The sequence below is a fragment of the Bradyrhizobium sp. USDA 241 genome (genome assembly GCF_049739505.1).
In the GTDB taxonomy this organism is placed as follows: Bacteria; Pseudomonadota; Alphaproteobacteria; order Rhizobiales; family Xanthobacteraceae; genus Bradyrhizobium; species Bradyrhizobium liaoningense.
Genome location: NZ_JBMGPZ010000006.1, coordinates 1 through 115343, shown reverse-complemented (window position 1 = coordinate 115343; position 115343 = coordinate 1). Strand labels below are relative to the sequence as shown.

Here is a 115343-nt window from a genome sequence, read left to right as displayed (position 1 = left end):
GCGATGAACCGCTCCGCCGTCAGCGCGGGCCGGTTCAGATAGCCCCGCGCAACTCCCGCCCCGCCAATGTAAAGCTCCCCCACCGCCCCAAACGGAACCGGCGCACCATGACCGTCCAGCAGATACACTCGCGTGTTGGCAATCGGACGGCCGATCGGGACAGCTGCGCCATCAAAATCATCCGGGCAACTCCAGGTCGTCGCGCAGACTGTTGCTTCGGTAGGTCCATAGGCGTTCACAATAGATGCTGCAGGCAGGCCTCGGATAAGTTCGGCCCTCGGGAGCTCTCCAGCAAGAATGAGAAGTTGCGGCGCCAAATATTCCAGATTCTGGCTTCCCTGAAGCAATGCTGGAGGCAACGTCGCATGCGTGATGGCTTCGTTTCGCAGATAATCCGATAGCTCTTTAGTCGATTGACGGAGCTCATCCGCAAGCAAATGCAATGCGGCTCCTGAGCCAAATGCCATGACAATTTCCGACGCACTGGCATCAAAACCAAAGGAGGCGAACTGCACCACTCGGCTGTTCGAACAAACGCCAAAAAGCACGATCTGAGCCAACCCCAGATTGACCAATCCCCGATGCTCGACCATGACGCCCTTTGGGGTGCCTGTTGAGCCTGAGGTGTAGATCACATAGGCGAGATGGCGTGAGCTCAGGCCGAGGGCACGCGGGTCGGGGTTCGAGGCCGGCAGCTCGGCCCAGGCCGGTGTCGCCGTCTCGAGATCGACCACCGTCACATCCCCCAGCGCATCGCAGCCAAGCGCCGATCGTCCCGCCGCATCGGCCAGCAGCAGCTGCGGCGCGGCATCGTCGAGCACCTGGCGCAGCCGCGCCGACGGATAGGCCGGATCCAGCGGCAGGTAGGCGCCACCCGCCTTGAGGATCGCCAACAGCCCCACCACCATCGCCGGGCTGCGTTCCAGGCAGATCGCCACCGGCTGGTCCGGCCTGACCCCGAGCCCGATCAGGTGATGCGCCAGCCGGTTGGCCCGCGCATTGAGCTCGCCGTAGCTCAGGCGCTCGTCCTCGAAGACCACCGCCACCGCCTCCGGCGCCTTGCGCACCTGCTCCTCGAACAGCTCATGGATGCACTGCTGCTCAGGATACGGCGCCGCCGTCCGGTTCAGCTCCTCCAACAGATACGCGCGCTCAGCAGGTGGCAGGATATCCAGTTCGCGGACCGGCGTGTTCGGCGCATGCGCCAGCGCCTCGGCCAGTTGCTCGAGCGCCCGCTGCATGTAGCCGCAGACCCGCTCCGCAGAGATGCCCTCCACCACCTGCGCCGTCAGCCCGAGCGCCTCGCCAAAATCCTCCACCGCCAAGGTCAGCGGATAGTTGGTGCGTTCCTCCCCGCCCAGCCATTCCACGCCGGACAGCTCATCATCCGGTCCGGCGCCGGAGATTGCCGCCGGCGTGTTGTGGCGGTAGTTCAACAGCGCGCTGAACAGCGGCGCCGGCGCCGCAACGCCGCTGCAGCGTTGCGCCAGCGCCAGCGAGGCATGCTCGTGCGCCAAGAGCTCGGCCAGCCGGGCGTGCGTGGTCCGCACGCTCGCCTCGACCCCGGTCCCATCAAGATCAAGCCGCAGCGGCAGGGTGTTGATGAACAGGCCCATGGTACGGTCGCTACCAACGCCCCCATGCATGCGGCCGAACAGCAACGTGCCGAACACCACCTGCTCGCGGCCGCTGCTGCGCGCCACCACCTGCCCCCAGGCCAGATGGCATAGGCTCGCCAGGCTCACCCCAAGCCGCCGCGCCTGGCTGCGCAGCCGCGTGTGCAGCGCCTGCGGCAGCATCCGATGCGCTTCATTAACCCCGCCGCCGTCGCCGCGCACCTCGCTTAAGCCGAACGGCGTGGTCGGCTCATCGATGTCCGCCAGCATCGTCCGAAAGAACTCTTCATGCGCTTTGGCGTCCCCGCCGAGATGCGCCTGCGCCACCAGGTTGCGGAACGGCTGCGGGACTGCCAGCTCACGCTCACGTCCCTCCAGCACAGCCCGGACCTCGGCATGCATCACCTCCAACGTGGTATGATCCCCGATCAGATGATGCTGCAGCTCCAAAAGCAGCCAGCGCGCGCTGTCGGGCTCGCGCGCAATCACAAACCGCAACAGCGGCGCCCGGCCAAGATCGATGCGGTGCCGGCGCGGATCAAACCGTCTCCTGAGCTGCGCGTGGCCAGGACCGCCAGAGCCCAGCTCAACCTCGGTCACATCCAGCGGCGCCTTCCGCCACACCACCTGGGCCGGGCGCGACAGGCCCTCCCAGACATACGACGTACGCAGAATGTCGTGCCGATCCACCAGCCGCTGAACCGCGGCGAGATAGCGATCCAGCAGCCCACGCTCGGCAAACGCCATCTGCGAGACCAGCAGATACGGATCGCCCTTCGTCGCCAACAGATGATGGAACAGGATGCCGTCCTGCAGCGGCGACAACGCATAAATGTCCTGGATGTTGCCGATGCCACCGGGCACCGTGGCGACGATCCGGTCGATCTCTTCCTGCGCCAACTCGATCAGTGGCAGCATCTGCGGCGTAATCGAGCTGCTCTCTGCCGTGATCAGGTTGGCCGGGACCGCCACCTCGTGATGACACCCAAGGCTTGCGGCCAGATCGGCCAGCACCGGCCTGGCGAACAGGGTGCGCACCTCCACCCCCAGCGACAGCCGCCGCAGACGCTCCATCAGTTGTACCGCCAGCAGCGAGTGGCCGCCCAGTTCGAAGAAGTGGTCGTGGCGCCCGACCCGCTCGAGCCCCAGAAGCTCGGCCCAGATCTCGGCCAGCGCCGTCTCGATCTCGCCCCGCGGCGGCTCGTACGTCCGACGCGCATACGCATCATCTTCCGGCGCCGGCAGCGCCTTGCGATCCAGCTTGCCGTTCGGCGTCACGGGCAGCACCGCGAGCCGCACAAACGCAGCCGGCACCATGTGCTCCGGCAAGCGCACACTGACATGCGCCCGCAAGGTGCCGGCAAGATCAACTTCCGCAGCTTCGGCCGCATGCTCCGCCGCCGCAACCACATAGGCCACAAGATGCTTGTCGCCGGCGCCATCCTGTTGCGCCACCACCACCGCCTCGCGCACCAACGGGTGCTCGCAAAGCCGCGCCGCAATCTCCCCGGGCTCGATCCGGAAGCCGCGGATCTTCACCTGCTCGTCGTTGCGGCCCAGGAACTCCAGATTGCCGTCCGGCAAGTACCGCGCAAGATCCCCGGTCCGGTACAGCCGGTCGCCCTCCACAAAGGGGCTGGCGATGAACCGCTCCGCCGTCAGCGCGGGCCGGTTCAGATAGCCCCGCGCAACCCCCGCCCCGCCAATGTAAAGCTCCCCCACCGCCCCAAACGGAACCGGCTGGCCAAATCGATCCAACACGTACAACCGAAGATCGGGGATGCGCCCTCCAATCGGACTACCCGAGTTGGAAGTGTCAGACTGATCAAGCGGCCGATAGGTGACATGCACGGTCGTTTCCGTAATCCCGTACATGTTGATCAGTTTGGGGGCGCAATCGGAATGCCTTGCATACCACGGCTGCAGAATCGGTGGCTCCAGAGCCTCCCCACCAAAAACCACATATCGAATGCGGCTTCGAACACTGCTCTGAGACTTCACCTCCATGAGAGCTTTAAAGGCCGAGGGGGTCTGGTTCAGAACTGTGACGCCGGATTTGCAGATGAGATCATGGAAGTCAGAAGCAGAGCGAACCATATGGCTCGGCACGAGAACCAAACGCCCACCATAGCGCAGTGCGCCCCACAACTCCCAAACTGAGAAGTCGAACGAGAAGGAATGGAACAGGCACCATACGTCGTGTTCGTTGAAGCCATACCAGCTTTCGGTAGCCTCGAATAAACGAACTATCTGGGCATGCTCGACCATGACGCCCTTTGGGGTGCCTGTTGAGCCTGAGGTGTAGATCACATAGGCGAGATGGCGTGAGCTCAGGCCGAGGGCACGCGGGTCGGGGTTCGAGGCCGGCAGCTCGGCCCAGGCCGGTGTCGCCGTCTCGAGATCGACCACCGTCACATCCCCCAGCGCATCGCAGCCAAGCGCCGATCGTCCCGCCGCATCGGCCAGCAGCAGCTGCGGCGCGGCATCGTCGAGCACCTGGCGCAGCCGCGCCGACGGATAGGCCGGATCCAGCGGCAGGTAGGCGCCACCCGCCTTGAGGATCGCCAACAGCCCCACCACCATCGCCGGGCTGCGTTCCAGGCAGATCGCCACCGGCTGGTCCGGCCTGACCCCGAGCCCGATCAGGTGATGCGCCAGCCGGTTGGCCCGCGCATTGAGCTCGCCGTAGCTCAGGCGCTCGTCCTCGAAGACCACCGCCACCGCCTCCGGCGCCTTGCGCACCTGCTCCTCGAACAGCTCATGGATGCACTGCTGCTCAGGATACGGCGCCGCCGTCCGGTTCAGCTCCTCCAACAGATACGCGCGCTCAGCAGGTGGCAGGATATCCAGTTCGCGGACCGGCGTGTTCGGCGCATGCGCCAGCGCCTCGGCCAGTTGCTCGAGCGCCCGCTGCATGTAGCCGCAGACCCGCTCCGCAGAGATGCCCTCCACCACCTGCGCCGTCAGCCCGAGCGCCTCGCCAAAATCCTCCACCGCCAAGGTCAGCGGATAGTTGGTGCGTTCCTCCCCGCCCAGCCATTCCACGCCGGACAGCTCATCATCCGGTCCGGCGCCGGAGATTGCCGCCGGCGTGTTGTGGCGGTAGTTCAACAGCGCGCTGAACAGCGGCGCCGGCGCCGCAACGCCGCTGCAGCGTTGCGCCAGCGCCAGCGAGGCATGCTCGTGCGCCAAGAGCTCGGCCAGCCGGGCGTGCGTGGTCCGCACGCTCGCCTCGACCCCGGTCCCATCAAGATCAAGCCGCAGCGGCAGGGTGTTGATGAACAGGCCCATGGTACGGTCGCTACCAACGCCCCCATGCATGCGGCCGAACAGCAACGTGCCGAACACCACCTGCTCGCGGCCGCTGCTGCGCGCCACCACCTGCCCCCAGGCCAGATGGCATAGGCTCGCCAGGCTCACCCCAAGCCGCCGCGCCTGGCTGCGCAGCCGCGTGTGCAGCGCCTGCGGCAGCATCCGATGCGCTTCATTAACCCCGCCGCCGTCGCCGCGCACCTCGCTTAAGCCGAACGGCGTGGTCGGCTCATCGATGTCCGCCAGCATCGTCCGAAAGAACTCTTCATGCGCTTTGGCGTCCCCGCCGAGATGCGCCTGCGCCACCAGGTTGCGGAACGGCTGCGGGACTGCCAGCTCACGCTCACGTCCCTCCAGCACAGCCCGGACCTCGGCATGCATCACCTCCAACGTGGTATGATCCCCGATCAGATGATGCTGCAGCTCCAAAAGCAGCCAGCGCGCGCTGTCGGGCTCGCGCGCAATCACAAACCGCAACAGCGGCGCCCGGCCAAGATCGATGCGGTGCCGGCGCGGATCAAACCGTCTCCTGAGCTGCGCGTGGCCAGGACCGCCAGAGCCCAGCTCAACCTCGGTCACATCCAGCGGCGCCTTCCGCCACACCACCTGGGCCGGGCGCGACAGGCCCTCCCAGACATACGACGTACGCAGAATGTCGTGCCGATCCACCAGCCGCTGAACCGCGGCGAGATAGCGATCCAGCAGCCCACGCTCGGCAAACGCCATCTGCGAGACCAGCAGATACGGATCGCCCTTCGTCGCCAACAGATGATGGAACAGGATGCCGTCCTGCAGCGGCGACAACGCATAAATGTCCTGGATGTTGCCGATGCCACCGGGCACCGTGGCGACGATCCGGTCGATCTCTTCCTGCGCCAACTCGATCAGTGGCAGCATCTGCGGCGTAATCGAGCTGCTCTCTGCCGTGATCAGGTTGGCCGGGACCGCCACCTCGTGATGACACCCAAGGCTTGCGGCCAGATCGGCCAGCACCGGCCTGGCGAACAGGGTGCGCACCTCCACCCCCAGCGACAGCCGCCGCAGACGCTCCATCAGTTGTACCGCCAGCAGCGAGTGGCCGCCCAGTTCGAAGAAGTGGTCGTGGCGCCCGACCCGCTCGAGCCCCAGAAGCTCGGCCCAGATCTCGGCCAGCGCCGTCTCGATCTCGCCCCGCGGCGGCTCGTACGTCCGACGCGCATACGCATCATCTTCCGGCGCCGGCAGCGCCTTGCGATCGAGCTTGCCGTTCACCGTCAGCGGCAGCCCCGATAGCCGCACGAACGCCGAGGGCACCATGTAGTCCGGCAGCCGCGCACTCACATGCGCGCGCAAGGCGCCGGCCAACGTGCTTCCATCTTCCTCGTCCGAGCCGGCCTCGGGCGCGCACACCAGATAGGCCACAAGATGCTTGTCGCCGGCGCCATCCTGTTGCGCCACCACCACCGCCTCGCGCACCAACGGGTGCTCGCAAAGCCGCGCCGCAATCTCCCCGGGCTCGATCCGGAAGCCGCGGATCTTCACCTGCTCGTCGTTGCGGCCCAGGAACTCCAGATTGCCGTCCGGCAAGTACCGCGCAAGATCCCCGGTCCGGTACAGCCGGTCGCCCTCCACAAAGGGGCTGGCGATGAACCGCTCCGCCGTCAGCGCGGGCCGGTTCAGATAGCCCCGCGCAACTCCCGCCCCGCCAATGTAAAGCTCCCCCACCGCCCCAAACGGAACCGGCGCACCATGACCGTCCAGCAGATACACTCGCGTGTTGGCAATCGGACGGCCGATCGGGACAGCTGCGCCATCAAAATCATCCGGGCAACTCCAGGTCGTCGCGCAGACTGTTGCTTCGGTAGGTCCATAGGCGTTCACAATAGATGCTGCAGGCAGGCCTCGGATAAGTTCGGCCCTCGGGAGCTCTCCAGCAAGAATGAGAAGTTGCGGCGCCAAATATTCCAGATTCTGGCTTCCCTGAAGCAATGCTGGAGGCAACGTCGCATGCGTGATGGCTTCGTTTCGCAGATAATCCGATAGCTCTTTAGTCGATTGACGGAGCTCATCCGCAAGCAAATGCAATGCGGCTCCTGAGCCAAATGCCATGACAATTTCCCACGCACTGGCATCAAAACCAAAGGAGGCGAACTGCACCACTCGGCTGTTCGAACAAACGCCAAAAAGCACGATCTGAGCCAACCCCAGATTGACCAATCCCCGATGCTCGACCATGACGCCCTTTGGGGTGCCTGTTGAGCCTGAGGTGTAGATCACATAGGCGAGATGGCGTGAGCTCAGGCCGAGGGCACGCGGGTCGGGGTTCGAGGCCGGCAGCTCGGCCCAGGCCGGTGTCGCCGTCTCGAGATCGACCACCGTCACATCCCCCAGCGCATCGCAGCCAAGCGCCGATCGTCCCGCCGCATCGGCCAGCAGCAGCTGCGGCGCGGCATCGTCGAGCACCTGGCGCAGCCGCGCCGACGGATAGGCCGGATCCAGCGGCAGGTAGGCGCCACCCGCCTTGAGGATCGCCAACAGCCCCACCACCATCGCCGGGCTGCGTTCCAGGCAGATCGCCACCGGCTGGTCCGGCCTGACCCCGAGCCCGATCAGGTGATGCGCCAGCCGGTTGGCCCGCGCATTGAGCTCGCCGTAGCTCAGGCGCTCGTCCTCGAAGACCACCGCCACCGCCTCCGGCGCCTTGCGCACCTGCTCCTCGAACAGCTCATGGATGCACTGCTGCTCAGGATACGGCGCCGCCGTCCGGTTCAGCTCCTCCAACAGATACGCGCGCTCAGCAGTCGACAGCAGATCAATCCGCCCCACCGCTTGTTGCGCATCGGCCATCACAGCAAACAACAAATTTTGCAAATGCTCCGTCAGGCGGTCAGAGCTGGCCCCGCAAATTCGGACAGTAGCTTGAGTGGATTTTCTGCCTGACAGCGGCGAGGATTCTTGCTGCGAATCAGGAGCGAAGATGACGAAGAAGAGCCGCCGGACGCATTCTCCGGCATTCAAGGCGAAGGTTGCTTTGGCTGCGGTCAAAGGCGACAAGACACTGGCGGAGCTGGCGCAACTGTTTGATGTTCATCCGAACCAGATCACGATCTGGAAAAACCAGCTCCTGGAAGGCGCCGCCGGCGTGTTTGGGCATGACAAGACATCGGCCGAGACGCCGGTCGATTTGAAGGCGTTACATGCCAAGATCGGCGAGCTGGCGTTGGAAAACGATTTTTTGTCCGGCGCGCTCACCAAGGCGGGCCTGCTGAGCGCAAAGCGATGATCGACCGCGATCATGATCTTTCTATCGTGCGCCAGGCGAAGGTCCTGAAGCTGGCTCGCAGCACGGTCTACTATGAACCTCGGCCAGTTTCGGCCGAGGACCTTGCCTTGATGCGTCGGCTCGATGAGCTGCATCTCGATTATCCCTTCGCGGGAGCGCGTATGCTGCGATCGTTGCTGCGGCGGGAGGGCGTATACGCCGGTCGCCGCCACATCGCGACGCTGATGAAGCGCATGGGGATCGAGGCGGTCTATCGTCGCCCGAACACGAGCAAGCCGGCTCCGGGTCACAAGATCTACCCGTACCTGTTGCGCGGATTGAAGATCGAGCGGCCCGACCATGCGTGGGCAATGGACATCACCTACATTCCGATGCGGCGTGGCTTCGTCTATCTCGCGGCGGTCGTCGATGTGTTCAGCCGACGGGTCCTGGCCCATCGCGTCTCGATCACAATGGAGGCGGCCTTCTGCGTCGAAGCGGTCCAGGAGGCGTTGGCGAAGCACGGCAGGCCCGAGATTTTCAACACGGATCAGGGCAGCCAGTTCACCAGCCTCGAGTTCACCGATGTGCTGCTGGACGCGAAGATCGCCATCAGCATGGACGGCAAGGGCGCCTGGCGCGACAACGTGTTTGTCGAGCGGCTCTGGCGCACGGTCAAATACGAAGAAGTATATCTCCGCGCCTACGACAGCGTGTCCGAGGCGCGAGCGTCAATTGCCAAGTATCTGGCCTTCTACAATCAGGGACGCCCTCACTCGAGCCTTGACGGGCGCACGCCCGACGAGGCTTACTTCGGCACGCAAGCTATGGTGATGGCCGCATGACCGTCGCCGACGGTTTTGTCGTCGCTCTGGTCGGGCTACGCCCTCCCGACGCAACGACAAAACCGTAAAGCCCCGCGTTCAGCATAACCCGGCAGGAATCCACTTAAATCCAGCGGGGCGCTGTCCAAACAACCGGGGCCAGCTCTGTCGACCTGCCTTGGAGCCAAGCGACCTGCATCAAAGTGCCATCGGAAGCTGCCATCCAGAGCGCAAACCTCAAACGTCAAGAGATCGCCGGATAGGACCGTTTCAGAAGTCGGGCTCGAAGCTAGATCATCCGCAGCGCAACAGCTGTTTTCCGTAACAGTAACGCCCATCGGCCAAGGTCGGCGCGACCGTAGCGCCCCCATACCCCGCAACGTCGGGCAGCGCACGATAAGATCCCGCGCAAAGCTATCGTTCTCCCTCAGCTGAGCGCATTCGAAGGCGATTGCCCTGTGCACCTCTGCAAAATCACGATCAAGATCAATGGTAACTTGCATGGGCACGACAGAGGCAACAAGCATCTCCATCGACGATTTCAACCCGGCTCGCGATCCGCTCGGCGCGGGAGTCCATCCCAATTGAAGCTCTGATTCACCAGTGATGCGGGCGAGATATATCAGCCAAGCACTCAGCAAGTGTTCAGTGCGATCAACTGCCGACAACTCGGCCAAAGCAATTGGAATGAGTCGGGAACTCGACTGCCATCTGGGCGAAGCCATAGCCTCTGAAGACGACAGAAAAGGAAGCTGCGACATTTTGAACTGCTGAAGCCGCTGTCGCCAAAAATCCTCCCGAGGCGCCAGCATTTCGTGCGCAACGGTTATGCTCCGCGCCTCGTCATCGCTCAAGATCGGGAGGCGATCGCCTACATAAAGATCGCAGCGCCGCGCGAGTGTCTGCGCGTCCAAAACTTCAGCACCTAAACTGCCAAAGAAGACATAAACGTCATTTGTACCCGTCGCCACCCGCCAATGGCCGGGGTCGACTTCAACCAGGGAGCCCGCTGAAAAGCCCGAGCGGCCAGACGACACCTCCAAGCACCTGACTGCGACAACGTCATCGCCCACAAGAGCCTTAGACAGACATAACGGATTGAAATGATACAGCCCGAAATCTAAGGCGCGTGTCGTCGCTGACAGATCTTGCGCGGAGCGACCCCATCGCAGACAGCCTGCCGCATCTGGACGTCGACGTCTCGGAAAGTAACTTCTGTCCGCCAGCGCCTGCGGCCAGCTACTTAACGCCCCATTCGCTAGACCGGTTAAAAGCTCGCGGAAGCTCTCGACTGCAGCCTCATAACATTTGAGGTTCAGAGTTAACGCCGTGTCGATGGGCGCAATCAAGACTTGGCGCTGAACAACCAGGTCCCCCGTATCAACACCATCATCGATACGATGCCACGTGATGGCATATTCGGTCTCTTGGGCCAGCAGCGCCCAAGACGTCGCATGAACTCCAGCATACCGCGGTAATGGACCGTCATGATAGTTGAAAGCGCCTCGTCGTACGAGACTCATCACATCCGGTGGCAATACGAATGGGTTGGCGACGGAAAACACCCACTCCACTGACTCGGTGTTGAGCACTATCGAGAGCTCTTCAACGCTCGCGACACACAAGATATTAGCGCGAGCAGCCCAATCGCGGAATATGGCGTCGACACACAGCGCCACGCGGATGACGTGCCCCATCTCCATTGCTAGCTGAGCGCACCCAATGGCTAACGTACCGCCACCAACAAAGACCGTAGAACCGATTGGTGACACTAGGGGTCTCTGCTCATCCAAATCGCCTGCTTCGCTGCTCAACAATGCCAACCCACATGGGTCATGGAGCTATCGCTGAAAGTTGGTGACGGCGGGAATCGGGAAGGCGGCATATCGTGGGGGTGCTTGACGCCTCCACTTCTCCACCGAAGGAGCGATATGCCGTGTCCAACGATAACGTCACCAAGCTGATTCAGCCAGGAGTGTTCGACGACCAACTCACCGAAATCTTGCGTAACGGGGCCCGCGCTCTGTTGGCGCAGGCGGTCGAGGCCGAGGTCGCGGACTTTCTCGGCAAGCATGCCGATGTGAAGACCGAGGACGGCCAGCAGCGTGTGGTCCGCCACGGTCACCTGCCGGAGCGCGAGGTGATGACCGGGATCGGTCCAGTCTCCGTCCGCCAGCCGCGTGTGCGCGATCGCGAGGCCGCCGCCGATCCCGACCGTATCCGGTTCTCGCCATCGGTCGTGCCGCCCTACATGCGGCGGTCGAAGTCGATCGAGACGCTGCTGCCGATCCTCTATTTGAAGGGGATCTCGACCGGCGACTTCTCCGAGGCGCTGGCGGCGCTGCTCGGCAAGGATGCTGCCGGGTTGTCGGCATCCGCCGTTGGTCGCCTGAAGGACGGCTGGCTCGACGAGTACGCCGCGTGGCAAAAGCGCGATCTTTCGGCCAGGCGCTATGTCTACATCTGGGCCGATGGCATCCATCTCGAAGCTCGCCTCGAGGACGAGAAGCAGTGCATCCTGGTGCTGATCGGCGCGACGCCGGAAGGCCGCAAGGAACTGGTCGGCTTCACCGATGGCGCCCGCGAGAGCGCGCACGATTGGCGCGATCTGCTGCTCGATCTGAAGCGGCGTGGGCTCGACGTGTCGCCGCGGCTCGTCATTGCCGACGGCGCGCTCGGGTTCTGGAAGGCCGCCGGTGAGGTCTGGCCGACAACACGCGAGCAGCGCTGCTGGGTGCACAAGACCACCAACGTGCTCGCCAAGCTGCCAAAGAGCCAGCAGCCGAAAGCCAAACGCGCGCTGCAGGAGATTTGGATGGCGGAGTCCAAGGCCACCGCCGAGCTGGCATTCGACGCCTTCATCGAGAGCTACACACCCAAATACGAAAAGGCGGCCGACTGCCTCGGCAAGGATCGGGACACGCTGCTGGCTTTCTACGACTTCCCCGCCGAGCACTGGAAACACCTGCGGACGACCAATCCCATTGAAAGCACCTTCGCCACCGTGCGCCACCGCACGATCCGATCGAAGGGTTGCCTGTCCAACAGGACGGCGCTCGCGATGGTCTTCAAACTGGCCGAGGCCGCGCAGAAAAGTTGGCGTCGACTCGATGGTCACAACCAGTTGCCAAAACTCGTGCTCGGTGTGACATTCAACGACGGGATTGAGGTCATCGCCAAGCACGGCTGACCGTGAGCCCAAAACCGCCGCCGCCTGACCGGCCCGGCCGTCACCAAAATTTGGCGATAGCTCTGGGTCATGACGATCGCGCTTCACATCCATGATAAAGCCTTATCTCTGCCACTAGCGTGGCACCCCACTTCAACGGCAGGTCGATTGACCGGCCAAGCCCCCACAATCCGCACAGGATCTGCGACGACTAGCGATTAAACTTGGCGGCATGTGATACGCCCGACCGCTTGGCCACCAACTCTGAACATGACTAGAGATACGCCAGCGCATCAGCTAATTGCCTATCTAAGCCAACACTGACATCCTTCCATCGCCGTCAGCTCCTGAGAAAACTAGGTCCGCACCCACTGCTGGCGTCGGATCGCCCCGCTTCAGCTGTAGATTGACGCTCGCCAGCTCGATCTGCCACGAATGGCTCGCGGCACCTCTCACCTGGAACGTGGCGCGCAGCACCTCCTCCTTGGCACCGTTGTGGCCAAGTCATCGCCAGAACTCCAAGCGACATGAGCATGTGAGAGACCTCGCGACGGGTGCGCGCCATGGAAGCGGCAGCATCAGCATGCCATGGACATGGATAAATCGAACAGGGTTGATCTGAACTCTTGGCGGAGTGCAGACCATTGTGATGTGACGCCCACCGTCGCAGCAATCGCCGTGCCAAAGACGTTCTGCAAGCTCTTTCCTAAAGAAAGATCTCGTCGTTTCGCGCCGAACGCGGAAATACTGCTGTCCAATTGTCGATCTTAGGACATTGACGGCTTGAACCGGACGAGCCGGGGATGTCCCGGGTTCTGTTGAATTTCTGAAGAGGTCGGCGTTGCCCACCTTGAGCCGGTAGGCTCGGGGTGCTGATTCCACAAAGGAGAGCAACGCCATGACGAGAGATATCACACCGGCTGGTTGGCCGGCGACCGGGGCTGTGGACGAGGCGTTTGCGGAAGTGCGGGCGAGCTTCGATCGGTTCTGCCTGGCGGCAGGGATCGAGGCGCTCGGCATGATGATGGAGGCGGATGTTGTGGCGGCCTGCGGACCGCGCCACGGTCGCGATGCGGCGCGGCGGGCGCACCGTTGGGGCCGAACGCGGGGACGGATTGGTTTCCACGGCGGCAAGATCGAAGTCGAGCGCCCGCGGGTTCGGGGCGTGGACGGCCGCGAGGTCACGATCCCGAGCTGGGAAACGGCGGCGCAGGAGGACTGGCTCGGTCGCTGGGCGATGAACCTGATGCTGATCAATGTGTCGACGCGCCGGTTCGGCCGCGCTGTCCGGCTGCCCGAGGGTGACGTGCCGGCACCGCCCCGATCGGGGGTTTCGAAGTCGGCGGCCTCGCGGAGGTTCGTAGCGCTGTCGGCGGCGCGGCTGGCCGATTTCATGGCTGCCGATCTGTCCGCGCTCGACCTTCTGGTGGTCCAAATCGACGGGCTGCATCTCGGCGACGATCTCGTGCTGGTCGCCGCGATCGGAGTTGACGGCGAAGGCAACAAGCATCCGTTGGCGCTGGTGGAAGATGCTCGTCCGCCGCGATCCCCAGGAGCGTTGTCGTCTCCTTCGAACTGATCAGCTTTCTTCTACCCACCCGCAATCTCCCGCTGCCCTACAGGGACTCATCTCCAATGGGCAAGTGGTTCAGAACTAGTACCCACTTTTCTTGGAACGTGAGTCGTGATTCAAGGTCGGGATGATACCCGAAGCAAGAGAAGTCCACCTTTCGAGGAAAGATCGCAAGGTGCTTGAGGCGTGCTGTCGCTCACCGGTGACGTTGCAGCGCGATTTGAAGCGGGCGCGGATAGTTCTGTTGGCGGCGGATGGGCGCAGCACCCGGTCGATCGCCAAGGAAGTTGGGGTCCAGCCGCGGATTGTCAGCCTTTGGCGGCATCGCTATGCCGACCATGGCCTTGAAGGGCTGCAAGACAAGCCGCGGCCTGGCAAGCAGCCGATCTATACGAAGACGACCGACAAGCGGATTCTGAAGCTGCTGGATAAGCCGCCACCGCAAGGGTTTGCGCGCTGGACCGGCCCCCTGCTGGCCGAGGCGCTGGGCGATGTCGATGTCCAATATGTCTGGCGGTTCCTGCGCAGCCACAAGATTGACCTGGTGGCTCGAGTCCTGGTGCGAGAGCAACGACCCGAACTTTACGGCCAAAGCCGCCGATGTTGTCGGCCTCTATGTCGCGCCGCCGGCGAAGGCCATTGTGCTGTGCGTGGACGAGAAGCCCTCGATCCAGGCTTTGGAGCGAGCGCAGGGTTATCTGAAGTTGCCCAATGGCCGCGCCTTAACCGGCCAAAGCCACGATTACAAGCGGCATGGCACCACAACATTGTTTGCGGCGCTCGAAGTCGCCACCGGAAAGATCATCGCGACCCATTCAAAACGCCGGCGCCGCGTCGAGTTTCTCGATTTCATGAACAGCGTCACCGCGACTTTTCCGAACCGCAAGCTTCACGTCATCCTCGACAACCTCAACACCCATAAAAAGAACGAGGACTGGCTCAAGGCCCACCCCAACGTGCAATTTCATTTCACGCCGACAAGTGCGTCATGGCTCAATCAGGTCGAAGTATGGTTTTCCATCTTGCAGGGGCAGTCGCTCAGCGGCACCTCCTTCACGAGCCTCAAGCAGCTTCAGGAACACATCGATGCCTACGTCAACGCATACAACGACAGAGCCGAGCCCTTCGTCTGGACCAAGAAAAAGGTCCGTCAACGCCGTTTCAAAGGCCGCCGTATCACTCAGCTCTGATTCCGGGTACTAGCCGCAAGGATGCAACCGGCCAGCCGGTTCTTCTACAGATCTCTCACGAGTGTTCGCACTTCGTTCGATCTTAGCGTGTCTGGAGGAACAGCTCTTGTTCCGACCCCGGGTTAGCTTGGGTTTGTCGAGTTCGGCAAACAGTTCGGCGCGGCTTGAGCCGAAGCCACGCATTTGACGAGCATTGAGTTCGTCGACGAGTGTCTTGATGGCGGCGTTGAGCTCGGCCCGGGAAAAGAAGCGCTGATTGCGCAGCCGGGCCAGAATCCAGCGCTGGGCGATTTGCACCGCGACCTCGACCTTCGCCTTGTCTTTTGGGCGCCGCGGCCGTGCGGCGAGAATGGCCGTGCCGTAATGGCTCGCCATCTCGGCATAAGTGCGATTGAGGCCGGGATCGTAGCGGTCGGGGTTGCTGACGGCGGCTTTGAGGTTGTCGCAGACCACGAACGTCGGCGTTCCGCTCAAAAACGTGAACAAGTTGACGTGGGCCCGGATCCAGTCGGCCAAGCTCTCGCTGGGGCAGGCCTCGGCGTAGGTGTAGTTCGAAGCGCCCATCGCCGCGACGAACAGCTTCATCGGCTGCACTTCCCCGGTCAGGGGATCGACGATGTCGATGGTGTCGCCGGCGAAATCCACGAACACCTTCTCGCCGCCCAGATGAATCTGCCGCATCGAAGGTCGGACCCGCCCCTTCCAGGCCTCGTAGGTAGTGCAGAACCACGTGTACCCGAAACCGTCGGGATTAACGGCGCGATACTCCTCCCAGAGCAGGCGACGGGTTACGTTGCGCCGGCGGAGCTCTTTATCGATGTAGCTCCAGTCGGGCACCGGCCGCTGCGGGCTCTGAGACGCTGGTCGTGGGGCCGGGAAAAGCAAAAGCTCCAGGTCTTCATCGGTCATTCCCTCCGGAAGCGGCCAGCTCAACCCAGCAGAGCGGGCGCGGCTCAGGTAGCTGTGCACAACGCCGTTGCTGACGCCCACGCTCCGCGCGATGGCCCGCTCTGGCAGGCCTTGAAAATGTTTTAACCGAAGGACTTCCTTGATCCGGCGCATCGACAATCTCTGGGTAGGCATTGGACTTCCTCGTTAACCACGAGGTCATCCCTAAGCCGGTTGAGTTGTCGGCCGAAGCGCTGCAAGGCTCCGAAAGCCTTGCTCACGATCCCGCGAAATCGTTGCTCACGATCGTCTGAAATCTCTGCTCACGATCCCCTGAAATCCGCGCTCACGATCCCCCGAAACGCGCAACTGGAAGTACGGATCGTGGACCCAGCGCTCGCACACCCCCTCATCGGACAGGCCGTAGATGTGCTTGAGCAGCAGCAATCCGATCATGAATCGGGTCGCGATACCCGGCCTACCGTTGTCGCTGTAGAGCGGCGCGATCTCGCCGTCGATCCAGTCCCAATCGATCCTGCCGGCGAGCAGAACCAGCTCGTGTCGCATGTTGATGATCTGGTCCAGCCGGGACCGGAACAGATTGTTCGAGCCTGTCGTCCTGTGCTTCTTTGGTCGCATCGGTGCCTCCGATGCAGCACAGAATCACGGTTCGCAGCGGCAGGGAAATCCAAAATCGAAATTGCAGGGTTTTGGGCTGTGAAGCCTCAATCCCCTGCAATCTCAAATGCCGCCACAAGCGGAAAACAGACTCCCAATCAAGTGCTTGGAGGCTTGTTCACGGACAACTATTCAATCACGCGATCGATGCTTTTTGCGCTGCCGGTCGTGCTTGAATCGGCGAAACCGAACCTAAAGGCGATCGAGGGCTCAAAGGATCTCGCCGACTCGCCGCAGAATGTAGCCCGATGATCGCCCGCCCCGTGTGGCCTGCGATTGGCTATTTGCGCATACACCGTATTTTATCGGGGTTTCACTAGGCGTGGAAAACTCTAGTACCCGGAATCAGAGCTGAGTGATACGGCGGCCTTTGAAACGGCGTTGACGGACCTTTTTCTTGGTCCAGACGAAGGGCTCGGCTCTGTCGTTGTATGCGTTGACGTAGGCATCGATGTGTTCCTGAAGCTGCTTGAGGCTCGTGAAGGAGGTGCCGCTGAGCGACTGCCCCTGCAAGATGGAAAACCATACTTCGACCTGATTGAGCCATGACGCACTTGTCGGCGTGAAATGAAATTGCACGTTGGGGTGGGCCTTGAGCCAGTCCTCGTTCTTTTTATGGGTGTTGAGGTTGTCGAGGATGACGTGAAGCTTGCGGTTCGGAAAAGCCGCGGTGACGCTGTTCATGAAATCGAGAAACTCGACGCGGCGCCGGCGTTTTGAATGGGTCGCGATGATCTTTCCGGTGGCGACTTCGAGCGCCGCAAACAATGTTGTGGTGCCATGCCGCTTGTAATCGTGGCTTTGGCCGGTCAAGGCGCGGCCATTGGGCAACTTCAGATAACCCTGCGCTCGCTCCAAAGCCTGGATCGAGGGCTTCTCGTCCACGCACAGCACAATGGCCTTCGCCGGCGGCGCGACATAGAGGCCGACAACATCGGCGGCTTTGGCCGTAAAGTTCGGGTCGTTGCTCTCGCACCAGGACTTGCGAGCCACCAGGTCAATCTTGTGGCTGCGCAGGAACCGCCAGACATATTGGACATCGACATCGCCCAGCGCCTCGGCCAGCAGGGGGCCGGTCCAGCGCGCAAACCCTTGCGGTGGCGGCTTATCCAGCAGCTTCAGAATCCGCTTGTCGGTCGTCTTCGTATAGATCGGCTGCTTGCCAGGCCGCGGCTTGTCTTGCAGCCCTTCAAGGCCATGGTCGGCATAGCGATGCCGCCAAAGGCTGACAATCCGCGGCTGGACCCCAACTTCCTTGGCGATCGACCGGGTGCTGCGCCCATCCGCCGCCAACAGAACTATCCGCGCCCGCTTCAAATCGCGCTGCAACGTCACCGGTGAGCGACAGCACGCCTCAAGCACCTTGCGATCTTTCCTCGAAAGGTGGACTTCTCTTGCTTCGGGTATCATCCCGACCTTGAATCACGACTCACGTTCCAAGAAAAGTGGGTACTAGGTTGGGTTCGCCGGGGCTGGCGTTTCATTACGAGTAAGATTGCAACCGGCAAGGGGCCGCAGAGATGCGGCCCCTTTTCTGTGTGCCGAGTATGAACGACAGCTTGGAGGTGGAAGTCCTCTACCCAGCCTGATGGTGGCGAAGGGTTAGCGAAGCGCAAGGGCGTCGTCGCAAGACGGGGTCTGAAGAAAGCGTGGAGCAAATCCGCGACCCGATGGACAAGAACCGGATAACGCCCCGTGGGTCGGTCAAAATCCCCCGGGTATGGTCACTTGAAACTCCCCCACCTGATGATCGCCGTCAGCGCCGCTGAACAGCAGTAGCCGGTCAGGCAGGACGTTTATGTTCGACCCCTTTAGCCAGCAAGGGGCCGGGGAGTTGAACGTCTTGAAGCGACATCTGCAAAGCACCGTACTTACATTACTTGATCGCAACACCAGCCAGCGCGAGATTCACCGGCTGACGGGTGTCGATCGCAAGACGATCCGGCGTTATCAGGCGCTGCGGGCTGGTGCGGAGGCAAATTCCCCCGGGGAAGTGACCACCGGCTCGGTGAGCGCGGACGGCCAAATTCCTCCACCCCGACCACCGGCTTTTGGGACATCGGAAGCGACGGTTACCAGCAGCCTGGCCCGTTCGGCTTGCGAAGCGCATCGGACGTGGATCGAAGAACAGGTCCGGCTGAAGCGGAACGCGCAGGCGATTTACCAGGACCTGGTTGATCAATTTGGCTTTCCGTCCAGCTACCAGAGTGTCAAGCGGTTTGTGCGCCGGTTGCGGCACGCTGATCCTGAGCAGTTTGATCGTCTTGAGTTCCTCCCCGGCGAGGAAGCTCAGGTCGACTATGGCGAGGGCGCGCCGACGGTTGATCCGAAGAACGGGCGGTACCGTCGTCCCCGCCTGTTCGTGATGACGCTACGCTACTCGCGGCGCAGCTTCCGGCGGGTAGTCTGGAAGTCCAGCCAACAAGTCTGGGCGCAGCTCCACGAAGAGGCGTTCCGGTATTTTGGCGGGGTCCCCATGCGCGTTTCGGGGGATCGTGAGCGCGGATTTCAGGGGATCGTGAGCAGAGATTTCAGACGATCGTGAGCAACGATTTCGCGGGATCGTGAGCAAGGCTTTCGGAGCCTTGCAGCGCTTCGGCCGACAACTCAACCGGCTTAGGGATGACCTCGTGGTTAACGAGGAAGTCCAATGCCTACCCAGAGATTGTCGATGCGCCGGATCAAGGAAGTCCTTCGGTTAAAACATTTTCAAGGCCTGCCAGAGCGGGCCATCGCGCGGAGCGTGGGCGTCAGCAACGGCGTTGTGCACAGCTACCTGAGCCGCGCCCGCTCTGCTGGGTTGAGCTGGCCGCTTCCGGAGGGAATGACCGATGAAGACCTGGAGCTTTTGCTTTTCCCGGCCCCACGACCAGCGTCTCAGAGCCCGCAGCGGCCGGTGCCCGACTGGAGCTACATCGATAAAGAGCTCCGCCGGCGCAACGTAACCCGTCGCCTGCTCTGGGAGGAGTATCGCGCCGTTAATCCCGACGGTTTCGGGTACACGTGGTTCTGCACTACCTACGAGGCCTGGAAGGGGCGGGTCCGACCTTCGATGCGGCAGATTCATCTGGGCGGCGAGAAGGTGTTCGTGGATTTCGCCGGCGACACCATCGACATCGTCGATCCCCTGACCGGGGAAGTGCAGCCGATGAAGCTGTTCGTCGCGGCGATGGGCGCTTCGAACTACACCTACGCCGAGGCCTGCCCCAGCGAGAGCTTGGCCGACTGGATCCGGGCCCACGTCAACTTGTTCACGTTTTTGAGCGGAACGCCGACGTTCGTGGTCTGCGACAACCTCAAAGCCGCCGTCAGCAACCCCGACCGCTACGATCCCGGCCTCAATCGCACTTATGCCGAGATGGCGAGCCATTACGGCACGGCCATTCTCGCCGCACGGCCGCGGCGCCCAAAAGACAAGGCGAAGGTCGAGGTCGCGGTGCAAATCGCCCAGCGCTGGATTCTGGCCCGGCTGCGCAATCAGCGCTTCTTTGTCAATCGGCGTTTGACTGGGACCCCCTATCGGCCTCCAAAAGGGACCCCTTTGATCGGCGTGCTCTGCTGGTAGCGCTCGGGTCGTCGGAGCTGGTCGGGGTTGCGGAGACGGCGCGAGCGCGGGTTGTTTGAACATCGTCGCGGCTTTTGAATCGCCAGCTGTCGTTGCCGGTCTCGACGATGTCGCAGTGATGGGTCAATCGGTCGAGTAGCGCGGTGGTCATTTTGGCATCGCCGAACACGCTCGGCCATTCGCCGAACGCAAGATTTGTGGTGACAATGACTGAGGTGCGCTCGTAGAGCCGACTGATGAGATGGAACAAGAGCTGACCGCCGGATTGCGCGAACGGCAGATAGCCCAGCTCGTCGAGGACGATGAAGTCCATGCGGGTCAGATGCTCGGCGAGCCGTCCCTGCCGACCGTTGCGGGTTTCGGTCTCGAGCCGGTTGACGAGGTCGACGACGTTGTAGAAGCGTCCTCTAGCGCCATTGCGGATGCAACTTCTGGCGACGGCAATGGCCAGGTGTGTTTTGCCTGTACCGGTGCCGCCAACCAGCACGACGTTGCGTTGTTGGGCGATGAAGCCGCCGTCAGCGAGATCATTGACGAGAGTCTGATTGATCGGCGTGCCGTCGAACTGGAAGTCGGCGATGTCCTTGGCGAGCGGCAGCTTGGCAATGGTGAGCTGGTATTTGATCGACCTGGCTTGCTTCTCGTTGATCTCGGCGTTGAGCAGGTCGCCGACAATGCGCTGAGGTTCGTGCTGGCGCTTAACGGCAGTTGCCATGATCTCGTCGAAGGCAGCCTTCATGCCGTAGAGCTTGAGTTCGCCCATGAGGTCGAAGATTTGGGTTCGTTCCATCAGATGGTCCTCCGGAGGTTGTCGTAGCGGGCACAATCGGCGATCGGTGCATGACGGAGCGTCAGTGCGGCCGGCGTCATGATGTTGGCCGGTGGGGCGGGTTCACGTTGACGGGCCAGGATATTGAGAACGACATCGGCGGAATGAACGCCATGAGCGACCGCCTCGGCGCAGGCGGCTTCCACCGCGGGCAATCCGTCTGTCAGCACCGCATTGAGGATGTCGACCATCTGTCGATTGCCATCGTCGGCACCGGCGAGTTTGCGCCGTACACGCTCAATCGCTGCGGGCAGCACCCAGTCCTTGAAGGGAGCGCCATTACGCAAGGCACCGGGCTTGCGCACCAGCACGGGCACATAGTGCCAAGGGTCGTAGACCGTCTCGCCGCGACCGAATGATCGCGGGTGCTCGGCAACGATACGTCCATCCTGACGGATCACGATGCGATCGGCATAGGCTTGAACCTCGACCGGTCGTCCGACTGCGCTGGCTGCGACCGAGTACTTGTTGTTGTCGAAGCGCACCAGGCAGGTCTTCGAGACCGATGCCGTCACCGCATGGAAGCCGTCGAAGCGGCCGGCATAGGGAACGAGTTTGGGGCGTTCGGCTTCGAACACGTCCCAGATCGTCTGATCGGTCAGCTCCGGATGGCGATGAGCCTTGGCGTAGGCGATGCATTTGTCGAGCAGCCAGGCGTTTAACTCGTCGAGGGTTTTGAACCGCAGCCGCGGCGTGAAGAAGCGTTCCCGGACCAGCCCGACCTGGTTCTCGACTTGCCCCTTCTCCCAGCCCGACGCTGGCGTACAGGCGACCGGATCGACCAGATAGTGGCTGCACATCTGCAGGAAGCGGCGATTGTAGAGACGGCCTTTACCGACAAAGATCGTCTCCACCGCGGTCTTCATGTTGTCGTAGATGCCGCGGGTGCAGGTGCCTTTGAACAAGGCGAATGCCCGGTCGTGGGCGTCGAACACCATCTCCTGCGTCTCCCGCGGATAGGCCCGCACGAACAGCATGCGGCTGTGACAGAGCCGGACATGAGCAGCCTTCACCATCACCGTGGTGCCGCTCAGCAGGACGACCTCGTGGCTCCAGTCGAACTGGTAAGCTTCGCCGGGTGCAAAGCTCAGCGGCACATAAGCCGACGCTGTCGAGGTGCCGCGTTCCTTGCTCCACCGTCGTGCGTATCGACGAACCGCATCATAGCCGCCGGCATAACCCAGGCCGCGAAGCTCCTCGAATAGCCGGATCAGCGTCAGCCGTTCCCGCGCCGCCTTGCTCTCATTCCCTGCCAGCAACCGATCAAGCTCGGCACTCCAGGCACCCATCTTCGGGAGCGGCTGCGTCTCGCGCTCGTACCGGAACTCCGTCGCTTGAGAACGAATGACCTTGCGAACCACCTTCCGCGATACGCCAAGTTCTCGGCAGATCGCCTTGATCGGACGACCATCAACAAAGTAGGCGCGACGGATCTTACCAATCGTCTCCACCACCAGCATCCCAACCTCGGCTTCCATGACTCGATGGAAGCCACTGTGGACCCTTATCCCGGGGTCCCGATTGGATGCCGATCACCCCGAAAACGGGGTCCTTATTCCATGCCGAAACACAGCCGATCAGCTCCTTCTTGCCTTCCGGCGTGGTGCCAATCAGCACCAGCATGCATTCGCTGTGATCTTCCATGCGGGCCTGCAGGTACACGCCATCGGCCCAGATGTAGACATAGCGACGCGCCGACAGATCGCGTCTCTGCCAGCGTTCGTACTCGACCTGCCAATCGGCCTTCAGGCCGGCGATCACCGAAGGCGACAGGTTCGGCGCATCCTTGCCGAGCAGCGCCGAGAGCGCCTCCTGGAAGTCGCCGGTCGAGATGCCGCGCAAATAGAGGACCGGGATCAAGGCATCCAGGCTCTTCGTCCGCCGCGCCCATAGCGGCAGGATTGCCGAACTGAAGCGGAGGCGGTCGCCTGGCCCGCTCGCTCCGCGGTCGCGGACCTTGGGACGAGCGACCTCCACCGGACCGATGCCGGTCGCAATCTCGCGCACCGGACCGTGCCCATGTCGGACCAGGCGCGCTCGACCGTCGGGCAGCGTCAGATTGGCCGTGCTGGCCAGAAACGCGCCAACCTCGATCTCGATCGCCCTGGCAAGCAGGTCCCGCGCGCCGGCACGAACGATATCGGTCAGTGGATCATCAACCGCGGACGGCTGACGGAAAGCAAGAACATTGGTAGTCTCGGTCATGGCGTATCGCTCTCCTCGAGAGGTTCTGGCAGGCTCGTCACCCGCCTCGATACGCCGCCTTCCTCACACCGTCATCACCCAGATTCCGCCATAGCTCCAAGGCCCACCGCACGCAGTACTGTTGATTGATGGCGCAGAAGTAGCGGAAGAGGTTCCAGCATCGACCGTCACAATCGAGGAGATTCTTTTCGCATGAAGCTTGTCTTGGACGGCCTCCTCAGAAGCGCTGCCACAGTTGGCGCGCCGGCAGAGCGGATTTCCCATCCGAAGGATGGCGCGTCAGCGCCGCAGCCGGAGGCCGAACGCGCCCTCCACAGCGCTGTAGAGAGGCCGAAGGCTGCTGGAAAGCCGCGGTCCACATGTTCGATGCCAATAGTGTCGACCTGCACGCGCGGCGTTCGTGGGGTACAAGGATTAAGGGTGACGGCTCCGTCATTCCAAGAGGAATTCTCCGCATCGATCGCCGGCTGGGTTGGATCTCACCTGCAGCCGAGCTTTGAATGCCGAGCCCGTTGGTTTGAACCAACATGGAGGGGGTGGAACGATTCGCTTTTTCTAGTGCAGGATAGGCTTCGCGCCAGCGATGTATTACATTGCGATTGGGATTGGAGTACATGGCTCTGATCTCGCTTCGCGTCTCCGACGAGTGCAGCGTCGATCTCGGCCTGATCCGCGCCTTCGGCACGGAGCCGTTCAATTTTACGGCGGAGACGGAGCACGCGCCGTTCCAGCGCGGCATAGCGCGGGAATGGGCGTCGCAGCTTGAACCGGTTCGTTAGTTGAAAACTGACTGCACCTGATCCCTTTCTATCACGCTGCCACAGACTCTGTCTGCCACAGCCTTCGCGGCCCGCATCCGTTCGCGCCAGATCGCCATCGGCGTGCGATACCCGTGCGCCTGATGAAGGCGATGATCGTCGTAGAAGGCGATCCAGCTCACAACCCTGCCTTGGCCTCGCGGCCGTCGGTATAGCCCTTGAGATAGATGGCCTCATGCTTGAGCGACCGCCACAGCCGCTCGATGAAGACGTTGTCCATCCGGCGACCGCGACCATCCATGGAGATATTGATCCCGCGCCCGCCAACGCGCCGGTGAAGGCCGCACTGGAGCCTGTCCGACTGGATCGGCATGCATGTCAACCTGTTCAGGTATCTCGGCGCCGTGCCGAAGTTCGTGATCTGCGAGATAATCTCAAGGCCGCCGTTACAGCAGATACGTGCGGTCAGTCGCCGGCAGAATGTCGATGCGGCCGACCGACTGCCTCGCATCGGCCATGACACCACGTAACAAAATTTGCAAATGCTGCGTCATGCGGTCGATCTGCTCCGGCGCGCCATCGACTGGCATCAAAATGCCAGCGGAAGCTCCCATCCAGAGCGCAAACCTCAAAGGTCAGCAAATCGCCGCATAGGGCTGGGCCAGCTCTGTGGCTCGTCATCAGATCGCCAGCGACGCGCCATCGCTGATTCCAAGGAAGTCGGGCGATCAGGTGACGACGAACCGCCAGGACGTCGTTTCCCTCGCCCGGCGCTTGAACCTGACGTTACGTCACGTCGTATGGAGAATGGCCTCTGGGCTTACAATTCGGCGCTGCGCGCGTCGGTCCACACATGCAGCCAGACCAACCTTCAACAACTAAGGGGTTCAAACGATGCTATTCTTCTTTTTGCTGTCGATCGCTTTCGCTGTCTTCGGCACAATTTACACCGTCAGCGCATGGCTCTCCCGCCGCCCGCGCAGCCGCAACTTCGTTCGTCCGACACAAACGCCTAAGCGGAGAGCGTTCTAAACTGACAATCAAGCAAGGTACCTCGTTGCGATACTCTCGATGAGGGAAAATGCCATTGTTGCCTCCTCCTGAACATTCCAGTTCGTGGTCGAGCGGGTGCTGTCGCGTGGGCAGGTCGCGGACTGAGTCTATCACAATAAGCCGGGCAAGGGGACGGCGTTCGGTGCATCATCGCGGGCGGCGGTGACGAGGTCGAAGGCCTCGTCCGCCGTCCAGGCTTCGGCGGGATAGTTGCCATGCGCCTCACCGCAAGCAAGGGGCATATTAAGGGAAATGTTCTTGGCATTTGCGGATCAGCCTAACTTTGGATGATCAGTTTCACGTAACCTGTTACTGAGAGCTGGCCCCGGTTGTTTGGACAGCGCCCCGCTGGATTTAAGTGGATTCCTGCCGGGTTATGCTGAACGCGGGGCTTTACGGTTTTGTCGTTGCGTCGGGAGGGCGTAGCCCGACCAGAGCGACGACAAAACCGTCGGCGACGGTCATGCGGCCATCACCATAGCTTGCGTGCCGAAGTAAGCCTCGTCGGGCGTGCGCCCGTCAAGGCTCGAGTGAGGGCGTCCCTGATTGTAGAAGGCCAGATACTTGGCAATTGACGCTCGCGCCTCGGACACGCTGTCGTAGGCGCGGAGATAAACTTCTTCGTATTTGACCGTGCGCCAGAGCCGCTCGACAAACACGTTGTCGCGCCAGGCGCCCTTGCCGTCCATGCTGATGGCGATCTTCGCGTCCAGCAGCACATCGGTGAACTCGAGGCTGGTGAACTGGCTGCCCTGATCCGTGTTGAAAATCTCGGGCCTGCCGTGCTTCGCCAACGCCTCCTGGACCGCTTCGACGCAGAAGGCCGCCTCCATTGTGATCGAGACGCGATGGGCCAGGACCCGTCGGCTGAACACATCGACGACCGCCGCGAGATAGACGAAGCCACGCCGCATCGGAATGTAGGTGATGTCCATTGCCCACGCATGGTCGGGCCGCTCGATCTTCAATCCGCGCAACAGGTACGGGTAGATCTTGTGACCCGGAGCCGGCTTGCTCGTGTTCGGGCGACGATAGACCGCCTCGATCCCCATGCGCTTCATCAGCGTCGCGATGTGGCGGCGACCGGCGTATACGCCCTCCCGCCGCAGCAACGATCGCAGCATACGCGCTCCCGCGAAGGGATAATCGAGATGCAGCTCATCGAGCCGACGCATCAAGGCAAGGTCCTCGGCCGAAACTGGCCGAGGTTCATAGTAGACCGTGCTGCGAGCCAGCTTCAGGACCTTCGCCTGGCGCACGATAGAAAGATCATGATCGCGGTCGATCATCGCTTTGCGCTCAGCAGGCCCGCCTTGGTGAGCGCGCCGGACAAAAAATCGTTTTCCAACGCCAGCTCGCCGATCTTGGCATGTAACGCCTTCAAATCGACCGGCGTCTCGGCCGATGTCTTGTCATGCCCAAACACGCCGGCGGCGCCTTCCAGGAGCTGGTTTTTCCAGATCGTGATCTGGTTCGGATGAACATCAAACAGTTGCGCCAGCTCCGCCAGTGTCTTGTCGCCTTTGACCGCAGCCAAAGCAACCTTCGCCTTGAATGCCGGAGAATGCGTCCGGCGGCTCTTCTTCGTCATCTTCGCTCCTGATTCGCAGCAAGAATCCTCGCCGCTGTCAGGCAGAAAATCCACTCAAGCTACTGTCCGAATTTGCGGGGCCAGCTCTTAGCTTTGCTCGGCCTGGGCGGCAATCAACATCTCGCGGTCGCGCAGCGACTTGATGTTGTAGGCATAGGCTGGTCCACGGCGGCTCCCTTTCTGTTGTGGATGTCCGGCTTGAAGTTGCATCGCGCGGGTCTTGTTGGCGACCAGCGCCGGGCGCGCCCACAGGTAATCCTCGCCCTTTGTCAGCAAGTGCCAGCAGAGCACAGTGAGCTTCCGAGCCACGGCCACCGCGGCGATCTGATGGCCGCGCCGGGCGCGGATGCGTACGAAAAAAGCATGCAGTGGACCGGGCGCCTTGGCCGCTGCCCAGGCCGCTTCGACCAGCATGGCGCGCGCATGACTGCGGCCGATCTTGCTGATACGGCCGTGGTGGGCTGCTCCCAACCCGGACTGCCGCACCCGCGGGTTCAGCCCGAAATAGCTCACCAACTTCTGCGGGCTGTTGAACCAGCTGATGTCGCCGATCGCCGCCACGATGCCGGCGGCGACCGCCAGGTTCACGCCGGTGATCGTCATCAATCTGTTGACCGCGAAATCCTCGATTGCGTCCCGCGCGATCTCGCGGTCGAGCAGGACCAGGTCTTCCGCCAGCCGGTCAAGCTCACGGACATGCCGGTCGATGGCCGCTCGCTCATCGTCCGGCAACTGTTGAGCGGCCAACCATGCCCGGCCGCGGGCGTTGAAAAGATCGGCATGCGGGCACTTCGGGATCAGGTGCGCGTGCAGGATCGAATGCACCGCGTTCTTGAGCCGCGTGCGATGCCGCACGACCTGGTAGCGCCGCGCCACCAGCCTACGCTTGCGCTCGGTCTCCGCGTCAGGCGTCCAGATCTGCGGCAGGTATCCCGCCGCCTGCAGACTGGCGAGCGTGCCGGCATCGATCTTGTCGGTCTTGACGTGAGCCTGGGCGATCGCCTTCACCTGCAACGGATTGGCGATGATCCCCCGCGCCACGAATGGCGCCAGAACCCGCGACACCGCCAAGCTGTTACCAGTCGCTTCGAGCACCACCTCATCACCGGCCAGCAGGGTTTTGCCAAATCCCTCCAGCGCAGTCCGCGTCATATCAATGCGCCCCGCATGTCGAAGCCTGCCGTTCTCCCAAAATACCACCTCCCCGAAGGTTCGGTGGACATCAATGCCAATTATCCGTCGCATTCGCACCTCCTCTGCCGAACACATGACGGGAGCTGCGGGCGACACGACAACTACGGATTCGCGCTCGCGGCGCAACCGGGCGAGTCGCAGAGGCGGCCAGCTACTAACTCGAGCTCTCGGCTCATCGTGTGCATCGGCCTGCCCGCACTTCGTGCTCCCGGTGCCTCTGTCCCGATGGTCGCACCGTACGCCACGATGTAGGAACACCGCAGCGGAACGTTGGCACCGAGCCATCTCATACCGGTTACCAACCCGATCGAGCGCCTCAACGGCGAGATCAAGCGGTGGTCCGGCGGCTCGTCGGATACGGGCGCTTCGACGGGGGCGAGACGGCCCGCGTGATGGCACGTCTCTACGCCGCGGCGCGCCTGCTGGTGAACTTCTTCCAGCCGTCATTCAAGCTCAAAGAGAAGCGCCGCGAGGGTCCGCCCACGGCGACATCAACCCCTGAGTCGCGCTTGCAGTGCCTGCCGATTGGCAACGACGTTGCTGAGGTTCAGCTGGTCTGGCTCCCGTCCTTGCGCCAATTGCCTAACCAGCTCCCGCGTGCCGTCCACGACAAAGACGCCGCAATCATAAGTGTTCTGCTGCTGGGCCATGCCGGCGGGCTGAAGGGCGATGTTCAGCCTTTCTGCGAGTTGTCTTGCATGCGTCTCGTTGTATCTCCCGTAGGAATCGTAGTGATAGGCGACAGGCCATTGCCGGTTGCTGCGATCAACGAACAGCAGCGACCAATGCCTGCCGCGGTCCGTAGCACTGGCATCGTTCACTGGCAGCAACAGGAAGTCGGCTGTATCGTTATCACGCCGATCATGGACGATGCGATGGAATACGCGTAGCACGTCGCTCTCCGCGCCCAGGCGCAGCCGCAGCGCTTCGAGGGGATCTACGAACCGCGTCCGGGCGGCGAGATCCGAATCGCTCCTCTGCAAATCCAGCTCCTGAAGCTGGTAATCCCTGAGGATATGCTCGTCGCCCAGCCATTCCGTGTCCTCGAGCACCAGCCCGCGGTTGTGGGACAAGGCTATCGGATTCAACGCCCCGATCTGAGCATCGGAGGAGGTGATCGGAAACCGCCGCACGATATCGTCGCGCAATGGGGACGGTGCGGGCGCGGTCAGATCAACCAATGGAAGACCGTCGTAGGTGTCTGAACGAGCCCTGGCAGAAGGCGCTGGCGCAAAGTGAGCACTGTCATCCAACTCGGCCGCATCCGGATCAAGCAGTGCCCCAAACCCACGATAGAGATCCTGAGCCCCGGCAGTTGATGGTGATGCCGGTTCTTGCATCTGCCGCGCAAGCTCCTCGCTCAACCACGCCAAAGCGTCATCGTCCGAGTGGGCGGACACCGGAGAAAGCCCCTGCGGCGAGCCGAGCTGTCGAGCGCCCTGGTGATGCCCCGGTACCGGCCCGGCAGACGGCGGCGGAAAGCCAGGCGCCCGGCTCCAAGCATTGTCGCGCAACTCAAATGATGCGGGCGAATTCGGATTAAACGATACCTCAAGACCGCCGTAGGTGTCTGAGCGAGCCCTGGCAGAAGGCGCTGGCGCAAAGTGAGCACTGTCATCCAACTCGGCCGCATCCGGATCAAGCAGTGCCTCAAACCCACGATAGAGATCCTGAGCCCTGGCAGTTGATGGTGATGCCGGTTCTTGCATCTGCCGCGCAAGCTCCTCGCTCAACCACGCCAAAGCGTCATCGTCCGAGTGGGCGGACACCGGAGAAAGCCCCTGCGGCGAGCCGAGCTGTTGAGCGCCCTGGTGATGCCCCGGTACCGGCCCGGCAAACGGCGGCGGAAAGCCAGGCGCCGGGCTCCAAGCATTGTCACGCAACTCAAATGATGCGGGCGAATTCGGATTAAACGACACCTCAATACCGCCGTAGGTGTTTGAGCGAGCCCTGGCAGAGTGCGTTGGCGCTGCTTCCACGGTCGGCCAGGCAGGTTCCTGCCCAGCTTGGACTATGTCCTGCGCCTGCTCAGGAGGAACCTCGGGCCACGATGGGCCGTCTTCCACCATTAAGCGCAGATCCTGATCGTAACCTTCCGGGAGGACCAATGGCCGACTGACAGCTCGCTGCCGCGCGCTGTGCTGCGCAGCGGCGTCCCCGACGTACGTCGCGACCGAATGCGGCGCCGTGACATCTTCGTAGCCGCTTCGCAGCAGCATCGGCTGCGTCTCCCATGACGACGTACCCTGTTGATGGGTAGGCGCCGGTGTCGGCTGGCCGCCTGAATTGGCGATCTCGCTCAGCTGCCGCTCGCCGGCAACGCCTTGCGGATTGTTTAGGGTCCTCTGCCTCTTCGCTGGCCTCAACTCAGCTGTGTCATGCTCATCGTTGATGAGGACCTCCTCGCTTGGCAGGCGGTTGCTCCTGGCAAGCGCAGCCATCGGCTCGTCCGGGGACTGCTGGCGGTCGGGCTCTCCGGGATCCGGTGCCTGGTCATGGCGCGCGGCTGGCTCGAGAGATGACGACGAGCGGGGTTCGTCCATCAGCCCCAAAAGCAAATCCTGATCGCGGCCTTCCGCGGGAAGCTCCTCTGGCCGACGGCCAGTTTCCTGCGACGCGCTGTGCTGCGCAGCGGCGGCGTCGACGCGCCTCGGCTCCATCAGTACCGTGTCTTCGGGATTGATAAAGGCCACGTTCTGGGGGTGAGGATTCAGCTTAGCGCGTCGTGAGATCGGCACTTCGCCCGTCGACCGCAAGGTCCGGAGATAGTCGATTGCCTGAACGAGTCTCTTTGGATTACCCTCTCCGATGAACTCGAGCACCTCACCGCCATCGGTCAGCGACTTATTGTCGAGCCGATCACGAATGCTCGGTTTTTCTTTTGCGAAAAGCCAACGGCTAAAGCTACGAAGAGAACCTCCGTGCTGCTCGGCAGCGGATTTGCTGAACCCGCCCTTGATGAGGGCCCTCTCAAGCCCCGAAATAAGGGGAGCATCCACGGAATAAAGAGGCTGCTTCCTCTTCCCTATCACAATCCAAGTTGACTGAGCCGACTGCGGCGCCGAGGACGACGGGCCGGGTTCATCCATCAGCCCCAAAAGCAAATCCTGATCATGGCCTTCCGCAGGAAGCAATTCCTCTGGCCAACTGCCACCCTTCTGCGACGCAATGTGCTGCGCAGCGGCGTCGCCGACCCGCCTCGACTCCCTCAGGGCCGCCTCTTCGGGATCAATATGGCGCTCGTGCTCCATCGCCTCAGCGCCGGCCTGCGATTTTCGGAGACGAGCCAGTGCGGCACCAATCCTGGAATCAGCACCGGCGACCTTCCTATAGCTCTCGACATCTCCATCAAACGACGTGCCGAGCCCAGCAGCAATGCCCGGCCTGTTGTTGTCACGCAGGTAGTCGCTGAAACTGCGAAGAGCAGTTGCATCCTTCCTGCTTGCATCCTTCTTGCCGGTATCTGTCGCTGCTTCGTTTTTGTACTCTTCGATGAGAGCCGCGTCCTGGGGATAAGGATGCAACTCAGTGCGGCCTGCGATCCGCACGACTCCGCCCGTCGACTGCGAGGTTCGGAGATGAACTATCGCCGCAAGAAGTCTTAAGGGATTACCCTTTCCGATGAACTCGCGCGCATCAGCGGTCAGTGACGTTTCGTCGTCGAGCCGAGCAGCAATGGGATCTTTGTTATTTGCGAAGAGCCAGTGGCCAAAGCTGAGAAGAGTACGTACATAGCCCCTGGCGGTGCGTTCGGCGGCGTTCCCATTACGGAGGGCCTCCTCAAGCCCCGAAATAAGGGGAGCATCCTCGGTATGAAGAGGCTGCTTGTCGTGCCCTATCAAAATTCCAGTTGACTGAGCCGGCTGCGGCGCCGAGGACGACGGGCCGGATTCGTCCATCCGGCCCAAATCCTGATCGTGGCCTTCCGCAGGAAGCAATTCCTCTGGCCAACTGCCAGCTTTCTGCCACGCACTGTGCTGCGCAGCGGCGTCGCCGACCTGTCTCGACTCCATCACGGCCGCGTCTTCGGGATCAATATGGCGCTCGAGCTCCATCGCTTTAGGGCCCACCTGTGATTTTCGGAGATGAGCCAGAGCGGCACCGATCCTCGAATCAGCACCGGCGTCCTTCTTATAGCTCTTGACATCTCCATCCAGCGCCTTGCCTGAAAGCCGACCAGCAATGCCCTTCTTGTTGTTTTCACGCAGGTAGTCACTGAAACTGCGAAGAGCCGTTGCATCCCTCCTGGCTTCTTCCTTCTTGCCGGTATCTGTCGCTGCTTCGTTTTTGTACTCTTCGATGAGAGCTGCGTCCTGGGGATAAGGATGCAACTCAGTGCGGCCTGCGATCGGCACGATTCCGCCCGTCGACCGAGAGGTCCTGAGATGGTCTATTGCCCTAAGGAGTGTCGCGGGACGCTTTTCGAACAACTCGCGCGCATCAGCGGTCAGTGACTCTTCGTCGTCGAGCCGAGCAAAAATGCTCTTTTTGTTATTTGCGTAGAGCCTCTGGCCAAAGCTGCGAAGAGAAGATAGATAGTTTCGGACGGTGCGTTCGGCGGCGCTCCCATTCCGGAGGGCCTCCTCAAACCCCGCAATAAGGGGAACATCCTCGGAATGAAGAGGCCGCTTCTTGTGCCCTATCGCAACCCCAGTTGACTGAGCCGGTTGCGGCGCCGAGGACGGCGGGCCGGGTTCGTCCATCGGACCCAAAAGCAAATTCTGATCATGGCCTTCCGCAGGAAGCAATTCCTCTGGCCAACTGCCAGCTTTCTGCGACGAACTGTGCTGCGCAGCAGCGTCGCCGACCTGCCTCGACTCCTTCAGGGCCGCGTCTTCGGAATCAATATGGCGCTCGAGCTCCATCGCCTTAGCGCCCGCCTGCGATTTTCGGAGATGAGCCAGAGCGGCACCGATCCTCGTATCAGCACCGGGGGCCCTCTTATAGCTCTTGACATCTCCATCCAACGCCTCGTCTGAAAGACGAGCAGCAATGCCCTTCTTGCTGTTTTCACGCAGGTAGTCGCTGAAACTGCGAAGAGCAGTTGCATTCTTGCTTGCATCCTTCTTGCCGGTATCTGTCGCTGCGTCGTTTTTGTACTCTTCGATCAGAGCTGCGTCCTGGGGATAAGGATGCAACTCAGTGCGGCCTGCGATCGGCACGATTCCGCCCGTCGACCGCGAGGTCCTGAGATGGTCTATTGCCCTAAGGAGTGTCGCGGGACGCTTTTCGAACACGCGCGCATCAACGGTCAGCGACTCTTCGTCGTCGAGCCGAGCAGCAATGGGATCTTTGTTATTTGCGAAGAGCCACTGGCCAAAGCTGCGAAGAGAATATAGATTATTTTGTGCGGTGCCTTTGGCGGCCCCGCCCTTGATGAGGGCCTTCTCAAGCCCAAAAATAAGGGGAGCATCCTGGGAATAAAGGGGGCTTTTGCTGAGCCTTCTCAGAATCCCTTTTGACTGAGCCGGCTGCGGCGTCGAGGCGGCCGGCATTGCTCCATGACCTTCACCTGAACTGCCGATCTCGCTCAATTGCCGCTCAAAGGTCGCCGCGGCTGCGGACGGAGCCGCGGGTGAGCTCTCTTGCGGGCCCGTGCTGTCCGATTGTTCACGCACCCGCTTGGTCGAGGGGAAATCCATCCGTTCTCACTTTCAAAATATGAACCAGGGCTTCGATCTGGCATGCTGGCGATCAGCAACAAACCACCCTTTACAGCCCTCGATAGACCCGCACCGGGAGCATCTGCGGATTTCACGGATCGTGAGCATCGATTCGCGCGATCGTGAGCAGCCCGCTACGGCCGATGGGAGATAGAGTCAGTGTTCTGGTTGGCCGTCAAGGGTGATGGTTTTGGCGCTGCGTTTTCGCATGCTTTCTCCGGTGAGCTGGAGGCGGTGGGCGTTGTGGACGAGGCGATCGAGAATGGCGTCGGCGACCGTGGGGTCCCCAATGGCTCCATGCCAGGTGTCCACGGGGAGCTGACTTGTGACGATGGTGGATGCGCGGCCATGGCGGTCCTCGAGGATTTCGAGCAGATCGCGGCGTTCCGCGGCGGTGAGCACCGATAGTCCCCAATCATCCAAAATCAGAAGCTGAGCGCGGCCGAGGCTTTTGAGGAGCCGGGCGTAGCGTCCGTCTCCGCGCGCGAGCGCGAGCGCCTCGAACAGCCTTGGAACGCGATGATAGAGGACTGATCGGTTGTCGCGGCAGGCCTTGTGGCCGAGCGCGCAGGCTAACCAACTTTTGCCCAGGCCGGTTGCCCCGGTGACGAGCAAATTCTCGTGGCGATCGATCCAGCGACCTTCGACGAGTTTGGCGAAAACGGCGCGGTCGATGCCCCGCGGGGTGCGCAGATCGACGTCCTCGACGCAAGCAGTCTGGCGCAGTGCGGCGATCTTGAGGCGCGTGGTGAGCCGCCTGGTGTCGCGTTCGGCGGCTTCGCGGTGCCTGTCCTCGCTGACCTGAAAGAAGTTGGTCAGTCCAAACCGTTCTAGGATCAATTCATGAAGCTGGTCTTTGGTGATCTTTTGCTTTTGTAACGCCATTGAAAAAGCCGATGCTAAGATTGCCTCCTTTTGCTTCTTCCGCAGCGCAACTGCAAGGCGCTCGTTGCGGCACCCGTAATTGCCCGGGGGGCGATTGTGAATCGACGCTGAACATTGACCCCGCACGCGCGAAGTCAATCAAGCACTTGGACGCCGATCGGCGTCCGGACCCCACGCAGATTCACACTGGTGGCGCTATGGGAGGCCTCGGATCGGATCTGCGGCAAGCGGCTCAGGGTAATGATTCCGACGTTGCTGCCTTCGCTGGAGCGGCATGGCCGGCTCAAGCTAGGACCAGGCCGATCGAGCACTGGTGCTCGGCGTCAGCGCAGCCACGATTGATCGGCTGCTGGTCGAGACAGAGCTGGCCCCGGTTGTTTGGACAGCGCCCCGCTGGATTTAAGTGGATTCCTGCCGGGTTATGCTGAACGCGGGGCTTTACGGTTTTGTCGTTGCGTCGGGAGGGCGTAGCCCGACCAGAGCGACGACAAAACCGTCGGCGACGGTCATGCGGCCATCACCATAGCTTGCGTGCCGAAGTAAGCCTCGTCGGGCGTGCGCCCGTCAAGGCTCGAGTGAGGGCGTCCCTGATTGTAGAAGGCCAGATACTTGGCAATTGACGCTCGCGCCTCGGACACGCTGTCGTAGGCGCGGAGATATACTTCTTCGTATTTGACCGTGCGCCAGAGCCGCTCGACAAACACGTTGTCGCGCCAGGCGCCCTTGCCGTCCATGCTGATGGCGATCTTCGCGTCCAGCAGCACATCGGTGAACTCGAGGCTGGTGAACTGGCTGCCCTGATCCGTGTTGAAAATCTCGGGCCTGCCGTGCTTCGCCAACGCCTCCTGGACCGCTTCGACGCAGAAGGCCGCCTCCATTGTGATCGAGACGCGATGGGCCAGGACCCGTCGGCTGAACACATCGACGACCGCCGCGAGATAGACGAAGCCACGCCGCATCGGAATGTAGGTGATGTCCATTGCCCACGCATGGTCGGGCCGCTCGATCTTCAATCCGCGCAACAGGTACGGATAGATCTTGTGCCCCGGAGCCGGCTTGCTCGTGTTCGGGCGACGATAGACCGCCTCGATCCCCATGCGCTTCATCAGCGTCGCGATGTGGCGGCGACCGGCGTATACGCCCTCCCGCCGCAGCAACGATCGCAGCATACGCGCTCCCGCGAAGGGATAATCGAGATGCAGCTCATCGAGCCGACGCATCAAGGCAAGGTCCTCGGCCGAAACTGGCCGAGGTTCATAGTAGACCGTGCTGCGAGCCAGCTTCAGGACCTTCGCCTGGCGCACGATAGAAAGATCATGACCGCGGTCGATCATCGCTTTGCGCTCAGCAGGCCCGCCTTGGTGAGCGCGCCGGACAAAAAATCGTTTTCCAACGCCAGCTCGCCGATCTTGGCATGTAACGCCTTCAAATCGACCGGCGTCTCGGCCGATGTCTTGTCATGCCCAAACACGCCGGCGGCGCCTTCCAGGAGCTGGTTTTTCCAGATCGTGATCTGGTTCGGATGAACATCAAACAGTTGCGCCAGCTCCGCCAGTGTCTTGTCGCCTTTGACCGCAGCCAAAGCAACCTTCGCCTTGAATGCCGGAGAATGCGTCCGGCGGCTCTTCTTCGTCATCTTCGCTCCTGATTCGCAGCAAGAATCCTCGCCGCTGTCAGGCAGAAAATCCACTCAAGCTACTGTCCGAATTTGCGGGGCCAGCTCTGTTTGCTGACACTGCGACAAACGGCGCAAGCTCCTGCGTTGGAGCTCAATCAGGGCTTGCGGCTGGAGAAAGCATTTTTACGTGGCTCAGGGCACGGATTGTTGTGGCTCGGCGCCGACGAAGTCGCGACGGTTCTCCCACCGGTGTTGTCGTATTGGCGAGCGCTTGGAATGCGCTACATGACTGCGCTGTGCGCGCTTCCTAGTGTTGGAGACGGCTGTACCAAGCCGCCTGTGCCGATCCCCGCCGATGGCGAGTTGGACACGATGGCAGCGGCTGTTCCGCCGATGACCGGCGCGGAATACCTGACGACGTCTGTCCTGGCCAATCTTTGGCAAGGTATGGATGCGGCCTTTGATGCCGAGTTGGTGCAAGCCAAGCTCTCCCTGCAGGAGTTCCTCAAGAGCCGTCATCCGGCTTGGAATTTGGTTGGGCGCGTTCATTTCAACCTCGCGGAGAACCGGAAGGACGATGAAGCCCCGTTCGCGTTTCTTGCGACCTACACCACCCGACTCTCTGCTGAGGCCAAGGCCCAGCATCTGCCGCTTGGCAAAGCCTTGCAGGAGTATTCCGGTGCGAGGAACCGCCAACGCCTGCTCTCGCTGCTGATGCCCGTCCAGCGCGCCGCCGAGAGGAGCCCTTGGTTGAAGACGTTGGTCAATGCCGGCGATATCTTTCACCCGCTGCGCTGGAGCCCACAACAGGCGCTGCAATTCCTGAAGGATGTTCCCGCAATCGAAAGCGCCGGGGTGGTCGTGCGAATGCCGGCGAGTTGGCGCATGAACCACCCCGCACGCCCGCAAGTGAAAGCAACGGTCGGGGGCAATGCGCCATCACAGCTGGGGATGGACGCGCTGCTCGACTTCCGAATGGAGGTGACGCTCGAGGGCGAAAGCCTCTCGAAGGCCGAGATCAAGCGACTCCTGGCGCATTCCGATGGATTGACCTTAATCCGTGGCAAGTGGGTCGAGGTCGATCATGAACGACTGCATCGCACACTCGAGCAATTTGAGGCCATCGAGCGCCGTGCCGCCGCCGAGGGTCTTTCGTTCGGTGAGGCGATGCGTCTGCTGGCTGGGGCTGGCATTGCCGGAGATAAAACTGCCGCACCAGCCGACATCGATTGGAGCCAGACCGTTGCCGGCCCCTGGCTGGCGGAGACGCTGGCGACCTTGCGCCATCCCGATTGGCTCATGCGGGTCGACCCCGGTCAATATTTTCAGGGTACGCTGCGACCCTATCAGCAGTCGGGTGTGCAATGGCTCTATCTGCTAACGCAGCTCAAGCTTGGGGCTTGCCTTGCCGACGATATGGGGCTCGGCAAAACCATCCAGGTGTTGTCGCTGCTGCTGGTGATCAAGAATGAGGACATGGCACGGAAACCGTGCCTGCTCGTAGCCCCCGCCTCGTTGTTAGCCCGTCTTATTCGCGAGAGGGCGCCTGAGAGGCTGGCGAGCGTGGTGTAAAGCGCTGATGCGGCGTAGGATTCGGTTGCGAAGCCACCCCATCACCTTCAACCGCGAACGCCACGCCCGCCATGACCGATGATACGATTTCAGACCACTATCGAGAAGCAAGAATTCAACACAAATAAAACCTCTGCCTCGCGCTCGATCTCTTCATGCTTGATAGTCTCGTTTCGGAGGCTGAGCACCTACCGCGTCTAATAGGCCGCTCGCGCCGGTTTCTTTGGACGCGGCACGACCGCGACTCCACGTTTCGGCACAGAAATGATCGGGAGTCACTCAATCTTTCTTCAACTTAACCCGTCTTATTCGTAAGAGTGCGCCTGAGGCGGTAAAGCGCTGATGCGGCGTAGGATTCGGTTGCGAAGCCAACCCCATCACCTCCAACCGCGAACGCCACGCCCGCCATGACCGACGATACGATTCCGCCCTTCTCGTTTCCAGCCGTTCACGCCAAGAAAGTCACAGCTGCCTTCGATGGTGGGCGCCTAACCTCGAACGGGGGCGTGATGCTTCTGGCGATGGCCGAGCGGCGTCTCGGTTTGGCCAACAATCTGGCCCGGGTGTTCCCGGATCGGCGCGATCCGACGCGGGTCGTGCACAGCCTGGTCGATATGTTCCGCGCTCGCATGTTCGCGATCTGCTGCGGCTACGAGGACGCCGACGACCTCGATCATCTGAGGTCCGATCCGGCATTCAAACTGGCCTGCGGTCGCCTACCGGACACGGGCCGGGATTTGTGTTCCCAGCCGACGCTGTCGCGGCTGGAGAATGCTCCGCGCCTGCGCGACGTGATCCGGCTGACCTACACTTTGGTCGACGCATGGATGGATAGCTACCCGCGCGAGCCGGCATCCGTCACGCTCGACATCGATGATACCTGCGACGTCGTCCACGGCCATCAGCAGCTCTCGCTGTTCAACGCTCATTATGACGAACGCTGCTTCCTGCCGATCCACGTCTACGACACGGAGAAGAGCCGGCCCGTGGCCGTCGTGCTGCGGCCCGGCAAGACGCCGGGCGGCGTCGAGGTGCGTGCCCATCTGCGCCGCCTGGTACGGCATATCCGGACGCGATGGCACAACACGCAAATTACGTTCCGTGGCGACGGGCACTATGCCCGGCCGGAGGCAATGGCGTGGTGCGAGACCAACGGCATCGACTACATCTTCGGTCTGTCCGGCACCAAGCCTCTCGCCAGAAAAGTCGACGAGGTCGCCGACGACATCCGCACGCGACGCGCCATCGAGAACCTGCCGGTTCTGCGTGGCTATACCGAGACGCGCCACAAGGCAAAGTCCTGGGATCGCGAACGGCGCACTGTCGCCCGTATTGAGGCGACGATGCTCGGCCTCGACATCCGCTTCGTCGTCACCAGCCTCGATGTCGGCTCGGCCGAGTGGATCTACGACAGCCTGTATTGCGCGCGCGGCCAAGCCGAGAATCTGATCAAGCTGCATAAGACGCAGCTCGCCTCCGATCGCACCAGCTGCCGTTCGGCGCTCGCCAACCAGGTCCGTCTCGTGCTCCATACGGCCGCTTATTGGCTGATGCTGACCGTGCGCGACGCCATTCCCAAAGCCCGGGAATTGGCCGCTGCCGAGTTCGCGACGCTGCGTCTTCGGCTCTTGAAAATCGCCGCCCGTGTCGTCGAGACCACGAGCCGCATTCGCCTTGCGTTTGCCGCGGCATGTCCCGAAGCCGACCTGATCTGCGGCTTGCCCGGCGCGCTGCTGCCGCTCGGTCCTTGACCGGCGGGGCGTCCGCCCCCGTTCGCCCAACCCATCCCTCAAGCGCGTTGCAAAGTACCGGTCGTCAGGCGGCGAAAAGCCGAAGGCAATCCTGTGCGCCTCGTCAGACAAGATGTGCGGCCGCATCAATCGGGCCCAAAAGCCGCACTCTCACGAATAGGACGGGTTAGCCAATTGGGCCGCCGAGATTTCCCGATTTGCGCCAAGCTTGAAAACAGTCGTGGTCCATCCATCGGCTGCGCCGTCCGAGAAACTGAACACTTACAGTGCGGACAGATGCGCAGATGTCGATCTGATAATCACGAGCTACGGCTTTCTGACGCGTACGCCTTGGCTAGAAACTACATCATGGCGGCTTGTGGTGCTCGATGAAGCACAGGCCATCAAGAACCCGGGCGCTAAGCAGACAAAATCGGTCAAGAGGCTCAAGGCAGAAACGCGCATTGCGCTGACCGGCACGCCCATCGAGAATCGGCTCGGCGACCTATGGTCGATCTTCGACTTCATCAATCCTGGCCTGCTGGGATCGTCGAAGGAGTTTTCGGCATTCGTCAAACGCCTCGCCGACCGGCCACATAACCCTTACGGTCCGCTCCGCGAACTGGTGCGCCCCTATATCTTGCGACGGCTGAAGACCGACAAGAGCATCATTGCCGACCTGCCCGACAAGACCGAGGTGAAAACCTTCTGCCCCTTGAGCCGCAAGCAGGCGGCGCTTTATCAGCAAGCAGTGGCGGAACTGGCCGGCCATCTCGAAGAGGTCAATGGAATAAAGCGGAGAGGCATCGTCCTAGCTCTTCTCATGCGTTTGAAGCAGATCTGCAACCATCCATCACAGTGGCTCGGCGACGGTGCGTGGAATGAGGAGGATAGCGGTAAGCTTGTGCGTCTGCGCGACATCGCGGAAGTGGTTGCCGCCCGGCAGGAGAAGGCACTTATCTTCACCCAGTTCAAGGAGACAACGGCGCCACTAGTGGCGTTCCTGGGCTCCGTATTCGGAAGGCCCGGCCTCGTCCTGCATGGTGAGACAGAGGTTAAGAAGCGCAAGGACCTGGTGCGCCAATTTCAGGAAGACGAAGACGTCCCGTTCTTTGTGCTCTCGGTCAAAGCAGGCGGCACCGGGCTCAATCTCACAGCGGCCTCGCATGTCATTCATTTCGACAGGTGGTGGAATCCGGCTGTCGAAAACCAAGCCACCGACCGTGCCTTCCGGATCGGACAGACCAAGAACGTGCTTGTGCACAAGTTCGTTTGTCGCGGCACCGTGGAGGAAAAGATCGACCATATGATTGAGTCGAAGAAACAATTGGCTGGGGATTTTCTTAGCGGCGGAGCTGACATCCTGTTGACTGAGATGAAAGATGAGGAGTTGCTTAGACTCGTGACTCTCGATTTGGGTGCGGCGATGAAGGAAGGGAATGAATGAGCTACTACGGGTGGCATGCTTACGTGCCGGTAGCTGAGAAGCGGCGACAGGCAGAACGCAAGTTGGCCAAGCTCAAGAAGCAGGGACGATCGGTTGCGCCCGTGAGGATCGAGGGCCGCACAATTACCAAGAGCTTCTGGGGCAGATCTTGGTGCGTCAACCTTGAACGATACAGCGACTATGAGAACCGCTTGCCGCGCGGCCGGACCTATGTCCGAAACGGCTCCGTTATCGACCTGCAAATTGCCAAGGGCGAGATCTCGGCAATGGTCGCCGGGGCTGAGCTCTACCAAATCAAGATTGTCATTGCACCGGTTACGCGGGCACGCTGGAAATCCATCTGTCGGGACTGCGCCGGGACCGTCGATTCGCTAGTTGAGCTCCTGCAGGGCCGCTTGGCGAAAGGCGTGATGGACCGGGTCTGTCGAGAGGGTGACGGCCTGTTTCCGTCGCCGACGGAAATCAAGCTGTCCTGCAGCTGTCCGGACTGGGCGGACATGTGCAAGCACGTTGCGGCAGCACTGTATGGTGTCGGCGCCCGGCTAGATGAAAAGCCTCAGCTTCTTTTTGTGCTGCGTGATGTGGATGAAACTGAAATGCTCGCCAGCGCTGGACAGGATTCTCCGCTAACAACGGCGCCAGGCGCGGCGAAGGTGCTTGATGAAGGCGATGTCGCCGCTCTATTCGGGCTGGAGATGGCCGAAACTCCCCATACCCCAAATCCTGCCTTTACAGTCTCAAAGAGACCCCAACAGTCCAAGGCGCAAAAAGGCAAGATATCTGCCAGAAAGACCAAACGAGCAGCGAAGACAGATGTCGCCTTACATCGTGCGACTCGGGCCAGTTCGGGAATGAAAAAGACAACCCGAGCAAGTGCCAGGAAACGGCGCACTCGGGGATGTCCCGATCGCTGTTGAACTATGTCGGGCCGACGTTGCCGGAATGAATGCTGCACTAAACCGCTACCGCGGTAGGGAGCGCATGGCTGCGGCCTGAAGGGGGAGACGCCACAGAGTGCGCGGCAGCGGCATTAACGATCCTTCGCTGCGCGTCGCGCAGTCCGACCCGTGGCCTCGCTGAACAGGTGGCGGGGGATGCTGATTATCGCAAAACGTCGCCGTTCTTCCGGGTGCGTTTCAAAATCTGCCTCCACAAAAATCTCGACGGTCTCCTCACTGGCATGAACTTCGACGCGTACCGGCGCGTCGTCAAAATCCACTTCGTATCGGCGACCATTCTTTCCTCGGATAATCGCGTGCGCCATTTCTATGCTACCTCCGGCCCGGCTTCTTGAGCTTCTTCACTCGGTGCTTCTGATAATCGAGAACGAGAGCTGGCCCCGGTTGTTTGGACAGCGCCCCGCTGGATTTAAGTGGATTCCTGCCGGGTTATGCTGAACGCGGGGCTTTACGGTTTTGTCGTTGCGTCGGGAGGGCGTAGCCCGACCAGAGCGACGACAAAACCGTCGGCGACGGTCATGCGGCCATCACCATAGCTTGCGTGCCGAAGTAAGCCTCGTCGGGCGTGCGCCCGTCAAGGCTCGAGTGAGGGCGTCCCTGATTGTAGAAGGCCAGATACTTGGCAATTGACGCTCGCGCCTCGGACACGCTGTCGTAGGCGCGGAGATATACTTCTTCGTATTTGACCGTGCGCCAGAGCCGCTCGACAAACACGTTGTCGCGCCAGGCGCCCTTGCCGTCCATGCTGATGGCGATCTTCGCGTCCAGCAGCACATCGGTGAACTCGAGGCTGGTGAACTGGCTGCCCTGATCCGTGTTGAAAATCTCGGGCCTGCCGTGCTTCGCCAACGCCTCCTGGACCGCTTCGACGCAGAAGGCCGCCTCCATTGTGATCGAGACGCGATGGGCCAGGACCCGTCGGCTGAACACATCGACGACCGCCGCGAGATAGACGAAGCCACGCCGCATCGGAATGTAGGTGATGTCCATTGCCCACGCATGGTCGGGCCGCTCGATCTTCAATCCGCGCAACAGGTACGGGTAGATCTTGTGACCCGGAGCCGGCTTGCTCGTGTTCGGGCGACGATAGACCGCCTCGATCCCCATGCGCTTCATCAGCGTCGCGATGTGGCGGCGACCGGCGTATACGCCCTCCCGCCGCAGCAACGATCGCAGCATACGCGCTCCCGCGAAGGGATAATCGAGATGCAGCTCATCGAGCCGACGCATCAAGGCAAGGTCCTCGGCCGAAACTGGCCGAGGTTCATAGTAGACCGTGCTGCGAGCCAGCTTCAGGACCTTCGCCTGGCGCACGATAGAAAGATCATGATCGCGGTCGATCATCGCTTTGCGCTCAGCAGGCCCGCCTTGGTGAGCGCGCCGGACAAAAAATCGTTTTCCAACGCCAGCTCGCCGATCTTGGCATGTAACGCCTTCAAATCGACCGGCGTCTCGGCCGATGTCTTGTCATGCCCAAACACGCCGGCGGCGCCTTCCAGGAGCTGGTTTTTCCAGATCGTGATCTGGTTCGGATGAACATCAAACAGTTGCGCCAGCTCCGCCAGTGTCTTGTCGCCTTTGACCGCAGCCAAAGCAACCTTCGCCTTGAATGCCGGAGAATGCGTCCGGCGGCTCTTCTTCGTCATCTTCGCTCCTGATTCGCAGCAAGAATCCTCGCCGCTGTCAGGCAGAAAATCCACTCAAGCTACTGTCCGAATTTGCGGGGCCAGCTCTAACGGCCGCTGCAAGCGGTATCGTGCGCGGCACGCTCACAGGTGTGAGGGAGACGACAGGCGCTCTGCCTGTTTGTGAATCGACGCTGAATTGACCCCGCACGCGCGAAGTCAATCAAGCACTTGGGACGCCGATCGGCGTCCGGATCCCACGCCGATTCACCGTGTCTTCCGTCAGCGTCGAGCCTTGCAACCGCTTTACGAGCGCGCGGGGTTTCGTTGCACTCTGAGTAGAAAATTACTGTTGCAAACGTCTGGGTTGTGTGCAACCATAGGATTGGGCCTCAGAAACCCAAGCAAGATAGCATCAGTGGCCATCAATGGGCCAGCGTATAACGGCCCCGTTCGGTGGGACGGTGCTCCCATGTCGAAGGGGCACCCCAAAAGCACATTGGCCGTTCAGGATGACGGTTTCTGAACCCCGCCCGCACTGACAATTCAGGGGCCGGTCAATGAATCAGGCACAGCAGCAGAAGCCCTCTCCTGAAGACAAAGTTTCCGTCACCAAGGATAAGGACGCGGGCGCATGCGGATTGCAGCGCGATTTGCAGGATCGGTTGCAGCCGGCGCACGACGAGCCGGTGAGCGAGCCCGTCAGCGATAGCGCTCCCCATCCCGAAGCACCTGCAGGCTCGGGCCGCTGGGTTCGCCGCCTGCTCAAGGTCGGCATTGGCCTTGCGATCGTGGCCGTCTTCGGATGGCTGCCGCTGAAGGCCGTGCTGCAGACCTCGAGCGTCGAGGCCGTGGTCAACGCCAGGATCGTGACGTTGCGCTCGCCGATCGACGGTAAACGGTACGAGAGGCCCACGGAGCCACGGACTTGGTGCGGACGGCCTACGCACCGCGCTTGAAGCGTATAGGCATCCAGAACTGCCGGAGGGCCTCGACGGTTGCTGGAATGTTGCGCCAGGCGTTTTGGATGATGGGCTGCGTTCCCAGCGTGCGCCGGGCCGGGGGTAGCAAGGGTCGACCGGCGTCGTCGATGCAATGGACCAAGATCGGCCGCAGCATAAGGTGTTCGGTTCCATTCGGGGGGAGAAGCCGCGACCAGACGAGAAGCCGAAGCTTCATGACGGCGTAGAAGCCCATGCACCAGGGCTGCGGGTCGACTTCGCCGTCCGGTGATCGCACGAACAGCGGCTCGAAGCTCTCCGGTCTCGTCGACAGCGTCTCGCTGATAGCGTTGTGGCGCATCAGCGTGGCGGCGATTGCCGAGAACTCCTCGGTGTCGTGATTGAAGGCGTCGGGATCTACGCCGAGGAGCGGGCACACCCATTCCTCGGACGCCATCGAGACCGGCCCGGCGACGACCGCGGCCACCGCGCCATCGAGCATGGAGAGCGACGTCGCCCGCGGATGCCGAAGCGTCGGCGACCTGGCGCGCTTGCTGATCCATTGCCCGAGCCGTTCGAACGACATGGCATAGTCCGCCATCGTCGTCTTGCGTGCTTTTCGCGTTCCCCGCCCTTGCTTCGGCTTCGTCATGCCACGGCCCGCTTTTCGGCTTCGCGTGCGGCCTTCCAGTTCCAGGCCAGAAGTTCGTGAAGCTGGTTGGTCTTCGTGGCGCCGCTCACCATGCGATCGAGAACGTCGACGAGATACGCCTCGGGGTCGAGGCCATTCAATTTCGCTGTGTTAAGAAGCGAAGCGAGTATCGCCCAGGTCTCGCCCCCGCCTTCGTCACCACTGAACAACGAGTTCTTTTTTCCGATCGCAATTGGCCTGATCGATCGTTCGACCGTGTTGGTGTCCGGCTCGAGCCGCCCGTCATCCAGGAACGTCGTCAGGCCCTGCCAGCGTTCGAGCATGTAGTCGATCGCCTTGATGAGCGTCGAGCGGCGGGAGATCCCGTCCTTCACCGCGATCAGACGGGCCCTCAACGCCTCCATCAGCGGCTTCGTCTCGGCCTGTCGCGTCGCGCGGCGTTCCCCAGCATCGAGACCGCGGATCCTCTCCTCGATCGCGTAGACGGCCGCAATGCGCTCGATGACCTCCGCGGCGAAGGGTGAGTTCGTCGTCTTGTGCACCCTCACGAAGTTGCGGCGCGCGTGAACGAGACAATACGCCAGCTGGATCTGGCCCGACATCATCGCATCGCCCGCCAGCGAGGCGTAGGCGGCATAGCCGTCGACTTGCAGCACGCCTTCGAAGCCGGCTAACTGCGCCACGATCTCCTTTTTGCCGCGACCACCTGCGAACACGTAGGCGACCGCCGGCGGCGCCGGCCCCTTCCACGCCCGATCGTCCGTCGCGTGCGCCCAGAACTGGCAGATCCTCGTGCGGCCGCGTCCCGGATCGAGCACTGGCATCGGCGTCTCGTCGCAGAACAGCCGCTCGAAGCCGTGCATAGTCTTCAGTTGCAGATCGTAGAGGCCCCTGACCAGCCACGCCGCGCTCCCCATCCAGCGCGCCAGCGTCTGACGGTCGACGACGACACCCTGACCCGCCAGGATCTGCGTCTGGCGATAGAGCGTCGATTGCCAGGCATATTTGGCCGCGGCGATATGCGCGATCAGCGCCGTCGTTGCCATGCCGCCCTCGACGAGCCGCGCCGGTGCCGGGGCCTGGACAATCGGGCCCTCACAGGAGCGGCAGGCGTATTTTGGACGGATCGTGCGGAGCACGCGCAGCCACGCGGGAACCCGATCGAGCGCTTCGCTGCTCTCCTCGCCGATCCGATGCATCTGACCCGTGCAGCACGGGCACAGCGTGGACGCCGGCTCGATCACCCGCTCGACCCGAGGCAGATGCGCCGGCAGCGCGCCGATGTTGCGCTTCGCTTTGCGCCGCTCCGGCCGCGGCGCGTCCGGTTTGTCGTCATTGGCCGGGAGCTGTGAGCCGGCGGTCCGTTCCAGATCAAACGCGATCTGTTCGGCGCAGACGATCGCCGCGCGCTCCGATCGTGCGCCGAAGATCAGGCTCTTCAACGTGGCGATCTCTGCGCGCAGATCATCGTTCTCGCCTTCGAAAGCCAGCACCATCTCGGCAAGAGCCGCAGGGTCAGAGGGGAGATCTTCGGGGCGAAGCGCCATATCGCAGAGCTACACGAACGCACTCGCAATCGCCAGCAAAACAAGACGCTTCAGGCAACCTTCGTCGGCCGCTTCGTCACCTTCGGGACCACACGCGACCACTCCGCAAGACCTTCAATCAGCATCGCCAGTTGCGCCCCCGTCACCGGCATCGTACCCTCGCGAACAGGTGGCCAGGCAAAGCCCCCATTCTCCAGCCACTTCGTCGCTAGAACCATTCCCGAGCCGTCAAAAACCAGTAGCTTCAAACGATCCGATCGCTTCGATCGGAAGACATAAACGTCACCGCTGTAGGGCTTGCCGCCTAATCCCTCCGCTACCAGCGCGACAAGGCCATGAACGCCTTTACGAAAGTCAATCGGCTGCGTCGCGACGAACACACGGACCATTGGACCGAAAGAGATCATCGCGTCGATCTCACCGCCGCCAGCACGCGCTCCAGCGTCGCGGCGTCGACGCCGACGGGCACGCGCACCGTCGCGCCCGCGATCATCACCTCGATCCGCTCGGCCGGATCCGTCAGAACATGCGCCTTATCGATCGCGTTCGGCTGCGCCTCGACGGCGGCCTGGAGCCTGACTTGCACGAACTGCGGCGCTTCGCTCGACGCGAGCCGCGCCTGGCGCCGCCACACACTGAGCAGTCCCCGGTTCACCCCGTTGCGTCGAGCCACCTCGGAAATGCTCGTCTCCGGATCGGCACTCTCGGCCACGATCCGCGCCTTCTCCGCATCGCTCCAACTGCGCCGTCGCCTCTCCCCTGTGATCACCTCGATCCGCTGATAGGAGGCGGCATCATGCCCGTCTTGATGTCTGTCTTGATGCATGGAACGAGCGTCCCTCGCGTTGTCAAATCCACGCGCGAGTCTCGCTCATCCCGTCCACCTAAACGAGGTGGGGTCGTCGTACCGCTATCGATCGACGGCACCGTGAGCGCGAAGCCGCCGCAAGGCTCGAGGCAACTCAGCGTGGTCCATGAGGGCAATGCGATCCTTCATGTCGTCAACGCGCGCGGCGATCGCGTGCGGCTCGACGATCTTCGGCGGCAGATGTCCCGGATGGAAAATGAGCGCCCGAGTTTCGCCGCCAAGCTTGCGGCCGCCGAGACGGCGCAACAAGACCTTGCGCGCCAGGCGGCCCAGTTCCGCGACGGTCGCCTCCTCCAGCTCCAGGCGCGCATTGCCGAAATCCAGACCGCGATCGAGGCTGCGGCCGCGCGGCGGGAAGAAGCGACGGCGGCGGTTGAACGCGCCTCGTCGCTGATCAAATCGGGCAGCGTCTCGACGGTCGAAATGGCCCGGCTGACGCGCGAGCAGTCGATCGCGCAGCAGACCGAGATCGGCGCCCAGCGGCGGCTCGACGCCGCCAAGGTCGAGCTCACGGCGGCAAGGAACGGCACCTATCTTGGCGACAGCTACAATGATCGGCCGAGTTCCGCGCAACGCGAAGAGGAGATGCGCCAACGCGCCAGCGATCTGCGCGCCGATCTGACGCATGCCGATGCGGAGATCGACTGGCTCACCCACGAGATCGCATCCGAGCAGGTGCACTACGTCAACCGGGCGGAAGCCGACATCAAGGCCCCGGTCGCGGGACGCATCTGGGAGATGATGACGTCGCCCGGGGAGGATGTCAGAGCCGGGCAGCCCTTGCTCAAGCTGCTCGATTGCACCGGCGCCGTCGTCACCGCGAATGTCACCGAAGGCGTCTACAACCGCCTCCGGCTTGGCGAGCAGGCGAGCTTCGAGCCGAACGACGGCAGCGCGGCGATCCAGGGTGAGATCGTCAATCTCACCGGTGCGTCGGGCGCGCCCGCGAACCTTGCGATCAATCCGGACGCGCTGAACAAGGAGCCCTACCGGGTGACGGTCTCGATGCCGGCGCTCAACAGCACGGGCAAGGAATGCGCAGTCGGCCGCACCGGACGGGTGGTGTTCAACACGGATGCGGCAAAGCCATGATGGCGGCCTTTGCGCCCGGGCTGGTCGCCTTCGGCGCCTGCCTTGCCATCCTGCCTCTGCTCCAGCGCGAGCACACGCTCGCCCGCGTCATGATGACCGGCATGTCGTTCGTCCTGCTGCTCCACTATTTCGTCTGGCGGGTGACCCAGACCTTGCCGCCTCCGGGCCTCACTGCCGACGCGCTGGTCGGCTATCCCTTTGTGGTGGCCGAGGCGGCCTCGATGATCGCGGTGTGCCTGTCGTTGCTGTTCCTCAGCCGCACCATCGATCGCGCGCCCGAGGTCAATGCCATCCTGCGCCGATCCAAGGCGCCGACGGATGCCCCGCTCGTCGACGTCTTCATCTGCACCTACAATGAGGAGAAGGCGATCCTCGAGCGCACCATCATCGGCGCGACCGGGCTGAACTATCCCAACTATCGCGTCTGGGTGCTCGACGACGGGCGGCGGCTTTGGCTGCGCCGGCTCGCCCAGGAGCTCGGCTGCAATTATCTGACCCGTCCGGACAATCGCCACGCCAAGGCCGGCAACATCAATCAAGCGCTCCGGCACGTATCCGCCCTGCCGGATCGGCCGGAACTCATCTCGATCCTCGATGCCGACTTCGTCCCGATGCCGGACTTCCTGACCCGGGCGATCAGCCTGATGCAGGACGGCACCGTCGGCGTCGTGCAGACGCCGCAGCACTTCATCAATCCGGATCCGATCCAGACCAATCTCGCCGCGACCGACGTCTGGCCGGACGAGCAGCGCTTCTTCTTCGATATCCTGATGCCGGCCAAGGATGCCTGGGACACCGCGTTTTGCTGCGGCACCTCATCGTTGATCCGCTACTCCGGCCTGATGCAGATCGGCGGCTTCCCGACCGATTCGGTGACCGAAGACTATCTCGTCACGCTGCGGCTGAAGGAGAAGGGGCTGCGTACGGTCTATCTCAACGAGCGCCTGACCATCGGCCTCGCGCCGGAGGGATTGAAGGAATACATCACCCAGCGCGGGCGCTGGTGCCTCGGCTTCATGCAGATTTTCAGGGGCCGCAGCGGCCCGTTTTCCCGGCAATCGAAGCTCGCCTTCATGGACCGGCTGTCGCTGGTCGATGCCTTCATGAGCTGGGCCGCGGTCTATGGCACCAAGGTTTTCGGCCTGGTCGTACCCTGGCTCTATCTGCTGTTCGGGATCAAGGCGGTCCATGCCGACCTGTTCGAGCTTCTGAAATACTTCATGCCGTTCTATGTCTGGCACGCCTTCACGATGGCCTGGATCTCGCGCGGTCGCTCGCTCGCGATCATGACCGACGTCTCGCAATACATCGCCGCGCCCGCGGTCCTGAAGGCGGTCGTGACCGGCCTCGGCAAGCCGCAGGGCCATAAATTCAAGGTGACGGCCAAGGGCGGCGACCGCAACCGCCGCTTCATCGAATGGCCGCTGCTGCGGCTCTATGGCAGCGCCTTGTTGATCACGCTGCTGGCGATCGCCTACGCCTTCATCCTGCATCTGCGCGGCGAGGCCATCGCCTATGGCGGACTGGCGCTGGCCTGGAGCCTGTACAATTGTGTCGTGCTCGCCATCGTCTGCTTCATCTGCATCGAGCAGCCGCGGCACCGCAAGGCCGAGCGCTTCGAGCGCAACGAGCCGATCCTGATTCACGAAGGCGCCGAGCCGCGGCTGGTGCGGATGGCCGACATCTCGATTTCGGGCGCGCGCTTCATCGATCCCGCCCCGCCCGCCATCGGCGCCTTGATCAAGTGCAATGTCTACGGCCAGAGCGTGACCGCGACCGTTGTCCGCCGCACCCGCGACGGCTTCGGCGTCCGCTTCGAGGACGCGGTTGCGACGCGGATCAATGTCGTGCGCGCGTTCTATGCCGGCGAATATGTCCGCGCCTTCCACGGCGTGCGCGCGGCGCCGGTCGGCAAGGCGTTGCTGATGCGGCTGTTCGGCTAGAGCGGGCGGAGCGTCATGCTGCCGGCTTCGCCGCCTGGTCCTCGCTCGACAACAGATGCAGTAGCGCGCTCTTGATCGCGGCCTGCCGGGTCGGCGCGGTGATCTGGGCGCCGAGCAGGTCGGTGACATAGAACACGTCGCGGGCGCGCTCGCCGAAGGTCGCGACGTGCGCCGAGGCGATGTTGAGGTTGAGCTTCGAGATCGCGGTCGTCAGCTGGTAAAGCAGGCCGGGGCGGTCGAGGCCGGAGACCTCGATCACGGTGTAGCGGTCGGACCACTGGTTGTTGATGGTCACCTCAGGCTCGACGATGAACGGCCGCGTCTTGCTGCGCACCGCGCGTTTCGCCACCGCCTCGGGCAGCCTGAGCTTGCCTTCCAGCACCTGCTCGATCATCTCGCCGATCCGCGTCGCGCGGCGGCCTTCGTCATCGTCACGGTCGTATTCGCGCGAGATCGAGATGGTGTCGAGCGCGCGGCCGTCGGTCGTGGTGTAGATCTGCGCGTCGACGATGTTGGCGCCGGCCGAGGCGCAGGCGCCGGCGATGATCGACAGCAGCCAGGGATGGTCGGTCGCCAGGATCGTGAGCTCGGTGACGGCGCGGATAGGACAGCGTATCGATTGCGGATCGTGCGTTCGTGGCGATGGCCTCATGGTCGCCACGCCTCATAGCTTCGCAGGCGACGGTTATTCCGAAGCACTCGGTCGCGGGAACGGGGACCACGGACTTTCAGGGACATTTCCTCAAGGGCCGCGTCGGAACTTCTGTGGTCGACGGCTCGTTGTGGCCGCGCGGAGCCTCCCGCTTGCGCCCTTCAGTGGGCCTCGGCCGACCTCCAGCCACAGGCGGGAAAGGTCAACAGTCCCATCACGACTCTTGATCCATCGTATTTCTGCGCTATATCCGGGTTTCCCCTTACCCAATTGTGATCCGGTGAATGCATGACGACGTCAGATACGGCTGTGCATACGCAGCCCTTTCAAGCCGAGGTGTCCGAGCTGTTGCACCTGATGGTGCACTCCGTCTATTCGGAGACCGACATCTTCCTGCGCGAGCTTCTTTCGAACGCGTCGGATGCCTGCGACAGGCTCCGCTATGAGGCTATCGCGATCCCTTCATTACTTGGCAAGGGCGAGGCGCTGAAGGTCCGTATCATTCCGAATAAGCCGGCGAATACGCTGACGATCGCCGACAACGGCATCGGCATGGAGCGGCAGGAGCTGGTCGACCATCTCGGTACCATCGCCCGCTCCGGCACCAAGGCGTTCGTGTCGAAGCTGAAGGAGGCCAAGGACGGCCTCGGCCTGATCGGCCAGTTCGGTGTTGGCTTCTATTCTGCCTTCATGGTCGCCGAGAAGATCGTCGTGATCAGCCGCCGCGCCGGCGAGAGTGACGTCTGGACCTGGACGTCCTCCGGCGGCTCCGGATTCGAGATCGCCCGCGCCAGCGACGAGGACGCAGCGCGCGTGGCGCGCGGCACCGAGATCGTCCTGCACCTGAAGGACGACGCGAAGAAGTATCTCGAGACCTACGAGATCGAGCGCATCGTCGGTGCCTATTCCGACAGCATCCTGTTTCCCATCGAGCTTGTGCCCGGTGAGGGCGAGCCGCGCCAGATCAATTCGGCAAGCGCGCTGTGGCAGCGCTCGAAATCCGAGCTGACGGCAGACGACTACAAAAAGGCCTATCAGCAGATCGCTTCCGCCTTCGGCGATCCCGCGATCACGCTGCACTACCGCGCCGAGGGCCGCCACTCCTACGCCGTGCTGCTGTTCGCACCGTCGACGAAGCCGTTCGACCTGTTCGAGCCGAATCGCAAGGGCCGCGTCAAACTCTACGTCCGCCGCGTCTTCATCACCGATGATGCCGATCTGCTGCCGGGTTACCTCCGCTTCATCCGGGGCGTCGTCGACAGCGAGGATCTCCCGCTCAACATCTCCCGCGAGATGCTCCAGAACAATCCGCAGTTCGCGCAGATCCGCAAAGCCGTGGCGACCCGCGTCGTGTCCGAGCTCGAAAGCCTCGCCGAGAAGGACCCGGAGAATTTTGCCAAGATCTGGGATGCTTTTGGCGCGGTGCTGAAAGAAGGCATCTACGAGGATTTCGAGCGTCGCGAAAAGCTGCTGGCGCTGTCGCGCTTCACTACCACGTCAGGCGAGAAGCGCTCGCTCAAGCAGATTATCGCCGATTTCAAGCCGAACCAGACCGAGATCTATTATCTCGTCGGTGACAGCATCGAGCGACTGAAATCCAATCCGCGGCTGGAGGCCGCCACCGCGCGCGGCATCGAGGTGCTGTTGCTGTCCGATCCCGTCGACGCGTTCTGGACCTCGATGCCATCGGAGTTCGAGGGCAAGCCGCTGAAGTCCTTGAGCCAGGGCGACCTCAATCTCGACCTGATCCCACGCGTCGACGAAACGGACGAGGCGAAGGAGGACGAGCCGGCCGCCGATGAAGCGGCCACCATCGCCTTGATCAAGGCCGCGCTCGGCGAGCGCGTCAGTGACGTCAAGGCTTCCACGCGCCTCACCAGCTCCGCCTCCTGCCTCGTCGCAGGCACTGACGGCCCGAGTCGCGAACTGGAGCGCATTCTGTCGCAGCAGAACCGCGGCATGCGCACCAAGCCGATCCTCGAGATCAACCTGCGCCATCCGGTGGTGGCGGCGATTATCAGGGCAGAGGCCGGCTCCAAGGCCGTCGACGACCTCAGCCTGCTTCTGCTCGAACAGGCGCAGATCCTGGACGGCGAACTGCCGGAGCACGCGACGGCCTTTGCAGCAAGGCTGAACCGGCTGGTGCTGCAGGGGCTCGGTAGGTAGCCCAGACACGTGCCTCCGGGTGGATAGATGCAAGACCGCCGCCGCCAATTCGACGAATCTTCTCGCAACACACGGCCGGACCATACATAAGGTCACATCCTCAGAAAGACGCTCGAACTTCACAAGACGGCCGCCGCCGGAGGAATACGGTAAATGTCAGACAGTGCGGCATTCAGATAACGTCGTTGGGCAATTGACCGCAGGTCTCGGCTGCGCTCAGGCAAGTTGCCCGTTTTGACAGCATCTTAGGAAGCTCAACGCTTATAGCAGTAAGTTGAGCCGCTGTCCGGCATGGCCGAAGACCGTTTCGGGTCGATGTCCGGCACCGGCCGCGGCAGGTAGTACACGCTGCCGCGGCTGATGTTCAAAGCCTCCGCCTGCCTGGTGATCGACAGCTCGTGCTCACGGTCGATCATCGCTTTGCGCTCAGCAATCCCGCCTTGGTGAGCGCTCCTTCTAAAAAACTATGCGCGGCGCTGCGCTCCCCCTGTGGGATAGAAACGGACCGGCGCTAGCCCGTCTTATTCGCGAGAGGGCGCCTGAGAGGCTGGCGAGCGTGGTGTAAAGCGCTGATGCGGCGTAGGATTCGGTTGCGAAGCCACCCCATCACCTTCAACCGCGAACGCCACGCCCGCCATGACCGATGATACGATTTCAGACCACTATCGAGAAGCAAGAATTCAACACAAATAAAACCTCTGCCTCGCGCTCGATCTCTTCATGCTTGATAGTCTCGTTTCGGAGGCTGAGCACCTACCGCGTCTAATAGGCCGCTCGCGCCGGTTTCTTTGGACGCGGCACGACCGCGACTCCACGTTTCGGCACAGAAATGATCGGGAGTCACTCAATCTTTCTTCAACTTAACCCGTCTTATTCGTAAGAGTGCGCCTGAGGGGTAAAGCGCTGATGCGGCGTAGGATTCGGTTGCGAAGCCAACCCCATCACCTCCAACCGCGAACGCCACGCCCGCCATGACCGACGATACGATTCCGCCCTTCTCGTTTCCAGCCGTTCACGCCAAGAAAGTCACAGCTGCCTTCGATGGTGGGCGCCTAACCTCGAACGGGGGCGTGATGCTTCTGGCGATGGCCGAGCGGCGTCTCGGTTTGGCCAACAATCTGGCCCGGGTGTTCCCGGATCGGCGCGATCCGACGCGGGTCGTGCACAGCCTGGTCGATATGTTCCGCGCTCGCATGTTCGCGATCTGCTGCGGCTACGAGGACGCCGACGACCTCGATCATCTGAGGTCCGATCCGGCATTCAAGCTGGCCTGCGGTCGCCTACCGGACACGGGCCGGGATTTGTGTTCCCAGCCGACGCTGTCGCGGCTGGAGAATGCTCCGCGCCTGCGCGACGTGATCCGGCTGACCTACACTTTGGTCGACGCATGGATGGATAGCTACCCGCGCGAGCCGGCATCCGTCACGCTCGACATCGATGATACCTGCGACGTCGTCCACGGCCATCAGCAGCTCTCGCTGTTCAACGCTCATTATGACGAACGCTGCTTCCTGCCGATCCACGTCTACGACACGGAGAAGAGCCGGCCCGTGGCCGTCGTGCTGCGGCCCGGCAAGACGCCGGGCGGCGTCGAGGTGCGTGCCCATCTGCGCCGCCTGGTACGGCATATCCGGACGCGATGGCACAACACGCAAATTACGTTCCGTGGCGACGGGCACTATGCCCGGCCGGAGGCAATGGCGTGGTGCGAGACCAACGGCATCGACTACATCTTCGGTCTGTCCGGCACCAAGCCTCTCGCCAGAAAAGTCGACGAGGTCGCCGACGACATCCGCACGCGACGCGCCATCGAGAACCTGCCGGTTCTGCGTGGCTATACCGAGACGCGCCACAAGGCAAAGTCCTGGGATCGCGAACGGCGCACTGTCGCCCGTATTGAGGCGACGATGCTCGGCCTCGACATCCGCTTCGTCGTCACCAGCCTCGATGTCGGCTCGGCCGAGTGGATCTACGACAGCCTGTATTGCGCGCGCGGCCAAGCCGAGAATCTGATCAAGCTGCATAAGACGCAGCTCGCCTCCGATCGCACCAGCTGCCGTTCGGCGCTCGCCAACCAGGTCCGTCTCGTGCTCCATACGGCCGCTTATTGGCTGATGCTGACCGTGCGCGACGCCATTCCCAAAGCCCGGGAATTGGCCGCTGCCGAGTTCGCGACGCTGCGTCTTCGGCTCTTGAAAATCGCCGCCCGTGTCGTCGAGACCACGAGCCGCATTCGCCTTGCGTTTGCCGCGGCATGTCCCGAAGCCGACCTGATCTGCGGCTTGCCCGGCGCGCTGCTGCCGCTCGGTCCTTGACCGGCGGGGCGTCCGCCCCCGTTCGCCCAACCCATCCCTCAAGCGCGTTGCAAAGTACCGGTCGTCAGGCGGCGAAAAGCCGAAGGCAATCCTGTGCGCCTCGTCAGACAAGATGTGCGGCCGCATCAATCGGGCCCAAAAGCCGCACTCTCACGAATAGGACGGGCTAGATTGCCGACCGGGAGGGAGCGGCCGATACGATTTTGGTGGCACGCGACCCCGTTAAAAAACCTGGTCCATGGGTTGTCGCGCACTTGAGAGTGGTGACGCCATCCGGCGATCCCGTTTAGGAATCTGACGAATAGCGCAGCCCAGCCCTTCCGCCGCCGTCAGCAGGAGGATTAGAGATGAACCCCAAAAGATCGAAGTCGAAGAACGGAGGTAAGATGCAGATGGTGCACCCGGACGCGGCTGCCATCGACGTCGGAGCGACTATGCACATGGCAGCCGTGAGGGCAGATCGCGCACCGGAGCCAGTCCGCAGCTTCGGTACCTTCACGGCTGATCTGCATCGGCTAGTCGACTGGTTTACTGAATGCGGCGTCGAGACTGTCGTCATGGAATCGACCAGCGTCTACTGGATTCCGATCTTCGAGCTTCTCGATGCCCGGGGATTTAACGTGTTTCTTGTCAACGCGCGCGATGCCAAGCACGTGCCGGGGCGCAAGACCGATGTCAGCGATGCGCAATGGCTGCAGCGGCTCCATTCATTCGGGTTGCTGCGGGCCAGCTTTCGGCCCAAAGGGCAGATTGCCGAGCTGCGAGCCTACGTGCGTCAGCGCGAGCGTCTGCTGGAGTACGCGGCCTCACACAGAGCTGGCCCCGGTTGTTTGGACAGCGCCCCGCTGGATTTAAGTGGATTCCTGCCGGGTTATGCTGAACGCGGGGCTTTACGGTTTTGTCGTTGCGTCGGGAGGGCGTAGCCCGACCAGAGCGACGACAAAACCGTCGGCGACGGTCATGCGGCCATCACCATAGCTTGCGTGCCGAAGTAAGCCTCGTCGGGCGTGCGCCCGTCAAGGCTCGAGTGAGGGCGTCCCTGATTGTAGAAGGCCAGATACTTGGCAATTGACGCTCGCGCCTCGGACACGCTGTCGTAGGCGCGGAGATATACTTCTTCGTATTTGACCGTGCGCCAGAGCCGCTCGACAAACACGTTGTCGCGCCAGGCGCCCTTGCCGTCCATGCTGATGGCGATCTTCGCGTCCAGCAGCACATCGGTGAACTCGAGGCTGGTGAACTGGCTGCCCTGATCCGTGTTGAAAATCTCGGGCCTGCCGTGCTTCGCCAACGCCTCCTGGACCGCTTCGACGCAGAAGGCCGCCTCCATTGTGATCGAGACGCGATGGGCCAGGACCCGTCGGCTGAACACATCGACGACCGCCGCGAGATAGACGAAGCCACGCCGCATCGGAATGTAGGTGATGTCCATTGCCCACGCATGGTCGGGCCGCTCGATCTTCAATCCGCGCAACAGGTACGGGTAGATCTTGTGACCCGGAGCCGGCTTGCTCGTGTTCGGGCGACGATAGACCGCCTCGATCCCCATGCGCTTCATCAGCGTCGCGATGTGGCGGCGACCGGCGTATACGCCCTCCCGCCGCAGCAACGATCGCAGCATACGCGCTCCCGCGAAGGGATAATCGAGATGCAGCTCATCGAGCCGACGCATCAAGGCAAGGTCCTCGGCCGAAACTGGCCGAGGTTCATAGTAGACCGTGCTGCGAGCCAGCTTCAGGACCTTCGCCTGGCGCACGATAGAAAGATCATGATCGCGGTCGATCATCGCTTTGCGCTCAGCAGGCCCGCCTTGGTGAGCGCGCCGGACAAAAAATCGTTTTCCAACGCCAGCTCGCCGATCTTGGCATGTAACGCCTTCAAATCGACCGGCGTCTCGGCCGATGTCTTGTCATGCCCAAACACGCCGGCGGCGCCTTCCAGGAGCTGGTTTTTCCAGATCGTGATCTGGTTCGGATGAACATCAAACAGTTGCGCCAGCTCCGCCAGTGTCTTGTCGCCTTTGACCGCAGCCAAAGTGGTCTGAGCCCCTCGCTTCATCCAGCAATGGAAAGAGTCCCGGTTGAATATGAGCCCAAGGGGCTCGGTGAAGCAACGGGGCGGGGCGCGGAGCCCTCGGCATAGCGCAGCGTCCCGTCCCGTTGCGGCCCAAGAGCGTTGCGTTCGGCGTATTCGGTCGGCGTGAGGTTGCCCAGGGCGCTGTGCGGCCGGGCGTTGTTGTAGTCGTCTTTCCAGGCCGCCAGCACGGCTCGCGCCTGTGCGAGCGAAGTGAACAGCGTCTCATTGAGAAGTTCATCGCGCAGGCGGGCGTTAAAGCTCTCGATGAAGGCATTCTGGGTCGGTTTGCCGGGCGCGATGTAGTGCCACTCGATCTGCCTCTCTTGGCTGAAGCGCAGCACGGCCATTCCGGTCAGCTCAGTGCCGTTGTCGGACAGGCACATCGCCGGCCGGCCGCGCCAGGCAATGATGACATCGAGCTCGCGTGTGACCCGCAGGCCCGACAGCGAAGTATCGGCGACGAGCGCCAGGCATTCGCGAGTGAAGTCGTCGACCACAGCCAGAATCCGGAACCGTCGGCCATCGGCGAACGCATCCGACAGAAAGTCGAGACTCCAGCGCTGGTTGGCGCCTTGCGGGATCGCCATTGGCGCCCTGCTGCCGAGCGCCCGTTTACGGCCGCCACGCCGGCGGACTTGCAGCCGTTCCTCGCGATACAGACGTCGAAACTTCTTGTGGTTCATGACCAGCCCCTCGCGGCGCATCAGCACCAGCAGACGACGGTAGCCGAACCGGCGGCGGATGGCCGCCAGCTCGCGCAGGCGGGCGCGTACGGCCGCATCATCGGCTCGCCCGTTGCGATAGCGCACCGATGCGCGATCTGCCCCCAAGGCTTTGCACGCCCGCCGTTCGCTCACTTCGAAGTTGGTCCGCAGATGAGCGACGGCCTCTCGCCTCGCGGCGGGCGTCACCATTTTTTTGACGCAACGTCCTTGAGCATGGCGTTGTCGAGCATTGCCTCGGCCAGGAGCTTCTTCAGCTTGGCGTTCTCGTCCTCCAATGCCTTCAGCCGCTTGGCATCGGATACCTCCAGGCCACCGTACTTGGCCTTCCATTTGTAGAATGTTGCGCTCGAGATCCCGTGTTTGCGGCAGACATCAGCCGTCGCCACACCCGCCTCCTGCTCCCGCAAAATCCCGATGATCTGCTCTTCCGTGAACCGACTTGGCTTCATGGTCCATCTCCTCAGAGGTGACGGACTCTACCCATTCTTGGAGGAGTTTGCGGGGCTCAGACCAAAAGCAACCTTCGCCTTGAATGCCGGAGAATGCGTCCGGCGGCTCTTCTTCGTCATCTTCGCTCCTGATTCGCAGCAAGAATCCTCGCCGCTGTCAGGCAGAAAATCCACTCAAGCTACTGTCCGAATTTGCGGGGCCAGCTCTCTGAAACCGCGATCGACGTCTTCGTCGAGAAATACCACGTCAAATACGGACGTGCGGTGGAGTGCCTGATCAAGGATCGCCATGCGCTGCTCGCCTTCTTCGACTTCCCTGCTGAGCACTGGATCCACCTACGCAGCTCGAACCCGATCGAGAGCGTCTTCGCCACGGTGCGCCACCGAACGGTGCGGACCAAGGGATCGCTGTCGCAACAAACTGCGAAGCTGATGGTGTTCAAGCTCATCGACGCCGCATCGAAGACCTGGCGGCGATTGAAGAGCACGAACCAGTTGCCGAAAGTCATCGCCGGTGTAAAGTTCATCGACGGAATCGAAGTCATTCCGAACACTGAAAGCCACGCCGCCTGATCAGGCCGCGTCACCCAAAATCAGCCATAGCTCCCAACAGGTTGGCTGTGGCGTTTGTCGATCACGCTGAGTCATCCAATCTGAAGTCTTTGGAGACTCATGGCGTGGGGCGGTAGCCTGGTTAGGGCCGCGCGCTGATGCTGTAGAGGCTGTTGGTGTGATCGCCGGTATCCCCACAGATCGCGTCCGGAATCTTCGGATCGCCGCTGGCGGCAATAGCGGCGTGGCCGGAGCGGTTGGAATGCTGCTTCCCAGATCCGATGGAGTGACTGGCGGAATTGCGGCGACCGCGTCACTTATCGACAGAATGATGTGCCTCTCGGTCCCGATGATTGTTGCATCAAGAGCAAGCGGCGTGAATCTCGCATGCAACAGGACCGATCGGCGCAGCCGACATCGGACAGTCGATCGATGTTAACGAAGCGACGTATCACATGTGATCGGCGGGCGTCGATAGTTGCCTGAGATGGTCCGTCGTGACGGCCGGCCGCCGCGAGCAACCATGCGATCCGCACCCCTCGGATGCTACGAGGGTTGCGATGCTCAGTCGGTGGTTCATTGTCGTCAGCTTTTCGACAGGTGCTGCAGGTAGAGTCCCTGCGAGTTCGATGGGCGCGATATGCTCGCGCCGAGCCGCTGCGAAGGTGATGAGAGAGGGGGCTCATCGAGGCTGCCGGGGCTGGTGGCGAGAGGCATTCATTCGCTCACCATAACGCTCGCAGTTTTACCGCTTTCTTCGATGCAATCAGGAGTGAACTAAATGGCGTATCTTCCCGTGGCCGGTCTCCCCGTGGTCGGCGCACTCGATTCGACGGTGAATGGGGTGGGGTCAGAGGGGGTGGTTGCCAGCCCAGCTTTCAGCACACTGTTGGGACAGTATGCCACGCCGGGTGCCTACCAGTACCTGCCGGCAGGCGCTGCCGTCGTTGTCGTTCCTGCAGGTGGCGTCACTACCGCTGTCGTGGCTCCGGCGGTCGTCACTCCAGTCGTGGCTGCTCCCGTGTACATGATGGCTCCGCCTCCTCCTTCCATGCTGTTGAGCCAGCAAAGTTCGGGTTCGGAGCCTTCCGTCGATCCGGTATGGACGCATGAGGTCAAGGATGGCAAGGCCACGATCAACCTCGGCGACAAATATACGATCACAGCCAATGAGAAGGATGGCACCTGGACCGTTCGCAACAACCAGACCGGCCATGTCACGAAGATCCATGGCGATCCCCATGTTGATGCTAACGGGGACGGCAAGGATGACTTCGACTTCAAGAAAGATATGACCTTCCAGCTCGACGATGGGACCAAGATTACCGTCAATAATGTCGACTACGGTAATGGTGAGACCATCTCCTCAAAGCTGACCATTACGAACGGCCACAACGCGATGGTTGTGGAGGGGCTCGGCGACGACAAGGATGGCAAAAACAATCTGAGGGTGACTCAGTCCAATGTTGGCATGACTCTTGATGAGCTGACACCCGATGGTGCCCAGACGATCCATGAGAGCGGCCAAGGCTGGGTCGATGGCGCCGGCGGCGTGGTGAATCAGGCGAGTATCGATGCCGGCGAACAGGGTCGCGCGCCGGGCAACTACCAGTCTGCAATCGCAACGCCTGCCACTGCAACACCCGTGTTCTTCGTTCCTCCTCCACCGCCGCCTCTTGCGATGGTTCCGCTTGCCGTCGCTCAGACGCCAGCGCCGTCATCTCAGCCAGCGCCAGTGTGGTCGCACGAGGTCAAGGACGGCAAGGCGACGATCAACCTTGGTGATAAGTATACGATCACAGCCGATGAGAAGGACGGCACCTGGACCGTTAGGAACAACCAGACCGGCCATGTCTCGAGGATCCACGGCGATCCTCACGTCGATGCTAATGGCGACGGCAAGGACGATTTCGACTTCAAGAAAGGTATGACCTTCCAGCTCGACGACGGCACGAAGATTACGGTGGACACGGTCGATTATGGCAAGGGAAAAACCATCTCCTCGAAGCTCACCATCACCAACGGCGACAATGCCATGGTTGTGGAGGGACTCGGCGACGACAAGGATGGGAAAAACAATCTGAAGGTCACGCAGTCTAATGCTGGGCGGACGCTTGATCAGCTGACGTCCGATGGAGCTCAGACAATCCATGAGACAAATCAGGGGTGGGTTGACAACTCCGGACGCAAGGTGACGCAGTCGGTGATCAACCACAATGAGAACCCGGATGCGCCGCCGGATTTCAAGACGATGATGCGCGAGGCCATGTTCCGGCGCATTTTCGGTCGCGATGCACAGCCGGCATGAGGCCTGATCCCGGGGAGGTCGGAAACTCGTGGAAGCGGGCGCTAGCGCCCGCCTTTCATTTTCGCCAAACGGCCGCGAGAAGGGCAGCTTGGCGATCTATCGATTTAGGATCGACGGTAACAGCCAGATTGTCTTGGCAATCGCAGCCTTGGCGCCGACAAACGGGCGGAGGGCCTCCAGACCCGGCTACCCCGCTAGAATTGCTGCGGCGCGTTGCCGGCGATGGAGGCGCTGCACGGGAACGGTGCTCTCAGGTCTGTCTGCAAGTCAACGTCCTGCAGATGCAGGCGTCGCAGCGAAAATCCCGGCCAAGATCGTAGATTGGATTGGGGACGGCCTCTGCGGCGCGATCTACCCTCGGCTCAAAAGCATAAGCCCTGTTTCGCGTTGAGCCCTGCCTGTCTTTAGCCTACGAAGCCGGGCGTGAACCCTTGCGCCCCCAGAACATCCATCATCCTCTCACGAAGCCGGAGGCGCCATGGCTTTGAGCATCACCATTTCCGTCAAAGTCTGCTGTTGGGGACGCCAAAGGGACGTCGCAGCAGCCCGCTGCCAAAAAGATCCAGGTGCATTCGGATTCGCGGAGCAGTTCGCAGCGGACCTGAAAGATCATAGAATGCGCATCTAACTGCTGGCGTGTGCCAAGTCTCACTTGGCACGTCTTCGATTCAATCACCAGGCGGCCGTATCGCTATCTGGCGCCGACCATCGGCTCATCCATCATCAAGCTCGCTCATGGCCTCATCCATATCCGACTGCGAATCGCTTATGACTTGCGTCGCGACGGAAACAAGAGCCTTTTCGAATGCTCGGCGCAGTAGCGCTGCACGCGTGTCATCGCCGCCGTTCTCGGCGGTGTCGGAGGGGGCGCCAACCTGCGACGCTGTTGCATTGATATCGGCTGCGTCTGCGTTCATGTCGTAACACCCGGATAGCGGCGTCGCCTAGATGACCTATCCTCTTCATGCTAGCAGGAGCAGCTTGCGAAAAGCTGACTAAGATCGAGCTTCCTTGGCGGCTTCATCCATGATCGAGAAGGATCATGAGCACGCGCCAGCGGAAGTGATGACATTCAAAGCGGCGCGCGATGCTGCTGTCGAGCTGGCTGCACGCAAGCGGGCCAATCTCGTCAAGGTGCTGCCTTAAAGAATTGCGGACTCAGGGCTTTACCTCCGACGGTTCGATCACGAAGTAGCATGTACCGGGGCGAAGGCCGCATACGTTATCGCAGGTGCACGAGCCGCCATCACATTCGTCTCCTTTTCCGCCAGTTAGCAATTCGTGGAACAGAAACGCGCCCTCTGCAAATTCCTTTGCGTTGCCTTGGCGAACTCCTCGGATACCGTTTTTCGATTGAGCGATTGCTTTCGTATACAGATGAAGTTTCGGGCAGTTCGCAGCAATGCCGAACGCCGCGCCCTGCAGAAATGCAACGCTTCGGCCATCGGCGTGCGCTGATGATGAGCACGGCCGTTGTTGGCGATTTGAACAACATCAGACCTCTTGTCCCCATAATTGGTATGGCCACCATACCGATTGCGGCGCTAAAGCATTGCTACCCTGCTGTTGGCTGATCTTCCTTATCCGCGCCGCGCATCACGATCTTCAGCGCATCATCCGGCAACGGCCGCTGCAATGCCTTTGCTTCATCCCGCGGCGCGCGCATCCATACGTCGCGCTCCTCATCGGTCGTCAGGAAGCCATAAACGAGGTGAGGGCCGGGGACCGGCTTGGACGAGCTATGCGGGATTTTGGGTGACGAGGCGATCAGGCGGCGTGGTTTTCCGGCACTTGGATGACCTCGATGCCGTTTTCGAATCTGACACCTGCGACGACCTTCGGCAACTGATTTGTGCCTTTCAGCCGCCGCCAGGTCTTTGATGCGGCGCAGAGCAGCTTGAACACCATCAACTTGGCAGTCGTTGACGATAACGAACCTTTCGTGCGCACCGTTCTGTGCCGGACCGTCGCGAACACGCTTTCGATGGGATTCGTCGTCCGCAAGTGGTCCCAATGCTCGGCGGGGAATTCGTAGAACGCAAGCATTGCGTCGCGATCTTTCGTCAGGCACTCGACCGCCTTGTCGTACTTCGCTCCGTATTTCTCGGCAAAGACATCGATCGCCACTTCGGCCGAAGCTCGGTTGGACGCCAAATAGACCTCGCGCAGATCCTTCTTCATGCTGGCCTGTACCGACACTGCGACTTTGTTCAAGATATTCGCGGTTTTGTGCACCCAGCACCGCTGATGTCGCGTGGCGGGAAAGACCTCGTCGAGCGCCTTCCAGAAGCCGAGCGCGCCGTCACCGACGGCGATTTCCGGGGCGATCTTCAGCCCTCGGGTTTTCGCCTCGACGAGCAGTTCGTGCCAGCTCTGCGTGCTCTCGCGCACGCCGACCTGGAAGCCGATGAGTTCCTTCTTGCCTTCCGGCGTCGCGCCGATCAGCACCAGCATGCATTCGCTGTGGTCTTCCATGCGAGCCTGCAGGAAGACGCCGTCCGCCCACACGTATACGTACCGGCGCGCCGACAGATCGCGCTTCTGCCAACGCTCGTACTCGAGCTGCCACTCCGTCGTCAGTCTGGAAACCACCGCCGGAGAAAGATTCGGCGCATCCTTGCCCAAGAGCGCCGCCAGCGCCTCCTGGAAGTCGCCCGTCGAGATGCCTCGCAGGTACAGAACCGGCAAAAGTGCATCCAAGCTCTTCGTGCGCCGTGCCCACAACGGCAGGATCGCCGAGGTGAAGCGGATCCGCTCGCCATCGCTGGTCACCGCGCGATCGCGAATCTTTACCCGGGCGACTTCGACGGCGCCGATCCCCGTCTGGATCGTCCGCACTGGACCATGGCCGTGTCGCACGAGGCGGTCGCGGCCATCGGGAAGCTTCAAGCCCTTCATCGCGGCGAGAAACGCCTCGGCTTCCATCTCGACAGCCTGCGCAAGCAGCTGCCGAGCTCCAGATCGCAAAATATTCGTCAGTGGATCGTCGATCTCATCGGGCTGACGCAGTGGGACAATGTTGCTATGCTCGTTCATGGCGTATCGCTCTCCTTGAGGTTCTGGCAGGCTCGACACCCGCCTCGATACGCCGCCTATCTCATTCCGTCATCACCCAGTTTCCCGCATAGCTCGGCTTGGACTAGGTGCCCCGGTCGCCCTTGAACCCGGTCCAGATGCCCGCGATCAGATGGGCATGGCGGCTACCGGCCGGTTGTACACGCCGCTCGCGGGAGAGATCGACAGGCGCGCAGCCAGCCAAGGAACAAGGTTGTGTTCCAGCCAGCCATGGCAATCGCTGATGAGCGATCCTCATCAGTGGTCGCGTTGTCGACCGTGGTGATGCATCCGGGCGAAGCTTTGCGCCGCAATGCTGCTCGAAGAACAGGGAGTCGTCCAGAAACCTGACGGCGTTTGCCCCTGAGGTTGGTGAGCGTGATTTTGGTTTGATGAGCGCTCATCCATGCGAATAAGTTGCTGAGAAACACGATGCCAGCAGGTCAGAGCTGGCCCCGGTTGTTTGGACAGCGCCCCGCTGGATTTAAGTGGAGTCCTGCCGGGTTATGCTGAACGCGGGGCTTTACGATTTTGTCGTTGCGTCGGGAGGGCGTAGCCCGACCAGAGCGACGACAAAATCGTCGGCGACGGTCATGCGGCCATCACCATAGCTTGCGCCCCGCGGGTCACTTCAAATTCCTCCGGGTGTGGTCAGTCAAATTCCTCCACCCGCGAGGCAGGACAAGGGACTGTTAGTTTGAGTTTGTTTCCCGGGCAAGAGCTTCAGCGGCTTCTTTGAGCCGATAGCTGCGTCCGTCGAACTCAAGCAGATGGCAATGATGCATAAGGCGATCGAGGATCGTCGTGCTCATAGTGTTGTCCCCAAGGTATGCCCCCCAATCCTGCACGACGCGATTGGAGGTGACGATGACGCTGCGGCGCAGTTTGTAACGCTGATGGATCAGGGTCTGCAGCAAAGTGCCGGCGGCGTCGGGGATGGCGCGTGCGAGGAATAGATCGTCCAGCACGAGGAGATCGCAGTCGATGATGGTTCGCAGCCGGACCTCGCGTTGTGCCGGAGAGTTCAGGGCGTAGCGGTGGAAGAAGTCGTCGGTCTCAAGATACTGGACCTTGTGGCTTTGCAGGATCGCCTGATAGGCAATCGCCTTGGCGATGTGCGACTTCCCGGTGCCAGGTTTGCCAACAAGCAGAGCGTTCTCGCCAGCGGCAATGAACGCCAGGGTGTGGAGCTGGAAGCAGGTCTGACGTGGCAGTTTGGGATTGAAGGACCAGTCGAACTCGGCGAGCGTCAGCTTTTCGTCGAGCCCGGATTGCTGGTATCGCCGCTCGATAAGACGGGACTGACGACGGTCCAGTTCATCCTGCAGGATAAGGGAGAAGGTCTCGAGGAAGGGCTGGTTGGCGCCCTGCGCCTGGAGCACGCGCGTCTGCAGCGTGTCGCGGACACCCGACAGGCGCAGCTGTCGTAGGCAACGCTCAATTTCCGGCATGGTCATCATGTGGCTAGGTCTCCAGTTTAAGGTGAGAAGGTGCAGCGGGAGCGCTCGTGGCGCCGGAGTTGGCCGGGGTTGCGCAGGCGACACGAGCGCGGATTGCCGTGGCGTGATCGTCGTGAGCCTCGGCCTGCCGACCATTGTCGTCGGCGTCGCGCCGCACAGCGCGGCTGAAGAGGTCGCCGTATTCCGCGGGGGTACGGATCAGCGGATGATCCTGGGTGAGCGGCGATGCCGGCTGTGGCGTCACTCCAACCTGCTCGATCGCCTGTTCGAACAACCGCTCGACGGTCGCACGCACGTGCTTGTAGCGGTAGATGCGGTTGTCGATGGCGTGCGCGCAGGCCTGCTCGACCAGCCGCGCCGGATACTTCCGGCCCAGCCCGACAATGCCCCACATCGCGCGCTGTCCGGGGCGCCCTTCGGTGTCGAACACCTGCTGGCACAAGGCCCTGGTCTGCGGTCCGATGCGCTCGGCGCTCGCCAGCAGCACGGCGGTTTGCCGCGACGGGTTGAACGGCCGTTCGCTGGTCGGCAGGACGACAGAACCGGGGTGCGCCATCCGGGAATGAACACGCAGCAGCGCACGGGTGTGGCGATCACGGATCTCGATCGTGGTGGTGTAGATGCGCACGACGACCTGGCTGCCGATCGGCGCGGGCCGCGCGGCGTAATAGCTGTTGTCGACGCGTACGGTGGTGTCGTCGCAGACAGTCCGGACGACTTCGGTGAAGATGCGGAAGGGAGCGACAGGCAGCGGCCGCAGGTGCGGCTTCTCTTCCTGGAACATCGCCTCGACCTGACGGCGCGTGCTGCCGTGGATGCGTTTGGAAGCCCAGTTCTCCTCCCAGTGCCTCAAGAACTCGTTTTGCGCCTCCAGCGTCTCGAAGCGCCGTCCGGCCAGCGCAGTGCCCTGGGTATGTTGAATCGCATTCTCGACGCATCCTTTCCGATTTGGATCGGCCACGCGCGCGGGATCGGCGACCACGGCGTAATGAGCCAGCATCGCGCTGTAAATCGGGTTGAGCTGGGGCTCGTACAAATCCGGCTTGAGGACGCCTTCCTTCAGGTTGTCGAGCACGACATAGCTGGGGACCCCGCCAAAATACCGGAACGCCTCTTCGTGGAGCTGCGCCCAGACTTGTTGGCTGGACTTCCAGACTACCCGCCGGAAGCTGCGCCGCGAGTAGCGTAGCGTCATCACGAACAGGCGGGGACGACGGTACCGCCCGCTCTTCGGATCAACCGTCGGCGCGCCCTCGCCATAGTCGACCTGAGCTTCCTCGCCGGGGAGGAACTCAAGACGATCAAACTGCTCAGGATCAGCGTGCCGCAACCGGCGCACAAACCGCTTGACACTCTGGTAGCTGGACGGAAAGCCAAATTGATCAACCAGGTCCTGGTAAATCGCCTGCGCGTTCCGCTTCAGCCGGACCTGTTCTTCGATCCACGTCCGATGCGCTTCGCAAGCCGAACGGGCCAGGCTGCTGGTGACCGTCGCTTCCGATGTCCCAAAAGCCGGTGGTCGGGGTGGAGGAATTTGGCCGTCCGCGCTCACCGAGCCGGTGGTCACTTCCCCGGGGGAATTTGCCTCCGCACCGGCCCGCAGCGCCTGATAACGCCGGATCGTCTTGCGATCGACACCCGTCAGCCGGTGAATCTCGCGCTGGCTGGTGTTGCGATCAAGTAATGTAAGTACGGTGCTTTGCAGATGTCGCTTCAAGACGTTCAACTCCCCGGCCCCTTGCTGGCTAAAGGGGTCGAACATAAACGTCCTGCCTGACCGGCTACTGCTGTTCAGCGGCGCTGACGGCGATCATCAGGTGGGGGAGTTTCAAGTGACCATACCCGGGGGATTTTGACCGACCCACGGGGTGCGTGCCGAAGTAAGCCTCGTCGGGCGTGCGCCCGTCAAGGCTCGAGTGAGGGCGCCCCTGATTGTAGAAGGCCAGATACTTGGCAATTGTCGCTCGCGCCTCGGACACGCTGTCGTAGGCGCGGAGATAAACTTCTTCGTATTTGACCGTGCGCCAGAGGCGCTCGACAAACACGTTGTCGCGCCAGGCGCCCTTGCCGTCCATGCTGATGGCGATCTTCGCGTCCAGCAGCACATCGGTGAACTCGAGGCTGGTGAACTGGCTGCCCTGGTCCGTGTTGAAAATCTCGGGCCTGCCGTGCTTCGCCAACGCCTCCCGGACCGCTTCGACGCAGAAGGCCGCCTCCATTGTGATCGAGACGCGATGGGCCAGGACCCGTCGGCTGAACACATCGACGACCGCCGCGAGATAGACGAAGCCACGCCGCATCGGAATGTAGGTGGTGTCCATTGCCCACGCATGGTCGGGCCGCTCGATCTTCAATCCGCGCAACAGGTACGGGTAGATCTTGTGACCCGGAGCCGGCTTGCTCGTGTTCGGGCGACGATAGACCGCCTCGATCCCCATGCGCTTCATCAGCGTCGCGATGTGGCGGCGACCGGCGTATACGCCCTCCCGCCGCAGCAACGATCGCAGCATACGCGCTCCCGCGAAGGGATAATCGAGATGCAGCTCATCGAGCCGACGCATCAAGGCAAGGTCCTCGGCCGAAACTGGCCGAGGTTCATAGTAGACCGTGCTGCGAGCCAGCTTCAGGACCTTCGCCTGGCGCACGATAGAAAGATCATGACCGCGGTCGATCATCGCTTTGCGCTCAGCAGGCCCGCCTTGGTGAGCGCGCCGGACAAAAAATCGTTTTCCAACGCCAGCTCGCCGATCTTGGCATGTAACGCCTTCAAATCGACCGGCGTCTCGGCCGATGTCTTGTCATGCCCAAACACGCCGGCGGCGCCTTCCAGGAGCTGGTTTTTTCCAGATCGTGATCTGGTTCGGATGAACATCAAACAGTTGCGCCAGCTCCGCCAGTGTCTTGTCGCCTTTGACCGCAGCCAAAGCAACCTTCGCCTTGAATGCCGGAGAATGCGTCCGGCGGCTCTTCTTCGTCATCTTCGCTCCTGATTCGCAGCAAGAATCCTCGCCGCTGTCAGGCAGAAAATCCACTCAAGCTACTGTCCGAATTTGCGGGGCCAGCTCTCTCGCCCGGTCCAACCGCCTCGCGTCGCCTGAGCGCGCGCACCGCATGCTTGCGATGCCAGCCAGTCGTCGCGCACAGCTCGTCGAGGATCCGTCCCTTCTCCGCTCGTTTGGCCGATCGGTAACGCTCCGTTACCACCGACACCACCTCGCGCCGCGCGCCCATGCTGATCTTTCCCGCCATAGACGCCACCGAACCAATTCGATGGCACCGACCCAATCATCGGCGAGAAGTTGTCCAGTAACATTCTGGGTGAGGCAATGCGCCCCTCAATCAGTCCATCTCGTGGGCTAACGTCTTGATTTTTCAAGTGCCGGAAAAGTGACCCCGGCGCCGATCGGCGTCGGACCCCCGCGCCGATTCACACAACCCCTCACTCTTCGTCCACTGGGCGCGCCTTGGTCACGCAACGGTTGGGTGACAAGAGCCGGATGATGCGAGAGTATCACGTCCGGTTGTGTGTCCAGCGAAGGCTGGCATGTTCAGCAGGAGACAAACCTGCCGGGGTAGAAGTCAGAGCCCCGTAGTTTGGATAGCAGAGGTGATGGAAACTGAAACTCTGAAGCCTATCGACAAAGTCTCCCCAGGGGAGGCTACGAGTCATCGGGCCGTAATAAAAGTGAACGCGTTGTGGCCTCGAAAGTGAGTATCCCCGAGGGCCGAGCCTTCAACCGGAGGGCGAAGGCAGCATGAGCAACTGAAGACTGACCGATACGGATGTTCACCTCGGCGGGGTGGAAGCGACAGCACGGTGACAAGGACATGCTGAGCAACTGGAGAAGCCCTCCTCGTCCCGACGCGAAATCGTCGGAGCAAGGTAGGCCGTATAACCGGCGAAACCGGGAAGTCGGCCGAAGACGAGAGGGTGGCGGCCGGGTCCGGAGTAGCAATGAAGCGGAGTAATATCCGTGGAGCCAAGGGACCCTGCCATTTGCAATGGCTCCAACATAGGGAAGGCAAGGACGAGATGACAAAGGCGTCCATTGATTTGCAGGACCTGAGGCGGAGAATATACGTCAAGGCAAAGGCTGAACCGTCCTGGCGGTTCTGGGGACTATACGTCCACGTCTGCAAGATGGAGACCCTGCGCGCTGCGTATGAGATGGCCAAAGAGAACGATGGAGCACCGGGAATAGACGGTGTCACCTTCGAGGCCATTGAGACGCAAGGCGTGGAAGCTCTGCTTGAGCAGTTACGGGACGAACTGATCGGGCGCACCTACCAGCCACTTCCCGCGCGGAGGCAGGAGATACCGAAGGACGGGGGCAAAGTCCGTGTCCTCTCGATTCCGGCGATCCGCGACAGAGTGGTGCAAGGGGCGCTCAAGCTCATCCTCGAGCCTGTGTTCGAGGCTGACTTTCAACCGGGGTCGTATGGATATCGGCCCAAACGGACAGCACATGGCGCCATCAAGCGTGTGGCTGAAGCGATAGTCCAACGGAAGACGCGGATTCTCGACATTGACCTACGGGCCTACTTTGACAATGTCCGGCATGACCGGCTGTTGGAGAAAGTGGCGCGGCGGGTTGATGACGCGCATATACTGCATCTCCTAAAGATGATGCTGAAAGCCTCAGGCAAGAAGGGCGTTCCGCAGGGCGGTGTGATCTCGCCCTTGCTCAGTAATCTCTACCTCAATGAGGTGGACAGGATGCTGGAGCGAGCGCGGGAAGTCACCCGCAACGGCAAGTACACCTACGTCGAATACGCGCGATTCGCTGACGACCTGGTGGTCTTGATCGACGCCTACAAGCGTCATGACTGGCTGATTGGAGCCGTGACCAAACGACTCCGGGAGGAGTTCGCCAAGCTGCAGGTGGAAATCAATGATGAAAAGAGCCGCACAGTGGACCTTGAGCGCGGTGAGTGCTTTGGGTTCCTGGGCTTTGAGTTCCGCTACTTCCGCGGACTAAGCGGAGCGATGCGGCCGCATTACACGCCCAAGCTCAAAAAGCGGACGGCACTGGTGCGGGCGCTCAAAGAGGTGTTCCGCCGACACCGGTCGCAACCGGTTGAACGAGTGATAAACTTGATCAATCCGATGCTCCGGGGGTGGGTGAACTACTTCGCGGTGGGGCATTCCAGCGAGTGCTTCAGCTTCATCAAAGACTGGGTGGAGAAGAAGGTCAGGCGCCATCTGGCGCATGCTCAGAAACGAAAGGGCTTCGGCTGGGAACGATGGAATAGGCGGTGGCTGTACGACACTCTCGGGCTGTTCAACGCCTACAGAGTGCGACGCGACGGGCCGAAAGTCGCCCCAGCAGGATAGGTCCCATAAGCGTTGGCGTGAAGCAAATGGGAGCGCGCAGTGCGGGAAATCCGCATGCTGCGTGCGACGTGGAGGGGACTGGAAACGTGGCACGGTCGAGAGGCCTGTCGGCGCGCCAGTCTTCGACCCTACCTGTGAGGGGCTGAGGGTGAAACTCCCTCGGCCCACTCGACAATACTTCTGCGGCGAGTTGAGCTTCTGCCACCAGCTGCCGTTCGATCGATCGTCGATGACGTGCGGATTCCGCTCGATGTCGCCCAGCATGTGAATCTGGAGGGTTCTGTGAGGTCGCGCTCACGCGAGGGCGCGGCAAGCGCTTGTAACGCGACCTCATTGAAGCCGGATTGAACGAAGCCGCGGGAGAATATGCACGGTGGTGCGGCTATGGGGATAGTTTGAGATCGCGGGTTGCTATCGGCAGACTGCGGAGCTGACGCGGCGACGTTTTGGTTGCGCAATGGCGGCAACTTGAGACAGAGAGCATTTTACCGGCTGTAGCGATCGATGGCCCGCTGCATCGAACAATTTCCATCGCGCTGTTTGGCCGCACGGATTCGGCAGCGTCTGCGATGATCGAGACGATGGGATCATAATGACGAATGACGATCTTCGTGCACGGTATAAGTTGGCTCACGATGTGTCGCACCGGTACGATTGGGTGGGAGCGCCGGAACAGCTGAAGCTGTGTCGAAAGCGCTCGATGATGCGCATGACGCCACCACAATCAGGGCAGGCGGGAGCCTTGGCCCACGTCAGAGCGTCCGAATCCACAGGCGACGGCTCGCCATCGTTTGGCGGTGTCCGCTCACGATCGAGAAGTTTGCGGCAAAGAGCAAGTTTGGCAGCGCGATGGCCGTTGGCCATGAAGCCGAAGTGGCGGATGCGATGGAAGCCATCGGGCAGCGTGTGAAGAAGGAAGCGGCGGATGAACTCGTCGGGCTTGAGCTTCATGATCTTTGTCGCGCCATTCTGGCGGTAGTCCTTCCAGGTAAAGGCGACGTGATCCTCGTCGAGGGCGACGAGCCGGCTGTTGGCGATTGCAACGCGATGGGTATAGCGGCCGAGATAGGCCAGCACCTGCGCGGGGCCGCCGAACGGCCGTTTGGCGTAGACGACCCAGCTGATGCGCCGCATAGCGACGAGGTGAGCTGCGAAGGCGGCAGGCTCGGCCAGGGATGCGAGATCGCCGAAGAAGTTCAGGGTGCCGGCGTCGAAGGCGGCGGTCAGACGTTCGAGGAACAGGCGTCTGAACAGCCGGGCGAGCGGTTTGACGGCCAGGAAGAAGTTTGGTCGGCTGGCGATCCAGTGCGCGCTATCGGGCGAGAGGCCGCCGCCCGGCACGACGCAGTGGACGTGGGGATGGTGCGTCAGCGCCTGCCCCCAGGTGTGGAGGACGGCGACGACGCCGATCCCGGCGCCGAGCCGGCGTGGATTGGCGGCGAGCGTCGACATTGCCTCGGCGGCGGCTTTGAACAGGATCGCATAAACGATGGCCTTGTTCTGAAAGGCGATCGCGGCGATCGGAGCCGGCAGTGTGAAGACGATGTGGAAATAGGGAACCGGCAGCAGGTCGGCTTCTCGCGCGGCGAGCCACGCGGCTCGGGCTGGCCCCTGACACTTCGGACAGTGCCGGTTGCGACAGGAATTATAGGCGATCCGCGTCATGCCGCAGTCGTCGCAAGCCTCCATGTGGCCGCCGAGCGCCTCGGTCCGGCACGCCACGATCGCGCTCATCACGCGCCGCTCGACCCGACCGAGATGACCGGCATGTACACGGCGATAGGTGTCGCCATGCCGGCGCAGAATATCGGCGATCTCGATGGCGGGCCTGTTGCAGCGGCTGTCGGGGCGGATCATCACCCGCATCCCGCCGCGGCCAGCGACAGGCGATCGAGCGGGCTCTGCGTCGCCCGGATCGTATCGGTGGCGACCTGCGTGTAGCGCGCTGTCGACGACAAATTATTGTGCCCGAGCAAGACCTGGATGATCCGGATATCGGTTCCGTTCTCGAGAAGATGCGTCGCGAAGCTGTGGCGCAGCGTGTGGAGCGTGACGCGCTTGGTCAGGCCCGCAGCCTTCACCGCAGACCGACAGGCGGCGTGCAACACGGTCTGATCGATCGGATGATCTTCGTCACGACCAGGGAACAGATAAAGCCGCGGCCGGGCGAGCCGCCAGTACGTGCGCAGGATACCCAGCAGCTGGGGCGACAGCATCACGTTGCGGTCCTTCGCCCCCTTGCCGTGGCGCACCTGGATGACGCCGCGGGCGCTGTCGATGTCTTCGATCCGCAGTCCCGCGACTTCGGAGGCCCTGAGTCCGGCCGCATAGGCCGTGGTGAGCGCGGCGCGGCTCTTCAGGCTGGACACGGCCTCGAGGAACTGAACCACTTCGTCGGCGCTGAGCACGACCGGCAGCTTGCGCGGTTCTCGCGCATAGGGAATGCGCTCCGGGATCAGTGCCTCGCCGAGCGTGACGCCGTAGAAAAACCGTAGCGCACAGACGATCTGGTTCAGCGCCGGCCATGAGATGCCGGTCGAGACCAGATGCACCTGGAAGGCGCGGACGTCTTCCAGCTCTAACCGGTCAGGCGATCGGCCAAAATAGCGGCTGAACTTCGAAACCGCGCTGATGTAGGATCGTTGCGTCGCCGGCGACAGATTGCGGACGGTCATGTCTTCGATCATGCGGCGGCGAAGAGGGCTCAAATCGGCCATCTCATACTCCTGTCTGAGGGGGTGGGCTCTAACACCCACATCCTCTCAGCCAGGAGGCGATCTACGCCACCTTGCCCCTCACGCCGCGGCAGCGGCTTCGTTCAATCGGCGTGGAGTCCGGACGCCGATCGGCGTCCCAAGTGCTTGATTGATTTCGCGCGTGCGGGGTCAATGTTCAGCGTCGATTCACACTCATCGGCTTCCAGGTCGGCGTGCGCGAGAGCGCGCAGAGATCTGAACCGAGGCCTCGCCGGCGCTGAGCTTCTCTTCCGGCAGATGCAACGGGAGCGTTACGAATCCCACCTCGCGCGTGCCTTTATCGTCTTAGTCAGTCCGGCACCAATTCAAGAAAAGGCGTTTCGGTCGTGCGTCGTGCGTTCGCGTGGTCCTCTAGCCGATGCGCCTCGCGTTTCTCGCGCTTGGGGCGGACACGCCGCGTCGGGAGGCTCCGGACATGGGCGGCGGTGCTGGCCGCGCGCCCGATAGAGCTGGACCGGCGACTACTTTGTCGGTCGGACATCTCTTCGTGCGTCATCCGGGACGGATCGAGTAATTCCTCCTTGCCGCAAGCCAATCTCACAAGTTGCGTTAGGGAACCTACAAGGTTTGGCAGGCGGCTAGCTCAACCAGCTTAGGTATCCTAACGGCCCCGGTCGCGCAGTGCGGGGACATCCCAGACGAAGGAGATCGCAGATGGCCTACGAGAAACTCGTCAATCAAAGCGGGCTGACGCTTACGATTTTGCTCATTACGCGTGTTGGCTCGGAGCCGAACCAGTAACGGACCGATTGTGGCGGCGGCACTACCGACGGGCGGCAGGCAGACGGTTGAGTACGGTAATACGCAGACTCCTTCCTCAACGGGCTCGTGATTTCCTTGTCTTTCGATGGGCGTTTTCGAGCGTCTCGCTGACCGTGACAACTCGCGGCAGGAGCCGGAATAATCTGCTGAACGACAAGGCCGACCCTGTCGGCGCCGCCGCCTGCTCGACGGGGTGCCGCAGATGGACAGAAAGCTCAAGCTCACGCCTCCGTCGCGCCGGTGCAGCGGTGATCGCGGGCGCCGAGTTGTTGAATGGCCTTCCGGCCGCGACGCACCCTGGTTCCTTCATCTGGGTAGTACACAAGGACCGAAGGTGCTCTGGGACAGAGTATCCCTCGGGACGCCCAAGAGGCAATGAAACGACCGCACGTCATCACGGGAGGCGGTATATGCATATGAACACCAATCTTGCGGTACACGAACCGAGCAACGCGCTCCGGCTGGTCACACAGGCGTATATGAGCCTTCTCCTCATCGCCTTTGCCCTTATGCCCGCCCAGTTCATCGCCTACCTGTATTTCCAGCAGGAGCCCACGCTAAAATTCGAAAATCACCCGTTCCATGAATTCGCGATTGCCGTCGCCACCCTCGAAGGGCTGTTCGTCACCTATGTGACGTGGCGCTGCTACTGGTCTTCGGGCGAACCTCTGTTGCGTTGGTTGACGCTGGGTTTTCTCGGCTTCGTATTGATCTATTTACTGCACGGCGCCTTCACCAGGATGGCACACCGCAATATCTGGCTGTTTCTGCTCTATGGACCGGCGTCGCGTCTCGCGATGTCGATTCTTCTCTTCGTTGGGCTGCTCAGCTATAACCAGCCGTCAGACGAGGTCGAGAAGCGTTCGGATGCGCGCACATGGCTGATGTGGACCGGCCTGTTCCTGACCGTGGATATAGCTGTCGCATTGATCGCCTACTCCCCCTATGCGGGACACCCGGCGGTACGCTTGTCCATGGAGGGCGGTGCACTGGTGTTCAGTACGCTGAACGTCGCGGTCATGCTCATGCGAGGGATTCACTCGCCGCTCATGCTTGTTTTCGGCATCTCGGTCGCGTGGTTTGCGTTATCGTCGCTCGCATTCATTCTGGCGGCACCGTGGAATCATATGTGGTGGCTCGCCCACGCGATCTTTGCTGGCGGGTTCTTGCTGCTCAGCTATGGCGTTGTCCAGGCTTTCCGAACGACGCAATCCTTCTCGACCATCTATAGCCAGGAAGAAATGATGGCCCGCCTGGCCGATTCGATGGCCGACACTCAAAGGGCGCTACAGCAAGTGCAAGTGAGCAATCAAAGGTTAGAACGCCTTGCCGCCACCGACCCACTGACCGGTGCCGGAAATCGGCGACACTTCCTCGAGCATATCGGCGCCGAGATCGCGCGGGCCAAGCGAACCGGTGCTCCATTATCTCTGCTGTCGCTCGATCTCGACCATTTCAAGGATATCAATGACTCACGTGGTCACAGCGTCGGCGATGAGGTGCTCCGCGCATTTGTGCGAAAGTGTCTGGAGGCAATTCGCCCTTATGACTCTGTCGCGCGCGTGGGCGGTGAAGAATTCATGGTCTTGCTGCCGGGGGCGACGCTCGACACGGCTTGCGCGGTAGCCGAGCGCCTTCGATCGACGATTGAAGGCACTGCATTCGACGTCGAAGCCCGACCGTCGGTCTGCGTCACCATCAGTGTTGGGGTGTCGGAGTTCGGGCGCGATGGAGACACGCTTGACGGATTGCTGAACGTCGCAGATCAGCGGCTCTATCGCGCAAAACATGAAGGTCGTAATCGTGTGATTGCCGCGTAGGCTTCGTTCATTCGCGCGCTTAGCCTAAGGCTGCACGAGCAACATGGTCGCGACCCGGGAATCGCGGCGGCGAACAACGTAGATCGCATCTTGCTTTACGCGGTCGAGCGAGTCTCTTCCATCAGCGCCGCGAGCGGGACAATGGCTTCGCGGTCGCAAGGTTCGCCTGAAGCTGGTTGAGCAGGCGCGCCGCATTCTTCGTGCTCAAAACTCAGGAACATGCAGTTGCTGGAGGTCGCCTATACCGCGCTAGTGTTCTGACTCATTCATTTGCATCCGGTTTTTGCGATGGCGAGCGCTTTTTTGGCTCGGCGGTGCTTTGCGAGGATGGATTTGGCGCCGGCGGTCCACTTGAAGGGCTTTGGGTTTTGGTTTCGATGCTCGATCCACTCGTCAATCGCGGTCTTGAGTTCGGTGACGTCGTTGAAGGTTCCTCGCCGGATGCGCTGGCGAGTGATTTCGGCGAAGAGCCGCTCGACGAGGTTGAGCCAGGAACAGGATGTCGGCGTGAAGTGCAGTGTGAAGCGTTTGTGTCGCGCCAACCAGCGCTTCACGGCCGGCGTCTTGTGGGTGGCGTAGTTGTCGAGGATCAGATGCAGATCGAGATGTGCGGGCGTCTCGCGGTCGATTGTTTTCAGAAACGACAGGAACTCGTCTGCCCGATGGCGCGCCAGACATTCGCCGATGACGGTACCGGCCGCCACATCGAGCGCGGCGAAGAGTGTTGTGGTGCCGTTGCGCTTGTAATCATGGGTCATCGTGCCGGCACGGCCCTTTTTCAAGGGCAAACCCGGCTGCGTGTCGAGTGCCTGAATTTGGCTCTTCTCATCGACGGAAAGCACCAGCGCCTTCTCCGGCGGATCGACGTTAAGGCCGACGATGTCCTCGACCTTCGCGACGAAGTCGGGATCGTTGGAGATCTTGAAGCTGCGCACGAGATGCGGCTTGAGGCCGTGTTCGGCCCAGATGGGCTGCACGCTCGTGTGGCTGATGCCCATTTCTTCCGCCATCGATCGCACGCTCCAGTGCGCGGCATTGGCGGGACGCTCCTTCACGGTCTTCTCGACGACCTTGAGCTTCATGGCAGCGCTGAGCGGCTTTCGGCCAGGCGGCTTGGAGCGGCCTTTGATCAGACCATCGACGCCGGCCTCGGCAAAATAGTCCTGCCAGCGCCAGACCGTGGTCTTGGAAACCCCGACCTCACGCATAATCGCCACGACGCCATGACCGTTCCGCCGTCATCAGCACGATCCTCGCTCGCTTGGCGATCTTCTGAGCCGTGTTTCCATCGGTGAGCAGTTGCTCCAGTTCCCTGCGAGCCTTGCGATCAAGTACAATCAAGTCGTTTCCCATGCCGCAAGTGAATCATATGCGCGACAAGTTGGGATTCAAATGTTAGTGACAGAGCACGCACTAGGTAAGCGATTTATCCGGGCGCTTTCTCGGTGGCTCGTCGGCCTCGAGAGCGCGGGTAAACCGGGACGATTCTCGGGAGGCGCAGCGCCAGTCGAGGAGGATACACGGCACCAACCTTAACACGCCAGGCCCTTCAGTTCCAGAGCATGCAATCTGCCGGGGAGGCTCAGCAAGTGGCGCCCCGGGGACCATCCGTTCGCTCTTGCCACTCGTGCGCCCCAGAGCCCTCAAAGCGTTGAAGCGGCATCTTGGAGGCGTAAACCGTGGCTTCGGCCGCGCTACCAATGTGACAACTGGCCGGTTCGATTGCAAACCACTTTTGCCGGGAACGACGATCGCGATCCGACGGCGCGCTTACCGTCGCGGGCTTGCGAGGCGTTAGTCGAGTTCAGGTAATCGGCGTACAACACCTGGTATTAAGTGTGCCGTTATGCTACTTGTAAGAGCTCACTGGAATAACCGGCTTCAGCGAAGGTTCGACTGTGATGAGTTTGTCAAATCCACGATCGCGCGTATTGCACGCCGATTGGTTCGATTGGCGTAGTTCTGCCACAAGGGATTTCATCGCTCTCTTTGGGGGCGTCGTTCTTGCTTCGATCTTGGCGCATGTTTATGAGCTTGGCCCTCGTTTGTTTCAGCTGGGACGGGGCTATGCGGATTCGGCACTCGACGCCATCGTATTCTTCATGTTTGTCGCATTTGTTCTGAGCGTTGCGCTGACAATCTTTAGTGTTCGCCGCTATCGAGATCTCGCCCGAGAAACCAAAGCACGAACCATTGCAGAAGCAGAAGCGCGCGATCTGGCGCGACATGATCCATTGACTGGCCTGCCTAACCGTCGCCTGTTTGATGAAAAACTTGATGCGTGCCTTGGCCTCGCCGGCGACACCCACCAGGTGGCCGTTCTGATGCTTGGCCTTAGGGGCTTCAAGAGGATCAAGGACACGCATGGCCACGCAGCGGGGGACAAGGCGCTTTGCGCATTTGCCAACAGGCTCGCCGACGTCTTGCGCACGGATGGCGTCCTGGCGAGGATTGGAGGCGACGAATTCGGGATTGTCATGCCAGACATTAGCTCCCTTGAGGATCCCACCAATCTGGCGCGCCGTATTGTGGCGTCCGCCGGCGACACTTTCGCGATCGAGACGGGTTCAGCCGAGCTTGGCGTTGGAATTGGCATCGCCATCGCTCCGATTGACGGCGTCAATCTCCACGAATTGGTCAGGCGCGCCGAACGTGCACTTTATCGCGCACAAGGCGATGGCAGGTCGTGTGTTCGCTTTTTCGAACCAGAGCTGGACATGCATGTCGAGCGGCGCATCCAGATCGAGCGAGAGCTTCGTAGCGCGATAACGGCCGATATTATCGAGCCGCACTACCAGCCGTTCGTTTCGCTCAAAAGTAATCGCATCATCGGGTTCGAGGCCCTGGCGCGTTGGGAAAACAGGACTTTTGGGCATATTCCGCCCGACGTGTTTATTCCGATTGCAGAAGAAACTGGCCTCATCAACGCGCTTGGCGATCAGCTTTTTCGCCGCGCCTGTTTTGATGCCAATACGTGGCCGGAGATGTTTACGCTTGCCTTCAATATTTCGCCAATTCAGTTGCGTGACCCCGCGCTTGGACAGCGCATTCTATCGATCCTTGGGCAAACCGGGTTCAGTCCGAGCCGCCTGGAGATTGAAATTACGGAGAGCGCGTTCGTGGAAAAGACCGGGGTTGCGAAGACCGTGATGGATGAACTCCGTCAAGCCGGCGTCCGCATCGCGCTCGATGATTTCGGTACGGGTTATGCTACGCTTAGCCAGCTGCTTTCGTTTCGTCTCGACAAGATCAAGATAGACCGAAGCTTCGTGTCGCATCTCGGCGACAGTACCGACAGCCAGGTGATCGTTCGTGCTATCCTTGGCATTGCAAATGGATTTGGTTTGACGGCCACGGCCGAGGGCGTCGAAGACGCAGGCCAGCTGGCCTATCTGGTGGCCAATGGTTGCGCAGAAGGACAAGGTTATCTGTTCAGTGATGCCGTCCAGGCCGCCGGTATCCCCGCGCTGCTTAGTCGCGAATCCGGCCGCACGGCGGTTGCCGAAGATGGGACAAGAAGCCTGCATGCGTGAGTCGATGCGCTCGGGCTTTCGGGGAGCGTCTGCCACAAGACGCCGTCTATGACGGCTCCTCGAGCATGAACTTCGAGAATACAGTCGTCTTGTCTATTGCCACGCGAATTGCGGCCGAAAAGTGCATGGCCGAACGAATAAAGGATGAGAAGCTGCTAGCTGGCAATCGTCAACTTAATCGGCCTCTGAGCCGAAGACGGCACGTCTCAGAGGTTCGAGAATCGGCGATAGCGCCTGCAACCCGCTCACCCGACGATGACTGGTCTGCTCGGCAGCCCGCTCGCCGGCACGGCGAGCTGCATCATCTGTTCCTAGTGTAGACTCGTCGTCCTGGCGTAGTTTGCCACGTTTGCTTTCCATTTTCTGCGAGTTACTGACTTGCTTAGCAATGTCAATTGCCCTTTTCTGAACCGCCCCGGGATTGCCGGAGGCTATTTGGTTTAAGTTATGCCGCCATGGCGGATTGTTCCAGCATGGCGTAGTAGCGTTGCTCGGCTTCGGCCGGCGGTATGTTGCCGATGGGCTCCAAGAGCCGCCGGTTGTTGAACCAGTCGACCCATTCCAGCGTCGCGAACTCGACGGCCTCGAAGCTGCGCCATGGCCCGCGCCGATGGATCACCTCGGCCTTGTAGAGGCCGTTGATGGTCTCGGCGAGAGCATTGTCATAGGAATCTCCGACGCTGCCGACAGAAGGCTCCACACCAGCTTCAGCCAGGCGCTCGGTGTACTTAATGGATACGTATTGGGCGGATTCAAACGGTCGTCGCAACACCAATTGTTTTCAACTCATGACAGTAATTCGTCAAGCGCTTCTGCCGGCGTTTTCCAGCCCAGTGTCTTTCTCGGTCGGGCATTGAGGGCCGCTGCTACAGCGGATATCTCGTCGGCGCTGTGGATGCTCAGGTCTGTGCCTTTCGGAAAGTACTGCCGCAGCAACCCGTTGGTGTTCTCGTTAGTGCCGCGCTGCCAAGGGCTTTGCGGGTCGCAGAAGTAGACTTGGATGCCCGCATCGATCTTGAGGCGGTCGTGCTGAGCCATTTCGGCTCCTTGATCCCAAGTCAGCGCGCGACGTAGTTCTTCGGGCAAAGTGATGATGGTGCGCGAGATCGCGTCACGCACGGCTTCCGCCCCGTGTCCCGCAAGCGCAGGTCCGCTCTTCTTGCGCGGAGCTTCGCCATGCCCCGCCAACCGGGGAAGGTGCAATAGCATTGTGAAGCGCGTCGTGCGTTCGACCAACGTGCCGATCGCCGAGCTGCCAAGACCGAGGATGAGGTCTCCCTCCCAATGTCCCGGCACGGCTCGATCGGCCGCTTCAGCGGGGCGCTCACTGATCATGATCTCCGGCGAGACAAAGCCCTTGCCCCGCCTGCGTACGCGCCCCCTGGCACGCGCAACACGCGGCCGGTTCGCAAGCAGGCCGTCAGTTCGCTGCGTAGTATACCGCGGCCCTGAACGAAGAGAGCCTGATAGATGGCTTCGTGGCTGATGCGCATCGTCTTGTCGTCCGGGAAGTCGATCGGCAAGCGTCGGGCAATCTGCTCAGGGCTCCATGCTTTGGCCCATCGTCGATCCTTTCGCCGGCCATGCCGGCGGCCGTTCCACCGAACGGTGGGGCCAGCAATAAGAGCTGGCCCCGCAAATTCGGACAGTAGCTTGAGTGGATTTTCTGCCTGACAGCGGCGAGGATTCTTGCTGCGAATCAGGAGCGAAGATGACGAAGAAGAGCCGCCGGACGCATTCTCCGGCATTCAAGGCGAAGGTTGCTTTGGCTGCGGTCAAAGGCGACAAGACACTGGCGGAGCTGGCGCAACTGTTTGATGTTCATCCGAACCAGATCACGATCTGGAAAAACCAGCTCCTGGAAGGCGCCGCCGGCGTGTTTGGGCATGACAAGACATCGGCCGAGACGCCGGTCGATTTGAAGGCGTTACATGCCAAGATCGGCGAGCTGGCGTTGGAAAACGATTTTTTGTCCGGCGCGCTCACCAAGGCGGGCCTGCTGAGCGCAAAGCGATGATCGACCGCGGTCATGATCTTTCTATCGTGCGCCAGGCGAAGGTCCTGAAGCTGGCTCGCAGCACGGTCTACTATGAACCTCGGCCAGTTTCGGCCGAGGACCTTGCCTTGATGCGTCGGCTCGATGAGCTGCATCTCGATTATCCCTTCGCGGGAGCGCGTATGCTGCGATCGTTGCTGCGGCGGGAGGGCGTATACGCCGGTCGCCGCCACATCGCGACGCTGATGAAGCGCATGGGGATCGAGGCGGTCTATCGTCGCCCGAACACGAGCAAGCCGGCTCCGGGTCACAAGATCTACCCGTACCTGTTGCGCGGATTGAAGATCGAGCGGCCCGACCATGCGTGGGCAATGGACATCACCTACATTCCGATGCGGCGTGGCTTCGTCTATCTCGCGGCGGTCGTCGATGTGTTCAGCCGACGGGTCCTGGCCCATCGCGTCTCGATCACAATGGAGGCGGCCTTCTGCGTCGAAGCGGTCCAGGAGGCGTTGGCGAAGCACGGCAGGCCCGAGATTTTCAACACGGATCAGGGCAGCCAGTTCACCAGCCTCGAGTTCACCGATGTGCTGCTGGACGCGAAGATCGCCATCAGCATGGACGGCAAGGGCGCCTGGCGCGACAACGTGTTTGTCGAGCGGCTCTGGCGCACGGTCAAATACGAAGAAGTATATCTCCGCGCCTACGACAGCGTGTCCGAGGCGCGAGCGTCAATTGCCAAGTATCTGGCCTTCTACAATCAGGGACGCCCTCACTCGAGCCTTGACGGGCGCACGCCCGACGAGGCTTACTTCGGCACGCAAGCTATGGTGATGGCCGCATGACCGGAGCTATGGCGGAATCTGGGTGATGACGGTGTGAGGAAGGCGGCGTATCGAGGCGGGTGACGAGCCTGCCAGAACCTCTCGAGGAGAGCGATACGCCATGACCGAGACTACCAATGTTCTTGCTTTCCGTCAGCCGTCCGCGGTTGATGATCCACTGACCGATATCGTTCGTGCCGGCGCGCGGGACCTGCTTGCCAGGGCGATCGAGATCGAGGTTGGCGCGTTTCTGGCCAGCACGGCCAATCTGACGCTGCCCGACGGTCGAGCGCGCCTGGTCCGACATGGGCACGGTCCGGTGCGCGAGATTGCGACCGGCATCGGTCCGGTGGAGGTCGCTCGTCCCAAGGTCCGCGACCGCGGAGCGAGCGGGCCAGGCGACCGCCTCCGCTTCAGTTCGGCAATCCTGCCGCTATGGGCGCGGCGGACGAAGAGCCTGGATGCCTTGATCCCGGTCCTCTATTTGCGCGGCATCTCGACCGGCGACTTCCAGGAGGCGCTCTCGGCGCTGCTCGGCAAGGATGCGCCGAACCTGTCGCCTTCGGTGATCGCCGGCCTGAAGGCCGATTGGCAGGTCGAGTACGAACGCTGGCAGAGACGCGATCTGTCGGCGCGTCGCTATGTCTACATCTGGGCCGATGGCGTGTACCTGCAGGCCCGCATGGAAGATCACAGCGAATGCATGCTGGTGCTGATTGGCACCACGCCGGAAGGCAAGAAGGAGCTGATCGGCTTCCAGGTCGGCGTGCGCGAGAGCGCGCAGAGCTGGCGCGAACTCCTGATCGACCTGCGGCAACGCGGGTTACGGATTGCCCCGCAACTCGCCATCGGCGACGGCGCCCTCGGCTTCTGGAAGGCACTGGACGAGGCCTTTCCCGGCACGCGGCACCAACGATGCTGGTGCCATAAAGTGAGCAACGTACTCGACAAGGTCGCCAAATCCGTGCAGGGCCCCATGAAGAACGACCTGCGGAACATCTATCTGGCCCCACACCGGGCCGAAGCTGAAACCGCGATCGACGTCTTCGTCGAGAAATACCACGTCAAATACGGACGTGCGGTGGAGTGCCTGATCAAGGATCGCCATGCGCTGCTCGCCTTCTTCGACTTCCCTGCTGAGCACTGGATCCACCTACGCAGCTCGAACCCGATCGAGAGCGTCTTCGCCACGGTGCGCCACCGAACGGTGCGGACCAAGGGATCGCTGTCGCAACAAACTGCGAAGCTGATGGTGTTCAAGCTCATCGACGCCGCATCGAAGACCTGGCGGCGATTGAAGAGCACGAACCAGTTGCCGAAAGTCATCGCCGGTGTAAAGTTCATCGACGGAATCGAAGTCATTCCGAACACTGAAAGCCACGCCGCCTGATCAGGCCGCGTCACCCAAAATCAGCCATAGCTCCCAAATGGTTCGACCCCAATGCTTACGATCAACGTCGAACCGATGCGTTCGAACCACCCATCTCATTTGGTGGCGCCTGCTCCGGTGCGATCGATGACCCAGGCCACCACGTAGCCCTTGGCCTGCTCGGCCTGCACGTGCCGGACGGCCTCAGAGTAGGTTAGTAAGGGCTCCTGCGCCGGGTAGATGATGCGGTTGGTCGGGGTGACGAAGTCGTGGCAACACACGCGGTAGTCTTTAGCCTCGAACATCGAAATCCTCCTCTCGTCTCAAGTAGCGCGGCGAAATGCTCGCACTTTCAAGTACTGGCCTACCACACGGAATGCGGCCTTTAAGAGGCCGCGCGCTTTTTCAGCACCCCATAAGGTCGGTTCGGCCTGCCAGACACAGGTAGGCGATCTCTGACAACATCGCGCGCTTGATTTTCAGATGCAGCAGCACTGGCAAACAAGTGCCGGGGTGTCATTCCATAAGATCACCCATGTCCGAACTTCGATTTCCTGTTCGTCCGCAATTGCTCTGTTGCTAGCTTCAACGGCTGCTTGCACCAATATCACTGGGTCAGCTTACAAAGCGTCCGCATTGCTTTAGCTTAACTCCAGGGCAGCACAGCGATCTCACAGTAAACGGTACGAGAGGCCCACGGAGCCACGGACTTGGTGCGGACGGCCTACGCACCGCGCTTGAAGCGTATAGGCATCCAGAACTGCCGGAGGGCCTCGACGGTTGCTGGAATGTTGCGCCAGGCGTTTTGGATGATGGGCTGCGTTCCCAGCGTGCGCCGGGCCGGGGGTAGCAAGGGTCGACCGGCGTCGTCGATGCAATGGACCAAGATCGGCCGCAGCATAAGGTGTTCGGTTCCATTCGGGGGGAGAAGCCGCGACCAGACGAGAAGCCGAAGCTTCATGACGGCGTAGAAGCCCATGCACCAGGGCTGCGGGTCGACTTCGCCGTCCGGTGATCGCACGAACAGCGGCTCGAAGCTCTCCGGTCTCGTCGACAGCGTCTCGCTGATAGCGTTGTGGCGCATCAGCGTGGCGGCGATTGCCGAGAACTCCTCGGTGTCGTGATTGAAGGCGTCGGGATCTACGCCGAGGAGCGGGCACACCCATTCCTCGGACGCCATCGAGACCGGCCCGGCGACGACCGCGGCCACCGCGCCATCGAGCATGGAGAGCGACGTCGCCCGCGGATGCCGAAGCGTCGGCGACCTGGCGCGCTTGCTGATCCATTGCCCGAGCCGTTCGAACGACATGGCATAGTCCGCCATCGTCGTCTTGCGTGCTTTTCGCGTTCCCCGCCCTTGCTTCGGCTTCGTCATGCCACGGCCCGCTTTTCGGCTTCGCGTGCGGCCTTCCAGTTCCAGGCCAGAAGTTCGTGAAGCTGGTTGGTCTTCGTGGCGCCGCTCACCATGCGATCGAGAACGTCGACGAGATACGCCTCGGGGTCGAGGCCATTCAATTTCGCTGTGTTAAGAAGCGAAGCGAGTATCGCCCAGGTCTCGCCCCCGCCTTCGTCACCACTGAACAACGAGTTCTTTTTTCCGATCGCAATTGGCCTGATCGATCGTTCGACCGTGTTGGTGTCCGGCTCGAGCCGCCCGTCATCCAGGAACGTCGTCAGGCCCTGCCAGCGTTCGAGCATGTAGTCGATCGCCTTGATGAGCGTCGAGCGGCGGGAGATCCCGTCCTTCACCGCGATCAGACGGGCCCTCAACGCCTCCATCAGCGGCTTCGTCTCGGCCTGTCGCGTCGCGCGGCGTTCCCCAGCATCGAGACCGCGGATCCTCTCCTCGATCGCGTAGACGGCCGCAATGCGCTCGATGACCTCCGCGGCGAAGGGTGAGTTCGTCGTCTTGTGCACCCTCACGAAGTTGCGGCGCGCGTGAACGAGACAATACGCCAGCTGGATCTGGCCCGACATCATCGCATCGCCCGCCAGCGAGGCGTAGGCGGCATAGCCGTCGACTTGCAGCACGCCTTCGAAGCCGGCTAACTGCGCCACGATCTCCTTTTTGCCGCGACCACCTGCGAACACGTAGGCGACCGCCGGCGGCGCCGGCCCCTTCCACGCCCGATCGTCCGTCGCGTGCGCCCAGAACTGGCAGATCCTCGTGCGGCCGCGTCCCGGATCGAGCACTGGCATCGGCGTCTCGTCGCAGAACAGCCGCTCGAAGCCGTGCATAGTCTTCAGTTGCAGATCGTAGAGGCCCCTGACCAGCCACGCCGCGCTCCCCATCCAGCGCGCCAGCGTCTGACGGTCGACGACGACACCCTGACCCGCCAGGATCTGCGTCTGGCGATAGAGCGTCGATTGCCAGGCATATTTGGCCGCGGCGATATGCGCGATCAGCGCCGTCGTTGCCATGCCGCCCTCGACGAGCCGCGCCGGTGCCGGGGCCTGGACAATCGGGCCCTCACAGGAGCGGCAGGCGTATTTTGGACGGATCGTGCGGAGCACGCGCAGCCACGCGGGAACCCGATCGAGCGCTTCGCTGCTCTCCTCGCCGATCCGATGCATCTGACCCGTGCAGCACGGGCACAGCGTGGACGCCGGCTCGATCACCCGCTCGACCCGAGGCAGATGCGCCGGCAGCGCGCCGATGTTGCGCTTCGCTTTGCGCCGCTCCGGCCGCGGCGCGTCCGGTTTGTCGTCATTGGCCGGGAGCTGTGAGCCGGCGGTCCGTTCCAGATCAAACGCGATCTGTTCGGCGCAGACGATCGCCGCGCGCTCCGATCGTGCGCCGAAGATCAGGCTCTTCAACGTGGCGATCTCTGCGCGCAGATCATCGTTCTCGCCTTCGAAAGCCAGCACCATCTCGGCAAGAGCCGCAGGGTCAGAGGGGAGATCTTCGGGGCGAAGCGCCATATCGCAGAGCTACACGAACGCACTCGCAATCGCCAGCAAAACAAGACGCTTCAGGCAACCTTCGTCGGCCGCTTCGTCACCTTCGGGACCACACGCGACCACTCCGCAAGACCTTCAATCAGCATCGCCAGTTGCGCCCCCGTCACCGGCATCGTACCCTCGCGAACAGGTGGCCAGGCAAAGCCCCCATTCTCCAGCCACTTCGTCGCTAGAACCATTCCCGAGCCGTCAAAAACCAGTAGCTTCAAACGATCCGATCGCTTCGATCGGAAGACATAAACGTCACCGCTGTAGGGCTTGCCGCCTAATCCCTCCGCTACCAGCGCGACAAGGCCATGAACGCCTTTACGAAAGTCAATCGGCTGCGTCGCGACGAACACACGGACCATTGGACCGAAAGAGATCATCGCGTCGATCTCACCGCCGCCAGCACGCGCTCCAGCGTCGCGGCGTCGACGCCGACGGGCACGCGCACCGTCGCGCCCGCGATCATCACCTCGATCCGCTCGGCCGGATCCGTCAGAACATGCGCCTTATCGATCGCGTTCGGCTGCGCCTCGACGGCGGCCTGGAGCCTGACTTGCACGAACTGCGGCGCTTCGCTCGACGCGAGCCGCGCCTGGCGCCGCCACACACTGAGCAGTCCCCGGTTCACCCCGTTGCGTCGAGCCACCTCGGAAATGCTCGTCTCCGGATCGGCACTCTCGGCCACGATCCGCGCCTTCTCCGCATCGCTCCAACTGCGCCGTCGCCTCTCCCCTGTGATCACCTCGATCCGCTGATAGGAGGCGGCATCATGCCCGTCTTGATGTCTGTCTTGATGCATGGAACGAGCGTCCCTCGCGTTGTCAAATCCACGCGCGAGTCTCGCTCATCCCGTCCACCTAAACGAGGTGGGGTCGTCGTACCGCTATCATCTCACAGATCGTCCGCCAGCGCCTGGGTGAGTCCGATTGGTCCAACTGGCATTAGCTTCAACTATGCCAACGTATAGCTTTCGAAGGAGCGGTTCCTCTGTCACTCTTTTTGAGTGCGATGCATAGCTGAGGACAGGCGAGGTCGTCGCTATGAGACGTCCTCGAAGTTGTCCAAACGATTGCGCCACTCTGATTGGGACTGTACGCCATTCCAGAACGCCGAGATTGCAGACAACGCTTGGCAAGATGCTCAGCACGGAAAGGCAGGCACAAGTCTGGGCGCCAACTCTCCTCCACGCATGAAACCGACGCTAAGAAATTGGATTGAAGTTGACTCTCCGTTCTCCTCCCTGGACCAAACGAGAAGACGAATTGCTGCGCGAGCTTGTTGATGCAGGCTCACCCGTGAAATCCATTTGCGAAACGCTTAACAGGTCCGAGCCAGAGCTTCGTAGCCGCGGCTACTGCATTGGCCTACCAAGGAAATGGTTTAAGCGAACAGCCGCCATCTGACGCGGAGGCGGCGGTTATAGGTAATTCTATTGAACCGGCCTCTCAGTAGCGGCAGATCTCCGAGGCCGCGTTGTCTATATCGGCCACGACCTCATGGATGAGGGTGCGCACAATCCGCTTCTTGAGGCGAGCATCCGTCGTCGGCGCAGCCCAGACCGTTTTGAGGTTCGAGACCAGAACGCCGAGCGAGGCTGCTGCGGCTGGGACGCATCTATCCGGGCAAGACGACGTGGGGACCAGCCCATATGAGATGGCTGACATCGCAGAAACCCGAGCATCGCGAGCAGCGCAGTAAGCGCTTAGCCGTCACCCTATGGACGCAGGCTTGACGCTTTGCGGAATCGCCACGGCATGAGGTCTTCGATTCTGCTATGGGGATGGCCATCGATAATGGCCTCGAGTGTTTCGGCGATGTAGGCGGCCGGGTTGACGTCGTTGAGCTTGCAGGTGGCGACGAGCGACGCAAGCAAGGCCCAATTTTCAGCTCCAACCTCATGCCCGGCGAAGAGAGCATTTTTTCTGGTCAGGCAGACTGGCCGGATGGCGTTCTCGACCGGGTTCGTGTCGAGCTCGAGGCGCCCGTCTTCGAGGAAGCGGGTCAGCCCCTGCCAGTGATTGAGCGCGTAGCGGATGTCCTCGGCGAGCGTCGAACCGCTGGAGATCATCGACAGCTGTTTCTCGAACCAAGGCTTTAACGCGGCGATCATGGGCAGCGAGTGCTCCCTACGCGCGGCCAGCCGGATGTCCGGCGATGAGCCGCGCACCATGGCTTCGATGGCGTAAAGCTGTGCGATGTGCCGAACGGCGGCCTCGGCGATCGGCGATTTGCTGTTACGGGCCAATTTGACGAAGCGCCGGCGCAAATGGCTCCAGCAATGCACGAGCGTCCACGGCCCTTGCGGTCGAGCGACTTCGGTTAGCCGGTCATAACCGTCATAGGCATCGCATTGCAGGAAGTGTCCGCAAAAGCCATCCAGGAACTGCTCCGCAAAGGCACCGCTGCGACCGGGGGCATATCGGAACAGCACGATCGGCGGACTTGGACCGCTGTGGCCGCGGTCGTCGGAGACGATCGCCTAGAAGTAGCCTTTCTTCGTTTGGCCACGCCCGGGATCGAGCACCGGCGCCGTGGTTTCGTCCATGAACAGACGATCCGCCATGGCTAGGCGGTGGCGCATGTGGTCCGCGATGGGCTGAAGATGGAAGCAGGCGCGGCCGGACCAGTTGCCCAGTGTCGCCCGATCAAGTCGGATGCCCTGGCGCGCATAGATCTCGGCCTGGCGGTAAAACGGCGTATGGTCGCCAAACTTGGAGACGATCACGTGCGCAATCGCCGCTTCGGTCGGCAGCCCGCTGGGCACGACGTGCTCCGGTGCGTGCGCCTGCACGACAGGGCCCGAGCAGTGGCGACAGATGTATTTCGGGCGGCGCGTGACCAACACCCGCCATTGCGCCGGGATCACGTCGAGGCGTTTGCTGACGTCCTCGCCGATCTTCGTCATGGCGCCGCAACCGCACGGACAGAGCGTGCTCGCAGGCTCGATGATCCGTTCCACCCGCGGCAAATGGGCAGGCAACAGCCGCGATTGCGATGAGAACCTTGATCCGGCACGCTCCGCGAGCGGCCCTTGATCACAGCCTCGGCTCTTTCCTGCGCCGCGTCCAGAATGCCCTGCGCGATCTCCACGTCTTCCAACGGTAAGTGATACTGATCTGGCCGCAGCTTCTCGGACTTCGCGCCGAACTTTTCGCGGCGCAATTCGCCGAGGATGACCTCCAGCCGACGTCGGGCTTCTTCCGACGCCGCCAGCGCCCCCTGATGCTCGCTCAAGGCCGCCTGCGTTTGCGCCAAAAGCGCTTTCAGTTGTTCATTTTCGTCGCGCAGCTGCGGACTGGTGCCGTCCTTGCGCAGAATTACGAGATTGCAGGGAGATCACTCATGATAGAGCTGCGCAATCGAGTTGTTCAAGTCAGCAGCTTCGGTGATCCGGAGAGGCTGGAGGTGATCGACGCTCCCCTGCCGACAGCTGGTCGGGGAGAGGTGCGGGTCCGTGTAATCGCGTCAAGCCTCAATTACACCGAGGTGTTGATCAGGCGCCACCTATACCCGCAAACGATGCGCCTCCGCCCGCCGTTCGTAATGGGTTACGACGTCGTCGGGATAATCGATCAGCTCGGTGAGGACGTGCACGATTTTCAGATTGGCGACCGCGTGGCCGACATGACTGTGGTCGGGTCAAACGCCGATTATCGTACGCTTCGGGCGAACGACGTGGCCCGCGTGCCGATAGACGTAGACGCAGCGGAGGCGGCCACCCTGATCTTGAGCTGGACGACCGCGTACCAGCTTCTGCACCGCGCGGCCCGGGTGCAGCCAGGTCAGCGCGTGCTGGTGCACGGCGCCGCTGGCGCTGTCGGCCAGGCGCTGCTCATCCTTGGAAGGCTGGCCGGTCTCGAGCTGTGGGGTACCGTGCGCGGCGAGCACATGGTGCTCGTCCGAGAGCTGGGGGCAACGCCGATCGACTGCGAACATGAGGACTTCACGCGCGTCGTGTCGGGCGGATTCGACGTCGTCGTCGATGGAATTGGCGAAGACGGCTATCGCCGCTCATACGGAGCGCTCAAGCCAGGCGGCCTGCTCTGCGCCATCGGCTTCTCTGCGAGTGTGCAGGCACAGCGCGGCATGTTCCCCATCCTGATGGAGATTGCGCGCCTGTACCTGTGGAGGCTGTTGCCCAGCGGCAAGCGCGCTCGCTTTTACTCGGTCAATGCGATGCGGGCGCGACATCCGACCTGGTTCAAGGATGACTTGGAGCGGCTGTTCGAGCTTTTGGCAACTCGCGCCATCCGGCCGCGCGTCGCCGAGCGGATCTCCTTCAACGAGGTCACCGAGGCTCACCGCCGCCTCGAGGCGGGGGGTCTCGAGGGCAAGCTCGTGCTGTGTCCGGATCTCGCACCCCGATCCGTGAATGCCGCAACAGAAGCTCAGGGACGGCCGATTAGGCTCCATAGGCCGCCCAGCAGAACTGCACATAGAAAAACCGCTGTAGAGGCCCAGGGAATGTCCAGAGCGAACGTGATCCGCCCGATGTTGTAGGCAAACGCGGCAAATGCCAAACACCAGCGCCGAAAAGATGATATCAATCGGCTTGTGGTGATCGCGTAGGCCGACATTGGCCACGTAATAGCCTGTGCTGTCCGCCGTCAGGACCTGTGAGACGGGGAGGATTTCTGGTTCATCGTAGCCACCGTTTCAAGATGCCGCTGGCCCGCTTCACGCCGGTGGATATCTCATGGGAGAAGCGCTCGGCTTGCCCCACCACACGGCTCGTCGAGTTCAACAGCCGCGGTAGCCTTGCTTGAGCCTCTCGTGATTGAGCGGTCCTTTGGCACGCGCGGTTCGCGAGATATCGAGCAGGCGCAGTTTTACGCTTCGCGTTCGGTCGCGCCGTTTGGTTCCGGCCGCGACGACGATCAAACAACCCGCGCTCGCGCCGTCTCCGCAACCCCGGCCAGCTCCGACGCCGCGAGCGCTACCATCAAGACGCGCCGATCAAAGGGGTCCCCTTTGGGGTCTGACTCACATCTGATGATTTTGTCTGCCGAGTTTGCGGTTCTCCAACGGGGGAATCAGCCATGCGAGTCGGTATTCGAATCTCGTCGCTTGTGCCGAGTGGGTTGGTTATCGAGAGCGTAAGTGAGTCATCTGACTCGATTATTTTAGCCGTCCGATCCGAGGGCGATGCAGCCGGGTGCCCACTGTGCGGGGCGAGATCGCGCCGAAGCCATAGCCGATATGACAGACGAGTCGCGGATTTGCCGTGTTCCGGGAAGGAAATACGGCTCCGCGTGATCACGCGGCGCTTCGTTTGCGAGGTGCCTCAGTGTCGGCGACGGATTTTCGCTGAACGGTTCGGGGACGATATTCTCCCGACCCGGTCGCGCCGGACGGCACGGCTGGAATGTATCGTCCACCATCTGGGGCTGGCACTCGGCGGCAGACCAGCGGCGAGCTTCGCTAAACGGCTGATGCTGCCGGTCAGCAACGATACGTTGCTTCGGGTTGTCAGGCGACGAACCCGCCCGCGAACGGAGCCTCTGATCGTCGCCGGCATTGACGACTGGGCTTTTCGCAAGAACCATCGCTACGGAACAATCGTGTGCGATCTGGAGAGGCGGCGGATCGTAACCCTGCTTCCAGATCGCGAGATTGCAACGGTGCGGGCTTGGCTTTCCGACCATCCGGAGATCAGGGTCGTATCGCGCGACCGTGGCGGCGGCTACGGTGAGGCCGCGGCAAAGGCGCTGCCCGACGCCGTCCAGGTCGCCGACCGTTGGCACCTGATGGAGAACGCAAGCGCGGCCTTCCTCAACGCGGTGCGCCGTTCCATGCGGGTGATCCGCGCCGCAATCGGTGCGACGACGATCAATCCAAAACTGCTCACTTGCGCGGAAAGGCTGCAGTATGAAGGATATCTCCGGCGCAAGCAGACGAATGCCGCCATCATGGAGCTCGTCAGAGACGCTGTGCCACTCAAGGAGATTGTCCGTCGAACAGGACACAGCCGTAAACTCGTTCGCCAAGTCAGTCGCGGCGAGAGTACAGATGTCTTCCGGACCCGGCAAAGCACGCTCGATGCCCACTTGCCCTTTCTGGATGCGCAATGGAGCGAGGGCTGCCGTAACGGCGCAGAGCTCTGGCGTCGTTTGCAAGGGCAAGGCTTCCGAGGCTCCTTGCGTGTAGTCAGTGAGTGGACGACACGGCGACGACGGGCCGAGAAGGCGACCAATCAACAACTGCAAAAAGTTCCATCCGCGAGAACAATCTCACGATTGATGACCACGGCGCGCGACAATCTCAGCAAAGCAGATACGATCACCATCGCCGCCATCGAGGCGCGCGTTCCCACACTCGTCGAAGCCCGCATGCTCGTCGAAAGCTTTCAGGCCATGGTACGCAAGAAGCTCTTCGCTGATCTCGATCCGTGGATCGCCACCGCCAGCTTGAGCCTGATCGCCTCTTTTGCGAGTGGCATCATCAGGGACAAAGCCGCCGTCCGTGCCGCCATCACCGAGCCTTGGTCCAATGGCCAGACAGAAGGGCAGATCACTAAACTAAAGCTCGTAAAACGCCAGATGTATGGACGGGCGAAGATCGACCTCCTGCAAGCCCGCTTGAAAGGCGCCATCTAGTACCCACTTTTCTTGGAACGTGAGTCGTGATTCAAGGTCGGGATGATACCCGAAGCAAGAGAAGTCCACCTTTCGAGGAAAGATCGCAAGGTGCTTGAGGCGTGCTGTCGCTCACCGGTGACGTTGCAGCGCGATTTGAAGCGGGCGCGGATAGTTCTGTTGGCGGCGGATGGGCGCAGCACCCGGTCGATCGCCAAGGAAGTTGGGGTCCAGCCGCGGATTGTCAGCCTTTGGCGGCATCGCTATGCCGACCATGGCCTTGAAGGGCTGCAAGACAAGCCGCGGCCTGGCAAGCAGCCGATCTATACGAAGACGACCGACAAGCGGATTCTGAAGCTGCTGGATAAGCCGCCACCGCAAGGGTTTGCGCGCTGGACCGGCCCCCTGCTGGCCGAGGCGCTGGGCGATGTCGATGTCCAATATGTCTGGCGGTTCCTGCGCAGCCACAAGATTGACCTAGTGGCTCGCAAGTCCTGGTGCGAGAGCAACGACCCGAACTTTACGGCCAAAGCCGCCGATGTTGTCGGCCTCTATGTCGCGCCGCCGGCGAAGGCCATTGTGCTGTGCGTGGACGAGAAGTCCTCGATCCAGGCTTTGGAGCGAGCGCAGGGTTATCTGAAGTTGCCCAATGGCCGCGCCTTGACCGGCCAAAGCCACGATTACAAGCGGCATGGCACCACAACATTGTTTGCGGCGCTCGAAGTCGCCACCGGAAAGATCATCGCGACCCATTCAAAACGCCGGCGCCGCGTCGAGTTTCTCGATTTCATGAACAGCGTCACCGCGGCTTTTCCGAACCGCAAGCTTCACGTCATCCTCGACAACCTCAACACCCATAAAAAGAACGAGGACTGGCTCAAGGCCCACCCCAACGTGCAATTTCATTTCACGCCGACAAGTGCGTCATGGCTCAATCAGGTCGAAGTATGGTTTTCCATCTTGCAGGGGCAGTCGCTCAGCGGCACCTCCTTCACGAGCCTCAAGCAGCTTCAGGAACACATCGATGCCTACGTCAACGCATACAACGACAGAGCCGAGCCCTTCGTCTGGACCAAGAAAAAGGTCCGTCAACGCCGTTTCAAAGGCCGCCGTATCACTCAGCTCTGATTCCGGGTACTAGGGTCCAGACTCAATTGAGCCAATATGCGACGAGAGCGGCGAGATGAACAGCGGCCAAAAAATTACGGGCGAGCTTGTCATATCGCGTGGCGATGCGCCGGAAGTCCTTGAGCCTGCAAAAGCAGCGTTCGATGACATTTCGTCCTTTGTAGGCGCGTTTGTTGAAGCGATGGATGACGACACGGTTAGATTTATTGGGGATTACGGGCTTGGCGCCACGACGAATGATTTCGCCGCGAAGCTTGTCGCCATCATACCCTTTGTCGGCGAGGAGCACGCTCATGGGTGGCGCGAGCGCCAGGACATCGGGAGCCGCAGCGATATCGGCATCCTGGCCTGGAGTCAGATGCAGGACGACCGGCCGGCAGAGCGGATCGCTCAGCGCATGGATTTTTGTCGTGCGGCCTCCGCGCGAGCGGCCGATTGCTTGATTGTGCTCCCCCCTTTTCCGCCGGAGGCACACCGGTGAGCTTTAATCGAGGTCGAGTCGAGCGACAGTACGACGCCGTCTTCGCCAGGCTTGGCCAGCGCTTCGAAGATTGCGCACCATCGTCCTCGCTTGGCCCAGCGATTGAAGCGATTGTAGATCGTCGTGTAAGGGCCGTATTCACGTGGACAATCACGCCATCGTGCACCCGATTGCAGCATGTGAATGATGCCGCTGACGATGCGTCGGTCGTCGTCCCGATCCGGCCCCGTCAGTCCCCTCGGCAGATGCGGTTCGATACGCGCCCATTGCCTGTCGTTCAGCCAAAACAAACCAGCGCGCATTCTCTCGCCCCCGAATCAACACGTAGGCAAGAGAATCACGTGGCGCTATTTAGGTACAGACCCTAGTGTCTGCCATATCGCGTGCCTTGGAAAGGAAGCGCAGCAAGGTTAATTCAGATCATCTCGTCGCGCGGGTTAGGATAGAGGGAGTAACTCCGTTGGCTTGGCGGATTCGCCGGGACACGGATCTGCTGAAGGCGGAAGCGGACGACAGAGCCTCGGTCATTGGGACCTGCTGGGTTGAGAAGCTGGAGATCGTCTGCCGTCCGGCCGAGCGTTGGGAGGAGCCATCCGAGGATCGCTCTTCGAGCTCCGCCGCGTGATCGAGGAGGACATACTCACCTCCGACGCCTTCCAGAACGAACTCGTCGGCATGGCTCAGGAGATAAGAGCGCAGCTCCCGCCGGAAAGCCGCGACGCCTTCGGCGCCGACGAGGCGTCGTTCAGGGAGGCGCTCACGCGCCTGGTGCGTGACGGAGCGGAAAGCGTGATGGCGCGCCTTGAGCCTACCGGCGAGGGCGGCTGAGTCATGCGCCTGCGCCGCCTCGACCTCACCCGGTACGGGAAATTCACCGACCACAGCATCGATTTCGGCGAACGGCCCATCGATCAGCCGGACCTGCATGTCATCTACGGACCGAACGAAGCCGGCAAATCGACCGCCTTTACCGCGTTTCTCGACTTGTTGTTCGGAATCGCGACGCAGAGTCCGTTCGATTTCCTCCACCCCTATTCCACCATGCGGATTGGCGGAGCGCTGGAGTTCGGCGGTGAAACGCGGGAGTTCGCGCGCATCAAGCGGCCGCAGAACAGCCTGCTCGACGCCGATGATCGCCCTATCCCGGAAAGCGCAATTCGCGGCGAACTCGGCGGCATCGAGCGTGACGCCTATCGCACCATGTTCTCGCTCGACGACGAGACACTCGAGAAGGGCGGCGAAAGCATTCTGGCAAGTAAGGGCGATATCGGACAATTGCTGTTTTCTGCGAGTGCAGGCCTTTCTCATCTCAGCCAAAAGCTCATCGATCTCAAGGCCGAGGCAGATGGCTTCTACAAATTTCGGGCGCGCAGCGGCGCACTCGTGGATCTCAAGACGCGGCTTGCGGAGTTAAAGGCAGAGCGGGAGAAATTCGACACTCTGGCCTCGGATCACGCCCGGCTCGTTGAAAGCCTGGATCGGTCCAAGAAGCACTATGATGAGGCCGTCACCGAACGCACCCGCACTCGTGGACGCATCGACGAGGGTACCGTCAAGTTAACGAATTGGAGCGGCGGAGGGGGTAGACGAGCGGCATGCGGACTGCCAAGGCCCCTCTTTATCGCCGCCATAGCTTCCCTCCGGAAGTGATCAGCTATGCCGTTTGGTTGTATTTCCGGTTTCCCTTAAGCTTGCGCATGGTCGAGGAAATGCTGGCGGCGCGTGGCATTGGCGTGACCTATGAAACCGTGCGCCAGTGGGGACGGAAATTCGGCAAGCCGTTTCTCCGATCGGATCCGCCAGCGCGCTCCCGCTCGCGGTGACAAATGGCATCTGGACGAGGTCGTTATCTCGATCGCGGGCGAACAACATTGGCTCTGGCGCGCTGTCGACCAGAATGGCTTCGTTCTCGACGTCTTGATCCAGCGCCGGAAGAGACTCGCGCGCTGCGCAGCGGCTCATGAAGAAGCTCTTGAAATCCGCCGGCACGCCGCCGCGCGTGATGATCACGGACAAACTCCGTTCGTACGGCGCTGCGAGGGCGAAGATGGGCTTTCACGTCGAACATGGCCAGCACAAAGCTCTCAACAATCGGGCCGATAATTCTCATCAGCCGACGCCGCGACGCGAGCGGATCATGAAGCGTTTCAAATCGTCCCGTCAGGCTCAACGGTTTCTGGCAGTTCACGATCAGGTCGCGAACCTTTTCCACATCCCCGGAGCTGTCACCGCCGACTTCCGTCGTGCTTCGCGCGAGCGAGCCTTTGCGACTTGGCGCCAGATCTCCATGACAAGCGCTATCGCCGACTCTCGACCTCTGAGAATCCCCTCCTTCGGCTCGGCGGTCGATTAAGTTGACGATGCCGGTTCTCGTCTTCGTTGCGCCACGCGTCGATTGTCTCGGGCTGCCTAGCTAGTACCCGGAATCAGAGCTGAGTGATACGGCGGCCTTTGAAACGGCGTTGACGGACCTTTTTCTTGGTCCAGACGAAGGGCTCGGCTCTGTCGTTGTATGCGTTGACGTAGGCATCGATGTGTTCCTGAAGCTGCTTGAGGCTCGTGAAGGAGGTGCCGCTGAGCGACTGCCCCTGCAAGATGGAAAACCATACTTCGACCTGATTGAGCCATGACGCACTTGTCGGCGTGAAATGAAATTGCACGTTGGGGTGGGCCTTGAGCCAGTCCTCGTTCTTTTTATGGGTGTTGAGGTTGTCGAGGATGACGTGAAGCTTGCGGTTCGGAAAAGCCGCGGTGACGCTGTTCATGAAATCGAGAAACTCGACGCGGCGCCGGCGTTTTGAATGGGTCGCGATGATCTTTCCGGTGGCGACTTCGAGCGCCGCAAACAATGTTGTGGTGCCATGCCGCTTGTAATCGTGGCTTTGGCCGGTCAAGGCGCGGCCATTGGGCAACTTCAGATAACCCTGCGCTCGCTCCAAAGCCTGGATCGAGGGCTTCTCGTCCACGCACAGCACAATGGCCTTCGCCGGCGGCGCGACATAGAGGCCGACAACATCGGCGGCTTTGGCCGTAAAGTTCGGGTCGTTGCTCTCGCACCAGGACTTGCGAGCCACCAGGTCAATCTTGTGGCTGCGCAGGAACCGCCAGACATATTGGACATCGACATCGCCCAGCGCCTCGGCCAGCAGGGGGCCGGTCCAGCGCGCAAACCCTTGCGGTGGCGGCTTATCCAGCAGCTTCAGAATCCGCTTGTCGGTCGTCTTCGTATAGATCGGCTGCTTGCCAGGCCGCGGCTTGTCTTGCAGCCCTTCAAGGCCATGGTCGGCATAGCGATGCCGCCAAAGGCTGACAATCCGCGGCTGGACCCCAACTTCCTTGGCGATCGACCGGGTGCTGCGCCCATCCGCCGCCAACAGAACTATCCGCGCCCGCTTCAAATCGCGCTGCAACGTCACCGGTGAGCGACAGCACGCCTCAAGCACCTTGCGATCTTTCCTCGAAAGGTGGACTTCTCTTGCTTCGGGTATCATCCCGACCTTGAATCACGACTCACGTTCCAAGAAAAGTGGGTACTAGTACCCGGAATCAGAGCTGAGTGATACGGCGGCCTTTGAAGCGGCGTTGACGGACCTTTTTCTTGGTCCAGACGAAGGGCTCGGCTTTGTCGTTGTACGCGTTGACGTAGGCGTCGATGTGTTCCTGAAGCTGCTTGAGGCTGTAAAGGAGATGCCGCTAAGCGACTGCCCCTGCAGGATCGAAAACCATACCTCGACCTGATTGAGCCAGGACGCACTTGTCGGCGTGAAATGAAATTGCACGTTGGGGTGGGCCTTAAGCCAGTCCTCGTTCTTCTTGTGGGTGTTGAGGTTGTCGAGGATGACGTGAAGCTGGCGGTTCGGAAAGGCCGCGGTGAGGCTGTCCATGAAATCGAGAAACTCGACGCGGCGACGGCGTTTTGAATGCGTTGCGATGATCTTTCCGGTGGCGACTTCGAGCGCCGCAAACAATGTTGTGGTGCCATGCCGCTTGTAATCGTGGCTCTGGCCGGTCAAGGCGCGGCCACTGGGCAACGTCAGATAACCTTGCGCTCGCTCCAAAGCCTGGATCGAAGGCTTCTCGTCCACGCATAGCACATAGCCTTCGCCGGCGGGGCGACGTAAAGGCCAACGACATCGGCGGCTTTGGCCGTAAAGGCTTTGGCCGTAAAGTTCGGGTCGTTGCCTTCGCACCAGGACTTGCGAGCTGCGAGGTCAATCTTGTGGCTGCGCAGGAACCGCCAGACATATTGGACGTCAACATCGTCCAGCGCCTCGGCCAGCAGAGGACCGGTCCAGCGCGCAAACCCGTGCGGCGGCGGCTTATCCAACAGCTTCAGAATCCGCTTGTCGGTCGTCTTCGTATAGATCGGCTGCTTGCCCGGCCGCGGCTTGTCTTGCAGCCCTTCAAGGCCATGGTCGGCATAGCGATGCCGCCAAAGGCTGACAATCCGCGGCTGGACCCCGACTTCCTTGGCGATCGACCGGGTACTGCGCCCATCCGCCGCCAACAGAACTATCCGCGCCCGCATCAAATCGCGCTGCAACGTCACCGGAGAGCGATAACACGCCTCAAGCACCTTGCGATCTTTCCTCGAAAGGTGGACTTCTCTTGCTTCGGGTATCATCCCGACCTTGAATCACGACTCACGATCTAAGAAAAGTGGGTACTAGCGCCGCGATTTTTGTGGCCGGATGGAGCGCGAAGTGGATCGATTGCCGGCCACGGCGGAACGATCCGGACCCGGATTGAGGAAGGCGTCCGTCCTTGGTCCAGCGGCGGCGCTCGTGCGACGTAACCCCAAGGATTTCTTCAACGACACGCGGATGCAGCCGTTCCTGTCGAAAGGCATCCAGCGCAGCATCGACCGCGGCAAGAAGATCGGAAAGCTCGTCGATGGCGTGCGGCGCGATGGTGTGCAGATCGCTTCGCCCTGGGTCGACGTCTTGACCGGCGGCGCCGAAGCAAACCGGCCACACGCCGCCGCGCCTCGATCGCTCTTCGCCGCGATCCGAGGGTCAGCTCTGCCGTGGGCCCGAACGTCAATGAGACGCCGTTTGAAGAATGCAAAACTGCGAGATAGCGGCTTCGGGTTGGAATCGCTCGACGTCATTGTAACAAAGGCTTCCGGAGACGTTCACAGTCTCCGCGGCACATTGCTGCGGTCAACTCACAGCGTAGGGCGCAAAGGCGCTGCGGTTTTCGTCGACTTGCAGGGCACGTCCGGCTGAGGGGAATGCCCGCTGCGGCAGGCAGGTCGTTCGCAGATCCGGCAGCCGCGTCCGATCGGAGTCGCCGCCGCGGGGTTACTGAGGTCCATGCCGTCCGAATAGACCAATCGACCGGCGTGGTGGAGGTCGCACCCGAGTGCGATAGCAAAGGTCTTTCGCGGAGGTTCAGCCGAGCCCCGCGGTCCGCAAAAGAGCATTTTCTGCCGCATGGATAGCGAGGCCTTCGCCCCGGAAAAGCCAGACCTCCTCACTCCGCCAGCCGTTCGGGTTGCTGGTTCTTGTGCTTCGGCCGCCTTGGGTGCGAGCGCTTCGCACTACCGGAAGAGCTATCCCGCCGCCGCTCGCGGTTTGCCGCTCCGTTAGCATCGGAAAGGAATTTCTCTCCAGCGAATGTCTTTCCGGACACGGAGCCTCCCGTGACCATCCGTAATCGCCCGGGGAGAAGAAGGGCCTCTTCGGTGCTAATGCTGGCGGGCAGAGCCGGTCTGCCCATTTCAGTACCGACAAGCATATTTTGATCCGGTGGGCCGCAGAGCAATCTGCGGCCCTTCCGTTTGTGGGTAGCGAGGGCTTCGCCGTGATCTAACGGCTGACGCTTGGCCGGCGTCGGGTTCCGGTTATTCGCCGATCGCGAACCGCGAACATACTGGGCGGAGCGGAAGGAGTTTTCCGAAAGTGGCGATCAATCACACCAAATACCCTAATCGACATCATTGGTCTTTTCGAGGCTTTTCGGCCTTGTGCACGCGCTACCCTGCCCTGCAGTCCATTGCGGGTCTCACCTGCTTTCGAGAAGCTGACGAGGCCGCGGTCCCGTAGCTGAGCGGCATTCGCACCGCCCAGCCTGTTCGTTCGCTAAACGTGGTCGGCCTGCCGCTATCGCAGACCGTGCCTTCGCCCGATCGTTCTCTTGCATGCCGAATCAGGCCCACGCCCGCATGACGCTGTAATTGATAAGCGGAGTCGATCAGCTTCTCTTTATAGCTCGCACGGAGACCGCCCTCCGTGGTATTATCGGGAACTCCGGCTCTGCCAGCTTCAACATCGAGCGGGACATCCCCCAACTCGTTGGCTTCCGCGAGAAAATGCCAGCAACGCAAGAAGGCCGCACTTTGCCGGCGCGGCCTTCTCGAAAACCTTCTGATCCAGCTATTCATTATTCAGCGGCGTCGGACATGGCGCCCATCATCGTTGCGGATGCGACCACGCAAAGCTCACCGCCTTGGGGTCCTTAGTGAAGATCAGGCGCGGACCATTCCAGCCGAAGGATACGCTTGTCAAGCGGGCATCTGGTGAGCACACGCTCAACGTGCGTCGCTCAGGTGAGATGCGGAGCCTTTTCGGCCTCGTCACCGCCCCAGCCGGCGTCCGCGATCGATGTGTCGATCAGCTCGCCGCGCAACAGCGCGAGCGGCGATTTGTAGTACAGCGCGACGTTGTGGAGGGGATCCGTCAGGACTTTGAAGACCCATACCAGCCCGGTCTGGCCGTCACGGGTGACGAAGAGCTGGATCATCCGAAAGAGGCCGCCGCCAATGCCTATAACGAGCCATACCGTGCCGACTTGCCGGATGAAGTCAAGCCGCCCGACAGGCGGATCGAACATGCCAAACGCCGGGAAGACGTAGAGTGCGAACGGCGCCAGGCCCCAGATTATCAAGAGCACAATCTTGCGCGTCTGGTTGTAGCCTACCTTGACCGCCTCCTTGTACTCGTTGCTGACTTTGTTCACGTTATCGTAGCCGTTCGGCTCGAAGAAGAAATGTCCGGTCTGCCGCGTCAGCATCGCAAGCCAGCCAACGAGGCCGGCCATTGCCGGGTCCTTGAACAAGAGCGCATAGCAACCGAGGAAGATGAAAGCGCTGATCAAATGCAGCGTCTGATTAACTCTGCTCCGGTGATAGTAACGGTAGTCATCCCACCGCAGGCTTCGCAGCATGTCTGACAAAGGGCTCATGATCAATCCTCGGTCATTTGACGATGTCGAAGCCATAAGCCGAGTCCGTGACAGATGCGTGAATGCATTATGATGTCGCATTGCAGCTTAATGAGGTGGCAAAGCCGAGCGCCAGGCGCACGCGAAAAGTCGGATGTTCGCGTTTCGGCTTGATATTGGTGACCAGGGCAGCCCAGTCGACCACGATCTCCTTTAACCGAATCAGACCCCTTGCAGACGGGGCGGGGCCATACGTTTTTTGAGCAGACGGTTTTCCAGGGTCAGATCGGCTACGGCCCAGGGCGGCGGCCTCCCGGCGGAGATCCTTCACCTCGCCGGAGGTCGCAGCTCGCGCCGTATCGCCCGCCAGGAGGCGCTTGCTGGCCTCGAGGAACTCCTTGGACCAGCCGTAATACATCGAGGCGGCAATGCCCTCGCGCCGACAGAGCTCGGAGAGGCACCGTCAAGTTAACGAATTGGAGCGGCCGAGGGGTAGACGACGGGCATGCCCACCGCCCGGGACCCTCTTTATCGTCGCCATCGCTTCCCACCGGAAGTGATCAGCTATGCCGTTTGGTTGTATTTCGGGTTTCCCTTAAGCTTGCGCATGGTCGAGGAAATGCTGGCGGCGCGTGGCATTGGCGTGACCTATGAAACCGTGCGCCCAGTGGGGACGGAGATTCGGCAAGGCGTTCTCCGATCGGATTCGCCAGCGCGCTCCCGCTCGCGGTGGCAAATGGCATCTGGGCGAGGTCGTTATCTCGATCACGGGCGAACAACATTGGCTCTGCCGCGCGGTCGACCAGAATGGCTCAGTTCTCGACGTCTTGATCCAGCGCCGAAGAGACTCGCGCGCTGCGCAGCGGCTCATGAAGAAGCTCTTGAAATCCGCCGGCACGCCGCCGCGCGTGATGATCACGGATAAGCTCCGTTCGTACGGCGCTGCGAGGGCGACGATGGGCTTTCACGTCGAACATCGCCAGCACAAAGCTCTCAACAATCGGGCCGAGAATTCTCATCAACCGACGCGGCGCCGCGAGCGGATCATGAAGCGTTTCAAATCGTCCCATCAGGCTCAACGGTTTCTGTCAGTTCACGATCAGGTCGCGAACCTTTTCCACATCCCCTATCCCGGAGCCGTCACCGCCGACTTTCCGTCGTGCTTCGCGCGAGCGAGCCTTTGCGACTTGGCGAGAGATCTCCACGACAAGCGCTTCGCCGAATCCCTTCGGCTCAGAGGTTGATTAAGTTGACGATGCCGAAGGCGGAGGGTTTCCCCCGTCACAGTCTGTTCGGAAGTGAGCTGTCCGATCCCCAGCTCCTTAGTCATTATCCTGGTCATCGTCATGTCCCGGCAAGGGATCCGGAAACTCCCCGGGCCAGCACTTTGTCCTTGCTGACCTGATTGTTCCTTGGTCGAGGACGCGCCTGGCTTAAACAAGAAGATGTTCGGCTCATCATCCGATGCCAGCCATAAGGTCACGCCGGCACGAGAAGCCTCTGGCGCCTCGGTTTCACTTCGATCCTGACTTCGACATCCCGGTTGAGCTTCACAAGCATGGCGATGAGGCGATCGAGCGTGAAGCGATCGAGATTAGCCTTGCGTACACGCGAGAAATCGGCCGCCGCAAAACCGGTGAGATCATGCGCCTTCCGCACGCTGATCTCCTGCTTGTCCAGGACGCCAATGATCTTCGCCGCAAGAATGGCCTTGGCTTGATGAATATCCGCGTCGGGATAGCCAAAGTCACGGAAGACATTGCCGCTGCCGCGCACCAATTCAACGCCGTTCTTTTTCATCGCAAAGCCTCCTTCAGTCGTTTGATGCGTTCCTTGATCCGGTCCACGTCCATCTGCGGTGTCTTGATCCCGCTCTTGGATTTCTTCTGGAACGCATCTACCACCCATAAGTCATCGCCGATCTGGACCGCGTAGATCGCCCTGAAAGCGTCGCCACGGTGCTTTAAGGCAATCTCGAACACGCCCGAGCCCACGCCCTTGAATGGCTTGGCGATGTCGGCCTTTCCGCCACGCGCAGCAACCGTCAAGGCTGTCAGCATGTCGAGCTGGACCTCGCGCGGGAATTCCTCAAAGTCTTTCCTCGCGGCTTTTAGCCACGAGATCGTGCGTACCAGTTCCGGCATATGGGGAATGTTGTCATATTTGACAACGTAAGTCAAGGAATCCTGATCCCTTTTACTGCTGAGCGTGTCCCTGCCAAAGGTTTTCCGCCGAGTACAATTCTCCGCTCGTCATTGACGCAGTCATTCCAAAGATATTGCCGTCCTGAAGTTCGCCTTTTCTTTCCGATGATCCGCTTTGGGCAAAGTTCGCCGAGATCTGGCGAGGTGGACCGTCGCACGCGCCTTCATGGCGAACTGCCGGAGATCGGCACGCCCGGTGGTGACCGCTCGTTACGCGGTCACTGCAATTGTTCAAGAGTTCGTCTCGGGGCGATCAAGCCACGTCGCTGTCTTCGTCGGTCCGCCTCGAGTTGGTCGGCCTCGTCCGACGCCAGCACAGGAAACTCTCCCGCCAGCATTTTGTCCTTGCTGAGCAGGCCGGCCTCCTCGAGCATCTCCATGTCCGGAAGATCGCGCAGCGTCTGCAGGCCGAAGTGCGACAGGAACGCTTTTGTCGTCACGTAGGTGTAGGGGGCCCCTAGCCCGTCCTATTCGTGAGAGTGCGGCTTTTTGGCCCGATTGATGCGGCCGCACATCTTGTCTGACGAGGCGCACAGGATTGCCTTCGGCTTTTCACCGCCTGACCACCTGTACTTTGCAACGCGCTTGAGGGATAGGTTGGGCGAACGGGGGGCGGACGCCCCGCCGGTCAAGGACTGAGCGGCAGCAGCGCGCCGGGCAAGCCGCGGATCAGGTCGGCTTCGGGACATGCCGCGGCGAACGCAAGGCGAATGCGGCTCGTGGTCTCGACCACACGGGCAGCGAGTTTCAAGAGCCGAAGACGCAGCCTCGCGAACTCGGCAGTGGCCAATTCCCGGGCTTTGGGAATGGCGTCGCGCACGGTCAGCATCAGCCAATAAGCGGCCGTATGGAGCACGAGACGGACCTGGTTGGCGAGCGCCGAACGGCAGCTGGTGCGGTCGGAGGCGAGCTGTGTCTTATGCAGCTTGATCAGATTCTCGGCTTGGCCGCGCGCGCAATACAGGCTGTCGTAGATCCACTCGGCCGAGCCGACATCGAGGCTGGTGACGACGAAACGGATGTCGAGGCCGAGCATCGTCGCCTCAATACGGGCGACAGTGCGCCGTTCGCGATCCCAGGACTTTGCCTTGTGGCGGGTCTCGGTATAGCCACGCAGAACCGGCAGGTTCTCGATGGCGCGTCGGGTGCGGATGTCGTCGGCGACCTCGTCGACTTTTCTGGCGAGAGGCTTGGTGCCGGACAGACCGAAGATGTAGTCGATGCCGTTGGTCTCGCACCACGCCATGGCCTCCGGCCGGGCATAGTGCCCGTCGCCACGGAACGTAATTTGCGTGTTGTGCCATCGCGTGCGGATATGCCGTACCAGGCGGCGCAGATGGGCACGCACCTCGACGCCGCCCGGCGTCTTGCCGGGCCGCAGCACGACCGCCACGGGCCGGCTCTTCTCCGTGTCGTAGACGTGGATCGGCAGAAAGCAGCGTTCATCATAATGAGCGTTGAACAGCGAGAGCTGCTGACGGCCGTGGACGACGTCGCAGGTATCATCGATGTCGAGCGTGACGGATGCCGGCTCGTGGGGGTAGCTATCCATCCATGCGTCGACCAAAATGTAGGTCAGTCGGATCACGTCGCGCAGGCGCGGAGCATTCTCCAGCCGCGACAGCGTCGGCTGGGAACACAAATCCCGGCCCGTGTCCGGTAGGCGACCGCAGGCCAGCTTGAATGCCGGATCGGACCGCAGATGATCGAGGTCGTCGGCGTCCTCGTAGCCGCAGCAGATCGCGAACATGCGCGCGCGGAACATATCGACCAGGCTGTGCACGACCCGCGTCGGATCGCGCCGATCCGGGAACGCCCGGGCCAGATTGTCGGCCAAACCGAGACGCCGCTCGGCCATCGCCAGAAGCATCACGCCCCCGTTCGAGGTCAGGCGCCCACCATCGAAGGCAGCTGTGACTTTCTTGGCGTGAACGGCTGGAAACGAGAAGGGCGGAATCGTATCATCGGTCATGGCGGGCGTGGCGTTCGCGGTTGAAGGTGATGGGGTGGCTTCGCAACCGAATCCTACGCCGCATCAGCGCTTTACACCACGCTCGCCAGCCCTCAGGCGCACTCTTACGAATAAGACGGGTTAAGTTGAAGAAAGATTGAGTGACTCCCGATCATTTCTGTGCCGAAACGCGGAGTCGCGGTCGTGCCGCGTCCAAAGAGAGCTGGCCCCGGTTGTTTGGACAGCGCCCTGCTGGATTTAAGTGGATTCCTGCCGGGTTATGCTGAACGAGGGGCTTTACGGTTTTGTCGTTGCGTCGGGAGGGCGTAGCCCGACCAGAGCGACGACAAAACCGTCGGCGACGGTCATGCGGCCATCACCATAGCTTGCGTGCCGAAGTAAGCCTCGTCGGGCGTGCGCCCGTCAAGGCTCGAGTGAGGGCGTCCCTGATTGTAGAAGGCCAGATACTTGGCAATTGACGCTCGCGCCTCGGACACGCTGTCGTAGGCGCGGAGATAAACTTCTTCGTATTTGACCGTGCGCCAGAGCCGCTCGACAAACACGTTGTCGCGCCAGGCGCCCTTGCCGTCCATGCTGATGGCGATCTTCGCGTCCAGCAGCACATCGGTGAACTCGAGGCTGGTGAACTGGCTGCCCTGATCCGTGTTGAAAATCTCGGGCCTGCCGTGCTTCGCCAACGCCTCCTGGACCGCTTCGACGCAGAAGGCCGCCTCCATTGTGATCGAGACGCGATGGGCCAGGACCCGTCGGCTGAACACATCGACGACCGCCGCGAGATAGACGAAGCCACGCCGCATCGGAATGTAGGTGATGTCCATTGCCCACGCATGGTCGGGCCGCTCGATCTTCAATCCGCGCAACAGGTACGGGTAGATCTTGTGACCCGGAGCCGGCTTGCTCGTGTTCGGGCGACGATAGACCGCCTCGATCCCCATGCGCTTCATCAGCGTCGCGATGTGGCGGCGACCGGCGTATACGCCCTCCCGCCGCAGCAACGATCGCAGCATACGCGCTCCCGCGAAGGGATAATCGAGATGCAGCTCATCGAGCCGACGCATCAAGGCAAGGTCCTCGGCCGAAACTGGCCGAGGTTCATAGTAGACCGTGCTGCGAGCCAGCTTCAGGACCTTCGCCTGGCGCACGATAGAAAGATCATGATCGCGGTCGATCATCGCTTTGCGCTCAGCAGGCCCGCCTTGGTGAGCGCGCCGGACAAAAAATCGTTTTCCAACGCCAGCTTGCGGATTTCACGGATCGTGAGCATCGATTTCGCGCGATCGTGAGCACTGAATTCAGACGATCGTGAGCAGCCCGCTACGGCCGATGGGAGATAGAGTCAGTGTTCTGGTTGGCCGTCAAGGGTGATGGTTTTGGCGCTGCGTTTTCGCATGCTTTCTCCGGTGAGCTGGAGGCGGTGGGCGTTGTGGACGAGGCGATCGAGAATGGCGTCGGCGACCGTGGGGTCCCCAATGGCTCCATGCCAGGTGTCCACGGGAAGCTGACTTGTGACGATGGTGGATGCGCGGCCATGGCGGTCCTCGAGGATTTCGAGCAGATCGCGGCGTTCCGCGGCGGTGAGCACCGATAGTCCCCAATCATCCAAAATCAGAAGCTGAGCGCGGCCGAGGCTTTTGAGGAGCCGGGCGTAGCGTCCGTCTCCGCGCGCGAGCGCGAGCGCCTCGAACAGCCTTGGAACGCGATGATAGAGGACTGATCGGTTGTCGCGGCAGGCCTTGTGGCCGAGCGCGCAGGCTAACCAACTTTTGCCCAGGCCGGTTGCCCCGGTGACGAGCAAATTCTCGTGGCGATCGATCCAGCGACCTTCGACGAGTTTGGCGAAAACGGCGCGGTCGATGCCCCGCGGGGTGCGCAGATCGACGTCCTCGACGCAAGCAGTCTGGCGCAGTGCGGCGATCTTGAGGCGCGTGGTGAGCCGCCTGGTGTCGCGTTCGGCGGCTTCGCGGTCGACCAACAGGCCGATGCGATCTTCGAACGGCAGGGCTTCGAGATCGGGCGATCGGCGCTGCTCCTCGAAGGCCTTGGCCATTCCGGTCAGGCCAAGCTCGATCAGCCGTTCGTGGGTTGGGTGGTTAAGCATGCCGGGTCTCTCCTTGCTTCAGTGGAAGTAGTCGCGTCCGCGGATGTTGCCGTGGCGCAGGGGCTGGTGCTCGAAAGATTCGTCGAAGAACGTGCGATCGAGGCCGTTCTGGAGGATCGATCTAATCGAGGCGACGGAGCGCGCCTTGATGAGGATGCCCCTCTGGCAGGCTGCGTCGAGGCGTTCGGCGCCGTAGCTTTTGACGAGCGCCAGAATGCCAAGGCAGGTTCGAAAGCCTTGTTCTGGATGGGGGCGGGCGTCGATCACGGCCTGGAAAAACGCTGCTGTCGAAGGACCGATCCGCTCGCCGGCGGCGATCACCGCGGCGGGGGTCCATTTGCCGTAGCGGCGATGGGCGCTGGGCATGTGGTCGGCGATGGTGGTGTGTCCGCGTCGGTTGGGCGCGCGGGCATGGCTGGCGATCCGCTGGCCCTTGTGGAAGATCTCGACCGTCCGATCGTCGATACGGGCATCGACCAGCTCGCCAATCAGACGATACGGCGCGGAGTACCAATGGCCGTCGACCTCGACATGATAATCGGGAGCGAGGCGGCAGCGCTTCCAGCGTGCGAAGGCATAAGGCTGATCTGGCAGCGGGGTTAGCTTGGGTTTGTCGAGTTCGGCAAACAGTTCGGCGCGGCTTGAGCCGAAGCCACGCATTTGACGAGCATTGAGTTCGTCGACGAGTGTCTTGATGGCGGCGTTGAGCTCGGCCCGGGAAAAGAAGCGCTGATTGCGCAGCCGGGCCAGAATCCAGCGCTGGGCGATTTGCACCGCGACCTCGACCTTCGCCTTGTCTTTTGGGCGCCGCGGCCGTGCGGCGAGAATGGCCGTGCCGTAATGGCTCGCCATCTCGGCATAAGTGCGATTGAGGCCGGGATCGTAGCGGTCGGGGTTGCTGACGGCGGCTTTGAGGTTGTCGCAGACCACGAACGTCGGCGTTCCGCTCAAAAACGTGAACAAGTTGACGTGGGCCCGGATCCAGTCGGCCAAGCTCTCGCTGGGGCAGGCCTCGGCGTAGGTGTAGTTCGAAGCGCCCATCGCCGCGACGAACAGCTTCATCGGCTGCACTTCCCCGGTCAGGGGATCGACGATGTCGATGGTGTCGCCGGCGAAATCCACGAACACCTTCTCGCCGCCCAGATGAATCTGCCGCATCGAAGGTCGGACCCGCCCCTTCCAGGCCTCGTAGGTAGTGCAGAACCACGTGTACCCGAAACCGTCGGGATTAACGGCGCGATACTCCTCCCAGAGCAGGCGACGGGTTACGTTGCGCCGGCGGAGCTCTTTATCGATGTAGCTCCAGTCGGGCACCGGCCGCTGCGGGCTCTGAGACGCTGGTCGTGGGGCCGGGAAAAGCAAAAGCTCCAGGTCTTCATCGGTCATTCCCTCCGGAAGCGGCCAGCTCAACCCAGCAGAGCGGGCGCGGCTCAGGTAGCTGTGCACAACGCCGTTGCTGACGCCCACGCTCCGCGCGATGGCCCGCTCTGGCAGGCCTTGAAAATGTTTTAACCGAAGGACTTCCTTGATCCGGCGCATCGACAATCTCTGGGTAGGCATTGGACTTCCTCGTTAACCACGAGGTCATCCCTAAGCCGGTTGAGTTGTCGGCCGAAGCGCTGCAAGGCTCCGAAAGCCTTGCTCACGATCCCGCGAAATCGTTGCTCACGATCGTCTGAAATCTCTGCTCACGATCCCCTGAAATCCGCGCTCACGATCCCGCGAAACGCGCAGCCAGCTCGCCGATCTTGGCATGTAACGCCTTCAAATCGACCGGCGTCTCGGCCGATGTCTTGTCATGCCCAAACACGCCGGCGGCGCCTTCCAGGAGCTGGTTTTTCCAGATCGTGATCTGGTTCGGATGAACATCAAACAGTTGCGCCAGCTCCGCCAGTGTCTTGTCGCCTTTGACCGCAGCCAAAGCAACCTTCGCCTTGAATGCCGGAGAATGCGTCCGGCGGCTCTTCTTCGTCATCTTCGCTCCTGATTCGCAGCAAGAATCCTCGCCGCTGTCAGGCAGAAAATCCACTCAAGCTACTGTCCGAATTTGCGGGGCCAGCTCTATACCGACGAAGGCAGGGCTCGATGCTGCTAAAGAATTCCAGCACCTGTGATCGCCGCAAGGCGCGCCGGGCAGCGACGTGCCCGCCTTCGGTGATGGCGTGGACTTGAAAGACCGACTTGGCCAGATCTAGTCCGATTGTGATAATCTTCTCCATGGGAACGGTTCCTTCTCTCGTGTGGCGATTGGCGTCACCACAGTAGACCTCCTCAAGGCCGGTTCGAAGGGCCGTTCCACACCATCAGTTTTGGTGCAGCTACGTTTATTCTGCGCCGATTAGTCCGGCTTGAAGCAGATCGATTTTGCCACGGCCGTACATTTGGCGTCTGTGAGCTGCACACCTGAAGGTCAGCCTGGCGAATGCGCCTTCGGCGCCCGCGACGAGTTTCATCTCGCCGCCATTGTGCAGAACCTCAACACAATGGTGCTGCGTCTACTCGGTCCGCCACCAAGAGGAGCCCCTGCGGTGTTCGCCGTCAGGGCCTGCGAGACAAACTGAGGGATTTTGCGGAGGGATATGGCGCGACAATCCTGATTGCCGCTGCCATGCGCCGTTCCGCCGCGTAACCGAGTAAGATACCTGCTTAGATGATTCTGTAGATGCGAGGCTAGCGTGGACCGACACAATTATGACCCAACCAACGTAACAGCTTCGTCGCAGGTGCAGCACGACCTGTTGCAGGAGCAGCAGGCGGGCCAAGCCGGGCAAGAGGCCTTTGAGCAGCAATTGCACGAGGCGCGCCAGGCCGATACCGCGATGCCGGACCGGGGGAACACTCCCAATGTGTCTAGCGACGGCCAGCAGTCCCCGGACGAACCGATAGGTGCACTCGCCGGGAGCAACCTTCTGCCAAGCGAGAAGGTTCTCATCAAAGATGGGCATGACACAGCTGAGTTGAGACCAACGAACAGGCCGAGGACCCCAGACTATCCGCAAGCCGTTGCCATTGAGCGGCAGCTGAGCGAGGTCGCCAATTCAGTTGGAGGTGGTGGAGCAATGCCTGGCGCCTCGGCCCCGCAGCCGGCTCAGTTAACTCTGGTTTCAATAGCGGGCACAAAAAGGAAACAGCCTCTTTATTCCAAGGATGCTCTCGTTGTTTTGGGGTTTAGGGAGGCCCTCATCGAGGGCAAGCTCGCCGAATCCTTCGTCCAGAGGATTGTAGGTCCTCTTCTTAGCTTTGGCCGCTGGCTCTGCGTAAATAACAAGACGGGCATTGTTGCTCGGCTAGACAACAATTCGCTGACCGATGGCGGTGATGTGTTCCAGCACAACGGAAACAGTGATCTCATATTGGCACTAGACCATCTCCGGACCTGGCGGTCGACGGGGCGCGTTCCCCGTCCAGCTCCCGTGCGCAAGCGCCAAAAAGCATCCACCGTCTATCCCCATGTGTCTGGGTGCGACCGGGAGCTTATCAGGGAGGTGGCTCAGGGCGTTATTGCAAGTCGGAAGCTGAAAGACGCGGTGGCTAACGGTTATACGCGCAATCTTAACAGGTTGGCGAATGATCTCGGGGAGCGCGGTCTATCGCTTGACGGGAGTAGCGACGCTTTCTTGCTCGCCCATGCTAAAGAAATCTTCAAGGGTGATAAACTTATGCGGGCCGCGGTGGGGGCGCTTAGAGAACATCGTGCCCCCAACGCTCCGGGCGCTTCATCTATTGGTGGGCGCCCACCGCTTCCTCCTGCCGATGGTGACGAAGGGCTCATTAAGGGCGCCATAAGCCACGCCCTTGAGAGCAACAAGTTGAGTTCGACTACCGCCCAGAGTTACGATTGGGCGCTTCGCAAATTCTCCCGAGAGCTAGGGCTTGACGGCGATTCGCTTTCTGCACTCGATCACGTAGCCCTACGTGTCAACGCGGACAGATTGTTTCGCAACGTCGGGTGGAAAATGGTCTTGGACGGCGGGCTGAAAGCGCTTCGTGAGTATCGTCAGGCGAAGGCTTCAGGCCCCTCGGTGGAGGGGGCTTCGGGCGCAGGCGGCTCTCAGCAGGGCGCAGGTGAGGCTACCCAGTCGCCGATGGTAGACGTCGATCCCGAGGAGCTTCGGCAGCTGTTGGATGATGAGGCCGACGAGCCGCCGATCATGGCTGACGATCCAGAGCTTCTGCCACCGGAACAAGAGCTTCCGGAGGAGATTCAGGGACCGCGGGATCATCAATCCGGCCCCTTGTCGGCTCTCGAGCCAAGCGTGCGCGACGACCATGCGCCGGAGCCCGCAGAGTCCTTTCCTGACTTGAGCGGACACCGCGACCTCCAACAGGCCGCGCACGAGCTGATGGGGGCGCTTGAGTGGAGCAACTTCCTGCCAAGCGAGGAGGTTCTCATTAACGATGAGCATGGCACAGCGGAACTGAGACCAGCGAAGAGGCCCAGGACTCTAGATAATCCGCAAGAGGTCGCAATTCAGGGGATGCTGATCGGAAACGGCAATTCAGGCGGCCGCGTGCTGATGCAGGCCCCCATCCACCAGGTGGGCGCACGGCCATGGGACGCCGCCGCGCAGCACAGTGCTCCGCAGGAAGCTGTCAGTTCGCCAGTGGTCATTCCAGCGGAAAATTACGATCAGGATCTGCTTTGGGGGGGCGCGGACGAGGCCGCCTCACCGCCGTCTCGCGAGACAAGCGCGAGCCATCCCCAGGCACCGGATTCCAGAGAGGCCGTCCATCCCCTTAACTGGCCGCACAATCACCAAGGCGCCTTGGACGAGATGACCGGGCGCAATCTCCTGCCGAGCCGGCAGGAGGGCCGGATTGAGGCAATGGTTCATCCGAATCCGTTCGAGTTGCGTGACGACCTCGTCCCGACGCCTGACTTTCGGCCGCTGTTTGCCGGGACAGTACCGGGTCATCACCAGGGCGATCGACAGCCCGGTTCGCCGCAGGGGCTTTCTCCGGTGCCAGCCTCCTCGGACGATGAAGCTTTGGCGTGCGAGGAGTTGTCGCGGCGGCAGATGCAAGAACCGGCCTCACCATCAACCGGCAGGGCTCCGTCAGACATCTACGGCGGTCTTGAATCATTGGTTGATCTGACTACGTTCACGCCGTCCGACTTGCGCGACGATGCTCACTTTGCGCCAGCGCCCTCTGCCAGGGCTCGCTCAGACAACTATGGTGCTCTTGATCCATTCATTGATCTGACTGCGCCCACACTGTCCCCATTGCGCGACGATGCTGTTTCTGTGCCGGTGTTTCCGAGCACATCCGCCGATGCTCAGATCGTGGCGTTGAATCCGACAGCCTCGTCCCGCGGGCTGGTGCTCGACGACGAGCAATGGCTGGGCGACGAGCATATCCTCAGGGATTACCAGCTTCTGGAGCAGGATTTGCTGAGGCACCCTCTGGATATCCCCACCCTGGATATCGCCGCCCGGACGCGGTTGGTGGATCCTACTGTGGCCCATAATCTGCTGCGCTCTCCCAACGATACCGTCGTGGAACTCGCATTGCAGCGCATCGTCTATGATGACAACGGTAATGATACAGCCGACTTCCTGTTCCTGCCAGTGAACGACGCCGATCCTACAGATCCTCGTTGCCAAGGGAATCATTGGTCGCTGCTGTTCGTTGATCGTCGCGACCGGAACTCGCCGATTGCCTATCACTACGATTCCTTCTGGGGATTCAACGAGACGTCTGCAGACCATCTGGCAGGAAGGCTGGGCCTCCCCGGCGACTCGGTGCAAGCCGGCATGGCCCAGCAGCAGAACGGCTGGGATTGCGGCGTCTTTGTCGTGGACGGCACGCGAGCGCTGGTTAGGGGGTTGGTGGCAGGCCAGCGAGGCCTGCAGAACCTTAGCAACCTCAGCGTCAGTCGGCCGGCACTGCAAACCCGACTGAGGGGCTGATAAGGGGTCAACTGCTCCTAACAAACAGATGCTCGGCGCGGTAGCTCCCGGTGAGCGCCTTCGCGATCGTCTCGGCACTGGAGTGGCAACTGTAGTGGCGCAAGCACGCCAGCGCCTCGGGATCGCGCTCGCCGGCAAGGATCGCGCGTATGATACGCAGGCCGGTCGCGCCGGTGATGTCGGCGACGACGTGGTGGAGCTGAAGATTCATCTCCGTCAAGGCCTTCTGCATATGCTGGATGTGTGAGGCCGCGTACTCCAGCAGACGCTCGCGCTGACGCACGTAGGCTCGCAGCTCGGCAATCTGCCCTTTGGGCCGAAAGCTGGCCCGCAGCAACCCGAATGAATGGAGCCGCTGCAGCCATTGCGCATCGCTGACATCGGTCTTGCGCCCCGGCACGTGCTTGGCATCGCGCGCGTTGACAAGAAACACGTTAAATCCCCGGGCATCGAGAAGCTCGAAGAGAGCTGGCCCCGCAA

The 115343-nt window shown here is 61.5% G+C and carries 60 protein-coding genes and 35 pseudogenes (1 of these 95 running past the window's edge); 35 read left to right on the top strand and 60 right to left on the bottom strand.

What is annotated here, in order from left to right; genetic code table 11:
• A pseudogene (locus ABIF91_RS44020) lies at positions 1-7754 on the bottom strand (amino acid adenylation domain-containing protein); its annotated part reaches 589 nt to the left of the window's first position; the annotation flags it as partial.
• 130 nt (positions 7755-7884) lie between these two features.
• Here ABIF91_RS44020 and ABIF91_RS44015 point away from each other — a divergent pair.
• A protein-coding gene (locus tag ABIF91_RS44015) for an IS3-like element ISRj2 family transposase (protein ID WP_129557670.1) occupies positions 7885-9014 on the top strand; the annotation gives its coding sequence in 2 pieces (ribosomal slippage) (positions 7885-8137 and positions 8137-9014; 1131 coding nt in all).
• A 35-nt stretch (positions 9015-9049) separates the two neighbouring features.
• Here ABIF91_RS44015 and ABIF91_RS44010 read toward each other — a convergent pair.
• Positions 9050-10690 (bottom strand): formyltransferase family protein, encoded by a 1641-nt coding sequence (locus ABIF91_RS44010; RefSeq protein ID WP_424579884.1) that lies wholly within the window; start codon positions 10688-10690, stop codon positions 9050-9052.
• Between the two features lie 239 nt (positions 10691-10929).
• Here ABIF91_RS44010 and ABIF91_RS44005 point away from each other — a divergent pair.
• The 3 pseudogenes from ABIF91_RS44005 (at position 10930) to ABIF91_RS43995 (ending at position 14925) form a co-directional block, all read left to right on the top strand.
• Positions 10930-12211: pseudogene (locus tag ABIF91_RS44005) on the top strand (IS256 family transposase).
• A gap of 849 nt (positions 12212-13060) precedes the next feature.
• Positions 13061-13696 (top strand): annotated as a pseudogene (locus ABIF91_RS44000) (IS256 family transposase); the annotation flags it as partial.
• Between the two features lie 166 nt (positions 13697-13862).
• Positions 13863-14925: pseudogene (locus ABIF91_RS43995) on the top strand (IS630-like element ISRj1 family transposase).
• A gap of 120 nt (positions 14926-15045) precedes the next feature.
• Here ABIF91_RS43995 and istA (ABIF91_RS43990) read toward each other — a convergent pair.
• The 3 genes and pseudogenes from istA (ABIF91_RS43990) to ABIF91_RS43980 all read right to left on the bottom strand — a co-directional run.
• A pseudogene (gene istA / locus ABIF91_RS43990) lies at positions 15046-16008 on the bottom strand (IS21-like element ISFK1 family transposase); the annotation flags it as partial.
• A gap of 174 nt (positions 16009-16182) precedes the next feature.
• Positions 16183-16452: pseudogene (locus ABIF91_RS43985) on the bottom strand (transposase); the annotation flags it as partial.
• A gap of 384 nt (positions 16453-16836) precedes the next feature.
• Positions 16837-17901, bottom strand: a complete 1065-nt coding sequence (locus ABIF91_RS43980; RefSeq protein ID WP_026192128.1) for an IS630-like element ISRj1 family transposase — start codon at positions 17899-17901, stop codon at positions 16837-16839.
• Between the two features lie 388 nt (positions 17902-18289).
• On the opposite strand from ABIF91_RS43980, the pseudogene ABIF91_RS43975 reads away from it, so the two are divergent.
• Positions 18290-19021 (top strand): annotated as a pseudogene (locus ABIF91_RS43975) (IS21 family transposase); the annotation flags it as partial.
• 120 nt (positions 19022-19141) lie between these two features.
• A pseudogene (istA, locus tag ABIF91_RS43970) lies at positions 19142-19996 on the top strand (IS21 family transposase); the annotation flags it as partial.
• Here istA (ABIF91_RS43970) and istB (ABIF91_RS43965) read toward each other — a convergent pair.
• The 3 genes and pseudogenes from istB (ABIF91_RS43965) to ABIF91_RS43955 form a co-directional block, all read right to left on the bottom strand.
• Positions 19983-20846 carry an IS21-like element helper ATPase IstB gene (gene istB / locus ABIF91_RS43965; protein ID WP_038952122.1) on the bottom strand — a complete coding sequence of 288 codons (864 nt, stop codon included), beginning with the start codon at positions 20844-20846 and terminating at the stop codon, positions 19983-19985. The pseudogene istA (ABIF91_RS43970) and the gene istB (ABIF91_RS43965) sit on opposite strands and share 14 nt — an antisense overlap.
• Positions 20755-22345 (bottom strand): annotated as a pseudogene (istA, locus tag ABIF91_RS43960) (IS21 family transposase). The gene istB (ABIF91_RS43965) and the pseudogene istA (ABIF91_RS43960) overlap by 92 nt, the downstream one beginning before the upstream one ends.
• Positions 22346-22457: 112 nt before the next feature.
• A pseudogene (locus ABIF91_RS43955) lies at positions 22458-23090 on the bottom strand (transposase); the annotation flags it as partial.
• 614 nt (positions 23091-23704) lie between these two features.
• On the opposite strand from ABIF91_RS43955, the gene ABIF91_RS43950 reads away from it, so the two are divergent.
• On the top strand, positions 23705-23869 hold the full coding sequence (locus ABIF91_RS43950) for a hypothetical protein (RefSeq protein ID WP_157785840.1): 165 nt from the start codon (positions 23705-23707) through the stop codon (positions 23867-23869).
• On the opposite strand, the pseudogene ABIF91_RS43945 reads toward ABIF91_RS43950, so the two are convergent.
• The 6 genes and pseudogenes from ABIF91_RS43945 to istB (ABIF91_RS43920) all read right to left on the bottom strand — a co-directional run.
• Positions 23866-24167, bottom strand: a pseudogene (locus ABIF91_RS43945) (integrase core domain-containing protein); the annotation flags it as partial. The gene ABIF91_RS43950 and the pseudogene ABIF91_RS43945 overlap by 4 nt on opposite strands.
• 127 nt (positions 24168-24294) lie before the next feature.
• The gene (locus tag ABIF91_RS43940) at positions 24295-24441 is read right to left on the bottom strand and encodes a hypothetical protein (protein ID WP_424579883.1); all 147 of its coding nucleotides are present in this window, start codon (positions 24439-24441) and stop codon (positions 24295-24297) included.
• Between the two features lie 921 nt (positions 24442-25362).
• Positions 25363-26492, bottom strand: a protein-coding gene (locus ABIF91_RS43935; protein WP_129557670.1) for an IS3-like element ISRj2 family transposase whose coding sequence is annotated in 2 segments (ribosomal slippage) — positions 25363-26240 and positions 26240-26492 — 1131 coding nt in all. Because the reading frame shifts where the segments join, the coding sequence is not laid out codon by codon here.
• A gap of 93 nt (positions 26493-26585) precedes the next feature.
• Positions 26586-27737 (bottom strand): annotated as a pseudogene (locus ABIF91_RS43930) (IS110 family transposase); the annotation flags it as partial.
• Between the two features lie 440 nt (positions 27738-28177).
• Positions 28178-33328: a Ulp1 family isopeptidase gene (locus ABIF91_RS43925; RefSeq protein WP_028182017.1), complete on the bottom strand. Its 5151-nt coding sequence runs from the start codon at positions 33326-33328 to the stop codon at positions 28178-28180.
• Between the two features lie 177 nt (positions 33329-33505).
• Positions 33506-34234: an IS21-like element helper ATPase IstB gene (gene istB, locus ABIF91_RS43920; RefSeq protein WP_424579882.1), complete on the bottom strand. Its 729-nt coding sequence runs from the start codon at positions 34232-34234 to the stop codon at positions 33506-33508.
• 186 nt (positions 34235-34420) lie between these two features.
• Between istB (ABIF91_RS43920) and ABIF91_RS43915 the strand changes: the two are divergent.
• A pseudogene (locus ABIF91_RS43915) lies at positions 34421-34589 on the top strand (transposase); the annotation flags it as partial.
• Positions 34590-34740: 151 nt separating this feature from the next.
• Here the strand turns inward: ABIF91_RS43915 and ABIF91_RS43910 are convergent.
• A protein-coding gene (locus ABIF91_RS43910; RefSeq protein ID WP_086023025.1) for an IS3-like element ISRj2 family transposase occupies positions 34741-35870 on the bottom strand; the annotation gives its coding sequence in 2 pieces (ribosomal slippage) (positions 34741-35618 and positions 35618-35870; 1131 coding nt in all).
• Positions 35871-35996: 126 nt separating this feature from the next.
• Between ABIF91_RS43910 and ABIF91_RS43905 the strand changes: the two genes are divergently transcribed.
• The 5 genes and pseudogenes from ABIF91_RS43905 to ABIF91_RS43885 all read left to right on the top strand — a co-directional run bounded on the left by ABIF91_RS43905 (position 35997) and on the right by ABIF91_RS43885 (position 41518).
• Positions 35997-37424, top strand: coding sequence for an SNF2 helicase-associated domain-containing protein (locus ABIF91_RS43905; protein WP_424579881.1), 1428 nt, complete (start codon positions 35997-35999; stop codon positions 37422-37424).
• Positions 37425-37831: 407 nt separating this feature from the next.
• Complete coding sequence (locus ABIF91_RS43900) at positions 37832-39175, top strand: IS1380-like element ISBdi2 family transposase (RefSeq protein ID WP_208086440.1); 1344 nt, start codon at positions 37832-37834, stop codon at positions 39173-39175.
• A 178-nt stretch (positions 39176-39353) separates the two neighbouring features.
• A pseudogene (locus ABIF91_RS43895) lies at positions 39354-39998 on the top strand (DEAD/DEAH box helicase); the annotation flags it as partial.
• Positions 39978-40601 carry a DEAD/DEAH box helicase gene (locus tag ABIF91_RS43890; protein WP_424579889.1) on the top strand — a complete coding sequence of 208 codons (624 nt, stop codon included), beginning with the start codon at positions 39978-39980 and terminating at the stop codon, positions 40599-40601. The pseudogene ABIF91_RS43895 and the gene ABIF91_RS43890, both read left to right, overlap by 21 nt.
• Positions 40598-41518, top strand: coding sequence for an SWIM zinc finger family protein (locus ABIF91_RS43885; protein ID WP_284280383.1), 921 nt, complete (start codon positions 40598-40600; stop codon positions 41516-41518). Before ABIF91_RS43890 ends, ABIF91_RS43885 begins: the two co-directional genes overlap by 4 nt.
• 113 nt (positions 41519-41631) lie before the next feature.
• Here the strand turns inward: ABIF91_RS43885 and ABIF91_RS43880 are convergent, their stop codons facing one another.
• Together ABIF91_RS43880 and ABIF91_RS43875 are read right to left on the bottom strand one after the other, a co-directional pair.
• Positions 41632-41865 (bottom strand): hypothetical protein, encoded by a 234-nt coding sequence (locus ABIF91_RS43880; protein ID WP_050995355.1) that lies wholly within the window; start codon positions 41863-41865, stop codon positions 41632-41634.
• Positions 41866-42076: 211 nt separating this feature from the next.
• Positions 42077-43206, bottom strand: a protein-coding gene (locus ABIF91_RS43875) for an IS3-like element ISRj2 family transposase (RefSeq protein WP_129557670.1) whose coding sequence is annotated in 2 segments (ribosomal slippage) — positions 42077-42954 and positions 42954-43206 — 1131 coding nt in all. Because the reading frame shifts where the segments join, the coding sequence is not laid out codon by codon here.
• A gap of 539 nt (positions 43207-43745) precedes the next feature.
• Here ABIF91_RS43875 and ABIF91_RS43870 point away from each other — a divergent pair.
• On the top strand, positions 43746-44144 hold the full coding sequence (locus tag ABIF91_RS43870) for a hypothetical protein (protein ID WP_424579880.1): 399 nt from the start codon (positions 43746-43748) through the stop codon (positions 44142-44144).
• Here the strand turns inward: ABIF91_RS43870 and ABIF91_RS43865 are convergent.
• The 4 genes from ABIF91_RS43865 to tnpA (ABIF91_RS43850) are packed head-to-tail and all read right to left on the bottom strand — an operon-like array spanning position 44128 to position 47151.
• A complete protein-coding gene (locus ABIF91_RS43865) occupies positions 44128-44778 on the bottom strand; it encodes a UPF0149 family protein (protein WP_063712394.1) in 651 nt (216 codons plus the stop codon). The two genes, ABIF91_RS43870 and ABIF91_RS43865, sit on opposite strands and share 17 nt — an antisense overlap.
• Complete coding sequence (gene tnpC, locus ABIF91_RS43860; protein WP_035681142.1) at positions 44775-46325, bottom strand: IS66 family transposase; 1551 nt, start codon at positions 46323-46325, stop codon at positions 44775-44777. The genes ABIF91_RS43865 and tnpC (ABIF91_RS43860) overlap by 4 nt, the downstream gene beginning before the upstream one ends.
• A gap of 50 nt (positions 46326-46375) precedes the next feature.
• Positions 46376-46732, bottom strand: coding sequence for an IS66 family insertion sequence element accessory protein TnpB (tnpB, locus tag ABIF91_RS43855; protein WP_018273742.1), 357 nt, complete (start codon positions 46730-46732; stop codon positions 46376-46378).
• Entirely contained in the window at positions 46729-47151 is a 423-nt protein-coding gene (tnpA, locus tag ABIF91_RS43850) for an IS66-like element accessory protein TnpA (protein ID WP_424578819.1), read from the bottom strand. Before tnpA (ABIF91_RS43850) ends, tnpB (ABIF91_RS43855) begins: the two co-directional genes overlap by 4 nt.
• A 90-nt stretch (positions 47152-47241) precedes the next feature.
• Between tnpA (ABIF91_RS43850) and ABIF91_RS43845 the strand changes: the two are divergent.
• Positions 47242-48285 (top strand): annotated as a pseudogene (locus ABIF91_RS43845) (HlyD family efflux transporter periplasmic adaptor subunit); the annotation flags it as partial.
• Positions 48282-50228, top strand: a complete 1947-nt coding sequence (locus ABIF91_RS43840; protein ID WP_035678637.1) for a glycosyltransferase — start codon at positions 48282-48284, stop codon at positions 50226-50228. The pseudogene ABIF91_RS43845 and the gene ABIF91_RS43840, both read left to right, overlap by 4 nt.
• A gap of 13 nt (positions 50229-50241) precedes the next feature.
• Here ABIF91_RS43840 and ABIF91_RS43835 read toward each other — a convergent pair.
• Positions 50242-50832, bottom strand: a pseudogene (locus tag ABIF91_RS43835) (ACT domain-containing protein); the annotation flags it as partial.
• A 336-nt stretch (positions 50833-51168) separates the two neighbouring features.
• Here ABIF91_RS43835 and htpG point away from each other — a divergent pair.
• Positions 51169-53046: a molecular chaperone HtpG gene (htpG, locus tag ABIF91_RS43830; protein ID WP_208089771.1), complete on the top strand. Its 1878-nt coding sequence runs from the start codon at positions 51169-51171 to the stop codon at positions 53044-53046.
• Positions 53047-53357: 311 nt separating this feature from the next.
• Here the strand turns inward: htpG and ABIF91_RS43825 are convergent.
• Positions 53358-53510, bottom strand: a pseudogene (locus tag ABIF91_RS43825) (IS3 family transposase); the annotation flags it as partial.
• Positions 53511-54017: 507 nt separating this feature from the next.
• Here ABIF91_RS43825 and ABIF91_RS43820 point away from each other — a divergent pair.
• The gene (locus tag ABIF91_RS43820) at positions 54018-55361 is read left to right on the top strand and encodes an IS1380-like element ISBdi2 family transposase (RefSeq protein WP_208086440.1); all 1344 of its coding nucleotides are present in this window, start codon (positions 54018-54020) and stop codon (positions 55359-55361) included.
• A gap of 347 nt (positions 55362-55708) precedes the next feature.
• Positions 55709-56173, top strand: a pseudogene (locus ABIF91_RS43815) (IS110 family transposase); the annotation flags it as partial.
• Between the two features lie 146 nt (positions 56174-56319).
• Here the strand turns inward: ABIF91_RS43815 and ABIF91_RS43810 are convergent.
• The 3 genes from ABIF91_RS43810 to ABIF91_RS43800 all read right to left on the bottom strand — a co-directional run bounded on the left by ABIF91_RS43810 (position 56320) and on the right by ABIF91_RS43800 (position 58785).
• Positions 56320-57419, bottom strand: a protein-coding gene (locus ABIF91_RS43810; RefSeq protein WP_424579879.1) for an IS3-like element ISRj2 family transposase whose coding sequence is annotated in 2 segments (ribosomal slippage) — positions 56320-57188 and positions 57188-57419 — 1101 coding nt in all. Because the reading frame shifts where the segments join, the coding sequence is not laid out codon by codon here.
• Positions 57416-58611 (bottom strand): IS3 family transposase gene (locus ABIF91_RS43805; RefSeq protein WP_424579878.1). Its coding sequence is split into 2 segments (ribosomal slippage): positions 57416-58360 and positions 58363-58611, totalling 1194 coding nucleotides; the frame shifts between segments, so codons are not numbered across the junction. The genes ABIF91_RS43810 and ABIF91_RS43805 overlap by 4 nt, the downstream gene beginning before the upstream one ends.
• 27 nt (positions 58612-58638) lie before the next feature.
• Positions 58639-58785 carry a hypothetical protein gene (locus tag ABIF91_RS43800; RefSeq protein ID WP_424579877.1) on the bottom strand — a complete coding sequence of 49 codons (147 nt, stop codon included), beginning with the start codon at positions 58783-58785 and terminating at the stop codon, positions 58639-58641.
• Positions 58786-58818: 33 nt separating this feature from the next.
• Here ABIF91_RS43800 and ABIF91_RS43795 point away from each other — a divergent pair.
• Positions 58819-59184 (top strand): annotated as a pseudogene (locus tag ABIF91_RS43795) (transposase); the annotation flags it as partial.
• A gap of 760 nt (positions 59185-59944) precedes the next feature.
• Positions 59945-61471, top strand: a complete 1527-nt coding sequence (locus ABIF91_RS43790; RefSeq protein WP_028154393.1) for a DUF1521 domain-containing protein — start codon at positions 59945-59947, stop codon at positions 61469-61471.
• A 713-nt stretch (positions 61472-62184) separates the two neighbouring features.
• Here the strand turns inward: ABIF91_RS43790 and ABIF91_RS43785 are convergent.
• The 6 genes and pseudogenes from ABIF91_RS43785 to ABIF91_RS43760 form a co-directional block, all read right to left on the bottom strand.
• Positions 62185-62388, bottom strand: a complete 204-nt coding sequence (locus tag ABIF91_RS43785; RefSeq protein ID WP_011084467.1) for a hypothetical protein — start codon at positions 62386-62388, stop codon at positions 62185-62187.
• 638 nt (positions 62389-63026) lie between these two features.
• A pseudogene (locus tag ABIF91_RS43780) lies at positions 63027-63212 on the bottom strand (hypothetical protein); the annotation flags it as partial.
• A 26-nt stretch (positions 63213-63238) separates the two neighbouring features.
• Positions 63239-64507, bottom strand: a complete 1269-nt coding sequence (locus ABIF91_RS43775) for an IS256 family transposase (RefSeq protein WP_424578651.1) — start codon at positions 64505-64507, stop codon at positions 63239-63241.
• 710 nt (positions 64508-65217) lie between these two features.
• Positions 65218-65985 (bottom strand): IS21-like element IS1631 family helper ATPase IstB, encoded by a 768-nt coding sequence (istB, locus tag ABIF91_RS43770; protein WP_424578711.1) that lies wholly within the window; start codon positions 65983-65985, stop codon positions 65218-65220.
• Between the two features lie 4 nt (positions 65986-65989).
• Positions 65990-67747, bottom strand: coding sequence for an IS21-like element IS1631 family transposase (istA, locus tag ABIF91_RS43765; protein WP_100214066.1), 1758 nt, complete (start codon positions 67745-67747; stop codon positions 65990-65992).
• 112 nt (positions 67748-67859) lie between these two features.
• Positions 67860-68963 (bottom strand): annotated as a pseudogene (locus tag ABIF91_RS43760) (IS3-like element ISRj2 family transposase); the annotation flags it as partial.
• Positions 68964-70018: 1055 nt separating this feature from the next.
• On the opposite strand from ABIF91_RS43760, the gene ltrA reads away from it, so the two are divergent.
• Positions 70019-71320 carry a group II intron reverse transcriptase/maturase gene (gene ltrA / locus ABIF91_RS43755; RefSeq protein ID WP_208083522.1) on the top strand — a complete coding sequence of 434 codons (1302 nt, stop codon included), beginning with the start codon at positions 70019-70021 and terminating at the stop codon, positions 71318-71320.
• A gap of 630 nt (positions 71321-71950) precedes the next feature.
• Here ltrA and ABIF91_RS43750 read toward each other — a convergent pair.
• Together ABIF91_RS43750 and ABIF91_RS43745 are read right to left on the bottom strand one after the other, a co-directional pair.
• Complete coding sequence (locus ABIF91_RS43750) at positions 71951-73177, bottom strand: IS91 family transposase (protein ID WP_424579164.1); 1227 nt, start codon at positions 73175-73177, stop codon at positions 71951-71953.
• Positions 73177-74037, bottom strand: coding sequence for a tyrosine-type recombinase/integrase (locus ABIF91_RS43745; RefSeq protein WP_035695117.1), 861 nt, complete (start codon positions 74035-74037; stop codon positions 73177-73179). Before ABIF91_RS43745 ends, ABIF91_RS43750 begins: the two co-directional genes overlap by 1 nt.
• A gap of 1217 nt (positions 74038-75254) precedes the next feature.
• Between ABIF91_RS43745 and ABIF91_RS43740 the strand changes: the two genes are divergently transcribed.
• A complete protein-coding gene (locus ABIF91_RS43740) occupies positions 75255-76658 on the top strand; it encodes a GGDEF domain-containing protein (protein WP_424579876.1) in 1404 nt (467 codons plus the stop codon).
• A gap of 266 nt (positions 76659-76924) precedes the next feature.
• Here ABIF91_RS43740 and ABIF91_RS43735 read toward each other — a convergent pair.
• Positions 76925-78011 (bottom strand): annotated as a pseudogene (locus ABIF91_RS43735) (IS630 family transposase).
• Positions 78012-78559: 548 nt separating this feature from the next.
• Here ABIF91_RS43735 and ABIF91_RS43730 point away from each other — a divergent pair.
• Positions 78560-80191 carry a putative bifunctional diguanylate cyclase/phosphodiesterase gene (locus tag ABIF91_RS43730; protein WP_424579875.1) on the top strand — a complete coding sequence of 544 codons (1632 nt, stop codon included), beginning with the start codon at positions 78560-78562 and terminating at the stop codon, positions 80189-80191.
• Between the two features lie 445 nt (positions 80192-80636).
• Here the strand turns inward: ABIF91_RS43730 and ABIF91_RS43725 are convergent.
• Both ABIF91_RS43725 and ABIF91_RS43720 read right to left on the bottom strand, forming a co-directional pair.
• Positions 80637-80939: pseudogene (locus tag ABIF91_RS43725) on the bottom strand (integrase core domain-containing protein); the annotation flags it as partial.
• Between the two features lie 4 nt (positions 80940-80943).
• A pseudogene (locus ABIF91_RS43720) lies at positions 80944-81807 on the bottom strand (IS30 family transposase); the annotation flags it as partial.
• Between the two features lie 95 nt (positions 81808-81902).
• Here ABIF91_RS43720 and ABIF91_RS43715 point away from each other — a divergent pair.
• Both ABIF91_RS43715 and ABIF91_RS43710 read left to right on the top strand, forming a co-directional pair.
• Positions 81903-83032 (top strand): IS3-like element ISRj2 family transposase gene (locus ABIF91_RS43715; protein ID WP_086023025.1). Its coding sequence is split into 2 segments (ribosomal slippage): positions 81903-82155 and positions 82155-83032, totalling 1131 coding nucleotides; the frame shifts between segments, so codons are not numbered across the junction.
• 100 nt (positions 83033-83132) lie between these two features.
• A complete protein-coding gene (locus ABIF91_RS43710; protein WP_038952271.1) occupies positions 83133-84401 on the top strand; it encodes an IS256 family transposase in 1269 nt (422 codons plus the stop codon).
• 95 nt (positions 84402-84496) lie between these two features.
• Here the strand turns inward: ABIF91_RS43710 and ABIF91_RS43705 are convergent, their stop codons facing one another.
• From ABIF91_RS43705 to tnpC (ABIF91_RS43680), 6 genes and pseudogenes are all read right to left on the bottom strand, one after another.
• Positions 84497-84685: a hypothetical protein gene (locus ABIF91_RS43705; protein ID WP_224518069.1), complete on the bottom strand. Its 189-nt coding sequence runs from the start codon at positions 84683-84685 to the stop codon at positions 84497-84499.
• A gap of 419 nt (positions 84686-85104) precedes the next feature.
• Positions 85105-85755 carry a UPF0149 family protein gene (locus ABIF91_RS43700; RefSeq protein WP_063712394.1) on the bottom strand — a complete coding sequence of 217 codons (651 nt, stop codon included), beginning with the start codon at positions 85753-85755 and terminating at the stop codon, positions 85105-85107.
• Complete coding sequence (tnpC, locus tag ABIF91_RS43695; protein WP_035681142.1) at positions 85752-87302, bottom strand: IS66 family transposase; 1551 nt, start codon at positions 87300-87302, stop codon at positions 85752-85754. Before tnpC (ABIF91_RS43695) ends, ABIF91_RS43700 begins: the two co-directional genes overlap by 4 nt.
• A 50-nt stretch (positions 87303-87352) precedes the next feature.
• Positions 87353-87709, bottom strand: a complete 357-nt coding sequence (gene tnpB / locus ABIF91_RS43690; protein WP_018273742.1) for an IS66 family insertion sequence element accessory protein TnpB — start codon at positions 87707-87709, stop codon at positions 87353-87355.
• On the bottom strand, positions 87706-88128 hold the full coding sequence (tnpA, locus tag ABIF91_RS43685) for an IS66-like element accessory protein TnpA (RefSeq protein WP_424578819.1): 423 nt from the start codon (positions 88126-88128) through the stop codon (positions 87706-87708). The genes tnpB (ABIF91_RS43690) and tnpA (ABIF91_RS43685) overlap by 4 nt, the downstream gene beginning before the upstream one ends.
• 915 nt (positions 88129-89043) lie before the next feature.
• Positions 89044-90584 (bottom strand): annotated as a pseudogene (tnpC, locus tag ABIF91_RS43680) (IS66 family transposase).
• An 87-nt stretch (positions 90585-90671) separates the two neighbouring features.
• Here tnpC (ABIF91_RS43680) and ABIF91_RS43675 point away from each other — a divergent pair.
• On the top strand, positions 90672-91829 hold the full coding sequence (locus ABIF91_RS43675; RefSeq protein ID WP_080660089.1) for a medium chain dehydrogenase/reductase family protein: 1158 nt from the start codon (positions 90672-90674) through the stop codon (positions 91827-91829).
• 151 nt (positions 91830-91980) lie between these two features.
• Here ABIF91_RS43675 and ABIF91_RS43670 read toward each other — a convergent pair.
• Positions 91981-92207: pseudogene (locus tag ABIF91_RS43670) on the bottom strand (ISNCY family transposase); the annotation flags it as partial.
• A gap of 161 nt (positions 92208-92368) precedes the next feature.
• On the opposite strand from ABIF91_RS43670, the gene ABIF91_RS43665 reads away from it, so the two are divergent.
• Positions 92369-93925, top strand: a complete 1557-nt coding sequence (locus ABIF91_RS43665; RefSeq protein ID WP_028181979.1) for an ISL3 family transposase — start codon at positions 92369-92371, stop codon at positions 93923-93925.
• Between the two features lie 42 nt (positions 93926-93967).
• The gene (locus tag ABIF91_RS43660; protein ID WP_396604630.1) at positions 93968-95032 is read left to right on the top strand and encodes an IS630-like element ISRj1 family transposase; all 1065 of its coding nucleotides are present in this window, start codon (positions 93968-93970) and stop codon (positions 95030-95032) included.
• Between the two features lie 22 nt (positions 95033-95054).
• On the opposite strand, the gene ABIF91_RS43655 is transcribed toward ABIF91_RS43660, so the two are convergent.
• Positions 95055-95815 (bottom strand): IS5 family transposase gene (locus tag ABIF91_RS43655; RefSeq protein ID WP_110115998.1). Its coding sequence is split into 2 segments (ribosomal slippage): positions 95055-95476 and positions 95476-95815, totalling 762 coding nucleotides; the frame shifts between segments, so codons are not numbered across the junction.
• Between the two features lie 319 nt (positions 95816-96134).
• Between ABIF91_RS43655 and ABIF91_RS43650 the strand changes: the two genes are divergently transcribed.
• From ABIF91_RS43650 to ABIF91_RS43640, 3 genes and pseudogenes are all read left to right on the top strand, one after another.
• A complete protein-coding gene (locus tag ABIF91_RS43650) occupies positions 96135-96341 on the top strand; it encodes a hypothetical protein (protein ID WP_424579874.1) in 207 nt (68 codons plus the stop codon).
• 3 nt (positions 96342-96344) lie between these two features.
• Positions 96345-97163, top strand: a complete 819-nt coding sequence (locus ABIF91_RS43645) for an AAA family ATPase (RefSeq protein ID WP_028181693.1) — start codon at positions 96345-96347, stop codon at positions 97161-97163.
• Positions 97109-97866 (top strand): annotated as a pseudogene (locus tag ABIF91_RS43640) (IS6 family transposase). The gene ABIF91_RS43645 and the pseudogene ABIF91_RS43640 overlap by 55 nt, the downstream one beginning before the upstream one ends.
• Positions 97867-97939: 73 nt before the next feature.
• On the opposite strand, the gene ABIF91_RS43635 reads toward ABIF91_RS43640, so the two are convergent.
• Together ABIF91_RS43635 and ABIF91_RS43630 are read right to left on the bottom strand one after the other, a co-directional pair.
• The gene (locus tag ABIF91_RS43635) at positions 97940-99004 is read right to left on the bottom strand and encodes an IS630-like element ISRj1 family transposase (protein WP_026192128.1); all 1065 of its coding nucleotides are present in this window, start codon (positions 99002-99004) and stop codon (positions 97940-97942) included.
• Positions 99005-99046: 42 nt separating this feature from the next.
• Positions 99047-100041: pseudogene (locus ABIF91_RS43630) on the bottom strand (IS630 family transposase).
• Positions 100042-100216: 175 nt separating this feature from the next.
• On the opposite strand from ABIF91_RS43630, the gene ABIF91_RS43625 reads away from it, so the two are divergent.
• Complete coding sequence (locus ABIF91_RS43625; protein WP_424579890.1) at positions 100217-100741, top strand: hypothetical protein; 525 nt, start codon at positions 100217-100219, stop codon at positions 100739-100741.
• On the opposite strand, the gene ABIF91_RS43620 is transcribed toward ABIF91_RS43625, so the two are convergent.
• From ABIF91_RS43620 to ABIF91_RS43610, 3 genes and pseudogenes are all read right to left on the bottom strand, one after another.
• Positions 100681-100938, bottom strand: coding sequence for a short-chain fatty acyl-CoA regulator family protein (locus ABIF91_RS43620; protein ID WP_225006026.1), 258 nt, complete (start codon positions 100936-100938; stop codon positions 100681-100683). The genes ABIF91_RS43625 and ABIF91_RS43620 overlap by 61 nt on opposite strands.
• A gap of 1121 nt (positions 100939-102059) precedes the next feature.
• Positions 102060-102698 (bottom strand): hypothetical protein, encoded by a 639-nt coding sequence (locus ABIF91_RS43615; RefSeq protein ID WP_035680285.1) that lies wholly within the window; start codon positions 102696-102698, stop codon positions 102060-102062.
• Between the two features lie 231 nt (positions 102699-102929).
• A pseudogene (locus ABIF91_RS43610) lies at positions 102930-103134 on the bottom strand (IS3 family transposase); the annotation flags it as partial.
• Between the two features lie 48 nt (positions 103135-103182).
• Between ABIF91_RS43610 and ABIF91_RS43605 the strand changes: the two are divergent.
• Positions 103183-103925: pseudogene (locus ABIF91_RS43605) on the top strand (IS6 family transposase).
• A 231-nt stretch (positions 103926-104156) separates the two neighbouring features.
• Here ABIF91_RS43605 and ABIF91_RS43600 read toward each other — a convergent pair.
• From ABIF91_RS43600 to ABIF91_RS43560, 9 genes and pseudogenes are all read right to left on the bottom strand, one after another.
• Positions 104157-104477, bottom strand: a complete 321-nt coding sequence (locus tag ABIF91_RS43600; RefSeq protein WP_028181696.1) for a helix-turn-helix domain-containing protein — start codon at positions 104475-104477, stop codon at positions 104157-104159.
• The gene (locus ABIF91_RS43595) at positions 104474-104857 is read right to left on the bottom strand and encodes a type II toxin-antitoxin system RelE/ParE family toxin (protein WP_244430985.1); all 384 of its coding nucleotides are present in this window, start codon (positions 104855-104857) and stop codon (positions 104474-104476) included. Before ABIF91_RS43595 ends, ABIF91_RS43600 begins: the two co-directional genes overlap by 4 nt.
• 242 nt (positions 104858-105099) lie before the next feature.
• Positions 105100-105339 (bottom strand): annotated as a pseudogene (locus ABIF91_RS43590) (hypothetical protein); the annotation flags it as partial.
• 170 nt (positions 105340-105509) lie between these two features.
• Positions 105510-106853, bottom strand: a complete 1344-nt coding sequence (locus tag ABIF91_RS43585) for an IS1380-like element ISBdi2 family transposase (protein ID WP_284277757.1) — start codon at positions 106851-106853, stop codon at positions 105510-105512.
• Positions 106854-107197: 344 nt separating this feature from the next.
• A pseudogene (locus tag ABIF91_RS43580) lies at positions 107198-108102 on the bottom strand (IS3-like element ISRj2 family transposase); the annotation flags it as partial.
• Between the two features lie 87 nt (positions 108103-108189).
• The gene (gene istB, locus ABIF91_RS43575) at positions 108190-108951 is read right to left on the bottom strand and encodes an IS21-like element ISFK1 family helper ATPase IstB (protein WP_011090937.1); all 762 of its coding nucleotides are present in this window, start codon (positions 108949-108951) and stop codon (positions 108190-108192) included.
• Between the two features lie 18 nt (positions 108952-108969).
• Positions 108970-110511: an IS21-like element ISFK1 family transposase gene (gene istA, locus ABIF91_RS43570; protein ID WP_424578820.1), complete on the bottom strand. Its 1542-nt coding sequence runs from the start codon at positions 110509-110511 to the stop codon at positions 108970-108972.
• Positions 110512-110686: 175 nt separating this feature from the next.
• Positions 110687-110926: pseudogene (locus ABIF91_RS43565) on the bottom strand (transposase); the annotation flags it as partial.
• Between the two features lie 97 nt (positions 110927-111023).
• Positions 111024-111170 (bottom strand): annotated as a pseudogene (locus ABIF91_RS43560) (IS110 family transposase); the annotation flags it as partial.
• A gap of 456 nt (positions 111171-111626) precedes the next feature.
• Between ABIF91_RS43560 and ABIF91_RS43555 the strand changes: the two are divergent.
• Positions 111627-114863, top strand: coding sequence for a Ulp1 family isopeptidase (locus ABIF91_RS43555; RefSeq protein WP_244430240.1), 3237 nt, complete (start codon positions 111627-111629; stop codon positions 114861-114863).
• A gap of 22 nt (positions 114864-114885) precedes the next feature.
• Here the strand turns inward: ABIF91_RS43555 and ABIF91_RS43550 are convergent.
• A pseudogene (locus ABIF91_RS43550) lies at positions 114886-115343 on the bottom strand (IS110 family transposase); the annotation flags it as partial.

Coding starts and splice junctions, on each gene's coding strand:
- ABIF91_RS44010 (WP_424579884.1), bottom strand. CDS start 10,690: ATGGGGCACGTCATCCGCGTGGCGCTGTGTGTCGACGCCATATTCCGC.
- ABIF91_RS43980 (WP_026192128.1), bottom strand. CDS start 17,901: ATGATACCCGAAGCAAGAGAAGTCCACCTTTCGAGGAAAGATCGCAAG.
- istB (WP_038952122.1), bottom strand. CDS start 20,846: ATGGAACGAACCCAAATCTTCGACCTCATGGGCGAACTCAAGCTCTAC.
- ABIF91_RS43950 (WP_157785840.1), top strand. CDS start 23,705: ATGGCTCTGATCTCGCTTCGCGTCTCCGACGAGTGCAGCGTCGATCTC.
- ABIF91_RS43925 (WP_028182017.1), bottom strand. CDS start 33,328: ATGGATTTCCCCTCGACCAAGCGGGTGCGTGAACAATCGGACAGCACG.
- istB (WP_424579882.1), bottom strand. CDS start 34,234: ATGGCGTTACAAAAGCAAAAGATCACCAAAGACCAGCTTCATGAATTG.
- ABIF91_RS43900 (WP_208086440.1), top strand. CDS start 37,832: ATGACCGACGATACGATTCCGCCCTTCTCGTTTCCAGCCGTTCACGCC.
- ABIF91_RS43890 (WP_424579889.1), top strand. CDS start 39,978: ATGCGTTTGAAGCAGATCTGCAACCATCCATCACAGTGGCTCGGCGAC.
- ABIF91_RS43885 (WP_284280383.1), top strand. CDS start 40,598: ATGAGCTACTACGGGTGGCATGCTTACGTGCCGGTAGCTGAGAAGCGG.
- ABIF91_RS43880 (WP_050995355.1), bottom strand. CDS start 41,865: ATGGCGCACGCGATTATCCGAGGAAAGAATGGTCGCCGATACGAAGTG.
- ABIF91_RS43870 (WP_424579880.1), top strand. CDS start 43,746: ATGAATCAGGCACAGCAGCAGAAGCCCTCTCCTGAAGACAAAGTTTCC.
- ABIF91_RS43865 (WP_063712394.1), bottom strand. CDS start 44,778: ATGACGAAGCCGAAGCAAGGGCGGGGAACGCGAAAAGCACGCAAGACG.
- tnpC (WP_035681142.1), bottom strand. CDS start 46,325: ATGGCGCTTCGCCCCGAAGATCTCCCCTCTGACCCTGCGGCTCTTGCC.
- tnpB (WP_018273742.1), bottom strand. CDS start 46,732: ATGATCTCTTTCGGTCCAATGGTCCGTGTGTTCGTCGCGACGCAGCCG.
- tnpA (WP_424578819.1), bottom strand. CDS start 47,151: ATGCATCAAGACAGACATCAAGACGGGCATGATGCCGCCTCCTATCAG.
- ABIF91_RS43840 (WP_035678637.1), top strand. CDS start 48,282: ATGATGGCGGCCTTTGCGCCCGGGCTGGTCGCCTTCGGCGCCTGCCTT.
- htpG (WP_208089771.1), top strand. CDS start 51,169: ATGACGACGTCAGATACGGCTGTGCATACGCAGCCCTTTCAAGCCGAG.
- ABIF91_RS43820 (WP_208086440.1), top strand. CDS start 54,018: ATGACCGACGATACGATTCCGCCCTTCTCGTTTCCAGCCGTTCACGCC.
- ABIF91_RS43790 (WP_028154393.1), top strand. CDS start 59,945: ATGGCGTATCTTCCCGTGGCCGGTCTCCCCGTGGTCGGCGCACTCGAT.
- ABIF91_RS43785 (WP_011084467.1), bottom strand. CDS start 62,388: ATGAACGCAGACGCAGCCGATATCAATGCAACAGCGTCGCAGGTTGGC.
- ABIF91_RS43775 (WP_424578651.1), bottom strand. CDS start 64,507: ATGAACGAGCATAGCAACATTGTCCCACTGCGTCAGCCCGATGAGATC.
- istB (WP_424578711.1), bottom strand. CDS start 65,985: ATGATGACCATGCCGGAAATTGAGCGTTGCCTACGACAGCTGCGCCTG.
- istA (WP_100214066.1), bottom strand. CDS start 67,747: ATGTTCGACCCCTTTAGCCAGCAAGGGGCCGGGGAGTTGAACGTCTTG.
- ltrA (WP_208083522.1), top strand. CDS start 70,019: ATGACAAAGGCGTCCATTGATTTGCAGGACCTGAGGCGGAGAATATAC.
- ABIF91_RS43750 (WP_424579164.1), bottom strand. CDS start 73,177: ATGATCCGCCCCGACAGCCGCTGCAACAGGCCCGCCATCGAGATCGCC.
- ABIF91_RS43745 (WP_035695117.1), bottom strand. CDS start 74,037: ATGGCCGATTTGAGCCCTCTTCGCCGCCGCATGATCGAAGACATGACC.
- ABIF91_RS43740 (WP_424579876.1), top strand. CDS start 75,255: ATGAACACCAATCTTGCGGTACACGAACCGAGCAACGCGCTCCGGCTG.
- ABIF91_RS43730 (WP_424579875.1), top strand. CDS start 78,560: ATGAGTTTGTCAAATCCACGATCGCGCGTATTGCACGCCGATTGGTTC.
- ABIF91_RS43710 (WP_038952271.1), top strand. CDS start 83,133: ATGACCGAGACTACCAATGTTCTTGCTTTCCGTCAGCCGTCCGCGGTT.
- ABIF91_RS43705 (WP_224518069.1), bottom strand. CDS start 84,685: ATGTTCGAGGCTAAAGACTACCGCGTGTGTTGCCACGACTTCGTCACC.
- ABIF91_RS43700 (WP_063712394.1), bottom strand. CDS start 85,755: ATGACGAAGCCGAAGCAAGGGCGGGGAACGCGAAAAGCACGCAAGACG.
- tnpC (WP_035681142.1), bottom strand. CDS start 87,302: ATGGCGCTTCGCCCCGAAGATCTCCCCTCTGACCCTGCGGCTCTTGCC.
- tnpB (WP_018273742.1), bottom strand. CDS start 87,709: ATGATCTCTTTCGGTCCAATGGTCCGTGTGTTCGTCGCGACGCAGCCG.
- tnpA (WP_424578819.1), bottom strand. CDS start 88,128: ATGCATCAAGACAGACATCAAGACGGGCATGATGCCGCCTCCTATCAG.
- ABIF91_RS43675 (WP_080660089.1), top strand. CDS start 90,672: ATGATAGAGCTGCGCAATCGAGTTGTTCAAGTCAGCAGCTTCGGTGAT.
- ABIF91_RS43665 (WP_028181979.1), top strand. CDS start 92,369: ATGCGAGTCGGTATTCGAATCTCGTCGCTTGTGCCGAGTGGGTTGGTT.
- ABIF91_RS43660 (WP_396604630.1), top strand. CDS start 93,968: ATGATACCCGAAGCAAGAGAAGTCCACCTTTCGAGGAAAGATCGCAAG.
- ABIF91_RS43645 (WP_028181693.1), top strand. CDS start 96,345: ATGCGCCTGCGCCGCCTCGACCTCACCCGGTACGGGAAATTCACCGAC.
- ABIF91_RS43635 (WP_026192128.1), bottom strand. CDS start 99,004: ATGATACCCGAAGCAAGAGAAGTCCACCTTTCGAGGAAAGATCGCAAG.
- ABIF91_RS43620 (WP_225006026.1), bottom strand. CDS start 100,938: ATGCTCTTTTGCGGACCGCGGGGCTCGGCTGAACCTCCGCGAAAGACC.
- ABIF91_RS43615 (WP_035680285.1), bottom strand. CDS start 102,698: ATGAGCCCTTTGTCAGACATGCTGCGAAGCCTGCGGTGGGATGACTAC.
- ABIF91_RS43600 (WP_028181696.1), bottom strand. CDS start 104,477: ATGAAAAAGAACGGCGTTGAATTGGTGCGCGGCAGCGGCAATGTCTTC.
- ABIF91_RS43585 (WP_284277757.1), bottom strand. CDS start 106,853: ATGACCGATGATACGATTCCGCCCTTCTCGTTTCCAGCCGTTCACGCC.
- istB (WP_011090937.1), bottom strand. CDS start 108,951: ATGCTTAACCACCCAACCCACGAACGGCTGATCGAGCTTGGCCTGACC.
- istA (WP_424578820.1), bottom strand. CDS start 110,511: ATGCCTACCCAGAGATTGTCGATGCGCCGGATCAAGGAAGTCCTTCGG.